The organism is Sphingobium fluviale (assembly GCF_004122115.1).
In the GTDB taxonomy this organism is placed as follows: Bacteria; Pseudomonadota; Alphaproteobacteria; order Sphingomonadales; family Sphingomonadaceae; genus Sphingobium; species Sphingobium fluviale.
The window spans coordinates 217,501-330,984 of the sequence record NZ_SBKP01000002.1 but is presented as its reverse complement, the minus strand read 5'-3'; the positions used below and the strand labels follow the sequence as shown (position 1 = coordinate 330,984).

General features: G+C 60.9%; 108 protein-coding genes, 3 tRNA genes, 2 rRNA genes and 1 pseudogene (2 of these 114 cut by a window edge). 40 read left to right on the top strand and 74 right to left on the bottom strand.

The genetic code is table 11. From position 1 onward, the window contains the following. From truB to EQG66_RS04045, 8 genes are all read right to left on the bottom strand, one after another. A protein-coding gene (gene truB, locus EQG66_RS04080) for a tRNA pseudouridine(55) synthase TruB (RefSeq protein ID WP_129403247.1) crosses the window boundary here: on the bottom strand, positions 1-757 show its 5' portion. Its footprint begins 152 nt before the window's first position; only the first 757 of its 909 coding nucleotides appear in the window; its start codon is at positions 755-757; the stop codon falls past the left edge of the window. Next, the gene (rbfA, locus tag EQG66_RS04075) at positions 754-1,137 is read right to left on the bottom strand and encodes a 30S ribosome-binding factor RbfA (protein WP_129403246.1); all 384 of its coding nucleotides are present in this window, start codon (positions 1,135-1,137) and stop codon (positions 754-756) included. Before rbfA ends, truB begins: the two co-directional genes overlap by 4 nt. A gap of 24 nt (positions 1,138-1,161) precedes the next feature. Further along, positions 1,162-3,699, bottom strand: a complete 2,538-nt coding sequence (infB, locus tag EQG66_RS04070; protein ID WP_129403245.1) for a translation initiation factor IF-2 — start codon at positions 3,697-3,699, stop codon at positions 1,162-1,164. A 64-nt stretch (positions 3,700-3,763) separates the two neighbouring features. After that, on the bottom strand, positions 3,764-4,447 hold the full coding sequence (locus EQG66_RS04065; protein ID WP_129403244.1) for a DUF448 domain-containing protein: 684 nt from the start codon (positions 4,445-4,447) through the stop codon (positions 3,764-3,766). 45 nt (positions 4,448-4,492) lie between these two features. Then, on the bottom strand, positions 4,493-6,115 hold the full coding sequence (gene nusA, locus EQG66_RS04060) for a transcription termination factor NusA (RefSeq protein WP_129403243.1): 1,623 nt from the start codon (positions 6,113-6,115) through the stop codon (positions 4,493-4,495). Positions 6,116-6,120: 5 nt separating this feature from the next. Continuing rightward, on the bottom strand, positions 6,121-6,657 hold the full coding sequence (gene rimP / locus EQG66_RS04055) for a ribosome maturation protein RimP (RefSeq protein ID WP_129403242.1): 537 nt from the start codon (positions 6,655-6,657) through the stop codon (positions 6,121-6,123). Positions 6,658-6,785: 128 nt separating this feature from the next. Beyond that, entirely contained in the window at positions 6,786-7,559 is a 774-nt protein-coding gene (locus EQG66_RS04050; protein ID WP_129403241.1) for an NUDIX hydrolase, read from the bottom strand. Positions 7,560-7,603: 44 nt separating this feature from the next. Then, positions 7,604-8,338 carry an arylesterase gene (locus EQG66_RS04045; RefSeq protein WP_129403240.1) on the bottom strand — a complete coding sequence of 245 codons (735 nt, stop codon included), beginning with the start codon at positions 8,336-8,338 and terminating at the stop codon, positions 7,604-7,606. An 18-nt stretch (positions 8,339-8,356) separates the two neighbouring features. On the opposite strand from EQG66_RS04045, the gene EQG66_RS04040 reads away from it, so the two are divergent. Both EQG66_RS04040 and EQG66_RS04035 read left to right on the top strand, forming a co-directional pair. Continuing rightward, positions 8,357-9,061, top strand: coding sequence for an ABC transporter ATP-binding protein (locus tag EQG66_RS04040; protein WP_129403239.1), 705 nt, complete (start codon positions 8,357-8,359; stop codon positions 9,059-9,061). Beyond that, positions 9,045-11,597, top strand: a complete 2,553-nt coding sequence (locus EQG66_RS04035; RefSeq protein WP_245987842.1) for an ABC transporter permease — start codon at positions 9,045-9,047, stop codon at positions 11,595-11,597. Before EQG66_RS04040 ends, EQG66_RS04035 begins: the two co-directional genes overlap by 17 nt. 240 nt (positions 11,598-11,837) lie before the next feature. Here EQG66_RS04035 and maiA read toward each other — a convergent pair whose 3' ends face one another. Genes maiA through EQG66_RS04005 form a run of 6 tightly spaced genes read right to left on the bottom strand, consistent with a single transcriptional unit; the run spans position 11,838 to position 17,077 of the window. After that, the gene (gene maiA / locus EQG66_RS04030) at positions 11,838-12,479 is read right to left on the bottom strand and encodes a maleylacetoacetate isomerase (RefSeq protein ID WP_129403238.1); all 642 of its coding nucleotides are present in this window, start codon (positions 12,477-12,479) and stop codon (positions 11,838-11,840) included. Next, positions 12,476-13,759: a fumarylacetoacetase gene (gene fahA / locus EQG66_RS04025; RefSeq protein WP_129403237.1), complete on the bottom strand. Its 1,284-nt coding sequence runs from the start codon at positions 13,757-13,759 to the stop codon at positions 12,476-12,478. Before fahA ends, maiA begins: the two co-directional genes overlap by 4 nt. Continuing rightward, positions 13,756-14,307, bottom strand: a complete 552-nt coding sequence (locus tag EQG66_RS04020; protein ID WP_129403236.1) for a VOC family protein — start codon at positions 14,305-14,307, stop codon at positions 13,756-13,758. Before EQG66_RS04020 ends, fahA begins: the two co-directional genes overlap by 4 nt. Beyond that, positions 14,304-14,501, bottom strand: coding sequence for a DUF2783 domain-containing protein (locus EQG66_RS04015; RefSeq protein WP_129403235.1), 198 nt, complete (start codon positions 14,499-14,501; stop codon positions 14,304-14,306). The genes EQG66_RS04020 and EQG66_RS04015 overlap by 4 nt, the downstream gene beginning before the upstream one ends. Beyond that, entirely contained in the window at positions 14,498-16,111 is a 1,614-nt protein-coding gene (locus EQG66_RS04010) for an FAD-dependent oxidoreductase (RefSeq protein WP_129403234.1), read from the bottom strand. Before EQG66_RS04010 ends, EQG66_RS04015 begins: the two co-directional genes overlap by 4 nt. A 6-nt stretch (positions 16,112-16,117) precedes the next feature. After that, complete coding sequence (locus EQG66_RS04005; protein WP_129403233.1) at positions 16,118-17,077, bottom strand: MBL fold metallo-hydrolase; 960 nt, start codon at positions 17,075-17,077, stop codon at positions 16,118-16,120. A gap of 108 nt (positions 17,078-17,185) precedes the next feature. On the opposite strand from EQG66_RS04005, the gene EQG66_RS04000 reads away from it, so the two are divergent. Next, positions 17,186-17,932, top strand: coding sequence for a helix-turn-helix transcriptional regulator (locus tag EQG66_RS04000; protein ID WP_129403232.1), 747 nt, complete (start codon positions 17,186-17,188; stop codon positions 17,930-17,932). A 97-nt stretch (positions 17,933-18,029) separates the two neighbouring features. Here EQG66_RS04000 and pcaD read toward each other — a convergent pair whose 3' ends face one another. From pcaD to EQG66_RS03940, 12 genes are read right to left on the bottom strand one after another with little or no spacing between them, the layout of a single operon-like run. Next, positions 18,030-18,836: a 3-oxoadipate enol-lactonase gene (gene pcaD / locus EQG66_RS03995; protein ID WP_129403231.1), complete on the bottom strand. Its 807-nt coding sequence runs from the start codon at positions 18,834-18,836 to the stop codon at positions 18,030-18,032. Then, positions 18,833-20,035: a 3-oxoadipyl-CoA thiolase gene (pcaF, locus tag EQG66_RS03990; RefSeq protein WP_129403230.1), complete on the bottom strand. Its 1,203-nt coding sequence runs from the start codon at positions 20,033-20,035 to the stop codon at positions 18,833-18,835. The genes pcaD and pcaF overlap by 4 nt, the downstream gene beginning before the upstream one ends. Continuing rightward, positions 20,032-20,682 carry a 3-oxoacid CoA-transferase subunit B gene (locus EQG66_RS03985; protein ID WP_129403229.1) on the bottom strand — a complete coding sequence of 217 codons (651 nt, stop codon included), beginning with the start codon at positions 20,680-20,682 and terminating at the stop codon, positions 20,032-20,034. Before EQG66_RS03985 ends, pcaF begins: the two co-directional genes overlap by 4 nt. Continuing rightward, positions 20,679-21,392, bottom strand: a complete 714-nt coding sequence (locus EQG66_RS03980; RefSeq protein ID WP_129403228.1) for a CoA transferase subunit A — start codon at positions 21,390-21,392, stop codon at positions 20,679-20,681. Before EQG66_RS03980 ends, EQG66_RS03985 begins: the two co-directional genes overlap by 4 nt. Then, positions 21,389-21,640, bottom strand: a complete 252-nt coding sequence (locus tag EQG66_RS03975) for a hypothetical protein (protein WP_129403227.1) — start codon at positions 21,638-21,640, stop codon at positions 21,389-21,391. The genes EQG66_RS03980 and EQG66_RS03975 overlap by 4 nt, the downstream gene beginning before the upstream one ends. Next, entirely contained in the window at positions 21,633-22,523 is an 891-nt protein-coding gene (locus tag EQG66_RS03970; RefSeq protein WP_129403226.1) for a dioxygenase family protein, read from the bottom strand. The genes EQG66_RS03975 and EQG66_RS03970 overlap by 8 nt, the downstream gene beginning before the upstream one ends. A 22-nt stretch (positions 22,524-22,545) precedes the next feature. Continuing rightward, complete coding sequence (gene catC, locus EQG66_RS03965) at positions 22,546-22,836, bottom strand: muconolactone Delta-isomerase (protein ID WP_129403225.1); 291 nt, start codon at positions 22,834-22,836, stop codon at positions 22,546-22,548. Positions 22,837-22,838: 2 nt separating this feature from the next. Further along, positions 22,839-24,008: a muconate/chloromuconate family cycloisomerase gene (locus EQG66_RS03960; RefSeq protein WP_129403224.1), complete on the bottom strand. Its 1,170-nt coding sequence runs from the start codon at positions 24,006-24,008 to the stop codon at positions 22,839-22,841. Next, positions 24,009-25,073: an aromatic ring-hydroxylating oxygenase subunit alpha gene (locus tag EQG66_RS03955; RefSeq protein WP_129403223.1), complete on the bottom strand. Its 1,065-nt coding sequence runs from the start codon at positions 25,071-25,073 to the stop codon at positions 24,009-24,011. It lies immediately after the preceding gene. Between the two features lie 15 nt (positions 25,074-25,088). Next, complete coding sequence (locus tag EQG66_RS03950; RefSeq protein WP_129403222.1) at positions 25,089-26,048, bottom strand: PDR/VanB family oxidoreductase; 960 nt, start codon at positions 26,046-26,048, stop codon at positions 25,089-25,091. Next, positions 26,045-27,100: an aromatic ring-hydroxylating oxygenase subunit alpha gene (locus EQG66_RS03945; RefSeq protein WP_129403221.1), complete on the bottom strand. Its 1,056-nt coding sequence runs from the start codon at positions 27,098-27,100 to the stop codon at positions 26,045-26,047. The genes EQG66_RS03950 and EQG66_RS03945 overlap by 4 nt, the downstream gene beginning before the upstream one ends. Positions 27,101-27,102: 2 nt before the next feature. Continuing rightward, the gene (locus EQG66_RS03940) at positions 27,103-29,598 is read right to left on the bottom strand and encodes a TonB-dependent receptor (protein WP_129403220.1); all 2,496 of its coding nucleotides are present in this window, start codon (positions 29,596-29,598) and stop codon (positions 27,103-27,105) included. Between the two features lie 202 nt (positions 29,599-29,800). Here EQG66_RS03940 and EQG66_RS03935 point away from each other — a divergent pair, with 202 nt between their 5' ends. Beyond that, positions 29,801-31,552: a sigma-54-dependent Fis family transcriptional regulator gene (locus tag EQG66_RS03935; RefSeq protein ID WP_129403219.1), complete on the top strand. Its 1,752-nt coding sequence runs from the start codon at positions 29,801-29,803 to the stop codon at positions 31,550-31,552. Positions 31,553-32,294: 742 nt separating this feature from the next. Here EQG66_RS03935 and EQG66_RS03925 read toward each other — a convergent pair. Then, positions 32,295-32,370: transfer RNA gene (locus EQG66_RS03925), tRNA-Lys, on the bottom strand. A 231-nt stretch (positions 32,371-32,601) separates the two neighbouring features. Here EQG66_RS03925 and EQG66_RS03920 point away from each other — a divergent pair. Further along, positions 32,602-34,167, top strand: coding sequence for a peptide chain release factor 3 (locus tag EQG66_RS03920; protein WP_129403218.1), 1,566 nt, complete (start codon positions 32,602-32,604; stop codon positions 34,165-34,167). Between the two features lie 85 nt (positions 34,168-34,252). Then, on the top strand, positions 34,253-34,447 hold the full coding sequence (locus EQG66_RS03915) for a YgaP family membrane protein (protein WP_129403217.1): 195 nt from the start codon (positions 34,253-34,255) through the stop codon (positions 34,445-34,447). Between the two features lies 1 nt (position 34,448). Here EQG66_RS03915 and EQG66_RS03910 read toward each other — a convergent pair whose 3' ends face one another. The 5 genes from EQG66_RS03910 to EQG66_RS03890 all read right to left on the bottom strand — a co-directional run bounded on the left by EQG66_RS03910 (position 34,449) and on the right by EQG66_RS03890 (position 39,429). Beyond that, positions 34,449-34,712, bottom strand: a complete 264-nt coding sequence (locus tag EQG66_RS03910; protein ID WP_129403216.1) for a CBU_0592 family membrane protein — start codon at positions 34,710-34,712, stop codon at positions 34,449-34,451. Positions 34,713-34,722: 10 nt separating this feature from the next. Further along, the gene (locus EQG66_RS03905) at positions 34,723-34,974 is read right to left on the bottom strand and encodes a CBU_0592 family membrane protein (RefSeq protein ID WP_129403215.1); all 252 of its coding nucleotides are present in this window, start codon (positions 34,972-34,974) and stop codon (positions 34,723-34,725) included. 76 nt (positions 34,975-35,050) lie between these two features. Further along, complete coding sequence (gene acnA / locus EQG66_RS03900) at positions 35,051-37,723, bottom strand: aconitate hydratase AcnA (RefSeq protein ID WP_129403214.1); 2,673 nt, start codon at positions 37,721-37,723, stop codon at positions 35,051-35,053. Between the two features lie 334 nt (positions 37,724-38,057). Then, positions 38,058-38,717 (bottom strand): CoA transferase subunit B, encoded by a 660-nt coding sequence (locus EQG66_RS03895; RefSeq protein WP_129403213.1) that lies wholly within the window; start codon positions 38,715-38,717, stop codon positions 38,058-38,060. Between the two features lies 1 nt (position 38,718). Then, positions 38,719-39,429: a CoA transferase subunit A gene (locus EQG66_RS03890; RefSeq protein WP_129403212.1), complete on the bottom strand. Its 711-nt coding sequence runs from the start codon at positions 39,427-39,429 to the stop codon at positions 38,719-38,721. 90 nt (positions 39,430-39,519) lie between these two features. Between EQG66_RS03890 and EQG66_RS03885 the strand changes: the two genes are divergently transcribed. Then, positions 39,520-40,422: a LysR family transcriptional regulator gene (locus EQG66_RS03885; RefSeq protein WP_129403211.1), complete on the top strand. Its 903-nt coding sequence runs from the start codon at positions 39,520-39,522 to the stop codon at positions 40,420-40,422. Positions 40,423-40,499: 77 nt separating this feature from the next. Here the strand turns inward: EQG66_RS03885 and EQG66_RS03880 are convergent, their stop codons facing one another. Next, on the bottom strand, positions 40,500-40,670 hold the full coding sequence (locus tag EQG66_RS03880; RefSeq protein WP_129403210.1) for a CsbD family protein: 171 nt from the start codon (positions 40,668-40,670) through the stop codon (positions 40,500-40,502). A 100-nt stretch (positions 40,671-40,770) separates the two neighbouring features. After that, positions 40,771-41,775, bottom strand: coding sequence for a sulfur carrier protein ThiS (gene thiS / locus EQG66_RS03875; RefSeq protein ID WP_129403287.1), 1,005 nt, complete (start codon positions 41,773-41,775; stop codon positions 40,771-40,773). 98 nt (positions 41,776-41,873) lie between these two features. Here thiS and aroQ point away from each other — a divergent pair, with 98 nt between their 5' ends. The 6 genes from aroQ (at position 41,874) to EQG66_RS03845 (ending at position 46,209) form a co-directional block, all read left to right on the top strand. After that, entirely contained in the window at positions 41,874-42,314 is a 441-nt protein-coding gene (gene aroQ / locus EQG66_RS03870; RefSeq protein WP_129403209.1) for a type II 3-dehydroquinate dehydratase, read from the top strand. Between the two features lie 63 nt (positions 42,315-42,377). After that, positions 42,378-42,854: an acetyl-CoA carboxylase biotin carboxyl carrier protein gene (accB, locus tag EQG66_RS03865; RefSeq protein WP_129403208.1), complete on the top strand. Its 477-nt coding sequence runs from the start codon at positions 42,378-42,380 to the stop codon at positions 42,852-42,854. Positions 42,855-42,864: 10 nt separating this feature from the next. Further along, on the top strand, positions 42,865-44,211 hold the full coding sequence (accC, locus tag EQG66_RS03860) for an acetyl-CoA carboxylase biotin carboxylase subunit (RefSeq protein ID WP_129403207.1): 1,347 nt from the start codon (positions 42,865-42,867) through the stop codon (positions 44,209-44,211). A gap of 186 nt (positions 44,212-44,397) precedes the next feature. Next, the gene (locus tag EQG66_RS03855; protein ID WP_245987840.1) at positions 44,398-45,039 is read left to right on the top strand and encodes an aquaporin; all 642 of its coding nucleotides are present in this window, start codon (positions 44,398-44,400) and stop codon (positions 45,037-45,039) included. Beyond that, positions 45,036-45,380, top strand: a complete 345-nt coding sequence (locus EQG66_RS03850; RefSeq protein ID WP_129403205.1) for an arsenate reductase family protein — start codon at positions 45,036-45,038, stop codon at positions 45,378-45,380. Before EQG66_RS03855 ends, EQG66_RS03850 begins: the two co-directional genes overlap by 4 nt. A 79-nt stretch (positions 45,381-45,459) precedes the next feature. Beyond that, positions 45,460-46,209 carry a ParA family protein gene (locus EQG66_RS03845; RefSeq protein WP_129403204.1) on the top strand — a complete coding sequence of 250 codons (750 nt, stop codon included), beginning with the start codon at positions 45,460-45,462 and terminating at the stop codon, positions 46,207-46,209. 15 nt (positions 46,210-46,224) lie between these two features. On the opposite strand, the gene chrA is transcribed toward EQG66_RS03845, so the two are convergent. The 7 genes from chrA to EQG66_RS03810 all read right to left on the bottom strand — a co-directional run bounded on the left by chrA (position 46,225) and on the right by EQG66_RS03810 (position 51,103). Next, a complete protein-coding gene (chrA, locus tag EQG66_RS03840; RefSeq protein ID WP_129403203.1) occupies positions 46,225-47,535 on the bottom strand; it encodes a chromate efflux transporter in 1,311 nt (436 codons plus the stop codon). 309 nt (positions 47,536-47,844) lie between these two features. Then, positions 47,845-48,546 carry a 50S ribosomal protein L1 gene (gene rplA / locus EQG66_RS03835; protein ID WP_129403202.1) on the bottom strand — a complete coding sequence of 234 codons (702 nt, stop codon included), beginning with the start codon at positions 48,544-48,546 and terminating at the stop codon, positions 47,845-47,847. A 4-nt stretch (positions 48,547-48,550) separates the two neighbouring features. Further along, positions 48,551-48,982, bottom strand: coding sequence for a 50S ribosomal protein L11 (rplK, locus tag EQG66_RS03830; protein ID WP_129403201.1), 432 nt, complete (start codon positions 48,980-48,982; stop codon positions 48,551-48,553). 203 nt (positions 48,983-49,185) lie between these two features. Further along, positions 49,186-50,061 (bottom strand): hypothetical protein, encoded by an 876-nt coding sequence (locus EQG66_RS03825; protein ID WP_164975576.1) that lies wholly within the window; start codon positions 50,059-50,061, stop codon positions 49,186-49,188. After that, positions 50,058-50,594, bottom strand: a complete 537-nt coding sequence (gene nusG / locus EQG66_RS03820) for a transcription termination/antitermination protein NusG (RefSeq protein WP_129403199.1) — start codon at positions 50,592-50,594, stop codon at positions 50,058-50,060. Before nusG ends, EQG66_RS03825 begins: the two co-directional genes overlap by 4 nt. A 29-nt stretch (positions 50,595-50,623) precedes the next feature. Next, complete coding sequence (secE, locus tag EQG66_RS03815) at positions 50,624-50,830, bottom strand: preprotein translocase subunit SecE (protein WP_129403198.1); 207 nt, start codon at positions 50,828-50,830, stop codon at positions 50,624-50,626. 197 nt (positions 50,831-51,027) lie between these two features. Next, positions 51,028-51,103, bottom strand: a tRNA-Trp gene (locus EQG66_RS03810). Between the two features lie 104 nt (positions 51,104-51,207). On the opposite strand from EQG66_RS03810, the pseudogene aat reads away from it, so the two are divergent. Beyond that, positions 51,208-51,726: pseudogene (gene aat / locus EQG66_RS15515) on the top strand (leucyl/phenylalanyl-tRNA--protein transferase); the annotation flags it as partial. Positions 51,727-51,746: 20 nt separating this feature from the next. Here the strand turns inward: aat and EQG66_RS03800 are convergent. The 4 genes from EQG66_RS03800 to EQG66_RS03785 are packed head-to-tail and all read right to left on the bottom strand — an operon-like array spanning position 51,747 to position 53,897. Beyond that, the gene (locus tag EQG66_RS03800; RefSeq protein WP_425470213.1) at positions 51,747-52,391 is read right to left on the bottom strand and encodes a DUF2155 domain-containing protein; all 645 of its coding nucleotides are present in this window, start codon (positions 52,389-52,391) and stop codon (positions 51,747-51,749) included. Further along, complete coding sequence (locus EQG66_RS03795) at positions 52,373-52,768, bottom strand: NADH:ubiquinone oxidoreductase subunit NDUFA12 (protein WP_129403196.1); 396 nt, start codon at positions 52,766-52,768, stop codon at positions 52,373-52,375. Before EQG66_RS03795 ends, EQG66_RS03800 begins: the two co-directional genes overlap by 19 nt. Before the next feature lie 50 nt (positions 52,769-52,818). Beyond that, the gene (locus EQG66_RS03790; protein WP_129403195.1) at positions 52,819-53,364 is read right to left on the bottom strand and encodes a DUF192 domain-containing protein; all 546 of its coding nucleotides are present in this window, start codon (positions 53,362-53,364) and stop codon (positions 52,819-52,821) included. Then, positions 53,361-53,897, bottom strand: a complete 537-nt coding sequence (locus tag EQG66_RS03785; protein ID WP_129403194.1) for a regulatory protein RecX — start codon at positions 53,895-53,897, stop codon at positions 53,361-53,363. Before EQG66_RS03785 ends, EQG66_RS03790 begins: the two co-directional genes overlap by 4 nt. A 150-nt stretch (positions 53,898-54,047) precedes the next feature. On the opposite strand from EQG66_RS03785, the gene EQG66_RS03780 reads away from it, so the two are divergent. Then, on the top strand, positions 54,048-55,814 hold the full coding sequence (locus EQG66_RS03780) for a fatty acyl-AMP ligase (protein ID WP_129403286.1): 1,767 nt from the start codon (positions 54,048-54,050) through the stop codon (positions 55,812-55,814). A 426-nt stretch (positions 55,815-56,240) separates the two neighbouring features. Here EQG66_RS03780 and EQG66_RS03775 read toward each other — a convergent pair whose 3' ends face one another. From EQG66_RS03775 to EQG66_RS03760, 4 genes are all read right to left on the bottom strand, one after another. After that, complete coding sequence (locus EQG66_RS03775; protein WP_129403193.1) at positions 56,241-56,786, bottom strand: calcium-binding protein; 546 nt, start codon at positions 56,784-56,786, stop codon at positions 56,241-56,243. A 198-nt stretch (positions 56,787-56,984) separates the two neighbouring features. Beyond that, positions 56,985-57,485 carry an FxDxF family PEP-CTERM protein gene (locus tag EQG66_RS03770; protein WP_164975575.1) on the bottom strand — a complete coding sequence of 167 codons (501 nt, stop codon included), beginning with the start codon at positions 57,483-57,485 and terminating at the stop codon, positions 56,985-56,987. A 200-nt stretch (positions 57,486-57,685) separates the two neighbouring features. Continuing rightward, positions 57,686-58,519 carry an arginyltransferase gene (locus EQG66_RS03765; protein ID WP_129403191.1) on the bottom strand — a complete coding sequence of 278 codons (834 nt, stop codon included), beginning with the start codon at positions 58,517-58,519 and terminating at the stop codon, positions 57,686-57,688. 146 nt (positions 58,520-58,665) lie between these two features. Continuing rightward, positions 58,666-58,899, bottom strand: a complete 234-nt coding sequence (locus tag EQG66_RS03760; protein WP_245987838.1) for a helix-turn-helix domain-containing protein — start codon at positions 58,897-58,899, stop codon at positions 58,666-58,668. Positions 58,900-58,957: 58 nt separating this feature from the next. On the opposite strand from EQG66_RS03760, the gene EQG66_RS15270 reads away from it, so the two are divergent. Further along, positions 58,958-59,095: a hypothetical protein gene (locus EQG66_RS15270; protein ID WP_164975574.1), complete on the top strand. Its 138-nt coding sequence runs from the start codon at positions 58,958-58,960 to the stop codon at positions 59,093-59,095. Between the two features lie 36 nt (positions 59,096-59,131). Here the strand turns inward: EQG66_RS15270 and EQG66_RS03755 are convergent, their stop codons facing one another. Continuing rightward, positions 59,132-60,442 (bottom strand): threonine ammonia-lyase, encoded by a 1,311-nt coding sequence (locus EQG66_RS03755; protein ID WP_129403190.1) that lies wholly within the window; start codon positions 60,440-60,442, stop codon positions 59,132-59,134. Between the two features lie 82 nt (positions 60,443-60,524). Here EQG66_RS03755 and EQG66_RS03750 point away from each other — a divergent pair, with 82 nt between their 5' ends. The 6 genes from EQG66_RS03750 to EQG66_RS03725 all read left to right on the top strand — a co-directional run bounded on the left by EQG66_RS03750 (position 60,525) and on the right by EQG66_RS03725 (position 67,658). Continuing rightward, positions 60,525-61,394 carry an NAD(P)-dependent oxidoreductase gene (locus EQG66_RS03750; protein ID WP_129403189.1) on the top strand — a complete coding sequence of 290 codons (870 nt, stop codon included), beginning with the start codon at positions 60,525-60,527 and terminating at the stop codon, positions 61,392-61,394. Positions 61,395-61,429: 35 nt separating this feature from the next. Next, positions 61,430-62,743 carry an amidohydrolase family protein gene (locus tag EQG66_RS03745; RefSeq protein ID WP_245987837.1) on the top strand — a complete coding sequence of 438 codons (1,314 nt, stop codon included), beginning with the start codon at positions 61,430-61,432 and terminating at the stop codon, positions 62,741-62,743. An 81-nt stretch (positions 62,744-62,824) separates the two neighbouring features. Next, the gene (locus tag EQG66_RS03740) at positions 62,825-64,036 is read left to right on the top strand and encodes a polysaccharide pyruvyl transferase family protein (RefSeq protein WP_164975573.1); all 1,212 of its coding nucleotides are present in this window, start codon (positions 62,825-62,827) and stop codon (positions 64,034-64,036) included. Further along, entirely contained in the window at positions 64,033-65,256 is a 1,224-nt protein-coding gene (locus EQG66_RS03735) for a Coenzyme F420 hydrogenase/dehydrogenase, beta subunit C-terminal domain (protein ID WP_129403187.1), read from the top strand. Before EQG66_RS03740 ends, EQG66_RS03735 begins: the two co-directional genes overlap by 4 nt. A 98-nt stretch (positions 65,257-65,354) precedes the next feature. Then, positions 65,355-66,662, top strand: a complete 1,308-nt coding sequence (locus EQG66_RS03730) for a right-handed parallel beta-helix repeat-containing protein (protein ID WP_164975572.1) — start codon at positions 65,355-65,357, stop codon at positions 66,660-66,662. Between the two features lie 90 nt (positions 66,663-66,752). After that, positions 66,753-67,658: a hypothetical protein gene (locus EQG66_RS03725; RefSeq protein WP_129403185.1), complete on the top strand. Its 906-nt coding sequence runs from the start codon at positions 66,753-66,755 to the stop codon at positions 67,656-67,658. A gap of 18 nt (positions 67,659-67,676) precedes the next feature. Here the strand turns inward: EQG66_RS03725 and EQG66_RS03720 are convergent, their stop codons facing one another. Further along, positions 67,677-68,735, bottom strand: a complete 1,059-nt coding sequence (locus EQG66_RS03720; RefSeq protein ID WP_129403184.1) for an acyltransferase family protein — start codon at positions 68,733-68,735, stop codon at positions 67,677-67,679. Between the two features lie 153 nt (positions 68,736-68,888). On the opposite strand from EQG66_RS03720, the gene EQG66_RS03715 reads away from it, so the two are divergent. Further along, entirely contained in the window at positions 68,889-70,499 is a 1,611-nt protein-coding gene (locus EQG66_RS03715; protein ID WP_129403183.1) for an O-antigen ligase family protein, read from the top strand. Between the two features lie 60 nt (positions 70,500-70,559). Here the strand turns inward: EQG66_RS03715 and EQG66_RS03710 are convergent, their stop codons facing one another. Both EQG66_RS03710 and EQG66_RS03705 read right to left on the bottom strand, forming a co-directional pair. Continuing rightward, a complete protein-coding gene (locus tag EQG66_RS03710; RefSeq protein WP_129403182.1) occupies positions 70,560-72,512 on the bottom strand; it encodes a calcium-binding protein in 1,953 nt (650 codons plus the stop codon). A 234-nt stretch (positions 72,513-72,746) separates the two neighbouring features. Next, entirely contained in the window at positions 72,747-74,513 is a 1,767-nt protein-coding gene (locus EQG66_RS03705; protein WP_129403181.1) for a right-handed parallel beta-helix repeat-containing protein, read from the bottom strand. Positions 74,514-75,090: 577 nt separating this feature from the next. Here EQG66_RS03705 and EQG66_RS03700 point away from each other — a divergent pair. From EQG66_RS03700 to EQG66_RS03680, 5 genes are all read left to right on the top strand, one after another. Continuing rightward, positions 75,091-76,884, top strand: coding sequence for an ATP-binding cassette domain-containing protein (locus EQG66_RS03700; protein ID WP_129403180.1), 1,794 nt, complete (start codon positions 75,091-75,093; stop codon positions 76,882-76,884). Further along, a complete protein-coding gene (locus EQG66_RS03695) occupies positions 76,881-78,227 on the top strand; it encodes an HlyD family type I secretion periplasmic adaptor subunit (RefSeq protein ID WP_129403179.1) in 1,347 nt (448 codons plus the stop codon). Before EQG66_RS03700 ends, EQG66_RS03695 begins: the two co-directional genes overlap by 4 nt. A 293-nt stretch (positions 78,228-78,520) precedes the next feature. Beyond that, complete coding sequence (locus EQG66_RS03690; protein ID WP_164975571.1) at positions 78,521-79,420, top strand: acyltransferase family protein; 900 nt, start codon at positions 78,521-78,523, stop codon at positions 79,418-79,420. A 206-nt stretch (positions 79,421-79,626) separates the two neighbouring features. After that, entirely contained in the window at positions 79,627-80,928 is a 1,302-nt protein-coding gene (locus EQG66_RS03685; protein ID WP_129403177.1) for a UDP-glucose dehydrogenase family protein, read from the top strand. Positions 80,929-80,934: 6 nt separating this feature from the next. After that, positions 80,935-81,921, top strand: a complete 987-nt coding sequence (locus EQG66_RS03680; RefSeq protein WP_129403176.1) for an NAD-dependent epimerase/dehydratase family protein — start codon at positions 80,935-80,937, stop codon at positions 81,919-81,921. Here the strand turns inward: EQG66_RS03680 and EQG66_RS03675 are convergent, their stop codons facing one another. From EQG66_RS03675 to EQG66_RS03640, 8 genes are all read right to left on the bottom strand, one after another. Continuing rightward, positions 81,922-82,365: an Hpt domain-containing protein gene (locus EQG66_RS03675; RefSeq protein WP_129403175.1), complete on the bottom strand. Its 444-nt coding sequence runs from the start codon at positions 82,363-82,365 to the stop codon at positions 81,922-81,924. Positions 82,366-82,451: 86 nt separating this feature from the next. After that, complete coding sequence (locus EQG66_RS03670; protein WP_129403174.1) at positions 82,452-82,667, bottom strand: sulfurtransferase TusA family protein; 216 nt, start codon at positions 82,665-82,667, stop codon at positions 82,452-82,454. After that, positions 82,664-84,061 (bottom strand): ribosome biogenesis GTPase Der, encoded by a 1,398-nt coding sequence (gene der / locus EQG66_RS03665; RefSeq protein ID WP_129403173.1) that lies wholly within the window; start codon positions 84,059-84,061, stop codon positions 82,664-82,666. The genes EQG66_RS03670 and der overlap by 4 nt, the downstream gene beginning before the upstream one ends. Positions 84,062-84,093: 32 nt before the next feature. Continuing rightward, entirely contained in the window at positions 84,094-85,467 is a 1,374-nt protein-coding gene (locus tag EQG66_RS03660; protein ID WP_425470212.1) for a PQQ-like beta-propeller repeat protein, read from the bottom strand. Next, positions 85,457-86,155, bottom strand: a complete 699-nt coding sequence (locus EQG66_RS03655; protein WP_245987836.1) for a tetratricopeptide repeat protein — start codon at positions 86,153-86,155, stop codon at positions 85,457-85,459. The genes EQG66_RS03660 and EQG66_RS03655 overlap by 11 nt, the downstream gene beginning before the upstream one ends. 83 nt (positions 86,156-86,238) lie before the next feature. Further along, the gene (panB, locus tag EQG66_RS03650) at positions 86,239-87,111 is read right to left on the bottom strand and encodes a 3-methyl-2-oxobutanoate hydroxymethyltransferase (RefSeq protein WP_129403172.1); all 873 of its coding nucleotides are present in this window, start codon (positions 87,109-87,111) and stop codon (positions 86,239-86,241) included. 46 nt (positions 87,112-87,157) lie between these two features. Then, positions 87,158-87,595, bottom strand: a complete 438-nt coding sequence (locus EQG66_RS03645) for an RrF2 family transcriptional regulator (protein WP_129403171.1) — start codon at positions 87,593-87,595, stop codon at positions 87,158-87,160. Between the two features lie 44 nt (positions 87,596-87,639). Beyond that, entirely contained in the window at positions 87,640-87,993 is a 354-nt protein-coding gene (locus EQG66_RS03640; protein ID WP_129403170.1) for an ArsC family reductase, read from the bottom strand. A gap of 128 nt (positions 87,994-88,121) precedes the next feature. On the opposite strand from EQG66_RS03640, the gene EQG66_RS03635 reads away from it, so the two are divergent. The 10 genes from EQG66_RS03635 to EQG66_RS03590 all read left to right on the top strand — a co-directional run bounded on the left by EQG66_RS03635 (position 88,122) and on the right by EQG66_RS03590 (position 96,945). Beyond that, the gene (locus EQG66_RS03635) at positions 88,122-88,820 is read left to right on the top strand and encodes a Crp/Fnr family transcriptional regulator (protein WP_129403169.1); all 699 of its coding nucleotides are present in this window, start codon (positions 88,122-88,124) and stop codon (positions 88,818-88,820) included. A gap of 160 nt (positions 88,821-88,980) precedes the next feature. After that, a complete protein-coding gene (gene ccoN, locus EQG66_RS03630; RefSeq protein WP_129403168.1) occupies positions 88,981-90,636 on the top strand; it encodes a cytochrome-c oxidase, cbb3-type subunit I in 1,656 nt (551 codons plus the stop codon). A gap of 6 nt (positions 90,637-90,642) precedes the next feature. Continuing rightward, a complete protein-coding gene (gene ccoO / locus EQG66_RS03625; RefSeq protein WP_129403167.1) occupies positions 90,643-91,377 on the top strand; it encodes a cytochrome-c oxidase, cbb3-type subunit II in 735 nt (244 codons plus the stop codon). Continuing rightward, on the top strand, positions 91,374-91,538 hold the full coding sequence (locus EQG66_RS03620) for a cbb3-type cytochrome c oxidase subunit 3 (protein WP_129403166.1): 165 nt from the start codon (positions 91,374-91,376) through the stop codon (positions 91,536-91,538). The genes ccoO and EQG66_RS03620 overlap by 4 nt, the downstream gene beginning before the upstream one ends. After that, the gene (gene ccoP / locus EQG66_RS03615; RefSeq protein WP_129403165.1) at positions 91,531-92,481 is read left to right on the top strand and encodes a cytochrome-c oxidase, cbb3-type subunit III; all 951 of its coding nucleotides are present in this window, start codon (positions 91,531-91,533) and stop codon (positions 92,479-92,481) included. The genes EQG66_RS03620 and ccoP overlap by 8 nt, the downstream gene beginning before the upstream one ends. Continuing rightward, positions 92,468-93,925, top strand: coding sequence for a cytochrome c oxidase accessory protein CcoG (gene ccoG / locus EQG66_RS03610; protein WP_129403164.1), 1,458 nt, complete (start codon positions 92,468-92,470; stop codon positions 93,923-93,925). Before ccoP ends, ccoG begins: the two co-directional genes overlap by 14 nt. A gap of 4 nt (positions 93,926-93,929) precedes the next feature. After that, a complete protein-coding gene (locus EQG66_RS03605) occupies positions 93,930-94,406 on the top strand; it encodes a FixH family protein (protein ID WP_129403163.1) in 477 nt (158 codons plus the stop codon). A gap of 1 nt (position 94,407) precedes the next feature. Further along, a complete protein-coding gene (locus EQG66_RS03600) occupies positions 94,408-96,546 on the top strand; it encodes a heavy metal translocating P-type ATPase (protein ID WP_129403162.1) in 2,139 nt (712 codons plus the stop codon). Continuing rightward, positions 96,543-96,704, top strand: coding sequence for a cbb3-type cytochrome oxidase assembly protein CcoS (ccoS, locus tag EQG66_RS03595; RefSeq protein ID WP_129403161.1), 162 nt, complete (start codon positions 96,543-96,545; stop codon positions 96,702-96,704). The genes EQG66_RS03600 and ccoS overlap by 4 nt, the downstream gene beginning before the upstream one ends. Then, positions 96,691-96,945 (top strand): hypothetical protein, encoded by a 255-nt coding sequence (locus EQG66_RS03590; RefSeq protein ID WP_129403160.1) that lies wholly within the window; start codon positions 96,691-96,693, stop codon positions 96,943-96,945. Before ccoS ends, EQG66_RS03590 begins: the two co-directional genes overlap by 14 nt. A gap of 60 nt (positions 96,946-97,005) precedes the next feature. On the opposite strand, the gene EQG66_RS03585 is transcribed toward EQG66_RS03590, so the two are convergent. Further along, positions 97,006-97,689, bottom strand: coding sequence for an OmpW/AlkL family protein (locus tag EQG66_RS03585; protein WP_245987835.1), 684 nt, complete (start codon positions 97,687-97,689; stop codon positions 97,006-97,008). A gap of 155 nt (positions 97,690-97,844) precedes the next feature. On the opposite strand from EQG66_RS03585, the gene hemN reads away from it, so the two are divergent. Both hemN and EQG66_RS03575 read left to right on the top strand, forming a co-directional pair. After that, a complete protein-coding gene (gene hemN, locus EQG66_RS03580) occupies positions 97,845-99,164 on the top strand; it encodes an oxygen-independent coproporphyrinogen III oxidase (RefSeq protein ID WP_129403158.1) in 1,320 nt (439 codons plus the stop codon). An 84-nt stretch (positions 99,165-99,248) separates the two neighbouring features. Then, the gene (locus EQG66_RS03575; RefSeq protein ID WP_245987834.1) at positions 99,249-101,498 is read left to right on the top strand and encodes an O-linked N-acetylglucosamine transferase, SPINDLY family protein; all 2,250 of its coding nucleotides are present in this window, start codon (positions 99,249-99,251) and stop codon (positions 101,496-101,498) included. Positions 101,499-101,525: 27 nt separating this feature from the next. Here EQG66_RS03575 and EQG66_RS03570 read toward each other — a convergent pair whose 3' ends face one another. The 12 genes from EQG66_RS03570 to EQG66_RS03515 all read right to left on the bottom strand — a co-directional run. Then, positions 101,526-103,121 carry a glycosyltransferase family protein gene (locus EQG66_RS03570; RefSeq protein ID WP_129403157.1) on the bottom strand — a complete coding sequence of 532 codons (1,596 nt, stop codon included), beginning with the start codon at positions 103,119-103,121 and terminating at the stop codon, positions 101,526-101,528. Next, positions 103,118-104,170: a DegT/DnrJ/EryC1/StrS family aminotransferase gene (locus EQG66_RS03565; protein ID WP_220428628.1), complete on the bottom strand. Its 1,053-nt coding sequence runs from the start codon at positions 104,168-104,170 to the stop codon at positions 103,118-103,120. The genes EQG66_RS03570 and EQG66_RS03565 overlap by 4 nt, the downstream gene beginning before the upstream one ends. 77 nt (positions 104,171-104,247) lie before the next feature. Then, positions 104,248-104,736 carry an acyltransferase gene (locus EQG66_RS15690; protein ID WP_129403155.1) on the bottom strand — a complete coding sequence of 163 codons (489 nt, stop codon included), beginning with the start codon at positions 104,734-104,736 and terminating at the stop codon, positions 104,248-104,250. Then, the gene (locus tag EQG66_RS03555) at positions 104,736-105,869 is read right to left on the bottom strand and encodes a DegT/DnrJ/EryC1/StrS family aminotransferase (protein ID WP_220428627.1); all 1,134 of its coding nucleotides are present in this window, start codon (positions 105,867-105,869) and stop codon (positions 104,736-104,738) included. Before EQG66_RS03555 ends, EQG66_RS15690 begins: the two co-directional genes overlap by 1 nt. 20 nt (positions 105,870-105,889) lie before the next feature. Further along, entirely contained in the window at positions 105,890-106,915 is a 1,026-nt protein-coding gene (locus tag EQG66_RS03550) for an NAD-dependent epimerase/dehydratase family protein (protein ID WP_129403153.1), read from the bottom strand. A 4-nt stretch (positions 106,916-106,919) separates the two neighbouring features. Then, positions 106,920-107,969, bottom strand: coding sequence for a Gfo/Idh/MocA family protein (locus EQG66_RS03545; RefSeq protein WP_129403152.1), 1,050 nt, complete (start codon positions 107,967-107,969; stop codon positions 106,920-106,922). A 120-nt stretch (positions 107,970-108,089) separates the two neighbouring features. Next, on the bottom strand, positions 108,090-108,791 hold the full coding sequence (locus EQG66_RS03540) for an acyltransferase (protein WP_129403151.1): 702 nt from the start codon (positions 108,789-108,791) through the stop codon (positions 108,090-108,092). Next, on the bottom strand, positions 108,788-109,675 hold the full coding sequence (locus EQG66_RS03535) for an LbetaH domain-containing protein (RefSeq protein WP_164975570.1): 888 nt from the start codon (positions 109,673-109,675) through the stop codon (positions 108,788-108,790). Before EQG66_RS03535 ends, EQG66_RS03540 begins: the two co-directional genes overlap by 4 nt. A 14-nt stretch (positions 109,676-109,689) precedes the next feature. Continuing rightward, positions 109,690-110,406, bottom strand: a complete 717-nt coding sequence (locus EQG66_RS03530) for a polysaccharide deacetylase WbmS family protein (protein ID WP_129403149.1) — start codon at positions 110,404-110,406, stop codon at positions 109,690-109,692. 124 nt (positions 110,407-110,530) lie between these two features. Continuing rightward, a tRNA-Met gene (locus tag EQG66_RS03525) sits at positions 110,531-110,607 on the bottom strand. Positions 110,608-110,728: 121 nt separating this feature from the next. Continuing rightward, positions 110,729-110,843 (bottom strand): 5S ribosomal RNA (gene rrf, locus EQG66_RS03520). 138 nt (positions 110,844-110,981) lie between these two features. Continuing rightward, a 23S ribosomal RNA gene (locus tag EQG66_RS03515) occupies positions 110,982-113,484 on the bottom strand; it runs 290 nt beyond the window's last position.

Sequence of the window (113,484 nt, the reverse complement as noted above, 5' to 3'; positions counted from 1 at the left end):
GAGTGACGGACAGAGCCGGGATGTCGTCCAGCCCAACCGTCAACGGCAGCACATGCTGCGCGATGATGCGGCCCTTAGCAGCTTGCGTAATTTTGTCCAGCGAAATCGCGGATTCCAGAGCGAACGGCCCCGCCTTGGTGCGCCTCAGCATGGTCACATGGCCCACCGTGCCGAGCGCGTGGGCAATATCCCGCGCGAGGGAGCGGATATAAGTGCCCTTGGAGACAGTGGCTGAGAAAGTTGCGCTTTCTGCATCGCAGGACAGCAGAGTCAGGGCGTGGATAGTCACGGCGCGGGTTTGCAACTCCACCGCCTCCCCTGCCCGCGCGAGGTCGTAGGCACGGCGACCATCGACCTTGAGTGCAGAATAGGCAGGCGGCATCTGTTCGATGGGGCCGGTAAAGCGCGGCAGGATTGCCTCTATTTCCGCCGCAGTGGGCTGCGCGTCGCTGGTGGCGATAACCTGTCCCTCGGCGTCCAGCGTATCCGTCTCCGCGCCAAACTTTACGCAAAAATCATACGCCTTGTCGCTATCGAGCATCCGCCCGGCGAGCTTGGTCGCCTCTCCCAGCGCTATGGGAAGCACGCCAGTCGCCAGCGGATCGAGCGTACCACCATGGCCGATCTTGACCTTGGGCAGGCCCGCCTCGCGCAAGCATCGCTTCACCGCCGCCACCGCCTGCGTACTGCCCAGGCCATAGGGTTTGTCGAGGATGATCCATCCGTGGGGGGCGTCTGCGCCCGGCGCATCGCTCATTCGCCGCTTAAATCCCGCGCCACCTTGGGATCACGCAGTAACTGTTCGATGTGGCTGCCCTCATCGAAACTCTCGTCGATGATGAACTTGAGCTTAGCCGCATTCTTGGTCTTTACCCGCTTCGCCACCTCGCGCTGGAGATAGGCGGTGTTGGTACGCAGCGCTTTGAGCACCGCTTCTTCATCGCGCCCCAGCAGCGGCTTGATGAAGGCTGTGGCATGGCGCAGGTCCGGCGTCATGCGCACTTCGGTCACGCTCACCATATGCTTGGCGAGCACCTCGTCATGCACATCGCCGCGCTGGAGGATGTCCGCCAGCACATGGCGCACCTGCTCGCCTACACGCAATATGCGGACGGAAGGGCCTTCGTTGGCGGCCATCGGCAGTCCCCTACAACCGGGCGATCACAACACCCGCGCGCGCTCTTCTACCTCGAACAGTTCCAGCATGTCGCCGGGCTTGATGTCGTTGGTATCCGCGAGCACCGCGCCGCACTCCAGGCCTGCGCGCACTTCCGCAACATCGTCCTTGAAGCGGCGGAGCGAGGCGATGATCGTCGCCGAAACGATGACATCGTTGCGGGTAAGGCGCGCGTTGATGCCCTTGCGGATGAAGCCATCGACCACCAGCATACCGGCAGCCTTGTCTTTCTTGCCTGCGGGGAACACGTCCTTGATCTCGGCGCGACCGACAACCGTTTCGATGCGCTCTGGCGCGAGCTGGCCCGCCATCTCGCCCTTTACTTCCTCAAGCAGGTCATAAATCACGTCATAATAGCGCAAGCTCACCTTGTCGCGCTCGGCCAGTTGCCGCGCCTTGGCATTGGGGCGCACATTGAAGCCGATCAGCGGCGCGCGGCTGGCAGCGGCCAGCGTCACATCGCTCTCGGTGATCGCGCCGACGCCGGAGTGCAGCACCCGCACCTTGATCTCATCGGTTGAGATACGGTTGAGCGAGCTGACGATCGCCTCGACCGAACCCTGCACATCACCTTTCACCACAATCGGATATTCGATCTGGGTGGTGTTGAGCGCAGAGAACATATGCTCGAAGCTCGTCGGCGCCGATGTCGTGCGCTTCTTCGTCGCCTGCTCGGCGCGATAGGCGGCAACCTCGCGCGCGCGCGCCTCGTTCTCCACGACAGAAAGCTGATCTCCCGCCATCGGTACGCCGGAAAGGCCAAGCACCTCGACCGGCATGGATGGCCCGGCTTCCTTGATGTTCTGGCCCTTGTCGTTGACCATCGCGCGGACCTTGCCGCTCTGCTCGCCAACGACGAAAATGTCGCCGACCTTGAGCGTGCCGCGCCCTACGAGAATAGTGGCCACCGCGCCGCGGCCCTTGTCGAGTTGCGCCTCGATCACGCGGCCTTCTGCGGTACGATCCGGGTTGGCTTTCAGCTCCAGCAGTTCGGCCTGAAGCAAGATCTTCTCGATCAGCGTATCAAGGCCAATCTTCTTGAGCGCTGACACCTCGACATCCTGCACCTCGCCGCCCATCTCCTCGACCATCACCTCATGCTCCAACAGGCGCTCACGCACACGCTGGGGGTTGGCGGTATCGAGGTCTATCTTGTTGATCGCGACAATCATCGGCACGCCGGCCGCCTTGGTGTGGTTGATCGCCTCGATCGTCTGCGGCATCAGCCCGTCGTTCGCCGCGACGACCAGTACAACGATGTCGGTCACGTTGGCCCCGCGAGCGCGCATCTCGGTAAAGGCTTCGTGGCCCGGCGTATCGAGGAAGGTGATGATCTCGCCCCCCTTCGCCTTGATCTGATAGGCGCCGATATGCTGGGTGATGCCACCTGCTTCGCCCGCCACCACATCGGTGCCGCGCAACGCATCCAGAAGGCTGGTCTTGCCATGGTCAACATGGCCCATGATCGTGACGACCGGAGCGCGGGGCTTTAGGGTTTCATCCGCATCGACATCCGCGCCCGTATCGATCTCGACATCGGCGTCCGAAACGCGCTGGATGCGGTGGCCGAATTCCTCGACCAGCAGCTCCGCCGTATCCTGATCGATCGTCTGGTTGACGGTGACAGGCATGCCCATCTTGAACAGCGCCTTCACCAGATCCGCGCCCTTTTCGGCCATGCGGTTGGCGAGTTCCTGCACCGTGATGCCTTCCGGCACCACGACATCGCGCACCTGCTTTTCGCGGTTCTGCTGGCTGCCGCCATGCGTGCGGCGATGCTCCTTCTCTCGCGCACGCTTCAGGGCGGCAAGACTGCGCGCACGGGCGCTGTCATCATCGGAAAGCGCACGATTGACGGTCAGTTTGCCGGACTGCCGCCGGTCATGATCGCCACGCTTGGCGGCACGATCCGGCTTGGCGGCAGGCTCAGGCCGCTTGGCAGGCGTGACAGGCGTAAACCGGCGCGGAGCCGGGCGGGCATCGCTGGCAGTGTCTTCCGTGACGGGTGCAACGGCGACATCATCGGCAGGCGCGGCTTCAGGCTCCGGCTTGGCAACGACCTCAACGACGGGCACGGCGGCGGCGTCCTGATCCACACGACGGTTTTCCTCGGCGCGGCGCTTCTCCTCTTCGCTGGCTGCAAGCCGCGCGGCTTCCTCGCGGCGGCGGGCATCCTCCAGCGCAGACATGCGCGATTCCTCGGCCTCGCGCAGCAGCTTCGCCTGCATCTCCTGCCGGCTCATCAGGTCGTTGCGCGGCGGTGAAGGCGGGGCGGCAGGGCGCGGGGCGGCTACGGGCGCAGCGACCGGTGCAACAGGCGCGGGCGCAGCCACAACCGGCTCCGGCGCGGCCATGGGCGCCTCGCCCGGCTTGCCGATGATGCGACGGCGCTTCACCTCGACCACGACGGTGTTTTTCCGCCCGTGGCTGAAGCTCTGCTGTACCTGACCCGATTCTACCGTCCGCTTGATGCCCAGCGGCTTGCGGCCCAGAACCGGTTTGTCTTCGTTGCTGTCACTCATCGACTTTATTCAACCTTCTCAACTTCAAACACCAAAATGCGGCATGGCCCGAACAGGCCGCCGCTCAGTCTTCATGCCCGATGGACATTGCCGCCGCCTGGGCCGTTGACCGCGCCTCCGGCGAAACTTTATCAGCCACACCGTTAGCGCATCCGACATAGCTTTGCCAGCGGCTTAACAGCGCGATAATACGCGCGGCGGCGCTGCGATCCGTAACTGCGACATGGACGACATTCTCGCGCCCCAATGCCTGCGAAAGGGCATCGCGCCCCACTGGCAAGATCATGCCCGCCAGATCCTGCCCCTCGGCCTCTTGCCCCACACGCCAGGCCTGATCGAGCTTGCGGCAGCCGTCAGGCGCTGCGTCGGCTGCATGAAGCACCATGTGAACTTGCCCACGCCGCGCCGCGACATCGATCTTCTCTGACCCGGTAATGAGGTTGGAAGACTTCGCCTCCAGCCCCAGCCGCTCCATCGCCTGCCGCTCCAGCGCGTCGGCGATCAATGTGGGCAAATCGGGTGACAGCACAAACTCGCCTGACTTGAATGCGCGGGCGAGCGCCCCCTTGAGCTTGCCGTTGGCCAGCGCCTTTTCCAGCGCAGCGCGCGACACGCCGATCCACGCGCCCCGCCCCGGCGCCTTGGCCCGCACATCGGGCATCAGCGCGCCATCGGGCGCGAGCGCAAGGCGCACCAGATGCTCTGGCGCGGCGCGATCTCCGCTCAGGATACAGCGGCGCTCCGTCATGAGAGCGCCTCGCTGCGGTTCGGTATTAAATCAGCAACCGGCCGATCATTGGGAAGCATCCGCAGCATCTGCGACCTCCCCGGTTGCAGCTGCATCCGCGCCGGGTTCATCCTCGAACCAGTGGGCGCGGGCAGCCATGATGATCTCGTTGCCCTGCTCTTCCGAGAGGCCATATGCGGCAAGGACACCGCCCTTGTCTTCCACCGCCTCGCGGTTTTTGCGTCGGTCGTTCTGGCGCTTCTTGGCGATCAGCTCGTCCGTGGCGAGGTCGGCAAGGTCATCAAGCGTCCTGATGCCCGCCTTGCCCAGCGTAACCAGCATCGCCTCTGTGAGGTGCGGCATTTCGGCCAGCGCGTCCTCAACGCCCAGCGCCCTGCGCTCCTCGCGCGCGGCGGCCTCGCGCCGCTCCAGCGCCTCTTGCGCGCGGTTTTGCAGCTCTTCGGCCAGCTCCTCGTCAAAGCCCTCGATAGCCGCCAGTTCCTCGACGCCGACATAGGCGACCTCTTCCAGCTCGCCAAAACCTTCGGCGACCAGAAGCTGAGACAGCGTTTCATCGACATCCAGCTCGTTCTGGAACAGCTCTGACCGCTCGACGAACTCCTTCTGGCGCTTTTCGCTCGCGTCTGCCTCGGTCATAATGTCAATCGCCTTGCCGGTAAGCTGGCTGGCGAGGCGAACATTCTGGCCACGGCGGCCAATGGCGAGCGAAAGCTGATCGTCCGGCACCACCACCTCGATGCGGCCCTCATCCTCGTCGATAACGACGCGGCTGACGGTCGCAGGCTGGAGCGCGTTCACCACGAAGGTCGCGGTATCTTCGCTCCACGGGATGATGTCGATTTTCTCGCCCTGCATTTCCTGCACCACCGCCTGAACGCGGCTGCCCTTCATGCCGACGCAGGCGCCGACCGGGTCGATGCTGCCATCGCGGCTGATAACACCAATTTTCGCGCGCGATCCAGGATCGCGAGCAGCAGCCATGATCGTGATGATGCCATCATAGATTTCCGGCACTTCCTGCGCGAACAGCTTTTTCATGAACTCAGGATGCGCGCGGGACAGGAAAATCTGCGGCCCGCGGTTTTCGCGGCGCACATTCAGCACGACTGAACGAACACGATCACCCACGCGCACCACTTCACGCGGGATCTGCTGATCGCGGCGGATAACGCCCTCGGCGCGGCCGAGGTTCACAACCACATGGCCAAACTCGACCGACTTCACCACGCCGGTGATGATCTCACCGACCCGATCCTTGAATTCCTCGAACTGGCGCTCGCGCTCTGCGTCGCGCACTTTCTGGAAAATCACCTGCTTGGCGGACTGCGCATCGATACGGCCCAGATCAATGGGCGGCAGCGGATCGACGATAAAGTCGCCCAGCGCCGCGCCCGGCTGAAGCTTTTGCCCCTGCTTCAGGTCGACCTGCTTGAAATAGTCTTCGACAACCTCGACAACCTCGACCACGCGCCACAGCCGCAGATCGCCGGTGTCGGGATCGAGCTTTGCGCGAATATCGTTTTCCGCGCCATAGCGAGCGCGGGCGGCGCGCTGGATCGCATCCTCCATAGCCTCGATGACGATCGCCTTGTCGATCATCTTCTCAGACGCCACCGAATTGGCGATGGCGATCAGCTCGGCCTTGTTGGCGGAAATGGCAGTGGCCATAGGGTCTATCCTTCCGTCTCTATTTCATCCGCCCCATCAGAGGATAGCGGCATTGTAGCAGAAATAAGCGCATCCGTCAGCACCAGCTTGGCGCTCTGGATATTGTCAAAGCCAATGCTCACCCGACCCAGCTTAGGGTCATCGAGCAGAATCGTCTCGCCATCCACCCCTGCAAGGATAGACTTGAACTGTTTGCGTTCAGCGACCGAATCAGTCACCGTCACACGTGCCTCATGCCCAGCCCAGTCGGTAAAGTCCTTGAGCCGGGTCAAAGGACGGTCGATGCCGGGGGACGACACCTCCAGCCGATAGGCGGTCTCGATCGGGTCACGGCCCGCAGCCTCCATGTCATCCAGCATGGAGGACAGGCGGCGTGAAAGAGCGGCGCAATCATCGATGTTGAGCTGCCGCGTTTCGGGGCGCTCAGCCATGATTTGCAGCGTCGGGTCGTCTCCGCCCAGCATCTTCACACGCACCAGATCGAAGCCGAGGGCGCGTGCCTCCGGCTCAATCATCTGTGTCAGTGCGGCCAGATCGACCAGAGTTCAAACCTTTCGATAGACATGCCCGCTTGGCGCCGGAGCCTTGCGGTTCCAGCCCTAACATGGTGGCGATGTCAGGAAGAATGGTGGGCGTTTAACCGAAGTGGATGCGCCTGACAACCTTATATTCAAATTCGCTGCGCATTCGATAACGGCTCAGATGTCACGGGGTATCCCAGCCCTTCAGGGATGCAGAGATGCTCTATGCCTCCACGCACTTCCACCCACGGCTCTATCAGATCGGCCCGATGCGCATGCGCATGCGCAACCAATGCCGCGATGCTCTCGCATTGCGCCAAACGCTCAAGATTGCGGCGGGTGGGGAAAATGATCTTCGCCCGCCCGGCATCCGCCTCATCGAGCAATTCTTGCGCCGTACGCCACACCAGCCGCACCGTCTCGCCTCCATCGGGCGCCATATCCTCCGGCACATCATCAACCACGGCGAGGAAAAAACGTGTGTCATAGCGCCGATGAACCGCATGCGCAGGCGGACGCCAACGCGTAAATGGAATAAGCCTATCGAAATTGAGGGTTAGCCCCAGCGCCTCCACCGCATCCGCCAGTGTCACACCTGATTTCAGCGCCTGCCTTAACGCCAAGGCCCGCCCCGCGATCATCGCCTCGCCGGCAAGCCCCAGCGCCAGCCCGCACTCCTCTATGCTCTCGCGCACTACCGCAATGCGTGCGGCCAGATCGTCCAGATTGTCCGCGGGTGCGAAAGCCGAAGCATGCTCTATATCGGCAGGATCAACAGCCCCGCCGGGGAATACCATTGCTCCGCCCGCAAAGGGCATGGCCCCGGCGCGCTCCTGCATCAGGAAATACGGCGCACCTTCAGGGTTATGCCGCGCGACGATCACGCTGGCAGCCGGACGCGCGAACTGGGGCTGGTTGGTCATGGCCGACTCTCTGCACATCGATATGTCGACCCGTCAAGCATTGGTCAGTTTTCAAGCGCGCGGGCGACCAGCGGCGCGATGCCGCCTATAATCTGCTCCACGCCCTGCGGGTTGGGGTGGATGCCGTCAGGCAGCAACAACGCGTCATTGCCGATCACGCCATTGAGGATGAAAGGATAGAGCGGTACGCCATAGGTCCGCGCCAGATCGGGATAGATCGGGTTGAACGCTTTGGCATAGTCGCTGCCCATATTCGGCGCTGCGACCATCCCGGCGAGCATGGCGGGAATGTTTCGGCGCTTGAGTTCATCCAGAATCGCCGTCAGGTTTTCGCGGGTTTCCTGGGGGCTAAGCCCGCGCAGCATATCATTGCCACCGAAACCTACGATGACAAGATCCGGCTTTCTGGACAAGCCATCAAGCACGAAGCCGAGGCGCCTCAGCCCCGCCGCGCTGGTATCCCCGGACACAGCAGCATTGAAAACATGCGCGACCGTCCCGTCCGCCTTCAGGCCACGTTCCAGCGCCGGGGCAAAGCCTTCCTCGCGGCCCAGCTGATATCCGGCGAACAGGCTATCGCCAAACGCCACCACAAGCGCGCCATTTTTATCAGTTTTTTGCAGGGCTTCACCCCGGTTCCCAGACGCCGCTTGCGCGTGTTCTGTAGCCGGGTCCGCACTATTGTTCGTATTGTCCGCAGGGGTACAGGCGGTGACAAGCTGGACAAGCGCAATCAGCACACCATATGAGAACAAAGTCTTCATTGCTTCATTCTTCATAGGCAGGCACTTCCCTTCATGCATATGCAAACGAACGATCCATCTTCTATCGTGGTTCGTGCAAGAAATGTCACGCTGGCTCTCGGTTCGGCGGAAGCGCCGGTGGAAATATTACGGGGGATAGACCTCGATATCCGGCGGGGAGAGAGTGTTGCCGTGCTGGGCGCTTCCGGGTCTGGCAAATCGTCGCTGATGGCGGTGCTATCTGGTCTGGAACGCGCAACCAACGGCGAGGTGATGATCGGCGGGGCGGATTTCAGCGCGCTGGATGAGGATGATCTGGCGCGGGCGCGGCGTGGGCATGTCGGCATTATCCTTCAGGCGTTCCATCTGCTCCCCACCATGACAGCGCTGGAGAATGTTGCTGTGCCGCTGGAGCTTGCCGGCGATAAGCAAGCGTTTGATCGCGCAGCGCGTGAACTGACTGCCGTTGGGCTGGGCCACCGGATGGATCATTACCCTGCGCAGCTTTCCGGAGGAGAGCAACAGCGCGTTGCCATCGCGCGCGCCATGGCGCCTGGGCCGGAAATACTCTTTGCCGATGAACCTACCGGCAACCTCGATGGCAAGACATCCGAGGCCATCGCGAACCTGCTGTTTCAGCGCCACAAGGAAACTCAGGCCACGCTGATGCTCATCACGCATGACAGATCGCTGGCCGCGCGGTGTGACCGGATTGTCGAGATCAGCGATGGCCGCATCGTTGATGAGCGGCAGGGCTGAGATGGCGCAACATGATCTGGGCTGGGGGGAAAGCTGGCGCATTGCCCGGCGTGATCTGCATGCGCGGCTGATCGGGTTGCGCCTGCTGTTCGTCTGCCTGTTCCTTGGCGTTACGATGCTGGCTGCCGTGGGTAGCCTCACTTCTGCAATCACCAAGGAAATTTCAGAGCGCGGGCAGGTGATCCTGGGTGGAGACATCCAGATCGAGATGACTCAGCGAGAGGCATCCGCCGAGGACAAGCGGCAGTTCGTACAGCGCGGTACGTTGAGCGAAACGATCCGCATGCGTGCAATGGCGAAGCGGATCGGGCACGCGCAGGGTGATGGCCCTGATGCGGTGCTGACCGAGCTGAAGGGGGTGGACACCCTATATCCGCTTTACGGTACGCTCGCTCTGCACAATGGGCGCTATGCGGCCCCGTTGCCCACGGATGCGATCCTTATCGACACCGCGCTGGCCGAGCGGCTTTCGCTGCGTCCCGGAGACAGGCTGCGCTATGGCGAGGCCGATTTCACCGTCAAAGACATCATCGCAGACGAACCGGATCGCGTAGGCGAGGGCTTCACCCTCGGCCCGGTGGCAATCGTCTCTCTGGAAGGGCTAAGGCGCACTGGCCTTATCCAGCCGGGCAGTCTGTTTGCGAGCAAATATCGCATACGGCTTCCTGCCGGAGCCGATGCAGGAGCGATCCGCAAGCGCATGGAAGAAGAGAACGCTTCGGCCGGATGGGAATTTGACGACCGGGAGAACGCCGCGCCGGGCACCAGCCGGTTTATGGGCCGCATGGGTCAGTTCCTCTCGCTGATCGGCCTCACCGCACTGGCAGTGGCCGGCATCGGCGTCAACAACGGCGTCACCTCATACCTGACCCTGCGCCGCCGCAGCATCGCGACACTGAAAATACTGGGCGCCAGCACTGCCGATATTGTGCGGATCTATCTGCTGCAGATCGGTGCCGTTTCTGCCTTTGCGATTACGCTGGGGCTAGTGGCAGGAGCGCTGACAGTGCCGCTAATCGTTGCCGTGGCGGGAGATGTGTTGCCGGTGCGTCCGGGGTTCGCGCTTCACCCCCTGCCGCTTGTCACGGCGGTGGTGTATGGTGTGCTGATCGCGCTGATCTTTGCGGTGCCGCCACTGGCACGCGCGCGGCATGAATCGGGTGCGGCCCTGTTGCGCGCAACAGTCGATCCGGCGCGGCGCGGGCTGGACAGGAGGGGCAAAGTGCTGACGACAGCTGCTGTTCTGCTATTGCTTGCGCTCGTGCTGGCAGGTGCGCGAGACATTCTGTTTTCGCTCTGGGTGATAGGCGCGATCGCAGGCGTGCTGATCCTGCTCACGGGGCTGGGGGCATTGGCCCGCTGGGCGGCGCGCAAGGTGCCGCGCCCGCGCACGCCGCTGCTGCGCCTTGCCCTTACCAACCTGTATCGCCCCGGCGCGCAAACGACCGCGCTCGTCATTGCGCTCGGCCTCGCGCTCACCCTGTTTGTGACGCTGGCGGGCATACAGACCAGCCTGAGCAGCGAGATTGACCGGACGGTGCCCGATAAGGCGCCGGACCTGTTTGTTTTGGACATCCCATCGAGTGACCGGGCCAAGCTGATCGCCACTATTGCGAGCCAAGCTCCCGATGCCGCCGTCAATATCGTGCCGGCGCTGCGCGGCACAGTCGTTGCCTATGGCGGACAGCGCGTTACCGACCGCGAAAACGTGCCGGGCGATGCCTTTCTGCTGCGCGGAGAGCGGGGCGTGACCTATAGCACCACCGTGCCCGAAGGCAGCGAGCTGGTGAAAGGCACCTGGTGGCCCGCCGACTATAAAGGCCCGCCGCTGGTGTCGCTCGATGCAGAGCAAGCGGAGGTGCTCGATCTCGATGTGGGAGACGTGCTCACCGTCAGCGTACTGGGCAGAGAGATTGACGCGCGCATCGCCTCGCTGCGGACGATCAACTGGGAGACGATGGGCTTCAACTATGTGATGGTGTTCTCACCCAGCGGCCTTTCCAGCGCGCCGCACAGCCTCACCGCCACTATCACCCTGCGCGGTGACGAGAAGGGCGCCGTAACGCGCAGCCTGCTGGCAGCCTTTTCCAGCGCGTCGGTGATCGAGACCAGCGAGCTTCTCTCAGAGGTGCGCGCACTGCTCGATCAGATGGCCGCCGCCATCGTAGCCGCCGCTTCAATTACGATCCTCGCAGGTATCGCTGTGCTGATCGGCGCGATCTCTGCCTCGCGGCAGATACGCAGCTATGACGCGATCATCCTTAAAACGCTGGGAGCGACACGCTGGCAGATCCTCGGCACCCAGGCGCTCGAATATGGCTTGATCGCGGCGGTGCTGGCGCTGGTTTCGCTGGGGCTGGGCATAAGTGCGGCATGGTTCGTCATCGTGCGGGTGTTCGAGTTCGGATGGGCGCCGGATTGGAGCGTGGTAATGGCGACATTACTGGGCGGCGCGGCGATGACGCTCGGCATCGGCCTTATCGGCTCGCTTCCGCTCATGGCTTTGCGGCCCGCGCAGGCGTTACGGAAAGTCTGAGAGCGCGGACCGGCAAAGGCAGGCCAGAGCGCCAAGCCAGTGCCGCGAGCAGAGGCGCGGTTGAACAGGGTGCGTCGGCTGAAACTAGAGTGATTTCCAGTCATAGGGAATCATCTGACGCTTCAGAAATCGCGGTAAAACAAAGAATGAGAGCAGGCTATCCGATCCGATCAGATCGAAAACGGCTCTTGAACGCGGTCACTTGTCGTTCATTGACCAGTCCTGCTGTATCGAAATGCTTCAGGGATCTGCGTCGGGTTGACGGGCCGGATCTGCCGCATCGAATGTATGCAGCGCAGCGCAAGCCTCGCCCACGGCAACGATCCGCGGGAACTTGCGCAGATCGACGCCAAAACGCCGGGCCGAATAAAGCTGCGGCACCACGCAACAGTCTGCCATCGTAGGCGCCTCCCCGAACGCAAACGTACCACCGTGACGGGCGATCATCGTTTCAAGGGCACCGAACCCTTGAGCGATCCAGTGAGCGATCCAGGCGTTGACCGCTTCCTCATCGGCATCAAACCGGCGGCGCAGGGTCTGAAGGACTGCCAGATTGTTGAGCGGGTGGATGTCGCAGGCGACAAGCTGGGCCATGGCGCGCACGATCGCGCGCTCGTTGGCCGTGCCGGGCAGAAGCGGAGGCTTGGGATGCGTTTCCTCCAGCCATTCGATGATCGCCAGACTCTGGGTGAGCATCAGGCCATCGGCATCGAGCATCGGCACGCGCCCCAGCGGGTTGAGCGCGACATAGGCAGGGTCGCGCTGCGCCCCCTTGCGCAAGTCGTGGGAGATCTGTGCGTAATCCAACCCCTTGAGATTGAGCGCGATGCGCACCCGGTACGCCGCGCTCGATCGCCAATAGTCGTGCAATACGAGGTTCACAGGGCGGGTTCCACCACGCCCGTGCAGGATCCGAACCCGATGCTGCGAAAGCCTTGCCGCTCGGCCCGTGCGATGAGGGTGATGGCATCGCCATCCTCCAGAAACGCACGTCTCTCGCCTGTCGGCAAGGCGACCGGCTGCTTACCATTACGGGTGATCTCCATCAGACTGCCCTCGCTGCCCGATGCGGGCCCAGATATGGTGCCAGTGCCGAGCAGGTCGCCCGGCGCAAGGTTGCAGCCGTTGGACGCATGGTGCGTGACCATCTGCGCCAGTGTCCAATACATCGATGTCGCCTGGCCCTTGCTGAGCAGCATCCCCTCCTGCCCGGCCTCCCGCATTGCCCGGCTGGCAAGCCGCACTTCGAGCGCGATGGCGAGCGCGCCGGACTGCCGGTCCACTGGGTCGTCGAGATAGGCTAGCGGTTCGGGGTCGCCTTCGGGCCGAGCAGGCTGTGCGACCCGGAAGGGCGCAAGCGCCTCTGCCGTCACCACCCAGGGCGAGACGCTGGTAAGGAAGTTCTTGGCAAGGAACGGCCCAAGGGGCTGATATTCCCATGCCTGCACATCGCGCGCCGACCAGTCGTTCAAGAGGCACAGACCGCCGATCCGGTTCCACGCCTGCGCAATTGGCTGGGTCTCGCCCAGCGCGTTTCTCCCCGCGATCCAAACGCCCATCTCCAGCTCGAAGTCGAGCCGCTGTGTGGGTGCATAACGCGGCGCGGGGTCGTTCGGCCCCTTGATCTGTCCCTTGGGCCGCACCAGCGGTGTGCCCGACAGGCGCACCGAGGATACTCGGCCATGATAGCCGATCGGCACATGCTTATAGTTGGGCAGCAACGGATTATCAGGACGGAACAGGCTGCCGATATTGGTGGCGTGGTGGATGCCCACGTAAAAATCCGTATAGTCTCCGATATGGAACGGCAGGTGCAGCGTGCATGCATCGGCCAAATACAGATGTGGTTCAACCGCGCTCTGGTGCGCCTCGTCCGTGAGCAGCGCGAAGAGCGCATGGCGCAGTGCCAACCGCGCATCGCCCGGCAGCGCAAAGAGTGGATTGAGTACCGGCAGCGTCAGTGCTTCACGCACCGCCAGCGGCAACATCGGCGCCAGTCCGGTAAGGTCTAGGCAGTAGTTGCCGATTGCAGTGCCGATGCGCGGCCCCTCCCCCGCAGGAGAGAACACGCCCAGCGGCAGGTTCTGCACCGGAAAGTCGGCATGCGCGTCCGCGCCCGGAACCCATGATTTAGCGGCGGGATCATGCGTGTGGTCAATCATTGGTCTTTTCCCGGTTCGCGATGAAGCCATTCAGCATGGCGGGGCGCGCGCTTTGTTTGGCTCCACTCTTCCAGCATCAGGGGCGCGACCCGCCGCAGCTCAGTATATTGCTCGGCCGTGCCGATGTCGCAGGCCAGCTCCACCCGGTGCCCGTTGGGATCGAAGAAATAGATCGACTTGAAAATGCCATGCCAGGTTGGCCCCAGCACGTCTATGCCCTGCCCCTCGATATGTGCTTTCGCTGCCAGCAAGGCCGCCTCGTCCTCCACCGCGAACGCCAGATGCTGCACCCAGGCGGGCGTATTTGGGTCACGACCCATCGGCTGCTGGTTCGGCAGCTCGAAAAACGCCAGCACATTGCCCCCGCCGCAATCGAGGAACACGTGCATGTAAGGGTCGTCCTCTCCCGTCGATGGCACCTTGTCCTCTGCAAAGGCGGTCGTGTAGGTCATTCCCAGCACGCGGGCATACCACTCGACCGTCTCCTTCGCATCATTACAGCGATAGGCGACATGGTGAATGCGTTTCAGGGCAAAAGGCGCAGTCATTGTTCCTCCTCGCCACCGGCATGGCTTATGGCTTCGTTCACGGCTTGCTCGTCGCCGATATGGTTGATGAGCAGCAGGATTAGCCGCGTGTTTACCCGCATGCTATCTTCTTCGCTGCGTCCGTGGTGCAGCGCGATCAGCCGTTGGTAGATACCATCTGCATCGGCGATGTTCGGGCTGGTAATCAGCTTCATGAGCCGCTTGCTCCTTTCGAGCGCGCCAGTGCTTCTGTCACCGCCGCTTCCGTAGGGGATTTCCAGCGCGCAGCGACATATTGGTCCGGGCGCAACAGAGTGGCCGCGCCCGGAGAAAGCCCATAGCGTTCGATCAGCAGGTCGATATTCCCGGCGTCGGCAATATCGAGCAGCTCGACACCGGGCACGGTAAAGCCCGGATCGCCATTGCACAGCAGAACGAAACCCTTCCCCACCCGCTCCAGCAACCAGCCCTCACCCAATGGCGCGTCCAGTGCAGGAAAGCCAGGCGCAACGCCCTTACCCTTCCAGTCGTCGCAGTCTGGCGTGTTGAGAGGACCGGCAGGATAGCTCACGGCGGTGGAAAGGCGCCCGGAGTTGACGAAACTGCGCGCAAAGGGAAATTCGCGGGCCAGTTCCAGCACCGCGTCGCGGAATATAGCGCTTACCTTGCTCTTGGGTGTGATAAAGTCTGTAGAGCGGGTCGAGTTGAGGATATTCTCGTCCGCCGTAGTGACGGCTTCGGCGTTGTAGCTTTCGAGCAAATCGGCGTTGGCCTCCCCGCGCAGCACCAGATCCAGCTTCCAGCCCAGATTGTCGATGTCGGCAAAGCCGCCATTGCATCCGCGCGCGCCAAAGGGCGAAACCAGATGCGCGCTGTCTCCCGCGAAGAGTACGCGGCCATGAACGAAGCGTTCCATGCGGCGGCACTGGAACGTGTATACGCTATACCATTCGGGTTCATAGTCGACATCTGGCCCCAGCATCGCACGGATCAGCGGATCGACATTTTCCGGACGGACGCATGCTTCGCGGTCGATGTTCCAGCCAAGCTGGAAATCGATCCGCCAGACATCGTCCGGCTGCTTGTGCAGCAATACCGATTGTCCCGGATTGAACGGCGGGTCGAACCAGAACCAGCGCTCGGAGGGACGCTCACCTTTCATCTTCACGTCGGCGATGAGGAAGTTATCCTCGAACACCCGGCCCTCGAAATCGAGGCCCAGCAGATCGCGCACGGTGCTCTTGTTGCCGTCGCAGGCGATCAGCCATTCGGCATCAATATGGTAATCACCCGCCGCGCTGGCGACCGCGACGCCGGCGTCGGCATTTCCCAGCTCGACGCCCGTTACGTCATGCCCCCAGCGTATGTCGATATTGGGGAGCTCGGCGATGCGCTCCAGCAACATGTCTTCAAGATAATATTGCTGAATGTTGATAAAGCCCGGCATCTTCTGGTGCTTCACCGGCAGCATGTCGAACTGGTAGACCGGTTCGCGCTCATCCTTCCAGAACACCTTGCCGACATTCCAGATGACACCGCGCTCAACCGCCCGCTCGCCGACGCCCAGCCTGTCGAGGATGTCGAGCGAACGCTTGGAAAAGCAGATTGCCTTCGATCCCAACGGCACGAAGTCGAACCGCCCCAGCACTACGACATCATGCCCCCGCTGGCCCAGATCGATCGCCTGGGCAAGGCCAACCGGGCCGGTGCCGACAATGACGATCCGCGCCTTCTCACGCGGCGCGCTGGCGGGAAGCGGCGACGCCTGCCTTTCGCGCCAGACGGGAACCCTCTCGCGCCACTGTACCGGGCTTGCCTCTCCCATCAGCCCTTACCCCTGCAACTGGTCCCAGACCTGCCGGTCCAGCTCCATCGTCCAGATTTCGGGCCAGTCCTTGCCGTCCATCTCGTCCCACAGGCGCTTGACATCGAAAGGCAGGCAGTGCTCGAAGATCGGCCAGCGCCCGAATTTCGGCTCAAGCGCGGCATGGCACGCCTCGAAGGCTTCTTTGAGAGTCCCGCCGCGCCGATGCACCGCGCCGGTGTGCTCGATCATCGACTTGAGGAAGTCGCGCGTCTGTTCGATCGCCTTGTCGGTGGCGTCCAGCCCCTTCGCGACGGCACCGCGCCCGCCCACCAGATTTTCGGCGCGGAACGCCTTCACCGCATCAAGCGTGCCCGACGACCAGTCGAAATGGAACGCGTCACCCGTATAGAGCGCGGCCTCGGCCTCGACGAGATCCCCGGCGAACAGGGTCTTGGTCTTCTCGTGCCACACGACAATGTCCCCCGCCGTGTGCCCCCGCCCGCAGAATTTAAGATCGAGATGCCCTCTGTCCCCGCCCAGATCGATGCGATGATGATCGGTGAATGTCTGCGTGGGCCAGGTGAGTCCCGGAATTTCGTCGGGCTGCTTGAACAGACGGGGCATACGGCCAAACTCGCTAGCCCAGTCCTGTTTCCCCCGCTCCTCGATCAGTTTGCGGGTCGCTTCACTTGCGATAATCTGCTCGGCGCCAAAGGCGCTCGCGCCCAGCACGCGCACCGCATGATAATGGGTGAGGACCAGATATTTGATCGGCTTGTCGGTGTGCTCGCGCAGCTTCACCAGCCAGTCGCGCGCGGCCGCTGGAGTTGCCCGCGCCTCGATGCAGACTAGGAAATCTTCGCCCTCGATCGCGCCGACATTGGGGTCGCCCTCGGCCGTCAGCGCATAGACGCCATCGGCCAGGATCTCCAGTGTCTCCTTCTTTTCGCCCAGATCGGCTGATGATGCAAAAGCTTTGGCCATGAGGTTCCATCTCCAAGATAAGCGAGAATTCGATGTTTCGATAAAATAGGGTAGCCGACCTCATCTTCACACTTGTCTATAGATCTATATACAATATAATCGCCTTCGATGAGACGAGTTGGCGCACTTTCCCCTTTGGATGCCGAGGCCAGCGCCCGACTGGTGGGCGCTGCGGACAGGGACGAATTTGGCACCGCACTTCTCGAAATCGCGAGATCGATTGCCGGTATCGACGAAGTGTTCGCGTATATTGTCCGCGACGACGGAGATCCGGATGTTCTTGTCTCGCAGAGCGTTCTCGACGGGGTGAGGGAGCGGGTTTCGCTCTATACCAACCGCTTTTACAGGCATGACCCAGCAGTACGCGATATCAGAGAGATTGCACCGGGCGACAGCTTCGTCCAGCGCATTTCCCTCCGTAGCATCATCCCCCATGACTATCGGCTGCATTGTTTCACCGAGCCGGGGTTTGCCGAAAAGCTGACCTTCGGCTGGCGGGGCGAAGGTTATGTGCTGGTGGCGAGTTTCTATTCCGCGAACGAACCGGACCGTGAAGCTCTGGGCAAGCTCGCCAGTCTCGCAAATCTTACATTGGCCGCGCTGGTGCGCCAACATTCTCCAGTGGACCGCAACAACGCCGCTAAGACCATCGACGCACGGCTGCGCCGGTCCTTTCCCGCTTTGTCGGACCGCGAGCGAGAGGTGTGTGCGCTCACGATCATAGGCTGGTCCGCGTCCAAAATCGCTGTAAAACTGGCGGTGTCCGCCGGAACTGTGCTCACATACAGGCAGCGCGCCTACCAGAAGACAGGTGTTGCTTCGGCTATGGAACTTGTTCCGTCGGTCCTTCACTGACGATGTAACGCCTGTCCGTAAGTTTTTTGACGAACCCAGTGATAGACTATCTATCGTCAAATGTTTGCCATTTCATCATGCTTGAGACGGAGGACACTTAAGGCTCCTCGATATCCGACGACAAAAACTCTTTTAGAGCGTCGGAAAACTCAGATGGACATTCAACGCTTGAGAGATGCGCTGCCTCCAGCTTCGCAATGCGGGCGTTTGGGATGGATGCGCAAAGCGTATTTGTGTGCTCCATCGGAGTGGCAGGATCCAGCAGTCCGCCGATGACCAATGTCGGAACGTTTATCAGAGCTAACGCACGGCGTTGATCCATATCCCTGATCGCGGCGCAACACCCGGCATAGCCATTGACCGGCGTGTTGCTAAGCGTTTCGCGAAATCGAAAGATGATGTCTCGGTCCGAACGGCGGAATTTTTCAGTGAACCAGCGCTCCAGTATCGCATCGGCAATTGCATCCATGCCGGACTGCTGGATTGTAGCAATCCGCTGATCCCATGCTTCTGGCGGGCCCATGTAGGGCGAAGAATTGGCGATGATCAGTCGGCTCAGCCGGTGCGGTTCGCGCCACCCCAGCCACTGACCAATCATTCCGCCAAGCGAGAGTCCACAGAAATCAATGCGTGCGATTTCCAGTGCGTCCAGCAACTCGATGACATCACGGCCCAGCCGATCGATCGAATACGCACCCTCCGGAACATCTGATGCCCCGTGACCTCGGCAATCGTAGCGTAGCATGCGGAACGAGCTGCGTAATGCCTCCACCTGCGGCTTCCACATATCCATATCGGTGCCCAGTGAGTTGGACAGAAGCACAAGGGGGGCTTCATCGGGGCCGTCAAAGCGATAGGCTATTCTGCACCCGTCGCCCATGACGGCAAACTTCACCTCGTTCATGCTCTTTCCAATATAAGTGACAGCCCTTGTCCTACCCCGACGCACATGGATACCAACGCTGTGCTGGCACCGGTTTTCACGAGCATGTGGCTGGCGGTCATCGCGAGACGAGCGCCCGACATGCCAAGCGGATGGCCAAGCGCGATGGCGCCTCCATTGGGATTGACGCGCTCCTCCATCGGGTCGACATCAAGCGAGCGGAGTGAAGCGATAACTTGACTGGCAAACGCTTCGTTGATCTCAATCAGGTCGAAATCGCCCATCACCATGCCAAGGCGACCGAGTAACTTACGCGTGGCCGCCACGGGGCCAATACCCATGGTTCTGGGGGGCACACCAGCGCAGGCCATACCGACGATACGCGCCTGTGGGTTCAGCCCATAGCGTTCTATGGCACCTTCGGATGCTATCAACAGAGCGGCGGCGCCATCATTAACGCCTGAAGAGTTGCCGGCGGTCACTGTTCCGTCACTACATACAATGGGTGTGAGGCTAGCCAGAGTCTCCAAGCTAGTATCCGGCCGCGGATGCTGGTCCGTGTCCACCAAAACGTCCTTTCTGCCAGCGCGGACGACAATGGGCACAAGCTCTTCGGCAAAATATCCGTCAGCTTGCGCGCGGGCTGCACGGTTCTGGCTACGCATTGCAAATGCGTCCTGGTCTGCCCGCGAGACGCCGTACTCCCGCGCAACATTTTCCGCGGTTTCCGGCATGGAATCCGTGCCATGGGCCGCCCGCATCAGGGGGTTGACGAAGCGCCAGCCGATGGTGGTATCTTCCACCTGTGTGACGCGCGCCCAGGGCTTGTCTGCTTTGGGCATCACGAGGGGCGCCCGCGTCATGCTTTCCACCCCGCCCGCAACCACAAGATCGGCCTCGCCGCAGACGATGGCGCGCGCAGCTGAACCCACAGCGTCGGCACCGCTCGCACAGAGGCGGTTTATCGTGCTGCCTGACACACCGACCGGAAGGCCGGCCAGCAGCGCAGCCATGCGCGCGACGTTGCGGTTGTCTTCTCCCGCCTGATTGGCGCAACCAAGGATCACTTCATCGATCGCTTCGCCCGGTACTGCGGGATTGCGGTCCAGCAGCGCCCTTATGGCGTGGGCCGCCAGATCATCTGGCCGCACCGCAGCGAGCGCTCCGCCGTATCGGCCAATGGGGGTGCGAACCGCATCGCAGATAAACGCTCTGTTCATCGCACGGATACCGGAACAACGATCTTCGCTTCCGTCTTGGCGACAACCTCGGCCACAGTGACTCCGGGAGCCGTCTCGACAAGCGTCAATCCTCCGACCTTGCGGTTAACAGCTATCACCGCCAGATCGGTGATAATGAGGTCAACCACGCTGCGACCAGTCAACGGCAGCGTGCACTCGTTGAGAATCTTGGGCGCCCCATTTTTCGAGACATGCTCCATAACGACGACAACGTGCTTTACCCCGGCGACGAGGTCCATTGCACCGCCCATACCCTTCACCATCTTGCCCGGAATGGTCCAGTTGGCGAGGTCGCCATCGGCGGACACCTCCATCGCTCCCAGCACTGCCATGTCGATATGCCCGCCCCGGATCATTGCAAAGCTGTCGGCCGATGAGAAAAAGCTGGAAGTAGGCAGAGCCGTCACCGTCTGTTTGCCTGCATTGATAAGATCAGGATCCACCTCATCCTCGAACGGAAACGGGCCGATGCCGAGCATGCCGTTTTCCGATTGGAGCGTGACAAGCATGCCTTCGGGAACATGATTGGCTACCAACGTCGGTATGCCGATGCCCAGATTGACATAATATCCGTTTCTCAGTTCCTGCGCCGCGCGGGCCGCCATTTCGTCGCGAGTCCAGCTCATGTCGCAGGCTCCCGCGATCGCGTGGTCAGCTTTTCGATCCTCTTTTCGTTGATCGTCGAAAGCAGGACGCGGTCGACATATATCCCCGGCGTATGGATGCAATCAGGGTCCAGTGTTCCCTCCGGCACAATTTCCTCCACCTCTGCAACCGTCACTTTGCCAGCAGTCGCCATTTCTGGATTGAAGTTGCGAGCCGTCTTGCGAAACATCAGGTTGCCAGACGGATCGGCGCGCCACGCCTTGATGATCGATAGATCGGCACGCAACCATGTCTCTCGCAGATACTCTTCGCCCTCAAAGACTTCTGTTGGTTTGCCTTCAGCGACCACCGTGCCCACGCCGGTTTTTGTGTAGAATGCCGGGATACCAGCCCCCCCGGCCCGGATGCGTTCGGCGAGCGTGCCTTGGGGGTTCAGTTCGAGTTGCAGTTCCCCAGACAGGTACTGACTTTCAAACAGTTTGTTCTCGCCGACATAAGAGCTGATCATCCTGGCGATTTGCCGGGTTTCCAAGAGCATCCATAAGCCGAAGCCGTCGGCTCCGGCATTATTGGAAATAACGGTGAGGCCCGTTACCCCCGACGCCCGGATTTCGGGGATAAGGCTTTCCGGGTTGCCAGAAAGTCCGAACCCGCCAGACATGATCGTCATACCGTCGAACAGCAATCCATTCAGCGCCTTTGCAGGGGAGGCGTAAATCTTTCCGATCATGCTTCGTCCAGACCCAGGCGTCGCTCCAGCCGTGACAACAAAGCCAGCCGAACCGGTTTGCCCGCGATTAGCTTGCGCCAAGTGTTGTAACTGATGCCGAAACGATCATTCAGATCCTCGTCCGTCTTCGCGCCAACCTTCTCCAGCAGCTTGGCGACTGTGCATTCCCCCGCAATGGAAAACCCTTTTGGCGGCTCTTCACCCGCCGAGCGGCCTGTGCCGGGAAGATGGCTTGCATGCTCAGGCATTGGTGCGGACCCGACTGGAGAAAGCTTCGTCTCGCGCCGCGTGGGCGCGCTGAAGGTAGAAATCGAACGCGATGACAGCGCTGCTTCCCTGGCGATTGGGAACGGGCAACAGCCCTTCCCTTGTACCGAAAGCAAAATCATCCTTGGCAAAGGGATCGTCGCCAAAGTTGATCTGTGTCGTCAGCGTGCGATAGCCGGGCGCCTCGATGAAGAAATGAACATGCGCGGGCCGGTTTCCGTGCCGCCCGAGGGCATGCATCAGCCGCTCGGTAGCGCCCTGCGGGGGGACGCTGTACCCGGATGGCATTTTGGAGTGAAATGCATAACGCCCGTCGGTGCCCAATTTTATGCGGCGACGATTGTTGAACGGAGTTTGCGCACCAGTCGGATCAAAATGCGAGTAGAAGCCCTTCGAGTTGGCATGCCAGACATGCAGGATAGCGTTCGTCACGGCTTCCCCGTCCGGCCCCTTAACCTCGCCAGTCATGTAAAGAGTATCAGTGTCGTCGGGATCGGTTGATAGATCAACGTCGCCTTCGACTAAAGGAGCCCCCTCAACATAGAGCGGCCCCTCGATCGTGCGCGGGGTGCCGCCGGTCAGGCCCGCTTCAGTGTCGCGTGCATCCATCACCAAGTCCATGAAATGTTCGAGGCCCACTCCCGGAACGATAAGGCCAAATTCACCGACCCCCTTCTGGAAAAAGCCAATTGCGTTCCAGAATTCACTCTCATCCACGTCATATTTGACGATAACGGTCATGATCGCCTCCAGCAGATCGCGCGTTATTGCCTTGAGACGCGTGTCACCGCCCTCAGCATCCGCGCCACTTGCCCGGTCGAGCAGTTCCTGAATGGCCTGACTGTTCACAAAATCAGTGTTCATCATCTCTCTCCAAATAAAATTGCTAGCTGTCGTCGTCGCGGATCGAAGATGGGTGACGGCAGAGCGCCTCCACCTCGATCTCCATGAACGGGAAGAGGGGCAGGCCCATCAAAATCTCATGCAGAGCCGCGTTGTCGGGCACGTCAAAGATCGAGCGGTTTTTATACTGTCCTGCTACCCGCCAGATATGGCGCCAGACCCCGGCGGCCATCAGGTCGGCACAGCGTGCCTTTTCTTGTGCCTTTAGCGCCTCGATATGACGGGGATCAGCATCATGGGGGATGCGGACATTCATCGTAACGTGGAAAAGCATGCTCAGCCTCCTGCTGCGCGAGGGGCCGGGCGGACGGTCCGGTTTGGACCGTCGCGCCGGAACCGGGTCAGCGTGGCGTCGTCCAGTGCGATCCCCAGCCCCGGCCCTTCCGGCACAGCCATACCGAAGTCGCAATAGCTCAGAGGCTCGGCTAGGAGCTCTTCCGTGAGTAACAGCGGTCCAAACTGCTCCGTCCCGAACGCGAGAGACGGAAACGTCGAAAACAGATGCGCCGCCGCGGCGGTGCCCACTGGGCCTTCCAGCATCGTGCCGCCATACAATGCTACACCCGCAGCATCGGCTATTTCTCCCATCGCGCGCGCCGCCCGCAGCCCGCCAGCCTGCGATATCTTGACCGCCAGCACGTCTGCGGCGCCCTCGGATGCAAAGGCATAGGCGTCTGTCGGCCCGTGCAATGCCTCGTCGGCCATGATCGCGATGGTGGCACTGGCCCGCAAGCGCGCCATTCCCGCCCGGTTATTCAGGGCTATTGGCTGCTCGACCAAGTCGCAGCCCGCATCAGCAAGCATGGCAATGCCGCGCTTGGCAGTGGGTTCGTCCCACGCCTGATTCACATCGACACGGATCGACACGTCATCGCCCAGCGCCCGCTTGATTGCGGCGACATGGTCAACATCGTCTTTCAGGGGCCGCTTACCGATCTTCAGCTTGAACGTTTTGTGTCGCCGCGCCGCGACCATGGCCTCGGCCTCGGCTATGTCCGTTTTGGTGTCGCCGCTCGCCAGCGTCCACAACACGGGGAGATGGTCGCGCAGCCTGCCACCCAAGAGTTCGCTCAAGGGCAGTCCGCGGCGGATGCCTAGCGCGTCGAACAGCGCCATTTCCAGCGCCGATTTGGCGAACCGGTTGCCAACGGCCACTGCCTGTGCAGCAGCCATTGCTTTTGCGGGACGATTTGCATCCATGCCAATGATCTGCGGCGCCAGATAGGTATCGATCGCCAGCTTGATACCTTCCGGGCTTTCCTCTCCGTAAGCGAGACCGCCGATGGTGGTCGCTTCGCCCAGGCCGATAATGCCGTCGGCGCAGTAGAGGCGCACAATCACCATGGTTTGCGCTTTCAGGGTCGCAACCGAGAGCACATGTGGGCGAATGGTCGGGACGTCGACCAGAATGGCCTCGATCCGCTCTATGCGAACAGAGTCAGTCATCTATTTGGTCGTCGGCGCGTTTGCGGACGCGATCCGCTCTTCGCGGATCATCTTATCGAGCAATTTGCGCACCTTCACCGGCGCAACGTCATTCGACATCAACACCGGATTAAGCGAGAAGAAGTCCGCGCTGCCCATCTCATCCTGCACCGCCTTCACCAGCGGGCCGTCCTCGTCTTCAAAGGCCGCGTGCATGCCAGCTATCTTCTGCGCGTTGTACTCCGCGTCGTTCTCGACATGATTGCGCCGTGTGGCGAAAAAATAATGGGTGTTGAACTCGTCCGCAGGCGTGCAGGTATGCAGATCATATTGATCGACCGCGTTGGCGAATCCCACCGGCTCCTGCGTGGCCGCAACGGTCAGCTGAATATTGGCTGGCGCGCTCCAGGTGATGTCGAAATATTGCCGCGCTTCCGCGTCTGGCTGTGGAAGAAACGACGCAAAAATCATCATCGCCGGCTGCTGCGACCATTCCCAGCGCGCCGACACGGTTTTGTCAGTTTCACGGATTTGCGGGACTATAGGCGACAGCTTGCCGCGCGTGGTGATGATCTCACCATGGACATGGTCGATGTGGCTGAGGTCCATAACATTGTCGATAATCAGCTCATAGTTCACCGGCAGGTTCATGTATGTCCAGCCGATTGCCGTGTCGGGTCCATTCTCAAGCGGCGAATAGTCCGGCAAGAGGGACAGGTCCGGTTCCGTTTCATCCATCCAGATCCACAGGAAGCCGTATCTCTCGACAATAGGGAAACTGGCGACCTTCGCCGCCTGGGGGATATGCCCGGAACCGTGCGGATTATGGGTGCACTGGCCCTGCGCATTGAAACGCAGCGCGTGATAGGGGCAGGCCACTTCGTCGCCAATACGTTTGCCTAGGCTAAGAGGGGCAAAGCGGTGGGGGCAGCGATCATGCACAGCGACAGCGGTGCCATCTTCCAATCGATAGATCAGCACCGATGTGCCGAGTATCTTGCGGGGGAACAGTGCCGTGCCTTCTATCTCGCTCGAAAGAGCCGCAGCATACCAAGCCTTCTTAAGGAAATGATCTCGAACCGTCATGGTCGCCTCTCTTATCTAAATTTTGATGGTCAGCCGGGGGGTCAGCGCGCGCGAGCAACAGGGAGTGAAGCAATCGTTTGCCTCTTGCTCTGCGACCGATAGGTACATGTCGCGGTGATCGGGAATACCGTCGACGACAGTTGTAATGCAGGCTCCGCAGATCCCCTGCTCGCACGACGCGGGGATATCGAAGCCTGCACTCCTCAGCGCTTCAAGTGCCGTCTGCCCTTGCGCCACGGGTATGATCGTGCCGTCGTCTGCGACTTCGATCTCAAAACCGTCCTGTCCGTTTGCACCGCCCGCTGGCGCAGAAAAATGCTCATAGTGAATGTTGCTTTCTGCCCACCCCGCTGCCCGCGCCGTGTTCAGTATATGATCCATGAACCCGCTGGGCCCGCAGACATAAAGGTGGGTTCCTGCTTCCGGTGAGGCGAGCAGTGCCTTGGCATCCATGACTGTTTCGGGCTGATCATCGAAATGGAATGTCACCCTATCCGCAAAGGGGGATACAGCGATCCGCTCGCGAAACGCCGCACGGCTGGTGCTGCGCGCGCAATAGTGCATGGCGAAATTGGTCCCCAGGCGTGCCAATTGCTGGGCCATCGCCAATATGGGCGTCACGCCGATGCCCCCCGCGAAAAGAAGCGCGCGCTCCTGCATACTCGCCAACGGGAAAAGGTTTCGGGGCGGACTTATTTCGATCTGATCGTCCAGCCGCACATTTTCATGCATGCAGATCGATCCACCGCGCCCTGAGGCATCGCACAGGACGCCGATTTCGTATCGGCCGGACCGGTCCGGCGTGCCGCACAGCGAATATTGGCGGATGAGCCCGTTGGGTAATTTTACGTCAATATGGGCACCGGCTTCATAGGCGGGCAGTGCAGCGCCAAGAGCGGGTTCGAGGACGAACGCGGCAACGTCGTCGGTCTCCATCCGCCGCTCGGTAATACGCACACGAATCCAGTCGTTCATGCTGCCGCCCCGGCGCCACTTTCCTCGGCCAGAAGCTTGTCGAGCACCCACAACATCTGCGCCGGTCCGGCATCGTGGACGATGTCGATTTCCGGCGCGCCGGGATATTCAAGCTGACGCTGGCGCTGCCCCTCAAGGATACGCTTGTCTTCGAGAAAGGCCTCGTAGTTGGTGCGGTACATCAGGTCGACTACACCAGGGAACTCGGTTTCTTTGCTGGTCCCCCAGGAGAAATAATAGTCGAGGGAGTTCTCGTCGCGCGGCGTAACAGCCTGGGACGTGTACGTGTCGAGCAAGACCTTGCCTCTGGCATCGCCCGATGTTTCGCCGTCTGCCTGATGGATGCGGAAGTTGAGAATAAAATTGCACGGCACGCTGAGGCGGACATGAACCTGAATGTCGAAGCGAGCGTCTGCGGGAAACAGATGCTTCGCGAATCTGGGTGCGGGGATATTCCGCACGACATATTTTGTCTCGATCCCGCGCGGGTTTCGGCTGTGGCGCGGCCTGATGTATCCCCACCGGTCCGTCCCGCCGAAGGTCTCGTCATGAACCCATGAGATATGGCTCAAGTCTGCCAGATTGGCGATTTCCTGACGATAGTTGGTGTCGATCCGAATACTATTTGTCCGCAGGGTCAGGGTCGGATCATGGGGATCATAAGCGTCGCAGATCAGCGTCCGGTCGGCGGACGCCGGGTCTCCCATCCAGACCCAGATCCAGCCGTCCTTCTCACATACGGCATAAGTAGGCACATCGGCACCGGGCGGGATCTTGTCCATTCCCGGCACATGACGGCACGCGCCATCCGGCCCGAACAGCATGCCGTGATACATGCAACGAACGGCGTCACCCTCTTTTCTTCCGAGCGAGAGAGGAGCGGAGCGATGGGGACATCTGTCCTCCATCGCCACCAGCCCGCCTTCCGCCGTGCGGTATAGCAGCAAGCTTTCACCCGCGATCCGCCGGGCGACGAGATCCTTCTGACCGAGGCCGACATCATCCCGCCACCCGGCGCAGTACCATGCATTTTTAAGGAAAGCCTCGGCCATCGTCAGAACTCCACGCCGAGACGCGCGTACCATTCGACCGGGCGATTGTAGGTGCCGAAGATGACACCGGCCGCCTGCACGTTTCCGGTTACATAATAGCGATCGTTGGTCAGGTTGGTCCCGCCCACGGTGGCGGTCCAGTTGCCAGAAGCCGCTTTGTAACTGAGGCTGGCGTTGAGCGTGTCGCTGGCCGGACGGCGCAGCAGATAGGCACGCTCCGTATCGTTCCAGACGCTGCTCGTCCGGGTGTAGTCCACCAGAGCAATCAGCGATCCGCCGCCGGGCAGCTTATATTCATAGCGCGGGCTGACGTTGAACTTAAGCTTGGGCGTCTTGGGCAACGGCGCGCCCACATAGACACCGGCTTGTATCGGGTTCGGTGCGACCGCAGCCCCGACCAGCACGTCGGTGTAATACGCGTCCGTATAGCCGACGGAACTGTTTACGGTCAGGCCGGGAATGGGAGCGGCGACGACCTCCACTTCAAACCCCTTGATCCGCGCATCTCCGGCATTTTGAATGGTAGGCGAAATGCCAAGCTGGAAGTTCAGCTGAATATCCCGGTACTTGGTTGTGAATGCCGCTGCGTTGATCTGAAGCCGGCGGTCAAACAATTGCGACTTTACGCCGACTTCGAAACTTTCGGCTTTTTCCGGATTGAATTTTGGCGCGAAGTTGAGCGGTGCAGACAGTCGTGTCGTCCATCCGCCGGTCTTATAGCCCTTGGACCAGGACCCATAGACCATCACGTCGCGGGTGGGATGCAGCTGCACACCGAGTTTCGGCGCGAAGTTGGTGAATTTACGTTTCTGCCGTTGATCCACGAAAAAGCGCAGCGGCTGGTTGGGATCCGGGAAACCCAGCGTGCTGCTGCACGGATCGCCGTAGGTCGTGCATCCCGAAATCTTGTAATAAAAGCCGTTGAGATCGGTCTGTCCGCCAAGGAACGACTTGTTTTCTTCGGTGTAACGGCCGCCGAGCGTGAACGAGATCAGGTCGTTAAGTTCGAAATCAGCCTGTCCGAAAAAGGCAAAATTCTTGGTCTTGAGATCGTTCGGCCCGAAGATTTCGAATATGCCCTGATCGAACGTAACATAGTCATTGAGCTTGCTGTGCTCCTTGAAATAATATCCCCCGATCACGAACTTCAGTCGGTCGTTCAGCAATTGTCCGGTCAGTTGCAGTTCCTGGCTGAACTGCCAGTTCGTCAGCCCGAACGAGAATTCCAGCAGCCGAACAGGCGAGCCGTCTGCATCCAAACCCGTCCCCCAATCGAGATCGCGATATCCGGTGATCGATTTCAACGCAAAATTGTCGTTTAGTTTGTAATCCAGCGTTGTGGCTATGCCCCAGGCGGTCATGCGCGAGAAGTTGATCCCGGTCGCGTAGCTTGTGTCCTTGCTCGGTGGAATGAACCGGTCGTCGTAGGTAAGGCGGTCATTAGTCGGGTCGCCATCGACATTGACACCGGCGATCGAACCGATGAGCTCTGACGGATTGAGCGGCGTGCCGCGCGAGGCGCACAGGTTGCCAAGGCCAATCGTACTTAGAACAGCGGAAGGCGTGTTAATGCATGTGTTATACAGGAACCCAAGTGTAGAGGGATCACTGGCGGTGGTTTTTGCAATGGTGTTGGCAGTACCCTGCTGATCCTCGTGCAGATAATCGCCCGTCAGGCGTATGGTCAGCCTATCGGTCGGGGTCCAATAGGCCTTGCCGCGCAATGACCACTGGCTCTGCCCGCCTTCATGGGAAGAGCGGTCAATACCGTTCGAGCGGAATGCCAGGTCGGGATCGTTGATGTAATTGTTCGCGCCAGGAAAGGGTATACGCTTCAGATAGCCATCCCGGTTGCGTGACGAACCTGTTAACGCCAGAGCGAGATTGTCGCTGACAGGCAAGTCGACGCTGGCATTGATATCAAGGCGGTTATACCGTCCGGTCGTCACGTCTCCGCGGAACGAGAATTCCTTGCCGGGGTCGCGCGTAACGATCGAAATCGCACCTCCGATCGTGTTTCGGCCGAAGAGCGTGCCCTGCGGACCCTTCAGCACCTCGATGCGCTGTACGTCGGGCAGATCCAGGTTGGCGCCGACGGTACGTGCCAGATAGACTCCGTCGAGGTAGACGCCCACACCCGGATCGAAGTTGGCTGCGAAGTCACTTTGGCCAATCCCGCGGACATAGGCAGAAAGGACGGACGACGAACCAGAGAAGGGAGAACCCGCGTCGAGCGTCACGTTAGGAGAGATATTCGAAAGGCTGGATACGTTCGCGACGGCGCGCTCTTTGAGGGAGTCACCGGCAAAAGCCGAGATGGCAATCGGTACGTCCTGGACATTCTGCGCGCGCTTTTGCGCCGTCACAACGATTTCTTCGATACCGAAAGACTGCGCCGTTTCTCCTTGTGGCGCTTCCGCCTGCATCTGGGCATGTGCCGAAGGCACTGCGGTAAACGCCAGCGTCGATGAAGTGATGAGCAGTAGCCCTGATTTCATTATCCCTCTCCTCGGTTATTTTTTTGCACTTTGGCACCATCCGCTGAGCAAGCTCTGTGCCAATTTCGAAAACACTATAAATATCAGTTATTTAATACACACCGCGATGTAGCGCCTTGCTGAAAATTCATGTGATTGTTTGAAATCAAACGGTCGGCTATAGTGTCATCGATCAAAATCGAACACAGGGAGTACCGCGGCTATGGCTAGGCAAAACAGTGGCGCGCGCGCCCATAAGGCTGAGCAGCACCGCCGCAGCCTAGCTGAAGTCTTTCAGGTACATGGTGAACCCTCACTGGATGACCTGTACGAAACCTTCCGCTTCGAACCCGACAAGGCCGAAATTCACCTAAACGGTCGCAGGATGGTGCTGACCGATAACCTCGGTCTAGCGATCATGCGCCGTGAGATGGTGTCCGCCTTGGGCTACGAACGGGCACGGGGCGTAATGTCCCGCATCGGCTACAGCGTCGGCGCGGCCGATGCCGAACTGGCGCTGGAGCTGCGAAAGGATGACAGCCTGTTCGACATCTTTACCGTTGGTCCCCAGCTTCATGCCTTGAAAGGATCGGTCAAGGTCGAACCACTGGTTTTTGAAGCGGACCGCCGAACAGGCCGGTTTTACAGCGAATATATCTGGCACAACTCTGCCGAGTGCCATGCGCATGTCCATGAAATGGGCTTGGGCCCTCACCCCGGCGGTTGGCAGCAGGTGGGCTATGCGTCCGGGTACACGTCTGCGTTTTTTGGTCGCCCGATGATCTTTCGTGAAATGCAATGTGTGGCAATGGGGCACGAGCGCTGCTTCCTCATCGGCAAACCCGCCGAAGAATGGGACGATGCGGAAGCTGAACTCAAATGGTTTCGTGCGGAAGGTTATAGTCGGCGGCCGGTCAATGCGGCGTCCGACCAAATTCCGCCGGACGAAGATCTGTTGATCGGAAGCCGTTCGATGGTGGGCGCTTCATCAGGCTTCAATGTCGTGCTCCATCTGGTTGACAAGGTGGCGCAGACAGACGCACCCGTCCTTTTCCTGGGCGAGAGCGGGGTCGGCAAGGAAGTGTTCGCGCGCGAGCTGCATAAGCGCAGCCGCAGGGCAGCAGAACCGATGGTGGCCGTAAATTGTGCGGCCATTCCTGAAACGCTAATTGAATCCGAGTTGTTCGGTGTCGAGAAGGGGGCATTCACCGGTGCCCACTCTTCGCGGCCCGGTCGGTTTGAACGCGCTCAGGGAGGCACGCTTTTCCTCGACGAAATCGGCACTCTTTCCTTCGCTGCGCAAGGCAAGTTGCTGCGCGTACTTCAAGAATCGGAATTCGAGCGGGTCGGCGGCGGGCGCACGATCGCTGCGGACGTAAGGTTGATTGCCGCAACCAATGCAGACCTCTGGGCGGAAGTAGAGAAGGGTGCGTTCCGAGCCGATCTCTTCCATCGCCTCAACACCTTTCCGATCCATATTCCGCCATTGAGGGAGCGACGAGCCGACATTCCTTTGCTGGCCAATCATTTCCTGCAAAAACTCTCGGCGCGGCATCGAAAGTCGGGACTAGGATTCGACGAGGACGTGGTCCGTTACCTCCATGACTATCACTGGCCGGGCAACATCCGGGAAATGGAAAACCTCATCGAGCGTGGTATTATTCTAGCGAATGACAACGAGCTGGTTGGCATCCATCATCTGACTATGAGCGCGAACTCGTTGATGCGTGCAACGAACGAGCTCAACGAAGCGCAAGATCCCTTTTGGACATTTCTTATGACGCAGGTCAGGCGAGGCCCGGAAGAGGATTTTGGCGCCAAAATGCTGAATACTGGCCTTTCGCATGAGGACTTGCTGGAAAGTCTGGTTACCGCAGCTCTAAAGAGCTGTGGAGGAAATGTAACAAAAGCCGCCCAAACGATTGGGATGAGCAGATCTCAACTCAATTATTGGCTGAGGAAGAAACAGACTTAGTTTTGCGAGATTGATCATGGGATGGCTGCCATTGGACGATGGTGTGTATAGCGCCCTAAAAATGTTATTATTAGCGTTCCGCCATGACCGGGGGCCATTGAAACACAGCTCGCCCAAGTTACCGGTGCTTACCCGGTACGTACATGGAGGGTTCTCATGGCGTCAAAAAGGATCACCACCCGCGCGGTGGATACGATAGAGGCGCAGCACCGCGATGTGTTTCTGTGGGATGACCATTTAGCCGGATTTGGCGTTCGCGTGACGCCGAAAGGAGCTAAATCCCATATCTATCAGAATCGTCTGGGAGGCCGAGGATCGGCGTGCCGACGATACACCATCGGACGACACCTGATTTCACCCGCTACGTTCACCCCCGCGTCGAACCCGAAATGCCTTCATTCTGAAGAGGGATTTGCCCGGCATCGCGACCCCTGCAGGTGGCGCGACGGCAGCCGAAGCACTGGCACCGGGCGATCATGTCCGCCTGGAAGTCCAAGGCAGGGGCCTTGTCGAGTTCATGGTGAGCAGAACTGACTATGTCGGTGAAGCATCTCCAGCCCTTGGCCGATCAGCTGGTTTCCGGTCGCAGACCCGCTGATTAATCGTGTAACGGACACGAGAATGTCTAACGCCGCAGAAAAGCTGGAAAGTCCAGGTCACAAAAATGGTCACAGCTCGCAGCGCCCGAGGCTCAAGCTTGTTGCCGGCCTCGGCGTAAGTGACTGATAATACGGTAAGAAAATGGTGGACGCACTAGGGCTCGAACCTAGGACCCGCTGATTAAGAGTCAGCTGCTCTACCAACTGAGCTATGCGTCCGTATGCGGCGTAAAGGCCTGCACTTCGGCGGTGGTATGCTGCCGAGGCGGGGCCGGTAGCATGGGAGGCGACGCATTGCAAACGGGAAATAGCGCATATCTCCAAATTCCCATCGCCGATGCCCCGCCCCACAGACAAGGGGGCGAAGCAGACAGCGCGCGCCCTATGCTGGCTGGCCGCGCGCATCGAAATGCGTTGATAAACCCACCCTGCTCGCTCTATGCGCGCGCGATGACTATTCCCTCACGGCGCACCTTCGCCATCATCTCTCACCCCGATGCGGGCAAGACCACGCTCACCGAAAAGCTTCTTCTGGAGGGCGGAGCGATCCATCTTGCAGGCGAGGTGAAGGCGCGCGGGGCAAACCGGCGTGCGCGATCTGACTGGATGAAGATTGAGCAGCAGCGCGGCATCTCAGTCACGTCCTCGGTGATGACCTTCGAGCGCGGCGGCATTGTGTTCAACCTGCTCGATACGCCGGGCCACGAGGATTTCTCGGAGGATACCTACCGCACACTCACGGCGGTGGACAGCGCGGTTATGGTAATAGACGCGGCCAAGGGCATAGAGCCGCAGACACGCAAGCTGTTCGAGGTGTGCCGCCTGCGCAACGTGCCGATCGTCACCTTCGTCAACAAGGTGGACCGCGAGGGGCGCGATCCGTTCGATCTGCTCGACGAGGTTGCGGACGCGCTCGCGCTCGATGTCTGCCCGATGAGCTGGCCGGTCGGCATGGGCGGCCAGTTCGAAGGCATTTTCGATTTCGCGAGCGGCACGCTGCGCCAGCCGACGGGGGCATCGAAAGAGTTTGAAGGCAAGGCGGCGACATTTTCCGGGCTGGAGGATGCGGGGCTGGCAGGGGCGCTCTCCGCCGATGGCCTCGCCAGACTGCGCGAGGAAGGCGAGCTGGCGCAGGGGGGCTATACCAGCTTCGATCTCGCCGCCTATCGCCATGGTGATCTGACGCCCGTCTATTTCGGCTCCGCGCTCAAACTCTTTGGCGTTACGGAACTGCTCGATGCCCTCTCGGCCTACGCCCCGCCCCCGCGCGAACAGCCCGCCGAGCCGGAAGCGATCTCGCCGGAGCGCCCGGACGTGACCGGCTTCATCTTCAAGGTGCAGGCGAACATGGACCCGCAGCACCGGGATCGCATCGCTTTCATGAGGCTGTGCTCGGGCAGGTTCAAGCGCGGCATGAAGCTCACCCCATCGGGCAGTGGCAAGCCGATGGCGGTGCACTCCCCTATCCTCTTCTTCGCGCAGGACCGGGAACTGGCGGACGAGGCCTATCCGGGCGACATCATCGGCATCCCCAATCACGGCACACTGCGCGTGGGGGATACGCTCAGCGAAAAGGCGGATGTCCGCATCACCGGCCTACCCAATTTCGCGCCGGAAATATTACGCCGCGTTGCCTTGAAAGACCCCACCAAGACCAAGCAACTGAGGAAAGCGCTCGATGACCTCAGCGAAGAGGGCGTGATCCAGGTCTTCTATCCGGAAATCGGCAGCCAGTGGATCGTCGGTGTTGTCGGGCAACTCCAGCTTGAAGTGCTGATCTCGCGGCTGGAGGCGGAGTATAAGGTCGAGGCGGTGCTCGAAGCCTCGCCCTATGACACCGCACGCTGGCTTTCCGGCAGTGACGCGGCGCTCAAGGGCTTTACCGACATCAACCGCTCCAGCCTCGCGAAAGACCGCGACGGCAACCCGGTATTCCTCGCGAAATCGGCGTGGGATGTCGGCTATCAGCAGGAGCGCAACCCTGAGGTGAAGTTCAGCGCCACCAAGGAGCGATAGGCGGGGCACGCCATCCTCGCTCTTGACCCAGATCATTGCGCGGCGTCAGCACCTTTCTACCCTCGCGGCAGGAAGGAGAACGAATATGTTCAAGACCAATGTCGGGGGTATAGACCGCGTACTGCGGATCATTCTGGGGGTGGTGCTGATTGCGCTGGCTGTCAGCGGCAAGCTGGTGCCGTGGGGGTGGATCGGCGTGGTGCCGCTGCTTACCGGGCTGTTTGGCACCTGCCCGCTCTACAGCCTGATCGGCCTGAGCACCTGCCCGTTGAAGAAATAGGCTATTTTTCCGAAACGTTGCGCCCCCCGCCGCGCACAATGCGGACCAGCGCCACCGCCGCGACGCAGGCCCAGATGCCGTTCAGCGTCATCGTGGCCCAAGTGCTGTGCGCAGCCGTATAAAGGACGAAGGAGCAAGCGCCAACGAGGTTCAGGAGCTGATAGCGCCAGTCCTGCCGGTTAAGCCAGCCATTGGAGTTGGCGACATAGGCGCTGAGGATAAGGCTGGCACCACCCCAGCCTATCGCCTCGATCAGAACTGACATTGCGCCCCCTTCAACGCTGGTGGTTGCGGATGATCCTGAACAGTGCATAGGCACCCACGCCCGCCCAGACAATATTGAGGGCCATCGACGGGATCGCACCATGCGCCCAGGTATTGATGACGAACCCCGCCGCACCGATCATGTTGAGGATATGGAAGGACGCGGACTGGCTGGTGAGCCTGCCCGTGGAAAGCAGCACATAGGCCGTGAAAACGCAGATCGCGCCGATCCAGCCCGCAGCTTCTATAAAAATGGCTGTCATGCACCCTCTCCATGAAAATGGCGGGGGAAGCCAAGCCTCGCCCCGCCACTTGCATCAGTCATAACGCCTTACTGGCTTATGAAGCCAGTTTGCGCAGCACATAGTGCAGGATGCCGCCGTTGCGGAAATATTCCACCTCGTTCGCCGTATCGATGCGGCACAGCGCGGTAAAGGTGAAGACGCTGCCGTCTTTGCGCGTCACGACGACAGTAACGTCCTGCCGCGGCTGAAGATCGGCCACGCCGGTGATCGTGAACGTGTCGTCGCCGGTAAGGCCAAGGCTCTCGCGCGTCTCGCCGTTCTTGAACTGCAGCGGCAAAACGCCCATGCCGACGAGGTTGGAGCGGTGGATGCGCTCGAAGCTCTCCACGATCACCGCGCGCACGCCGAGCAGGTTGGTGCCCTTCGCCGCCCAGTCACGGCTGGAGCCGGTGCCATATTCCTTGCCCGCAACGACGACCATCGGCGTACCGTCAGCCTTGTGCTTCATCGCCACGTCATAAATGGGCGCGACCTCATCGCCATAGCGGCTCATGCCGCCTTCGATGCCGGGCACCATCTCGTTCTTGATACGGATATTGGCGAAGGTGCCGCGCATCATCACTTCATGATGGCCGCGCCGCGCGCCATAGCTGTTGAAATCTGCCTTGCTGACCTGATGCTCCATCAGCCACTTGCCGGCGGGGCTGTCGGCCTTGATGTTGCCGGCAGGCGAGATGTGGTCGGTGGTGATCGAATCGCCCAGAATCGCGAGCGGCTTGGCGCCGACGATGTCCTGCACCGGGGCGGGTGTCATGCTCATACCCTCGAAATAGGGCGGGTTCGCGACATAGGTGGAGCCAGCGCGCCACTGGTATGTTTCCGAGCCGGTGACGTTGATCGCCTGCCAATGCGCATCGCCCTTGTAGACATCGGCATAGCGCGCCTGGAACATCGCGCGGTCCATGCAGCCCGCCATCGTCGAATAGACCTCGTCGTTGGTCGGCCAGATGTCCTTGAGGTACACGTCCTGCCCATCCTTGCCCTGCCCGATCGGCGTCGTGGTGAAATCCTCGATCACCGTGCCCTTGAGCGCGTAGGCGACGACCAGCGGCGGGCTGGCGAGGAAGTTCGCGCGCACATCCGGCGAAACGCGGCCCTCGAAGTTGCGGTTGCCGGAGATCACGGCGGCGGCGACGAGGCCATTGTCGTTGATCGCCTTGCTGATCGGGTCCGCCAGCGGACCGGAGTTGCCGATGCAGGTGGTGCAGCCATAGCCGACGAGGTTGAAGCCGACATTGTCGAGGTGGGTCTGAAGGCCCGCCTTGTTCAGATAGTCGGTGACGACTTGGCTACCGGGCGCCAGCGAAGTCTTGACCCAGGGCTTGGGCTTGAGGCCCAGCTCGTCCGCTTTCTTGGCGACCAGCCCTGCGGCGACCAGCACACCGGGGTTCGACGTGTTGGTGCAGCTCGTGATCGCGGCAATCATCACGTCGCCGTCGCCGATGGTGAAGTCCTTGCCGTCGACCGGCACACGCGCGTTGGCCTTCTTGTATGTCTCGGCCATGTCCTTGGCGAACACGTCGTCCACTTCCGTCAGGTCCACCCGGTCCTGCGGGCGCTTCGGCCCGGCGAGCGAGGGCACCACGGTGCCGAGGTCCAGCTCCAGCGTGGAGGAGAAGATCGGCTCGATGGCCGGGTCGATCCAGAAGCCCTGCTCCTTGGCATAGGCCTCGACCAAAGCGATCTGGTCTTCCTCGCGGCCGGTGAGGCGCAGATAGTCCAGCGTCTTGTCGTCAATGCCGAAGAAGCCGCAGGTCGCGCCATATTCCGGCGCCATGTTGGCGAGGGTCGCGCGGTCTGCCAGCGTCAGGGCGGCAAGGCCGGGGCCAAAATATTCGACGAAGCGGCCCACCACGCCATGCTTGCGCAGCATGTTGGTGCAGGTCAGCACCAGGTCGGTCGCGGTGACGCCTTCCTTGAGGCTGCCGGTCAGCTTGAAGCCGACGACTTCGGGGATGAGCATGGATACGGGCTGGCCAAGCATAGCCGCTTCCGCCTCGATGCCGCCCACGCCCCAGCCGAGCACGCCGAGGCCGTTCACCATGGTGGTGTGGCTGTCCGTGCCGACGCAGGTATCGGGATAGGCGACGATCTCGCCGCTGGCGTCCGCGCTCGTCCACACCGTCTGCGCGATATTTTCAAGGTTCACCTGATGGCAGATGCCGGTGCCTGGCGGCACGGCATAGAAATTGGCGAGCGACTTCGAGCCCCATTTCAGGAAGTCATAGCGCTCCATGTTGCGCTGATATTCGATCTCGACATTCTGCTCGAACGCCTTGGGGTGGCCGAACTCATCGACCATCACCGAGTGGTCGATCACGAGGTTGACCGGCACCAGCGGGTTGATCTTGCTGGTGTCGCCGCCGAGCTTTGCGATCGCATCGCGCATGGCGGCGAGGTCCACCACGCAGGGCACGCCGGTGAAGTCCTGCAACAGCACGCGCGCGGGGCGATACTGGATCTCGTTCGATGATTCGCTGGGGTTCTTCTGCCAGTCAACCACCGCCTGAATATCGGAAGTAGACACAGTAAAGCCGCCGTCCTCAAAGCGCAGCAGGTTTTCGAGCAGGACTTTCATGCTGAAGGGCAGGCGCGAAACGTCGCCCAGCTTTTCCGCCGCTTTCTTGAGCGAATAGATAGCGTAGTTCTTGCCGCCGACGCTGAGCGTCTGGCGCGTGCCCAAAGAGTCCTGTCCGATTGCTGTCATTGCGCGTTGCTCCCTCGCAAAAGTGCCTGGGCCGGGCCGGATGGGGAGGATGAGTGAGGCAGTCGCGGCCAAGGGGTTCAGGCAATGTTGCAGTACCCCCGGCTCGCCCATGCGCCCCGCCCATCAACCGGCGGTCAAAGCAGGTTAACCTGATGCTGCAGCGCGATAGCGGATAAAGGCCAAAAGTCAACGCGCGGCGGGCATTTACCCACTATAGTCGGATATATAATCGCACGGTACAGCCCAGGCGCAACCGGCATGAAAAAGTCGGGCCGCCCATTCGAGCGGCCCGACCCCGTGCAGGCTCTTGTGCCCGGCCTTCGACCGAGCGAAACTAGCTGATATAATGGGCCGTCGTGCGGGCGGCGATGTCCTCGGCCGTGACACCGGGCGCCATCTCGATCAGCCTGAACGGGCTGTTGTGATCGGGCCGCGCGAACACCGCAAGATCGGTGATCACCATATCCACCACATTCTTGCCGGTAAGCGGCAGGGTGCAGGCCGGAATGAACTTGGGGCTGCCGTCCTTGGCGCAATGCTCCATCACCACGATGATCTTCTTGACGCCCGCAACGAGATCCATCGCCCCGCCCATGCCCTTGATCATCTTGCCGGGGATCATCCAGTTGGCGATGTCTCCCGTTTCGGAAATCTCCATCGCACCCAGCACGGTGAGGTCAATGTGCCCACCACGGATCATCGCGAAGCTCTGCGCGCTGTCGAAATAGGCGGAGTGGGGCAATTCACTGATCGTCTGCTTGCCGGCGTTGATGAGGTCCGCGTCTTCTTCGCCCTCAAAGGGGAACGGGCCGATGCCCAGCATGCCGTTTTCCGATTGCAGCGTCACCGTCATGCCTTCGGGCACATGGTTCGCCACCAGTGTCGGGATGCCGATGCCGAGGTTGACGTAAAAGCCGTCCTGCAGCTCCTGCGCCGCGCGGGCGGCCATCTGGTCGCGGGTCCAGCCCTTGGCGATGCCATCATGCGTCGTCATGTTAAGCGGCCTCCCTGCTACGCGTGGTGCGGAACTCGATCTTCTTGTCATAGGGCGCGCCGACAATCATGCGCTGCACATAGACACCGGGCAGGTGGATGCTGTCTGGGTCGAGGCTGCCAGCCGGCACGATTTCCTCCACCTCCACCACGCAGACCTTGCCGCAAGTGGCGGCAGGCACGTTGAAATTGCGCGCTGTCTTGCGGAACACGACGTTGCCGGTCTCGTCCGCCTTCCAGGCCTTTACCAGCGCGAGATCGGCGACGATGCCGCGCTCCAATATATAATCCTGGTCATCGAAATTCTTCACTTCCTTGCCCTCGGCAACGAGCGTGCCGACGCCGGTCTTGGTGTAGAAGCCAGGGATGCCCGCGCCGCCCGCGCGCATCCGCTCTGCCAGCGTGCCCTGCGGGCAGAACTCCACCTCCAGCTCGCCAGCCAGATATTGCCGCTCAAACTCCTTGTTCTCGCCGACATAGGAGGAGATCATCTTCCTGACCTGCTTGGTGCGCAGCAGCTTGCCGATGCCCTCGTTGTCGATCCCCGCATTGTTGGAGACGAAGGTGAGGCCGGTCACGCCGCTCTCGCGCACCGCATCGAGCAGGCGTTCAGGCAAGCCACACAGGCCAAAGCCTCCGCTGGCGATCAGAATATCGTTCTTCAGCAGCCCATCGAGCGCCGCTGTGGCATTAGGATAGAGTTTTTTCGACATTGCCGTCCTTCCGGTCATGCGAGAAGGGGACCAGATATCGGCCCACACTCATCATTACCAATGATTTATTTTTTGTGATAATCATAATTGATGTCTATCACTCGTATCGCATTTTATCACATCGAGACGGTATTGTGGATAGCGCGCCTAGGCACGTTCGGCGCAGCGGCTGAGCGCCTGAAGACCACCCAGCCTGCCATATCGGCCCGTGTAAAAGAGTTGGAGCATCATCTTGGCACCCGGCTGTTCCGTCGCGAGGGGCGAAGCATGACCCTCACGCCGGCAGGAAGGCAGCTGGTGAGGGAAAGCGAACCGCTGATGGCCCGCTTCATGGGCATATTTCAGACCACCGGGGAAGGGACCGAGGCCCATGGTATCGTACGGATCGGCGCGGGGGAGATAGCGGCCGCAAGCTGCCTGCCCGGCTTTGTGGCGGGCCTTCAGCGAGATTTTCCCAACGTCTCGCTTGAGATTGAAATCGCACTCACCGCAGACCTCATCCAGCAAATACTTAGCGGCAAGACCGACCTTGTCTTCGGTGCCGGGCGTATAGCCCACCCCGCCCTCAAGACCCGATCCATTGGCACGGTTGATCTCCAGCTGCTCGCTAGCCCCGCAAGTGTCGCTGCAATGAAAGTGGGGGCGGGCAAGGATCACTTCCCGATCTGGTCTTTGTCCAGCCACTCGCCGCTCTACCAGATCATGAAAAACGCCATTTCCGCCTCTGGCATGGCCACACGCTCCGTTAACCTGTGCAATAACGCGCGGATGATGATCGATATCGTGATCGCGGGCAATGGAATCGGCATATTTCCGCACTCTATGGTGCAACGACAACTCGAAGATGGCATGTTGGTGCAGGTTCCAGGCGCAACGGATATAGCGCCCGTTGAATTTCAGGTAGCGATCCGCGCTGGCGAAACCGATCCCTTGATCATGGATATATTCGAGCGCGCCAGCCAACTTGACATCAGAGCGCCTCACGCAGCTTGAGCGCGACAGACGGGCCGCCTCAATTAAGGCGACCCGTATCACGATAAGCACAGAATTCTGTTACAAACTGAATACAATTACAGCTTGTTTCCCAGCGCACCTTTTACACCACCGATAGCCTTCTGAGCCTTGCCCTTAATTTCCTGGGCAGCGCCTTGGTCGCGCGTGGCGGGGTTGCTGCTCTGCTGCTTCACCTTGCCTATGGCCTCATTGGCAACGCCTTTGGCCTTATCGATAAATTCACCCATCGTTCTGCTCCTTACGCTTGAGAACGATAGAAAAAATGTCTGGCGTGGGTTTATGGTTCCCTGCGTTGCGACCAAGCGCCGCACAGTGCGACGAACAGCGTCAGATCAAGCCTGCCAGCGGGCTGGACGGGTCCGCATACATGCGCTTGCCCATGCGCCCGGCAAGATACGCCATGCGCCCGGCCTCGACACCCGCCTTCATGGCGCGGGCCATCAGCACAGGGTCTTTCGCCTCGGCAATCGCGGTGTTCATCAGCACACCCGCGCAGCCCAGCTCCATCGCTACCGCCGCTTCGGACGCTGTGCCGACGCCCGCATCGACCAGCACCGGCAGCGATGTGCCCTCCACGATCAGCCGGATAGTCACCTTGTTCTGGATGCCAAGGCCGGAGCCGATCGGCGCGCCCAGTGGCATGATCGCGACCGCCCCGGCATCCTCCAGCCGCTTGGCGGCGATCGGATCGTCGACGCAATAGACCATCGGCTTGAAGCCCTCCTTGGCCAGCACCTCGGTCGCGCGCAGCGTCTCGACCATATCGGGATAGAGCGTGCGGGCCTCGCCCAGCACCTCAAGCTTCACCAGCTCCCATCCGCCCGCCTCGCGCGCCAGCCTCAAGGTGCGGATCGCCTCCTCTCCGGTGAAGCAGCCCGCCGTGTTGGGCAGATAGGTGATCTTCTTCGGGTCGATATAGTCCGTCAACATCGGCGCATTGGGATCAGACACATTGACGCGCCGCACCGCCACGGTGACGATCTCCGCGCCGGATGCCGCCACAGCCGCCGCATTCTGCTCGAAGCTCTTGTACTTGCCGGTGCCGACGATCAGGCGAGAGCGGAAAGTCTTGCCCGCGACGCTCCAGCTATCCTCCGCCACCGACGCCGCATGATCGCCCCCGCCGACGAAGTGCACGATCTCCAGCTCGTCGCCATCCTCGACCATGACCTGCGCCAGCGTCGATCGTGGCACGACCGCGAGGTTGCGCTCGACCGCGATCTTTTCCGGCACGAACCCCAGTTCACTCGCCAGCGCGGCAAGGCTCAGCCCTTCGCGCATCCGGCGATGCTCGCCATTGATCCGGATCGAAATAGTGCCGTCGACGCTCAACCCTAGACCTTCCGTAAAAACAGCCATATTGAGAGCTGGCATATAGGGATGCTTGACGGTGCACCGCAACCGCTCAATCGCCGCCACAGGGGAAAAACATGGCCGAAGACCGGACGATATGGGTGCTGAATGGGCCCAACCTCAATCTGCTGGGCAGCCGGGAGCCGGAAATCTACGGCTATGACACGCTGGATGACATCGCCGAGCGGATGAACGATGTCGCCGCGCGTGCGCATGTCGGGCTGGAATTCCGCCAGTCCAACCATGAAGGGCATCTGATCGACTGGCTCCACGAGGCGGCGGAAAGCGGGGCGCATGCCGTGATCCTCAACCCCGGCGGATTGACGCATACATCGGTCGCGCTGCTCGATGCGGTCCGCAGCATCACCGTGCCTGTGATCGAGGTTCACCTTTCCAACCCGCATGCGCGCGAGGAGTTTCGTCGCAAATCCTATGTCGGCATGGGCGCCAAAGGCACCATAGCGGGCTTTGGGCCGTTGTCTTACATGCTGGCTCTGGAAGCGGCGCTGGAGCTTTAACCGGTTGCGCTCTGCGCCAATCCGCAATAGGCGCAATCGTCAAATATCCTATTTAGAGGGCATATGAACGACAAGACTGACAAGGGCGCAATGCAGATCGACGTTAATCTGGTGCGTGAACTGGCGGACATGCTGGATTCGACCAACCTGACCGAGATCGAGGTGGAGGATGGCGACCGCAAGATCCGCGTCGCGCGCAAGGTTCAGGTGGCGTCAAGCGCACCTGTATACGCCGCCGCCCCCCAGCCCGCGCCCAGCCCCGCCGCTTCCCCTGTCGAAGCCGCGCCCGCCCCCGCCGCCTCATCTGGCAATGCCGTCAAATCCCCGATGGTCGGCACCGCCTATCTGTCCCCTGAGCCGGGCGCCGCGCCCTTCATCCATGTCGGCCATCAGGTGAAGGCAGGCGACACGCTGCTGATCGTCGAAGCGATGAAGGTGATGAACCAGATCCATGCCCCCGCCGCCGGAACGGTGAAGGCCATATTGGTCGAGGCTGGTCAGCCGGTCGAGTTCGATCAGCCGCTCGTCGTGATCGAGTAAAGGCGCAGCGATGGGCATAGAGAAACTGCTGATCGCCAATCGCGGCGAGATTGCGCTGCGCATCCACCGCGCCTGCCACGAGATGGGCATCAAGACAGTAGCGGTTCACTCCACGGCGGATGCGGACGCGATGCATGTGCGCCTTGCGGATGAAGCCATCTGCATCGGGCCGCCCGCCGCGCGGGATAGCTATCTCAACATCGCCAACATCATCTCTGCCGCCGAAATTTCGGGCGCGGACGCCATTCACCCCGGCTATGGCTTCCTCTCGGAGAACGCACAGTTCGCCGAAATCGTCGAGGCGCACGGCCTGATCTTCGTCGGGCCGAAGCCTGAGCATATCCGCATCATGGGCGACAAGGTGGAGGCGAAGCGCACGGCAGGCGCGCTCGGCCTGCCGCTCGTTCCCGGCTCGGACGGGGCGGTGAAAGACATTACCGAGGCGAAGCGGCTGGCGCTCGAAGTCGGCTATCCCGTGCTGATCAAGGCGGCCAGCGGCGGCGGCGGGCGCGGCATGAAGGTGGTGCAGAGCGAGGATCAGCTCGAAACCTCGATCAGTCAGGCAGGCAGCGAGGCCAAGGCGGCGTTCGGTGATGACACCGTCTATATGGAAAAATATCTCGGCAATCCGCGCCATATCGAGTTTCAGGTGTTTGGTGACGGCAACGGCAACGCCATCCATTTGGGCGAGCGAGACTGCTCGCTTCAGCGGCGCCACCAGAAAGTGCTGGAGGAAGCCCCCTCTCCCGTCATCTCCGCCGCCGACCGCGAGCGCATGGGCGGGATCGTCGCCAAGGCGATGGCCGACATGGGCTATCGCGGCGCGGGCACGATCGAATTCCTGTGGGAAAATGGCGAGTTCTACTTCATCGAGATGAACACCCGGCTTCAGGTGGAGCATCCCGTCACCGAGATGATCACCGGGGTCGATCTGGTGCGCGAGCAGATCCGCGTGGCGGAAGGGCGGCCGCTCTCGGTCGCGCAGGAAGATCTGCGCTTCACCGGCCACGCCATCGAGTGCCGCATCAACGCCGAAGACCCCCAGACCTTCGCGCCCTCGCCCGGCACCGTCACCAGCTATCATGTGCCCGGCGGCATGCATGTGCGCGTCGATAGCGGCCTCTATCAGGGCTATAAGGTGCCGCCTTATTACGACAGCATGATCGGCAAGCTGATCGTCTATGGCCGCACGCGCGAGGGCTGCATCATGCGCCTGAAGCGGGCACTGGAGGAATATGTGATCGAGGGGATGAAGACCACCATCCCGCTGCACCAGAAGCTGCTGCGCGATCCTGAATTCCAGAATGGCGATTATACGATCAAGTGGCTGGAAGAGTGGCTGGCGAAGGATAATTGATCCGAAACAGGCAGCTTCGCTGCGTTTCGGATGGCGGTGCCAGCCCGCTCCCCCTCCCGCAGCCGAGTCACGCGCCTCGGCAGCGCTCCCATAAGTTACCCTGTCGGGAGGTTGGGTGGGGGAGCGGGCCGGTGCCGAACCACAAAATGTCATCAAACCGTAATAATTGCGATGAATGGCGCAGCCATGAAACGCATCCTCGCCTCCGAACTGCTCGGCACCGCCCTGCTGGTGGCGACCGTCATTGGTTCCGGCATTATGGCAGACCGGCTCAGCGGCGGGAATGATGCGGTCGCGCTGCTCGGCAATACGGCAGCGACGGCGGCGGTGCTTTATGTGCTCATTTCCCTGCTCGGCCCGATCAGCGGCGCACAGTTCAACCCGGCGGTGACGCTGTTTCTTGAGCGCAGGCATAATCGTGGCGCGATGATCCTCGCTCAGGTGGCGGGCGGGGTGCTGGGCGCGATGCTGGCGCACGTGATGTTCGGGCTGGAGCCGGTGCAGCAGGGCATCAAGGTCCGCGCGACCCCCGGCGAGTGGCTGGGCGAGACGGTCGCCACCTTCGGCTTGCTGCTCACCATCCGTCTCGGCGCACGCTATCGGCCCGATTCTCTGCCCGCGCTGGTTGCGGCATGGATCACGGCGGGCTACTGGTTCACCAGCTCGACGAGCTTTGCCAACCCGGCGGTCACGCTGGCGCGCACGCTGACCGGCAGCTTCTCAGGCATCCGCCCGGTCGATGCGCCCGCGTTCATCCTGATGCAGCTGCTGGGCGCGGGCGCGGCGGTGGCTCTATCCGGCTGGCTCATGAAGGAAGACAAGGCATGAAGGCGACGATCTGGCATAATCCCAACTGCGGCACCTCGCGCAAGACGCTGGCGATCCTGGAGGAGACGCCGGGCGTTGACCTCACCGTGATCGAATATCTCAAGACCCCCTATACGCGCGACAAGCTGGTCCAGTTGTTCCGCGACGCGGGCGTCACCCCGGCACAGGCGATCCGCAAGATGGGCACGGACGCAGAGGAGCGCGGCCTGCCCGAAATGGCGGATGACGCCATCCTCGATGCCATGGCGGCGAACCCCGCATATGTGAACCGCCCGTTCGTGGAGACAGACAAGGGCGTGCGCTTCTGCCGCCCGCAGGATGTCGTGCGCGAGATTTTGTGACACCCGTTGTCACAGTCCGGTAACATTCGCCTGATCTAGCTCTTGCGGAACGCGCCATTCGCGCGTTAGCATCTGCAGCATGAGCAAGGGCGACGAATTGGCGACCATCGCGGTCTATTCCCTGAAGGGCGGCGTCGGCAAGACGACTTTCGCGGTCAATCTTGCCTGGGTGTCCGCAAAAAAGAGCGCGCGCCGCACATTGCTGTGGGATCTGGACCCTCAGGCCGCGGCCACATGGATGCTTTCGGCCAACGCCAAGGGGCGGGACGAGGCGCAGGCGATCTTCAGCAAGGATGTCGATGTCGAGTCGCTGATCCGCCCTTCGACGGTGGAAGGGATAGACCTGATCGCGGCGGATACCTCGCTGCGCGGGCTGGACCGGCTGTTTTTCGAGCTGGGCAAAAAGAAACGGCTGGCGAAGCTGATCGAAGGCCTGTCCAAGCGATACGACCGCATCATCCTCGATTGCCCGCCCGGCCTCACCGAAACGAGCGAGCAGGTGTTGCGCGCGGCGGACATCGTGATCGTGCCGGTCATCCCCTCGCCGCTGTCCCAGCGTGCGCTGGGCGAGGTGGCGCGGTATCTGGTGCAGCGCGGCGATGGCCATTCCCCGATCCTGCCGGTCTATTCGATGGTCGACCGCCGCCGCAGCCTGCATCGCACCGCTACGGAGGAAAACCCGGCATGGCCCGCCGTGCCGATGGCAAGCGCGGTCGAGCAGATGGCCGCGCGCCGCAAACCAATCGGCGAGTTCGCGCCTGCCAGCCCGGCGGCCAAGCAGTTTGCGTTCCTCTGGCAGGCGATCGAGCGGCGGCTGGCGAAGCGCTGAACCACGGTTAGCCGCTCACATATGCACGAAGGCGCGCAGCATCAGCGCAGCCATGCCGCACAGGCCCAACATCGTCACCACCCCTATACGCCAGACGAACAGCAGCACAAAGGCCAGCGCCGCCAGCGCAATCGCCGTAAGATTGGGGCTGTGCAGATCCGGCACGATGAAGCGCAGCTGGCCATAGTGGACCAGACCGACCCGCCAGAACAGCACATGCAGCGCAAACCACAGGGCGACATTGGCGATCACGCCGACCACCGCGGCCGTCAGCGCCGCCAGCCCGCCCTGTAGCCTCTTCGCATGCTCCAGCCGCTCGATCCACGGCGCAAATGTGAAGATCCACAGGAAGCAGGGCACGAACGTCACCCATGTCGTCACCAGCGCGCCCAGCATACCTGCCACCAGCGGCGAAAAGGGATCGGGCAGGCGATAGGCGCCGAGAAAGCCGACGAACTGCGTCACCATGATCAGCGGGCCGGGCGTGGTTTCGGCAAGGCCTAGCCCATCGGCCATCTCGCCGGGGCGCAGCCAGTGATAGGTCTGCACCGCCTCCTGCGCCATATAGGCGAGCACCGCATAGGCTCCGCCGAAGGTGACGACCGCCAGGCGCGAAAAGAAGGCGGCGATCTGCATCAGCACATGGTCTGGCCCAAGCATGATTGCAATGGCAACGAAAGGCAGCGCCCAGGCGCCGATCAGAAGCGCCGCGATCCGCATTGTGCCCGATATACGCGTCGGCGCCGACGCTACGCCGCCTTCAGACGCGACCTTGAGCGTCAGCCATTCGGGTCGCCACGCGGCGATGATCATGCCGATTGCGCCAGCGCCCAACACCACCACCGGAAAGGGCAGATTGAAAAAGAACACGGCAATGAAGGATGCCACGGCAAGCGTCTGCTTGAACGGGGTAGTGAGCGCCCGCCCCGCGATCCGCAGCACCGCCTGCACCACCAGCGCCAGCACCGCCGCCTTGATGCCAAGGAACAGCGCCGTGAACCATGTCACCCCTGCCGCCAATACATAGATGATCGACAACGCCAGCATGACGGCTGCGCCCGGCAGCACGAACAGACTGCCCGCCGCCAGCCCCCCGCGCACCCCGTGCAGCCGCCAGCCGATCCAGGTCGCGAGTTGCTGTGCCTCTGGACCAGGCAGCAGATGGCAGAAGTTCAAGGCGCGCAGAAACTGATCCTCGTTGATCCACTGACGCTCGGCCACCAGCTCCTTGTGCATCAGCGCGATCTGCCCCGCCGGGCCGCCAAAGCTGACCAGCCCGATCCGCCCGAATACGCGAACTATATCTCTGAAAGATGGATTTTCCATGCGCTCCCCCCAGCCGAAACGGCCGTGATATGGCGCAACGCTTGGGCTGAAACGCCTGAGCGGGAGGTTGCCTCACCCCGCTGAGGCATGCATATCGGCTCGGCGCACTGATCGCAAGAGCAAGAATAGAGTTCAGAGCAGATGCGCCCTATGGCGGCGGGCTGCGGCATCGGGAGGGAGATTGCCTCGCGCCAGCGCACTTGCCGACGAGAAGGGCAGGTGTTGCACACAAAAATCCCCCTCAAGCACCGCCTGAGGGGGAATAATTGTTCGGGATGGGGCGATATGCCCCGCCCTTTTAGCCCTGAATCAGACTACGCCGCCGACCTGGGCCACGTCCACCTTCACGCCGGGGCCCATCGAGGAGCTCAATGCGATCTTGCGGACATATTTGCCCTTGGAGCCGCTCGGCTTCGCCTTGACGATGGCGTCGACGAACGCGTCGAAGTTCTTGCGCAGGTCGCCCTCGGCGAAGCTCGCCTTGCCGAGGCCAGCGTGGATGATCCCCGCCTTCTCGACACGGAACTCGATCTGGCCGCCCTTTGCCGCCTTCACCGCTTCGCCGACATTGGGGGTGACGGTGCCGAGCTTCGGGTTCGGCATCAGCCCCTTGGGGCCGAGCACCTTGCCGAGACGGCCGACGAGGCCCATCATGTCCGGCGTGGCGATCACGCGCTGGAAGTCGATATTGCCGGCCTGGATGCTTTCCAGCAGGTCTTCGGCGCCCACGATGTCCGCGCCTGCGGCAGTCGCCTCGGCGGCCTTGTCGTTGCGGGCGAACACCGCAACGCGCACGGTCTTGCCGGTGCCAGCGGGCAGCGTGACGACGCCGCGCACCATCTGGTCCGCGTGGCGCGGATCGACGCCGAGGTTGATCGCGACCTCGACGGTCTCGTCGAACTTCGCGGTCGCATTGCTCTTGATCAGCGCAATCGCCTCATCGACGCCATGCAGCTTGTCACGGTCGATGCTGGAGGCCAGTGCCTTTGCCTTCTTGCTGAGCTTTGCCATGTCCTTAGCCCTCCACCACAGTGAGGCCCATCGCGATAGCGGAGCCTTCAATGATCTTCGTTGCGGCCTCGATGTCGTTGGCATTGAGGTCGACCATCTTCGCCTGCGCGATTTCCGCGAGCTGGGCGCGGGTGATCTTTCCGGCGGAAACCTTGCCCGGTTCCTTCGACCCGGACTTGAGGTTCACGGCTTTCTTGATCAGGTAGGTGGCCGGCGGCTGCTTGGTGATGAAGGAAAAGCTGCGGTCGGCATAGACGGTGATGATCGTGGGCAGCGGGGTGCCCTTGTCCATCTTTTCCGTCTGCGCGTTGAACGCCTTGCAGAATTCCATGATGTTGACGCCGCGCTGGCCCAATGCCGGGCCGATCGGCGGCGAAGGATTGGCGGCGCCCGCGGGCACCTGGAGCTTGATATAGCCCGTAATCTTCTTAGCCATGTGTCACTCACTCTATAGATGGGCCGCCGCGCGCTTTGCGCGCCTTGGCCCGGTTCAAGTTTAGCGGTGATAACGGGGAACCTTGCGGCGCCCCTCCCGCGCTGGCACGCGCCTCGGAATCACGAGGCGCGGACCAGCAGCGCCTATAGCAGCTGGAACAGAAAAGAACAACCTTGGAATTCAGCCAAATTCTGTGCCGATGTTCACCAGCGCTGACTGCGGCTGATACAGCTTTTCAGCCTGTTGGTGAAGCGCCGCCCGGTCTCTTTGCGGTTCCGGTGCTCCGCCAGTCTTTTCACCCGCTGGTGATATTCCTCGCCATAGAGAACCGGATGAAACATAGCCGGTCCTCCGCTCTGCGTGAGGAAGCCCTCATAATCTGCCGCGCTGAAGCTCTTGTTATACTGAAAGAATTCGCCGTCGTAGAGGGTGTCGCCATATTCATTGATGTCGGCGATGCTAAGCCCGGCATGGTGCGCGGTCGTCGCGACGAATATCTCGTCGTTCGGCCATAATATTCTGCGCCACCATTGCCGGCTGTGCTCCTGCCGCTTGGCCTGCAGAGAATCAATCGCCCGACCAGACAACCGCGTGACTGGAAAAAAGCAGGAATATGGCTTGGCATCGCGGGCCAGCGCAAAGTTGTACCAATACCATTTGGGATCGGCGCTATTGAACAGCGCAGACAGAAAATCGACATCGACCCCGGCAAAACTCTCAAAAAATGCGTGGATGCGGGCAGGAGAAAACCGGACATCATGCTCAATAAGCCAGATATGGCTGTATTCCGGGTGCTGCCGTCGCGCCAGATAATAGACGTAATCGCCGCAGCGCCATGCGAAGTTGCCGGGACAATACAGCCCCATCTGGCATAATACATCGCGGTCTACACGGATGGCTCCGGTCTCTTCGCCTTCCGCAAGATAGCGCGAATCCAGTGCCGGAAAAACCGGCAAGCCGCTAGCCGCGCGCAACTCTGCTATGAAATGCGCAAGAGGCTCGCTCCACCGCGTTGCGCGAACAATAATCGCCGAATTCTGGATGGCTGCACAGCCATTAGAGTTCGACGCAGCGGTCACTTCGCCAGTTCGACATCCTCGAACGCCAGCTCCAGCGGCGTCGCGCGGCCAAAGATGGAGATGGAGACCTTGACCCGGCTCTTGTCGAAATCCAGCTCCTCGACGGTGCCGGTAAAGCTGGCGAAGTTGCCGCTCGTCACCTTCACCTGATCGCCAATCTCGTAGTTGACCGAAATCTTGTGCTTGGGCGCGGCGGCGGCTTCTTCCTTGGTATTAAGGATGCGCGCGGCCTCGGCCTCGGTGATCGCCTGCGGCTTGCCCGAAGAACCCAGAAAGCCCGTTACTTTCGGGGTGTTCTTCACAAGGTGATACACATCGTCGTTCATGGCCAGCTTCGCCAGCACATAGCCGGGGAAGAACTTGCGCTCGGACTGAACCTTCTTGCCACGACGCACCTCGGTCACGGTCTCGGTCGGCACTTCCACCGATTCGACGAGCTGGGAAAGGCCAAGCCGCTCAGCCTCGGAAAGGATCGAGTCGCGGACCTTGTTCTCAAAGCCCGAATAGGCATGAATGATATACCAGCGCGCCATAGTGCTCCGTTCCAATACCCCAGTTTCGCTCACGCCTGACCAGAAGCCAGATTGAGCAACATCGTGACCACCCAGCCGAAGAAGCTGTCGATCCCGAAAAAGAACAGGCCCAGCACCGTGGTCATGATCAGCACCATCACCGTCGTCACCATCGTCTCGCGCCCGGTGGGCCAGACGATCTTGCGCGCCTCAACCTTGACCTGGTTGAAAAATTCGCCGGGATTGGTTTTCGCCACGCTTAAACCTACCTGTTCCATACAAACACCAAACCGCGAAGCGACACGCTCCCCTCCGGTCCCTTATGGCCGGATAGAAGCCGCCTCTTCGCGACATACTTTGCCTGCAGCGGTTTCCAGGCTGCCGGATGCTGCCATCCGGCTGGAAATCGCCCAAGCATCGCCCCCATAGTCTTACGCCACAAAAAGCGCAAGTTTGGCAGGAGTGGAGGGACTCGAACCCCCGGCATTCGGTTTTGGAGACCGACGCTCTACCAGCTGAGCTACACTCCTGCACTTCGGCCAGCGAAGGGGCGTGCCTTAACCGCGCACACGCGCAAAGGCAACCGGAAATACCCCCTTGGAACGGCGGAGCGGCTCTGTCACACAGGGTGGGCATGATCCTAGATCCGCTCCTGCTGCTGCGCGCCTATGCCATCGGCGTCTTTCCGATGTCGGATGACCGGGACGCGGACGAGATTTACTGGGTGGAGCCGAAACAGCGCGCCATTCTGCCGCTGGATGGATTTCACCTCTCCCGCTCGCTGGCGAAGACGGTGCGGACGGAGCGATTCCGCGTCACCGTCAACGCAGATTTTCGCGGCGTGGTGCAACTGTGTGCCGAGGCGGCGGCGGACAGGCCCACCACATGGATCAATCACGCCATCGAGGCAAGCTATGCCCAACTCCACCGCCTCGGCTTCGCCCATTCGGTCGAGTGCTGGGAAGGGGATGCGCTTGTTGGCGGGCTCTATGGCGTGGCGCTGGGCCGCGCCTTTTTCGGCGAGAGCATGGCCTCGCGCCGCACGGATGCCTCCAAGGTCGCGCTCGCCTGGCTGGTGGCGCGGATGCGGCTCGCTGGCATGACCCTGCTCGATTGCCAGTTCATGACCGATCATCTGCGGTCTTTAGGCGCGATCGAAATCAGCCAGCGCGATTACCGCGCGCTGTTGGATGTCGCGCTGTCGGGCATTTCACTCGCCGACGAATCGGCGCTGTTGTCTGCTGGGCCGGGGCCGGAGGCGGCATCGGCGTTCGCGCCGGACCTGTCACCCACTTTAACCGTATCGGGGCCGGTATCGGGCCATTTCATCGCGCAGCTTCTCACCCAGACATCATAGACCGGGTGTTGCACCACATTGCGCTCTGGCCGTTCGCGGAACACCCAGCCTGAGAAGACGCGGCGCCATTCTTCCTTGCGCGGGGTGCGCACATCGAGCTGGACGAAAGCACCCACCTCTTTCTCGCCCTCCCACGGCGCGGTCGCCTCGCAGGCGCGAAGCCGCACGATGGCGTCGTTCACGCGCAGCGCCTGCCCAGGCTTCATCGTGAGGTCGCGGGTGAGGCCATTGCGCTTGTTGAGCAAACCGATCACAGCGACCCGCTGCGCCATCGGCGTGACGCCCGCCATATTGCTCAGCGCCTCGGCGGAGAGCGGGCTGCCATCGGCAGCAACCGGCCGAGAGGCATTGCCCTGCGGAAGCTGGTCTGCGCCCTCGCCACACCCCGCGAGCGTGGCGACAAGGGCAAGCAGCGGCGCGGTACAGCTCTTGGCGCGCAGGCTCAAGCTTCGGGCGTCCATGCCTCATAATCTCCGGTCGCCATCGCGCGCTTGCCGCCCTGCTCGATCGCGCCGCGCGGGCGATAGGCCTGCGCCGTGCCGGTCTGGTTCGGCGTGAAATCCTTCTCCCAGATGCGCGGGGGCGGCAAAAAGCTCTCCGGCGGGCCATCGATGCTGCCGTGCAGCCAGCCATGCCATTCGGCAGGCACGCGACTCGCGTCGTTGGAGCCGTTGTAGATCACCCAGCGGCGCGGATTGCCATGGACATCCTTGCCGCCTTCAAAATAGGCATTGCCCATATGATCCTCGCCTACCCTCGTGCCTTTCATGGCCGAGAAGAGCGAGGTGCCGATGGTGGCGCCTTCCCACCAGGTGAAGATTTTCATGAGCAGTCCCATGAGGCGCGGATTAAGCTGCTTGGGCTGGCTTGGCAAGTGCGGATGCAGGATCAGGCAGGGCAGAAGCTATCGGCCTGCGCGCTGGGTTTCGGCTCAGCCTCCTGCGCGCAGCGACCCCACAGCACCCTGTCTCCCTCCCTTATTCCCAGCCGCCCCGCATCGCCGCCGCGCAGCTCCAACACGCCCGCCACCGGATCCTCGGCAAACAGGGGCGTACGGTCATTGGGCTTGGTGTTAGCGATAATGCGGACGATCCGCGCGTCCATGCTGATGAAGATGAGGTCGAGCGAAGTCGGCGTGTCCTTCATCCAGAAGGCAGGCATGCGCGCGGGCAGCATGGGGAAGAGCATGCCGTCACCGGGCGACAGGTCCGTGCGGTGCATCAGGCCGCGTTCCTGCTGCTCCTTGGTCAGCGCCAGCTCTATCGAAAGGCGGGTCGGCGCGCGGCCATCCTGATGCCGGATCACCACCGGCACCTTGGCGAGATGCTGCCCCGCACTGGCCGCCTCCGCAGGTGGCGCGCTGGCCTTCTCCGCTGCGGGCGAACAGGCGAGCGTCAAGGCACACAGGGCCAGCACAACGGCGGATACTCTCATTCTTCGCTCCGTTCAGGGAATATGCCGGGCGCCGCCTCAACCCAGGCGCGCGCGGTCGCGAAGTCATGGCCCGCACGCACGAACGCCGCAATCTGTTTTTCCCGCACCGCCCGGTCTGCCTGCTCCAGCGCATAGGGGCCGATGCGCTTCTTGCGGGCCAGAGTATTTGCCGCATCCCATCGCCCGGCCTGCGCTTCGTCCAGAGCGGTGCCGCGATCATCCTCCTTGATGCCGTCCGCCGCCAAAGCGCCCCTGATCCGCCCGGCGCCCAGCCCGCGGCGCTGCATCGCCGCGCCCTTCATCCGCGCATAGGCGGCATCATCAAGATAGCCAAGCTCAGTAAAGCGGGCGGCCAGCGCTGCTATATCCGGCTCCTGCTCCTCCGCCCAGCCGCGCTCCTTGAGCTTGCGGGAGAGGTAGCGCTCCAGCCGCGCGGCGCTGGTCGCAAAGCGCCCGACATAGGCCAGCGCCAGATCGCGGAGGGCGGCTGCGGTGAGGGCCGGTCGCTTGTTTTGGACGCTATATCGTGGCATGCGCCACTTTTGTGCCACAGTCGCGTCTGAATTTGAACTTGTGTTATGCGCTAAAGACTAGAACCATGCCGAAAATGGCTGCATGAGCCATGAAGGTCGCACATGAAGGGACACAGTTTGGCCGGGAACGACATGACAGACAGCGCAGTGATGACGCGGCCCGACGTGGCTTCTGCCGCCGCTGCGGATAGCGGCACCCTGCGTCCGCTGCCCACGCTGGACACCCTGCCCCGCCGCTTTTCTGACTTTGCCACAATGGGCGAGGCGCTCGATTATGCCGCGTCTGGCACACGCGGGTTTAACTTTCATGACGCGCGCGGCAACCTTGCGCACCCCTATTCCTATGCCGCATTGCGCTCTGACGCGCTTTCCTGCGCCTATCGCCTGATCGCGCATGGCATAAAGCCGCAGGATCGCATCGCGCTGGTCGCGGAGACGGGCGCGGACTTCGCGCAGATGTTTTTCGGCGTCATCTATGCGGGGGCATGGCCGGTGCCGCTGCCGCTGCCCACCAGCTTTGGCGGCAAGGAAAGCTATATCGACCAGCTTTCCGTACAGCTTCAGAGCTGCGATCCCAAGATCTTGTTCTACCCCGCCGAGCTGGCCGAGATGGCGGGTGCCGCCGCTGCGGCCAACGCTGTGGAAGGTCTCACATTCGAAGATTTCATCGCGCGCGCGGCCGCGCCCTGCGCCCTGCCGCAGGCCAGCACAGACGACATTGCCTATCTGCAATATTCGAGCGGCTCGACCCGCTTTCCCCATGGCGTCGCCGTCACCCACAAGGCGCTGCTGTCAAACCTTGCGGCCCACAGCCACGGCATGCAGGTGCAGGAGAGCGACCGCTGCATAAGCTGGCTGCCGTGGTATCATGACATGGGGCTTGTCGGCTGCTTTCTCTCGCCGGTCGCCAATCAGGTGACGGTGGATTACCTCAAGACAGAGGATTTCGCCCGTCGCCCGCTGGCCTGGCTTGATCTCATCAGCCGCAACGAGGGCACCTCGATCAGCTATTCGCCCACCTTCGGCTATGACATTTGCGCGCGCCGCATGTCGAGCCAGATGAAAGCGTCCGATCGGTTTGACCTGTCGCGCTGGCGGCTCGCGGGCAATGGCGCGGACATGATCCGCCCCGATGTGATGCAGAGCTTTGTCGATGCATTTGCCGATGCCGGGTTCTCCCCCAGCGCCTTCCTGCCGAGCTATGGGCTGGCGGAAGCGACGCTGGCCGTCACCATCATGCCGCCGGGCGAGGGCATCATGGTTGAGCTGGTGGAGGAGACGGATCTTTCCGGCGGAGACGCGGCGGAAGGGCGCCCCCAGCGTTATCGCGCCATCGTCAACTGCGGCAAGCCGGTGAAGGATATGATCGTCGAAATCCGGGAGGAGGACGGCACGCCGCTGGCCGAGGGGCAGATCGGCAAGGTATGGACTACCGGGCCGTCCTTGATGGTCGGCTATTTCCGCGATGAAGCGGCAACGCAGGCCTGCATGGCCGATGGCTGGCTCGACACCGGCGACATGGGCTATATGTCTGGCGGCTATCTCTACATCGTCGGCCGCGCCAAGGACATGATCATCATCAACGGCAAGAACCACTGGCCGCAGGATATCGAGTGGGCGGTAGAGCAGCTTCCCGGCTTCAAGCAGGGTGACATCGCCGCTTTCGCCATCACCACGCCGGGCGGGGAGGAGGCACCCGCCGTGTTGGTGCATTGCCGCACGTCTGATACCGAGGAACGCGCCAAGCTGCGCAACCAGATCCGCGATCGGGTGCGCGCGATCACCGGCATGAACTGCGTGGTGGAGCTGATTCCACCGCGTACCCTTCCGCGCACATCATCGGGCAAGCTTTCGCGCTCCAAGGCGCGCACGCTGTATCTGGAAGGTGAGATCGTACCCTACGATATCGCAGCCTAGAGCATCACGCCAAAAAGTGGGAACCGGTTTTTGGCAAAAAGCGATGCAACAACAAAAAGATAGAGCGCGCGCCTTGCGTCAGATTTAACGCAGCGCGCTCTAGGGGCTGTGTGGGATTCAGTTCAGATGGAACGGGAGCCGCAGGCGACCGCAGGGCAAAAGCGGGATTTTCGAGCATCTTGAATCGAGGCACGTGACTCGTTCAACGCAGCGTACTTAAAGGTACGTGAGCACCGAAGCGCAGAAAATAGCGCTTTGCAGGCCCATATGGGCTGAATCCCCGCAGCCCATAGGTGGCATCGTAAAAGGCGCGCATATCGCCCCTGCGCCTATAAATCCCTCAATATCCGCGCAAAAAAAGGCCCGCCGGATAGCGGGCCTTTCCTTTAGGATTAAGCCCCGCGCCATAATGGCGCAGGTGCGCGATCAGGCCATAATGCCTTCCGCCATGTAGGCAGAATAGGCGTTCGAGATGATCAGGGTCTGAACCGTGCCAGCGCCGTCATCGAACACCAGACGCAGCGCGTCGGTCGAGCCGACCTGCGACGCCGTGATCGAAACGCCAACCGCCGTTTGCATTGCGGTGTACAGGCCGGCCCAGCTCGAAATCTGGATATGGCCATTGTCGCCAATGGCGTTGGCGCCTGCCGAATCGCTGAAGGTGCCGGCAGCAAAGCCGTCAAGCGCCAGACGATCGCCCTCGGCGAAGTTCAGGTCGAGGATCTTGTCGGTGTCCGCGCCATCAACGATGTCGCTGATGTCGATCTTGAAGATGTCTGCACCCAGGCCGCCGAACAGCGCATCGTTGCCTGCGCCGCCGTCAAGCGCGTCATTAAACTTGCCGCCGCGGAGGCTGTCGTCGCCATCGAGGCCCTGCATGTTGCTGCCATCTGGATCGTCCGTCGCGCGAACAATGCCACCAACGTCGCCATTGCTTACGTAAGTCTTGTGTCCATCGAGAGTGAGTGCCATGATCGTGGTCCTTTCAAAATGAAATCATTGAGGTAGTCGTAGTGTGCGCGACCATGCTTTTTGTGCTAACGCAGCATTAGCCAAATTTCAGGCAAAAGAAAATAGCCGCCACGCAAAAATCTGCGCGGCGGCCATTGGAAAATTTACTTTTCAGTGCAACCTGTATCAGATTGATACAGATTGTGTCAGCGCCCCGTCTCAGGCAGCGTAGGCGACCTTAACGGCAACGCGGCGACGGCGCATCGAGTAGCCAATTGCACCCATGCCCAGAATCATCATTGCCCAAGTTGACGGCTCAGGCGCCGAGGCGAACGTCACCGTGCCAGCATAGCTGCCGAGCGCCTGCGCGAAGCCCTTGATCGTGAGGGTCTGCGATCCAGCGGCGACAGGCTGATTGAGCAGTTCCTGCAGCTCTACCGTGCCGGAAGACACAACCGAGAGAATAACGTTGTTGAAACGCACCGAGTTGGTAGCGAAATTGACGTTGGTGCCTGGGCCGCTCTGGGTCGAGCCAAGTACGACCGACGCCGTGCCAGCCATCGGGAAATTGAAGGTATATGTATCAACGAACTTGCCCGAACCTGCCCCCGGCGAATTGCCGAAAGGAATCACCAGAGTAAGCGCGTTTGCAGCAGCAGGGGCCGCGATGGCAACCAAGGCGCCAACCAGGGCACCGGCATATTTACGCTTGAGTTCCATGAGCTTACTCCCACCTGTTCGATTTCGTGTTCCATAGCGCGCCATTGGCAATGGCTAACATCCATGGTTACCTAATACAGTTAACTTAGCGTAAAAAATTGCGCAGCGCAACATGACTGTAACAGGTTTTGTCGTGCGGGGACTACATTCTGTCCTATTTTGAGACCGTAACAGCCCCTGTGGGACGATGTGCCGCAGCGCTATTTGCGGAACAGGCTCGCCAGCTCGCGCGGCTGAATCGGCACTGGGCCACCCTCGGCAGCCGCAGCAGAGCGCGATACCGTATCGGCACCCGGATTCTCGCCATCGAAGCGCACCCAGCCGCCCGGCCCCAGCCGCTCCATCGGCTGATAGCGCACTTTATATTGCATCCGCTTCGATCCCTCGACCCAATAGCCGAGATAGACATAAGGCAGGCCCGATTTGCGGGCGCGCAGGATGTGATCCATGATGATGTAGTTGCCCATGCCGGGGCGTATCTCCGGGTCCGGCTCGAAGAAGCTGTAGATCATAGACAGGCCATCGCCCTGCCGGTCCGTCAGGCACGCGCCGATGAGCTTGCCGGGCGAGCCATCCCGCGTAGGCTCGCGATATTCGATGACATAGCTGTCTACCGGCGAATGTTCGACCATGTCGGCATAATCCAGCTCATCCATCTCGGTCATGCCGCCGCCGGGATGGCGGGTGTGGAGATAGCGCTGAAGCAGCGCATATTGTTCATCGGTCGACCATGGCTTGCACACACTGACCACCAGATCGCTGTTGCGCTTCAGCAGCTTGCGCTGGCTCGCGTTGGGCGCAAACTCGTCCGCCACCACGCGCACAGAGACGCAGGCGGCACAATCCGCGCAGGAGGGCCGATAGGCGACATTCTGGCTGCGGCGAAAGCCGATCCGGCCCAGCGCGTCGTTCAGCTCGCTCGCATTGTCACCGGAAAGCTCGGTGAACACCTTGCGTTCGCTCCGGCCCGGCAGATAGGGGCAGGGGCTGGGGCTGGTGACGAAGAAACGGGGGAAACGGAACGGCGCGGTCAACCTGGTGTCACCCTCTCAATAAACCCTTGCGAACGACAGCCAACCTGCGCCGCATACCCCATAATGCCGGGCATCCGCCGCCATTAAAAGGGGGTTTACCAGAAAAAGATTTACGGAGTATTTTCAGGCGTTTCCGGGAAGGATAATTATGGTTCGCCAAATAACCTTTCCGGCTTCACTCCCAGAATGGCGGCCAGTTTTCCAAGCATCTGCACGGTGGGGTTGCCCTCTCCGCGCTCTATCCGCCCCAGATGGCGCATGGCGATGTCCGCCTCACCGGCGAGTTGCTCCTGCGTCAGCCCCCGCTCCTCCCGCAAACGCCTGATATTCGCGCCAACTATGCTGCTCCAGTCCATGGTCGCGACAGTGGCTCTTGCCACGCGCTAATCTAGGACTTATATGTCCTATTTCTTAAAAGCTGTGGGGGCTGACAGGTCTATGGCGCACAATCGCCCGCAGGAGAAGGCGCAAGGCAAACCGACACGAGGCTCTGTCCTGCTCCATATAGAGGCCGCCCTCCTGGCGGTGGCGCAGCTATGGGCCTGTCTTCAGGCAATGGAGCGATTGCTGATGTGAGGCGGGCGATGCGCCGTTACAGCACAGACCCTGCCCTCAGCTCCGGCTCCCTCTTGGCCCCTTGCGCGTGCCCGAAATGGTCAGGCGGTCAAAAGCATAGCCCGCGTCAGACAGCGCCTGCTCCAGCGCCATGGCTGCGGCGGGATCCTTGATCTCATATTCGATCTCGGTCGTAGTGCTCTTGGCGGACGGCACGCCGAACACGCGCTGGTGCGCCACTTCGATGATGTTGGCATCGAAGCGGGTGAAGATGCCCGCCACCTCCATCAACGCGCCCGCCTTGTCTGGCAGGATGATCGACAGCCGCCCGATCTTGCCGGAGCGGGCAAGGTTGCGCAGGATCACGTTGGCGAGGAAGCGCGGATCGATATTGCCGCCGGTCAGCACCACGCCGATGGTCCGCCCGGCGAACTCAGGCCGGGGGTTGCCATCCTTGGTCGGCAGCAAGGTGGCGAGCGCGGCGGCCCCTGCGCCCTCCACCACGGTCTTCTCGATGTCGAGCAACAGCGAGATCGCCGTCTCGATGATCGATTCGTTGACGATGCGCATCTCGTCCACCACGCCCATCACGAAACGGGAGCTGAGCTGGCCGGGAAATTTGACCGCGATGCCCTCCGCCAGCGTATCCCCGCCGCCGTCGATCTGCTTGCCGGTCTTCATGCTATACAGCGCGGGATAGCGGTTTGACTGTACACCGATCACGCGGATATCCGGGTTGATCGCCTTCGCCGCGACAGCGCAGCCGGAGATGAGGCCGCCGCCGCCGACAGGGATCACCAGCGTGTCGATCCCCGGCGCATCCTCCAGCATTTCAAGCGCGACTGTCCCCTGCCCCGCGATCACCGCCGGGTCATCGAACGGGTGGACATAGGTGAGGCCGCGCTCCTGCTCCAGCTCGCGGCTATAGGCGTTGGCCTCGTCGAAATTCTCGCCATACAGCACCACAGTCGCGCCGTGGCCCTGCGTCTGGCTCACCTTCACCGTGGGGGTGGACTTGGGCATCACGATGGTGACAGGCAGCCCAAGCCGCGCGCCATGATAGGCCAGACCCTGCGCATGATTGCCCGCCGACGCCGCGATCACGCCGCGCGCGCGCGCCTCGTCGCCCAACAGCAGCAGGCGATTGAGCGCGCCACGCTCCTTGTAGGCGGCGGTGAACTGCAGGTTCTCGAACTTCAAATACACGTCCGCGCCGACGATCTTCGACAGCGTCTTGCTCAGCAGCGTGGGCGTGCGCACGATGGAGGCGCCGATCCGGGCATGGGCCGCGCGCACGTCGTCAATCGACACCGGTAGGTTGTTCGCCGCCAGCGTGTCAACATCCTGAAGGCTCGCACCCTGTGCCATCTGGCTCCATGCTCCGTATCAAAAACCGATTTGCAGCAACCGCTCTAGTCTCCGGCTCCCGGAATGTCTATGTGTGTCGCCCATGGCAAAGATAGCGTTTATCGGGCTTGGGGTCATGGGCGGGCCGATCGCCGGACATCTGGCAAAGGCGGGGCATCAGCTCACAGTGTTCAACCGTACGATGGCGAAGGCATCCGCATGGGTGGAGGCGCATGGCGGCGAGGTGGGCGTCACGCCTGCGCAGGCGGCGCAGGATGCGGACATCGTCATAACATGCGTCGGTAACGATGATGACCTTGCCGAAGTCACTTTGGGGCCGGAGGGCGCATTCCGCACGATGGAGCGCGGGGCGCTGTTCATCGACCATACCACCGTCTCGGCCCGGATCGCGCGGCGGCTGTTCGAGGAGGGCGAAGGCCGGGGCTTCCACTGCGTCGATGCGCCGGTCTCCGGCGGGCAGGCAGGCGCGGAAAGCGGCACGCTCTCCGTCATGTGCGGCGGGACCGAGCCTGCTGTAGCCGCCGCGCGCCTCGCGATGCAGAGCTATGCCGCGCGCGTCGTGCATATCGGCGGCCCCGGCGCGGGGCAGACCGCCAAGATGGTGAACCAGATCTGCATCGCCGGGGTGCTGCAAGGCCTTTCCGAAGCGGTACGCTTTGCGCAGGCGGCAGAGCTGGACATGGACAAGGTGCTTGAGGCTGTCTCCGGCGGCGCGGCGCAAAGCTGGCAGATGAACAACCGCTGGGCGACGATGGCAAGGGGCGAATTTGACTTCGGCTTCGCGATCGATTGGATGCGCAAGGACCTTGGCCTCGCGCTTGAGGAGGCGCGGGTCAATGGCGCTGCGCTCCCCGTCACGGCGCTGGTCGATCAATTCTATGCCGAGGTGCAGGCGATAGGCGGCGGGCGGCAGGATACCAGCGCCCTAGTGCGGAGGCTGCACACCAAGTGACTTCCTCCCTCACGGCCCGTTTGTGCACGGTTTTCGTGGCATGCCTAGCGCTGATCCTGCTCGGTACCTCTGCGGAGGCGCGCAAGAAATCACCACCCTCACCGCCAACCGCCACCACCGGGCTGGTCGACAACATCAACGGCATCGCGGTCGACGAACAGGGCATCACGGCGCATTTCACCGGCCTGCTGATCGGTCAGGATGGCCGCGTCGAGCGCCGCCTTGCGCGGGAAGACAAGCGCCCGGACTATCTCGCATGGCGCTATGACGCGAAGGGCAGGACGCTGATCCCGTCTTTCATAGATAGTCACGCCCGCGTCATTGCCACCGGCCTGCGCCTGATGACGCTGGACCTGTCCGCAACCCGCTCGCTCACCGAAGCGCAAGCGATGATCGCCGCCCATGCACGCGCCAACCCCGCAAAGAAATGGATATTGGGCAGCGGCTGGGATGCCGCCCGCTGGGGCGCTGCTGCCCCCACCTCCACCCAGCTCGACGCCGCCGTGGCCGATACTCCTGCATGGCTGGAGAGCGCCGATGGCCGTGCCGGCTGGGCCAACAGCGCCGCGCTGCGCCTCGCTGGCCTCAAGGAAACGGGCGCGCTCACCGGCGCGGCCAAGCGCCAGATGGAGCGCGTCGTCCCCGCCCCCAGCCCCAAGGACCGGGACATCGCGCTCGACAAGGTGCAGCGCTTCTTCCTCGAACGTGGCGTCTCGATGGTGGCCGACATGGGCACGACTATCCTCGACTGGCAGGCCTATCGCCGCGCGGGCGACCGGGAGGCGCTGCGCCTGCGCATCATCGGCTATGCCGACGGCATCGAGCATATGGCGACGATCGCCGGGCCTGCTCCCTCGCCCTGGCTCTATGACGACCGGCTGCGGCTCATCGGCGTGCACCTGCCGGTGGAAAACAATGCCGACGCCACCCGCCTTGGCAATCAGGCGAGCCGCGCGGCAATGGACAATTTCCAGATCGCGCTGACGCCTGAGGGCGAACCGGCGTTGCAGAAGGCGGCCACGGTCACGCGCGAGCTGGCCGAGAGCTATCCGGGCGACCGGCGCTGGCGCACCGAGCCGATTGATGCGGCCTTCCCCTCCTTGGCGGGCATCGCCGCCGTTGCCCAGCGCGAGGGGACGGTGGGCAATGCACTGGCGGAGGTCACTACCCGCGCTGCGCATACCGCATTTGCCGAACAGAGCATCGGCGCGCTTTCTCCCGGCCAGTGGGCCGACTTTCTGTTGATCGACCGCGATCTCGACACTGCCCAGCCAGACTCCATTGCGGCCACGCGGATCATCGAGCACTGGATTGGCGGCAAACAGGTGTGGAAAACGCAAGATCCATGATTTTAGAGCAGAAACGCCGTTGCGCTTTAACCGTTGGCAAGGGATTGTGCCAGTAAGGATGCGGCAGCAGAAATGAGTGTGATGGACAAGACCCTTCCCAACCGAGCCTCCGCCGCGCGCCCGCACATCCGCATCGGCCTCTTGTGGCATTCCGCCAGCTCCGGCAACTTGGGCGTCGGCGCGCTTACCGTCGGCAACCTGACGCTGGCGCGCGAGGTAGCGGCGAGCATGGGGCTACAGCCACGCTTCGTCATCCTCAGCATGCGCGATGGAGACGCTCCGCTCGATCTCGGCGATGATGTCGAGATTTTCCGTATCGATACGCGCGCGATGCTTTCTCCCTCCGGTTTCTGGGCGACGCTGGGGCGGCTGGACTGCGTGCTCGATATCGGCGCGGGAGACAGCTTCGCCGACATCTATGGCCCAAAGCGGTTCGCCTTTCTCTGGCTCAGCAAGATGCTCAGCATCGCGCGCAGGGTGCCGCTGGTGCTCTCGCCCCAGACGATCGGCCCGTTCACAAAGCCGGTCTATCGCGCGCTCGGCGCGGCCGCGATCCGGGGTAGCGCAGTCACCTTCGCGCGGGATGAGCAGTCCCTCGCCGTCACGCGCGAGATGGCGCCGCGCGCGCGGGCGGAGCTGGCGGTGGATGTAGCGTTCGTGCTGCCGTTCGAGGATCGCTCGTCAGCGCGCGGCGGCGCGAAAATCCGCGTCGGCGTCAATGCTTCGGGGCTGTTGTTCCATCAGGCGGAGACGGGCACCAACCGCTTTGGCTTGAGCTATGACTATGCGGCGTTCACGCGGGCGCTGCTCGGTGCGCTATGTGCACGGGAGGATGTGGCGGTTCACCTCGTCACCCATGCGACCAGCAACGGCGACCCGACCGACGACGACAGCCGGCTGGCGGACAGGCTGGCGCAGGAGTTTCCCGCCGCCATTCGCGTGCCCAATTTTGCGACGCCATCTGACGCAAAAAGCTTCATTTCGAGCCTCGATTGCCTCGTTGCGGCGCGTATGCACGCCTGTATCGGCGCGCTTTCTGCCGGAACGCCGGTCGTTCCGGTCGCCTATAGCCGCAAGTTCAGCGGCCTTTTCGGCCTGCTCGGCTATAACCATGTCCTGCCGATGCGGGGAGTGACCGAGGAGTCGGCGGTTGGCTATGTACTCGGTCGACTAGACCACCGACCGGAGCTCGCGGAGGCAGAAGTGGAAGCCAACAGGAAGGTCAAGGACTTGCTGGATGTCTATCGCGCTGCCCTGAAACAGATTTTTGCGCAAGCGGTGGCGCGCGCATGATGCAGGGCCAGTCACCAACGCTGAAACGTGTGCTCTCCGGCCAGCTGTGCAGCGGCTGCGGCCTGTGCGCGGGCGTCGCGCCGGATGCCGTGACAATGGAAACTGTCGCGCCTGGCTATAGCCGCCCACTCCAGACCGCGCCCGTTTCCGCCGATGCAGAGCGCGCCATTGCTACCGCCTGCCCCGGCGCGAAGGTTGCGCCGTGGACCGGCATCGCGCCTGACAGCCATGAATATTGGGGCCCATGGCGCGGCATCCATACCGGTTATGCGCGCGACGCCGATGTTCGGTTCGCAGGCTCCTCCGGCGGGGCTATTTCCGCGCTGCTCATCCACGCGCTCGGCACCGGGCAGGTAGAGCAGGTGCTGCATGTGACCGCCGATCCCGACAAGCCCACGCGTAATATCATTACCTTATCCACCAGCGCGCAGCAGGTCGTCCGCAATGCCGGTTCGCGCTACGCCGCTTCTTCCCCCTTGCAGGACATAGGCCGCCTGCTCGATGAGGGCAAGCGCACCGCCTTTGTCGGCAAACCCTGCGACGTGTCCGCCCTGCGCCAGCTCGGCACAGTTGACGCGCGTGTAAATGCCACCTTCCCCCTCATGCTCTCCTTCTTCTGCGGCGGCCTGCCGAGCCATGCGGGCGCGGACAGGATCGTGCGCGCCATGGGGCTGGAGCCAGAGAATCTCACCAGCTTCCGCTATCGCGGCAACGGCTGGCCCGGCATGGCCCGCGCCGAAACCACCGACGGGCGCAGCGCCGAGATGAGCTATGCCGCAAGCTGGGGCGGGCATCTATCGAAAGAGGTGCAATTCCGCTGCAAGATCTGCCCGGATGCCATCGGCGGCGTGGCGGACATCGCCTGCGCCGACGCCTGGTATGGCGATGATGACGGCTATCCCTCGTTCGAGGAGCAGGAGGGCCGCAGCCTGATCGTCAGCCGCACGGCAGCGGGCGAGCAGCTGCTCGGTGAGGCCGTTGCTGCAGGCAGCCTGGATATCGAGCCACTCGAAGCTGACCAGATCGACCGGATGCAGCCCGCGCAGGCGCGCCGGAAGCGCCTTGTGCTGGCGCGCACAGCGTCGTGCCATGCGCTGCTCCAGCCGGTCCCGAAGATGGACGGGCTGGATGTCGGCAAGGCAGCGCGGCGGGCTCGGCCCAAGGAACTGCTGCACAATTTCCTCGGCACAATCCGCCGCATCCTTATCAAACGGCGTTGAAGCCTCGTTCAGGCCAGCTTAACCGCATTTCCCGCAGCATATCCGCTAAGCCCTTGGAGCATACGGCACTTTGAGGTAGCATGGCGCAAGGAGATCTCATGGCCGATCAGTTACCCCGTAGCACTCGCAAAGCCGTGATGCTGGCCACCGCGCTGTCCGGCGCACTGATCGTCGGCGCGGTCGTGTTCGCGGGTGCGCGCGGCATGCTGGGGCAGACCGGCGCGAAGATTGCCTCCGCCGTGGGCATACGAGATGCGTTTGGCAGCACGCCGCGTGTCGTCTCTTCCGCAGAGGAGCTGCGCCGCGCACTCGATAGCGCTGCAGATGGCAGCACCATCGCGCTGGCGAGCGGCCACTATCCTAATATCGGCATCGGCAACATCAAGAAGGCCGGGACCGTCACCGTTACCTCGGCGGACCCAGACCGTCCCGCAGTTATCGGCCGCCTGCTTGTCCGCAATAGCGCAGGGCTGACCTTCCGCAACATCGAGCTGGCGGCAGACGCCTCTGCGGTGGTCGTGCGCCAAGGCCAGCCGCCGAAAGCAGAACAAGCGGACCGGGACGAGGCCGACAATGAAGACGCCCCAAAGGGGCAGAGCGCGGCCAACCGCTTCCCCTTCATGATCCTCCAGAGCGAGCGCATCACCTTTGACCGCATGAACATACATGGCCCGGCGGATAATCTTGATGCAGCCTACAGGATTCCCGCGCTGATGGTGCGCGCCAGCCGCACGATCACCATCTCCAACTCCCGGTTCAGCGCGCTGCAGCACGGCATCGCGATGCTGGAGCTGGACGGTATGAGGGTACTCAACAACGAGTTCCATAATATCCGTACCGATGGCGTGCGTGGCGGCGAAGTCTCCAACCTGGAGGTCGCAGGCAATGTCTTCACGGACTTTCATCCCGCGCCCAAGGATCACCCGGATGCCATCCAGCTCTGGTCCACGCCCAAGAACGGGATGATGACCAATATTCACATCCACGACAATCTGGTGGTGCGCGGCACCGGCTATCCCACGCAGGGCGTTTTCCTGCGCGATGTGAAGAACGGGCGGCCGTTTCAGAGTGTGGTGATCGAGGGCAATCTGGTGATGGGCGGGCTGTATAACGGCATCGCCATCAACGGCGTGCAGGGCGGGCGCATTACAGACAATATCGTCCTCAATTATCCAGACCGCAAACATAGCTGGATCCGCGCACAGAATTGCGGCGACATCGAAATGCGGAACAACCGCGCCTCGCGCTATATCTTCGCGCCTGTCATCGGCACAGAGTCGGGCAACAAGATGGATGCCGCCTCGCCAAAGGACGAGGCCAAGCGCGTGAACCAGTGGCTGGATGCCAAGCCGGGTCGGCGCCGTGCGGACAGCATGCTTCAGGCACGGCTCACCGCGCCGCGCTAAACGTGAAAGATTTTTCAATAACCCGATGATAGGAGCTGGAAACTATTTCGCGCGCCGCCACGGGGCTGGCGGGCCAAAAGGACGTTATGAATGTCACTATTGATCCATCCGGGGTTTCACAAGACAGGGACGACCTGGCTCCAGCAGCAGTTGTTCACCGACAGGCGGCATTTCCACATGATGTTCGACCATGCCGACATCGACCGGCTGTTCGTCAGTCCGCATGATCTCGATTTTTCGGCCGATGCAGCGAAGGCGGAGGTCGATACCCGGCGCAGCGGCCCCGATAGCGGGCTGATCGACGTCATTTCGTCGGAAACCCTGTGCGGCCAGATGTTTCACGGATCGCGCCTCAGCAAGGTGACGGCGCGACGCCTTGCCGACAGCTGCGGCCCCGCGAAGATCCTGTTCACCGTGCGCGGGCAGCTCTCGGCCACGCAGTCCATCTACATGCAATATCTCAAGCGCGGCGGGCGGCTTTCGATCGACGACTATCTCTCCTATCAACCCGAACCGGGCTATGACTGGTTCAATCCTTCCGTCGTCAGCTATGCCAAGCTGGCGCACTGCTATGGCGACCTGTTCGGCCACGAAAATATCCTTGTCCTGCCGCAGGAGCTGCTGGCAAAGGACCGCACGGCTTGGCTCGGCCATCTGTTTCGCTTCCTGAATGGCCCGGATTTCGCAGGGGATATCTCGCTGGATGACCGCCCGCGCGAAGGCGTCAGTCCGCCAGCCAGCGGCATCCCGCTTCTGCGTGCCGCAAACATCTTCCGCGCAGGCACGATGAACCCCAATGCCATCCGTAGCCTGGGCTGGCTCGGCACCGCGCTCAACAGCATCGCCTATCGCTGGAAGCTGGGCGATGTCAGCGCGCGCAAGCGGATGCGCGCGACGATAGCGCGGCATTTCTCCGGCAAGTTCGGTGCGTCCAATCGCGCGCTCCAGCCCTATTGCCCCGTCGATCTGGCGCAGCTCGGCTACGAGATGGAGTAACGCCCGGCCCTTTGCGGCTCAGTCCGTGATCTTGTCGATATAGGCCGAACGACGGAATATGAGCACTTTAGCTGCGATTGGCCCAACTATTCCCGCCGCAAGCAGCACCGGTAGAAAGATAAGGAAGTTCACCCCGTCCCACGGCATCACCAGCAGCAGCAGCCCCTTTGCCAGACCGATGCACACCGTGTTCAGCAAATAGATCGGAAAGCTGTAACGCCCCAACAGATCAAGCCACTTCACGCGCTGCACAACGGGCAGGCGGCAGATGCCATGCAGTGCGGGAATGGAGGCCAGCCCGCAAGCGATGAGCGAGAGGTTATAAATCCCCGCCATGCGCGTCGCCACTATAACTCCCGCGAACACGACCAGCCAGAGCCAGAGCCAGCGATCCATCATCCGCCCCCAGCCATCGCTGCGCGCAATCGCAAGGCCGCCAACGAAGAAGTAGGGCAGATAAAGGAAGAACCTGTCCAGATAGAGCACCGGCACCATAGGCACGAAGCTGAGCGGCACAGCAATGACAAACCAGAATAGCGGGGATTTGACGAGGCGCATCGCGATGACGGCAAACAGCGTCATCTCGAACAGCACAAACACATACCAGACAGATTTTGCCGCGCTTTCACCCGTATTCCAGAACAGGTTCACCAGATCAGTGGCGAAATTGGGCGCAAGGTTATCGACATGAATAAACGCGCTGGCGACATGCTTGCCGACAACAATGATGAGGCCAAACAGCGCGAATGGAACGAGCAGGCGCTCTGCTCGACGCGCAAAGAAAGACCAAAAGCCCTGCCAAGCCTTCAGATGCGAGGCTGTGTAGAAAAAGATGAAGCCGCTCAAGTAAATGAAGAACGGCATGTGAAACGCATAGAGCGCGGTGCGCATCATAGCATACCAGTCGTTGCCCTTGGGCGGCTCTCCCGTCACGACATGGCCGAGAACTACGAGAAAGATGCCCAAACCCTTGGCGATGGTAATGTCATGCAGATAGCCGCGCTTGGCGGGAGCAGCGGGAGCAGCGCCATCGTGCTTTCCGGTACGATTTTCCTCTTTCGCCGCTCTATTACTCAAGCCTGATTTCCCTGTTCATCTCGTCAAGTTATCACTCGCGATGTATAGCCATGGCGTTATCGGGCAAAACTGCTAAATGCAAATTCATCGGGCGGATGCGCGCCTTTGCTGGTTGGTACGTTCAGAGGACTGCGTATGTTGGGTAAATTGATATTGAAGAAACGCACAGGCAAACGCCCCGCGCCAGCTACGGAAAGTGCCGTTCTCGCCCGTTATCATAGGCCGGCCTTGTCGCCAAAAGGGCGGAGAAGGCTTCTAATCGGTTTCGTTCTCCTCAATTTCATCTTCGGCTTTTTCTTCTCGGTTCTGCCCGATCACTCCAAGGCGATGATGACGATCCCGCTTTTTGTCATGGCGGCCCTGATCATCTGGCTTTTGCCCGAAACAGGCAGGCCGCCGACGAATTTTCTGGCCAAGATGTTTTTCTGTTACTTTGTGGCGCTGATATTGTGGCCCTATTATCTCGCCATCCAGTTGCCGGGCGCACCGCTGATAGAAATCCGCAGAACATTCCTGTTTCTCGGTATTCTGGCCATGCTCATCAGCGTCTCGGTATCGACCAAATTCATCCGGGAAATGAAAGAGATTGTCGGCGCGGAGCCTGCGTTCTTCAAGATTTTGTTGGGCCTGGTGATCGCGCAGACTTTGTCGGTTGTTGGCGCGAACGATGTGTCCAGCGCATTTAGCGCCTACTTGCGGATTCAGCTTGCCTGTACAGCGGCGCTCTTCATCACGATTTATGTCCTCTCAAAACCCGGCCGGGTGATGTATTTCGCGAACATGATCCGCATCGTCGCCGTGGTCCTCGCCATCATTGCCGTACTGGAATATGAGAACCAGGGCATTTTGTGGGCGCACCACATCCCCTCCTTCCTTCAGGTCGACGACCCCGCGATGGTCAACCTGCTGGATTCTGCCTTCCGGGCTGGCGACTATCGGGTGGTTGGCACTTTCTCCGTACCGTTGTGCTATGCGGAGTTCATGGCGCTGACGCTGCCGTTCTTCCTCCATTACATGCTCTTTGGTGAAAAGCGCAGTTACAAGATTATCCTGCTGATCTGCGACGCGCTGGTCATCAATGCGATCCTTTTGACGCAGGCGCGCGTCGGCATTGTCGGTATCATGGTGACGCATGGCATTTATGGCTTTATCTGGTCGATCCGGTTCTGGCGCACCCATAAGGACAGCCTGTTCGGCCCCGCTCTGGCGCTGTCCTACCCTGTCGGCCTGACGGTTTTCGGGCTGGCGATGCTGTTTGTCGGACGTTTGCGCGGCATCTGGCTTGGCGGCGCGACAGAAGGCGCCAGCACCTTGGGCAGATATGCTCAGGCTGACGCTTTCCCGCCAGTGTTTATACAAAAGCCACTCTTTGGCTATGGCCCTTCTCAGGGCGCAAAGGCGCTGAACTTCAGAAACCCAGCCGGAGAACTTTCGATAGACAGCGGGTTGCTGAACATACCGCTCTGCTATGGCGCGGTAGGCGCGGTTTTCTATTTCGGCATGTTCATTTTCATGCTCATCATGGGCATGCGGCTCGCTTTCGACGCGCGGGACCGGGAAATAGGCTATGCGATGCCCGCTGCGGTTACGATTGCGTTCTGGCTGGTCTCGCGCATCGTGCTCGCGCAGGAAGACAACGCCTCGTTCATGTATATGATGATGGGGACACTGGTGGCGCTGTCCTACCAGCAGAAAAAAATGGCCGCGACCAACAGCGGACAAGACAGGATACTGATGCCAGCCGCCGCCCCCGTTGCCGCATAAAAATCCCCTGCCAGACCAACGGTTTGGCAGGGGACAGGTTCGCTTTGGGGAAGCGTAAAGTCAGATCACAAAGTCCGCCGCGGCCAGCTTGGTCACATTGTCGACCTTGATCGCGAAGTCCGCCTTGCCATCGCCATTCAGATCGCCCTCCACGACTGCGCTGCCATTCACGACCGTGTAGTGCAGTTCGCCGACCTTGTTGTGGAAGGCCTGTGTGCCGATGAAGGTGAAGCGCCCACCGCCAGGATAGATCTGCTTCAGGTCGATCTTGTCAGCACCGCTGGTGAAGTCAGTTATCTGGTCAAACGAATATGTAGCGACGTCCGTGGTGTAAAATCGAAAGATGTCCGACCCGGCACCTCCTGTCATTACGTCGTTGCCAGCGCCCGCGATCAGCAGATCGTTACCGGCGCCGCCATCGAGCTTGTCGTTGCCCGCGCCGCCATCGAGCTTGTCGTCACCAGCCTCGCCGAACAGGATGTCATTGCCATTCTCGCCACGCAGCGTGTCGATACCCAGGCCACCCCAGATCGAGTCATCGCCATCCCGGCCCTGGATGCTGTCGTTACCATCCATGCCATAGATTTTGTCGACGCCGGCAGACCCGGTGATAGTGTTGTTCATGCTGTTGCCGATGCCGGTCAGGCCCCCGACCTCAAGGCGGAGATTCTCGACCTCGGTGGCCAGAGTGTGGTCCACGAAGGTGCGGACAGTATCAAAGCCCTGACCGGCCAGTTCCACTACGGTTGCGGTCTGCGAACGGATGAAATAGGTGTCGTCTCCATTGCCACCCTTGAGCATATGGTTGAAATATTTGCCGCCATCGATGCTGTCATTGCCGTCTCCAGCGTTGACGACCGAGTCATTGGTTGCCGATGCGAACAGGCGGTTGTCGCCCGCCGTGCCGTCTATGGTCACGACCTGAGCGCGGACCGCCAAGGCCGCTGCAAGAGTAGTCGCATTGAGCCCCAGAGTCTGCATCAGCGTCGTATCAGAGCTTGCCCAATGACCGGAAAAGCCCGCATGGCTCGCCAGCCAGCTGCTCACATAGCCAGACCCCAGATCGAAGATCGGAGAAATCTGCACGTTGCCGTTAACGCCCGGCATATTCTGCTGCTGTGCAACAAACGCGGTTGACTGGTTGTTGGCAACCGTGACGTTGGTGGAGTTGTTGGTGCGGATCCAGCTCTGTTCGCCCACATAACCGGCCACGGTGTTGTTGGCGATGGTCGCGCCGTCGGCATGCTCGACAGAGATGCCGTTATAGCGCGCACCGACGATCATATTGCCGGTGATGTTGAGGTTCTTGAACGGCAGGTTGCCAATAATATCCCGCATGAAGATGCCCTGGATCGGCGAGCCATTGCCCCGTACCACCAGATTGTCGGTGATGTTGATGTTGGTCGCCGAGGTGCTGGTGTTGTTGGTCCAGAGCTGGATGGCGTCCGGATGATCCAACGGCGCGGGATGGAAGTTGGTGAAGGTGTTCTGCGTTACGGTGAGGTTCGAATTGCCACCGCCGCGGACACCATCCATCCGCAAGTCATGCACATAGTTGTTGGCGATCGTAAGGCCATTGTTATCCAGCATCGAGATGCCGGTGTAGCCGTTGAAGAACTCGGAGTCCTTCACCGTCACATTGGTGCTGCTGCGCACCATCATCAGCGCCACCTCGTTGCCAGAGCCGATGTTGTTCGGGCCATGCACCTTCAGGTGATCGAGCACGATGTTGGAGGATTGCAACACCTGGAACGCGAAATCCTTGTTCGCGACCGGGTTGCTGAGATCCAGATTCTTAATGGTGAGGCCGCTACTGCCCTTTACTGTCAGATCGCTCAGCACCGCCTGCTTAAGTGGATCGGCAGAAGTAATGGTTACGTTGCCATTAATCTTGATGTTGCAGAGCGAGACATTGGAATAATTTCCAGCAGCGAGTTGAATAACGTCGCCATTTTGCGCCTTTGATAAAGCACTGGTGAGTTGGCTCACCGAATTTACAGTGATAACTGTCACTAATTATGCCTCCAGCCGATTGCGACCACATCAGCTTCGCGATGTGCGCAGAGGTTTGTTCGAATGAAGACGTTTTTAACGATCAGCTATTTCGTGCCGACTACCGCCAATGGTTAAGCCTATGCACACTATATAAAATTCGGGCGGAGCAATCTCGCAGCCCCGCCCGCATAACAAGCTGTTGATTTTTCAGCAGAGTTCAGGCCTTTCGGCGCTCTGCTTACTAATGAAGAACTATAGGATGAAGTCGCTTACGCTCAGCGTATGCACACCGCGCAACGAAAAATCTAAATCCTCGATGCCGTCTCCATCGGAGTCCACCATAACGGCGACGCCGTTCTTGCTGCTGACATAGCGCACCTCGCCTGCGGTTCCGCTGAAAGCCGCTGTGGCGATGAACTGGAACGGTTGGGCGGCTTGTGAGCTGGCCCCTGCCCTGGCATCCGTCAGCACAATCTTGTCCTCGCCAACCTGGAAGCCTTCAACTATGATGTCATTGTGGTTCAACTGCCCCGTAACGGCAACTTCGATGTGATCCACGCCCGGCAGGGCTGCAACCACTGTGCCGGGCTCTGCAACGATGACATTGGGCGTCGCAGCGTCTGCTTCGTCATCGGTCACGGTGGTATCAATAATCAGATTCTCATCGTCAACCGCATCCGCATCGGTGTCGGCAGGGTTGGCGGGCGTCACTTCTGCTGTGACATCCTCCGGCGCGACCTCGCTGTCCACAGGGACAGGCAGCCCGCCCTCGTCGTCGGGCAAGGTGGAAGTATCGGTTGCCGCTTCTTGCGTCGTATCAATCACCACGGTGGCGGACGCCTGCTTTGCAGCGGTCGCGGGGCTCAGTATCTGCCACTGCGGCGCCAGGTTAAGAACATTGTCATCGCTCGCCGTTGCCGCGACGCTTAACGCGGCGGCATCAAGGTCTATGGGCGTCTTGGTGGGCTTTGGTGGAGGCGTAGACCCGCCGCCACCGCCGACACTGGCAGAAAACACCGCAGCAAGCGCCGCCGGGTCGACGAGTTTCCATGCGGAAGCAAATGCTGCATGCTGCTTGAGCCAGGTGGCAGCCATGGCCAGACCATTATCTGTGGCATAGGGTATGGCGACATTTCCCTGCGTGCCCACAATCGGCTTCAGCGTACCGAAAAACAGCGTGGCCAGGTTGTTCGCCACCGTGACCGCGCTGGAATTCGACATCTGTATGCCCGATTTATGATCGGGGAATCCCTGTACGGTATTGTTGGCCACGGTGCCGCCTTTGACACCGTTGAGAGCGATGCCATTGCCGCGCGCGCCCTCTATCAGATTGTGGGTCACGGTTACGTTGTTGAACGGCAAAGTACCCGTGATATCGCGGAGGAAAATACCCTGAATCTGGGTGCCCGTCCCACGTGTGACCACATTCTGGTCTATGATGATGTTACTGGATGACTGGCTGGTGTTCGCAGTCCAGAGCTGGATGGCATCCGGGTGATCCGCCGCCTGCGGATGGAAATTGGTGAACATATTGGCGCGGATCGTAAGATCGGAATTGCCGCCGCCGCGCACGCCATCGGTGCGCAGATCGTGAAAATAATTGTCCTCGATCCGCACCTGCTTGTTGTTCAGCATGCTGATGCCATGCCAGCCGTTCGAGAATTCGCTGTTCACCACCTGCACATTGCTGCTGCTGCGGATCATCATCAGCCGGGTGTTCATCGCCGCAGCCGACCCTGGAGCGCCATGAACGTTGAGATTATCGAGCACGATGTTCGATGATCCCTGAACCTGAAAGGCAACGTCAATATTCTTGGTGTTGGAGAGTTCCAGCCCCTGAATCTTGATTCCCTTGCTGCCTGAAATCATGAGATCCGTCAGCACGGCCTGCTTGTTGGGGTCTGCCGAGGTAATCGTCACCCCGCCGGTAAAGTTGAGCCCCTTGAGGTTCACATTGCTATATGTACCCGCAGCAAGCTTGATGACGTCTCCGCTGGCGGCTTTGGCCACCGCGCTCATCAAGGCCTGGGAAGAATTAACCGTTATGACCGTCACACCTAACACTCCAGTTATGCTGAAGTCCCCCGGCCTGACCCACCCTGCAAAGGGCACTGATCAAGACCATCAGGACTGAAACCAGCCTGAAAGCGCCGCCATGCCCAGTGCTGCGCCAAATATAATAGCGTACCCTACCTTGTCGGCCCTGCCGACCTGATATGTTCGCCCCGACAACCCCAGAAGCCAATCAGCCCTATGATCGGCCTACCCTTTTGTCTTAAACCGCAGCTGGCGTTAACCATTTTCCGGCCCGCTCGCAATAAGCTGGAAATCCATGACAATTATGACGAAAGCGATGAAACGGCATTTTGACGCCATGAAATGTGTAAAATCATGAAACCGTGCCAGTTTGATACGGTTTTGGGCCGGTTTTAGGGGCTATGCGTTCAAAAACAGGACAGTCAGCCGATGATATTTTTGCTGTCTGACCAGAAAAATCGCAAACCGTCATACGTTCGCAGGAATAATTTCCGAAAGATTCCTCTTCTCCCCGTATCGGCGGGCTGATACTAAAGACACGAGAGCCGCACCCAGACCCATGAAACTGCCCGCCACCAGTGAAGAAGCGCAACGCGCAATAAAAGAAATGCGCCCCGCCGCTGGCGGATTGGCGGCGCTTTCGTTCGTAATCGCGCTGTTTCCTGTGGCGGTGAGCCTTTATATCCTGCTGCTGTTCGATGTCGCGATACCGGGACGGAGCGTCAGTACGCTGGTGGGCGTATCGCTGCTGATGCTGACGCTGATCGGGGTCCACGCCTATTTCCGCTTTCTGCGCCGGCGCATTTTGGGGCATGTTCAGGGCATTGTCCTGACACACATGCTCCCGCGCCTCGACGAGGTTTCCGCACGAGTGAGCGAGGAGAGTTCGCTTGGCCAGAGCGATGGAGATCAGGCCGTGCGCGATCTCGATGCGGTGTCGAGCTTCCTGAAATCTCCGGTCGCGAGCGCATGGGTCGATATCGCCGCGCTGCCGGTCCTGCTCATCGTGATGCTGCTCCTGCATGGATGGATGGCGCTGTCTCTGCTCCTGTTTTCTGGCACCATGCTGTTTTTGCTGTGGCGCACGGTAAATATGCTGGAGCAGCCGCTGCGCGACATCGTGCCGCTGCTGGCGCGAAGGCAGGCAGTATCGATCCTCGGCCGCTCTCATAACGACATCATTCGCGGGTTGGGCATGAGGAGCCATGCGCGGCGGGTGTGGCAGCTCATCAACGCCTCGCTTAGCCGCATGGCAGAGCGTGCGGACGGCACCCATCTGCGACGCGCCTCCATCGCCCGTGCATTACTGTTTACAGCGACAGGCACGACACTGGCCATCGGCGCCGCGCTGACCATACACGACAAGGCCAGCCCGGCTGTGACCTTCGCGGCGGCGGCGCTCACATGGCTGGCGCTGGAGCCGCTGGTGAACGCCGTCGTCGGCGCGCATCAATTTGTCGCCGCGCGGCAGGGCTGGACACGGATGGACGCACTGCTGCGGGCGGTGATGCCGCCGGTTGCGCCTGTGCGCCTGCCGCCGCCCAACCGCAAACTGGATTGCGAGAATATCGCAGTGCTCTATTCCGGGCTGCGCAGGGCGATTGTCCAGAACATCCAGTTCAGCCTACAGGCGGGCGATGTGCTGGCTATTGCCGGCCCTGCCGCCTGCGGAAAATCCACGCTGCTGCGCGCGATTGCGGGCACTATCCCGCTGGCGCGCGGCAAGATCAGGCTAGACGACGCCGCACTGGACCAGTGGGGCGAGGACGCGCTGGGGCCGCATATCGGCTATATGCCGCAATCGATTCAGCTGATCGAGGGATCGGTAGCAGACAATATCGGCCGGTTCGACCCTGAGGCGGACCCGCAGAATGTCGTCGCCGCGGGGCAGGCGGCGTATGCCCACGAGATGATCGTCAAGCTGCCCGAAGGCTATAACACCCTGGTCGGCCCGAATGGATCGCGCCTGTCTCACTCTCAGGCGCAGCGGATCGCTCTCGCCCGCGCGCTCTATGGCGAGCCGCTGTTACTGGCGCTTGATGAGCCGACTGCGCAGGTCGATCTCGCTGGCGAACAGATGTTTTCCCAGAGCATCGATGGTGCCCGCAAGCGGGGCGCCATCACCATCCTTGCCGGAAACGCCAACAGCCTCGTACAAGTCGCCACCCATATTCTCGTACTGCGCGATGGCGCGATGCTGGACTTTGGCCCCAAGGAAGAAGTGCGGCAGCGCATGGCAGAGCGGCGTAAGCGCATCAAGGTGGAGCAGGAAGCAGGCCGCACCCCTCCCGCCGCCGCTCCTGAAGCCCAGCCCCAGCAGCACCCTGCAAGTGAAACGGAAACATCGTTATGAGCTACCAGCTTCCCGCGACCGTCAGCACCGGCACAGATCTTATCCCCGTCATCGAAGATCCGCAGGAGGGCCTGCGCCGCAGTTTCCGCGCGGGGCTGATCACGATAGGCCTCTTGTTCTTCGGCCTCTTCGCGCTTGCGGCGCTGATCGGGACACAGGGCGCTGTTGTCGGCACTGGCGAGGTCACGGTCGAATCGCGCGTCAAGAAAATCGCGCATCCCACTGGCGGGATCATCTCTGCCGTACTGGTGCGCGAGGGGCAGCACGTCAAAAAAGGCGATATCCTGATGCGCCTTGACGACACTGTGACCGGCACCAGCGCCAGCGCATCAGGCGACAGTTTCGAGCAACTCGCCGCTGCCGCCGCGCGCCTGACAGCAGAGCGGGACGGCGCGCCTTCGATCAACTTCCCGCCTTCGCTCACGCAAAACCCCACACCCGCAAAACAGGAGGCGATGGCCGAGGCCCAGCGTATGTTCGTCCTCCGCCGCCAACTCCAGCAAAACCAGCTCGCGCAGATAAACGAGCGCGTGCGCCAGACCGAACAGCAGATTGGATCGCTCGCGGCGCAGATGAATGCCGCGCAGCTACAGGCAGACCTTGTGAAGCCGGAGCTGGAAGGCTTGCGCGCGCTGAGGGACAAGCAGCTCGTTACCGTCAATCGCCTCAACCAGATCGAGCGAACAGCCGTCGAGCTTCAGGGCGCAGTCGCCTCCTATGGCGCGCAGATTGCGCAGGCGCGGGCACGGATTGCGGAAATCAGGCAGTCCGGGCTGCAAATGGTGCAGGATATGCGCAACCAGTCGGGCATCGAGCTGGTGGACATAGAATCGCGGCTCAATGATTCGCGCATCCGCACAGCCTCGGCCACCGACGCCTATACACGCAGCCTTGTGCGCGCGCCCTATAGCGGCGTGATCGCCAAGCTCGCTTATTCCACGGTGGGCGGGGTGCTCCCCCCGATGGAAACGATCATGGAAATCGTACCGACACAGGATGCGCTCACCATTGAGGCGCGGGTCAGCCCATTTGACATCGACCAGCTCAGCGTCGGCCAGCACGCCAGCCTGCGCTTCTCCGCATTCAACGCGCAAACCACGCCGCAACTGAATGGTACGCTGGAAACCATTTCCGCAGAGCGCATTACCGAGCCGCAGACCGGCCAGAGCTATTACAAGATCATCGTCAATGTGACCGATCAGGAGCGCAAGCGCCTCGGCAATCTCAAACTGGTGCCGGGCATGCCGGTAGAGGTTTTTGTGCAGACCACCGAGCGGTCGCTGTTGTCCTACCTCACCAAACCGCTGCGTGATCAATTCAGCCGCGCTTTCAGAGAAAATTGATCAAAAGTCTGCCGAAAAACAAAAAATCAGCATAGATATTTCAGTAAAAACTGAAAGAATATGCACGTTCCATTCAATCCATCACCCAAAAACATAGTTTGTGGCGGCACACAAAAGTAGCCCTCTTTACTTTTTTCGTGAGTCAGACAATAATTTATACGATTATTTGATCGACAACGCTTAACAGGGCCATGCATGATAAAGGGATATCACCGACTGATAACCCATAATGCCTTCGCTCGCCCCAAAATGGGAGGGGGGGGGGCGAAGATATTTTTATCCTCTCACCGGGTGTGGTACGAGTTCTTCTCGCTAGCGCCGTCATTATTTCTCATATCTCGAAATATGACATCGGCAGGCTTGGCGTTATCGTCTTCTTCTTTCTCAGTGGATATTGGACGTCAAGGATCTGGACTGAAAAGTTCGACGAAAAGCAATTCGTATCATTCTACATCTCGCGCGCACTCCGCATTTACCCTCTGTTTCTGGTCGTTTCGCTCGCCAGCAGCATCTTCCGCGGTCTACCGCTATCCCTCGAAAATTTTCTGCTATTTGGCATAGCCACCACAGGCAACGACCCGACCGGAGTTTCCTGGTCGCTCGACATCGAGATGCAATATTATCTGCTATGCCCGTTACTTCTTCCGCTGCTGCGTCATTTCCCTTGGACTACCTTGACGGTTTGCAGCGCGGTTACTGCGGTCGCCTGGATAGTCACGCCAACTCTGGGCATACGGACTGCGCTGCTGTACCTGCCCGCTTTTCTAGCTGGCGCCCTTTCCGATCAGTCGCGCCATATACCATCGGCGCGCTCCGCCTATTCTTCACTTGGCCTGTTCGCTTTAGCCAGCGTTGGCGCCTATTTCACGCCGTTCTTCACCAAATCCACACACGACCCGTTTCACAGGGACATCTTCGCCCTGTTGTGGTTGCTTCCGCTGATTCCCTATCTACAGCGATCGCTGTCGATTCGCTCCAGCCACATTGACCGCGTGCTCGGGGATTATAGCTACGCGCTCTATCTTATGCATTACGCGATTATCGCGCTCATCGTCGTGAGTGACACTGCAAGCGAAAAGCTGGTCGCGGGCATAGTGTCATACGGTGTCGCGGCCCTGCTATACATTGCGGTGGATGCTCCCCTAAATGGGATGCGCTATCGACTCATGCGAGTATTCAGCAAAAAGGCGTGACGCAGTTGACCCAACCTAGTGCGCATCCCATTACCGGCCTGACTTCCTGAGTGCGCTCTGTTTCAGCCTTGATGAAGGCGCTTTCAGAGAAAATTGACGCCAATTTTACTGTATTGAAACGTCCTTGGTGCAGGTGACGCTTTGACCCCGCACACCAAGGGCACTATGCCCTGTTGCGGTGCAGCGCGGAAATAAGGAGACTTACCTTGCGGATTACGATGATCGGTTCGGGCTATGTAGGGCTGGTATCGGGCGCCTGTTTTGCCGATTTCGGGCATGAAGTGGTGTGCGTGGACAAGGACAAGTCCAAGATCGACGCGCTGCTTGGCGGGAAAATCCCGATCTTCGAGCCGGGGCTGGACCATCTCGTGGCCACCAATGTCGCCGCCGGTCGCCTGCGCTTCACCACCGATCTGGCCGAAGGTGTGAAGGACGCCGACGCCGTCTTCATCGCCGTGGGCACCCCATCCCGCCGTGGCGACGGCCATGCAGACCTCTCCTATGTCTATGGCGCGGCCAAGGAAATTGCCGGAGCCATTAACGGCTTTACGGTCATCGTCGACAAATCGACCGTTCCTGTCGGCACCGGCGACGAGGTGGAGCGCATCATCCGCGCGGCCAACCCGGATGCCGATTTCGCCGTAGTCTCCAACCCCGAATTCCTGCGCGAGGGCGCAGCGATCGATGATTTCAAGCGGCCAGACCGCGTTGTAATCGGCGGGGATGACCCGCGCGCGCTGGAGGTGATGCAGCAGATCTACCGTCCGCTCGCGCTGGGCCGCTCGCCGATCATCGAGATGAGCCGCCGTGGCGCTGAGCTGACCAAATATGCGGGCAACGCCTTCCTCGCCACCAAGATCACCTTCATCAACGAGATTGCCGACCTGTGCGAGAAGGTGGGCGCGGATGTGCAGGATGTGGCGCGCGGCATCGGCCTCGATAACCGCATCGGCAGCAAGTTCCTCCATGCCGGGCCGGGCTATGGCGGCTCCTGCTTCCCCAAGGATACGCTCGCGCTGTTGAAAACCAGCCAGGATTATGACGCGCCGCAGCGGATCGTAGAGGCAGTGGTGGCTGTGAACGACAACCGCAAGCGGGCTATGGGCCGCAAGGTGATTGCAGCGTGTGGTGGCGATGTGCGCGGCAAGACGGTCGCCGTCCTCGGCCTCACTTTCAAGCCCAATACCGACGACATGCGCGACAGCCCGGCCATCGCCGTGGTCCAGACGCTTCAGGATGCCGGCGCCACAGTGCGCGCTTATGATCCTGAAGGCATGGAGCAGGCAAAGCTGGTGCTCGACAATGTCAGCTATTGCACCAACAGCTATGAGGCGATGGAAGGCGCGGACGCACTAGTGATCGTCACGGAATGGGATGCGTTCCGCGCACTCGATCTCGATCGCGTCAAGAGCCTGCTCAAGCAGCCGGTGCTGGTGGATCTGCGCAATGTCTATCCGCGCGAAATGGTGGAAAAGGCGGGCTTCCGCTATACCGCGATCGGCCGCTGAAAACCCATGAGCGCGCGTGCGCCTATCCTTGTTACCGGCGCTGCAGGCTTCATCGGCCACGCGACCGCGCATCGCCTGCTCGACCGGGGCGAGTGCGTGATCGGGGTGGATATCGTCAATGACTATTACGACCCCGCGCTAAAGGAGGCTCGGCTCGCGACGCTGACGGCGCGCGAAGGCTTCACCTTTCACCGCGCAGATGTAGCGGACGCGGAACTGATGGCCCGCCTGATCCGCGAAAGCTCCGTTACGCGCGTTATCCATCTCGCCGCGCAGGCGGGCGTGCGCTACAGCCTCGAAAATCCGTTCGCCTATCAGCACAGCAACCTCGCCGGGCATCTTGCGGTGATGGAAGCATGTCGCCACGCGCCGGGGTTCGAGCATCTCGTTTATGCCTCTTCCAGCTCGGTCTATGGTGATAAACCGATGGGTGGCGAGGGCTTTACCGAGGACGAGCCCGCAACCAACCCTGTCTCGCTCTATGCCGCCACCAAGCGCGCATGCGAACTGATGAGCCAGAGCTACGCCTCGCTCTATGGCTTCCCACAGACTGGCCTGCGCTTTTTCACGGTTTACGGTCCGTGGGGTCGGCCAGACATGGCCTATTTCAGCTTCAGCCAGAAGATCATGGCCGGGCAACCGATCGAGGTGTTCGGCGAGGGCAAGATGGCGCGGGACTTCACCTATATCGACGACATCGTCGATGGCATAATCGGCGCGCTCGATAATGCCCCCGCCCGGCAGGAGCATCGCATCCTCAACATCGGAGACAGCCACCCCGTTGGCCTTATGGAGATGATCGAGACGCTGGAAAACGCGCTAGGCCGCAAGGCAGAGAAGATCATGCGACCGATGCAGCCGGGCGATGTAACGGCGACCTTCGCCGATGTGTCACGCCTCAATGCGCTAACCGGCTATAAGCCCAAGGTCATGCTGGCAGAGGGGCTGACGCGATTTGCAGCGTGGTATAAGGGTTATACCGGCGCGCAGTAATCAGGCGCGGCTCATGCCCGTCATGGTGATGACAGTCTTGCGGCCAAAGCCGCCCACCGGCTTGCGCGCTGTGACGACCGGGCCTAGACCGACATTGTTACGCTCCAGCTCCGCGAGTGTGCGGGTGAAGCAGGCGCGCAGCGCGGCGACATCCTCTGCCAGATCTTCCGGCCCGGTGCGCTGCTCCACGCAGTGGCGCGCGGTCATCTCGATGCGCTCGGAAAGATCGCCCAGCGCGATGGACCCGAACTGGCGGGATTCGCCCTTCAGCGTATGCGCCGGGCGCACCAGCGCCGCCGCATTGCGATCCCGCATCGCCTGCTCGACTTCCTCGACAGATTTGATGCCATCCTCACGGAAATAGCCAAGAATCCGGGTAAAGCTGGCGCCCAGCTGGGTGCGCGCCAGTTCATAATCCTGCGGGTTGATCAGCTCTGCATCCATGCACGCACCGTTGACGAAATTCAGCACTCCAGATCACGGCATAGCCCAATCAGGTAAATTTCCGGTTATCATCCGGCGGGGGCTGTTCAGGGACGGGCGATATGGAAAAGATTTTCTGCCCGCAATTCAAAGGCCCAGCCATGCTCCTCAGCCAGCGCAGCCAGCTCTTTGGGTGCGACGGGATCGTCCGCGCGCACCAGCACTGCGGCATGCTCGCGCATCGCACGCGCCGCGCGCAAGGCGGGCCAAGGGCATCGCATGCCCCGCGCATCCACCTCGACCGGCGGGCTGTCGCCGCTCATTTTCCGAATGGATTCTTCGCGGAGCGCAGCATCAGCCGGACGGGCACCGCGCCAAAGCCCAGCTCGCGCCGGATGCCATTCACCAGATAGCGCTGATAGCTTTCCGGCAATTGATCCAGCCGGGTGCCGAACAGCACGAAGCCCGGCGGGCGGGTCTTGGCCTGCGTGAGATAGCGCAGCTTGATGCGGCGCCCTCCCGGCGCGGGCGGCGGGTTCGCCTCCAGCGCGGTTTCGAACCAGCGGTTGAGCTGGCCGGTGCCGACACGGCGCGACCAAGCCCGGCGCACTTCGAACGCGGCCTCAAGCAGATCGTCCAGCCCCTTGCCAGTCGCGCCGGAAACGGTGAGCAGCGGCACGCCTTTCACCTGCGCCAGCCCCTCGTCCAGCGCCTTCCTCACGCCCTGATAGAGCGACGAGCCATTCTCCGACACATCCCATTTGTTGAGAGCGATGACGAGCGCGCGCCCCTCCTGCAATACCTTGTCGGCGATACGCAGATCCTGCGCCTCCAGCCCCAAAGTGGAATCGAGCAGCAGCACGACGACCTCGGCGAAATCGACAGCGTGGAGGCCATCCGCGACCGCCAGCTTCTCCAGCTTGTCCTGCACCTTGGCGCGCTTTCGCATTCCGGCGGTGTCAATGAGGCGCACGATGCGCTCGCGGTTTTCAAAATCCCGCCAGAGATAATCGACGGCAATGCTGTCTCGCGTAATCCCTGCCTCCGGCCCGGTGATGAGCCGGTCTTCGCCGATGATCTTGTTGATGAGGGTCGATTTGCCGGCATTGGGCCGCCCGACAATCGCGAGCTTCAGCGGGGCGGCGTCAAGCGCGTCTTCATCGTCCGGGTCTATCTCCTGCTCGATATGCGCCAGCCCGGCCGCCTCGATCTCGGCGTTGGCGCGATCGATATGGGGAAGCAGCGCCTGAAACAGATCGGCCAGCCCCTGACCATGCTCGGCGGAGAGCCCGATCGGCTCGTCCAGCCCCAGCGACCACGCCTCGGTCAGGCCATCCTCCGCCGCGCGCCCTTCCGCCTTGTTGCCCGCGAGAATCACCGGCGTGTCAGAGCTGCGCAGCCAGCGGGCAATCTCCTCGTCCAGCGGGGTAACGCCAGCGCGCGCATCAAACAGAAACAGCGCGACATCGGCGCTGGCAACGGCTGCCTCGGTCTGGCGGCGCATACGGCCCGGCAGGGTCTGAGGGTCTTCGTCCTCATAGCCCGCCGTATCAACGATGCGGAAATGCAGGCCAAGCAAATGCGCCTCGCCCTCGCGCCGATCCCGCGTCACGCCCGGCTGATCATCGACCAGCGCGAGCTTTTTGCCGACGAGCCGGTTGAACAGCGTCGATTTGCCGACATTGGGCCGCCCGACTATCGCAACAGTGGGCAACATGTGGCCCTTATCCTTCCAGCTTTTGCTATTCCTCAGCGATAGGCCGTCAGGCGGCCATCATCGGCGAGGATAAAGAGCATAGTATCCGCCACAACCGGGCTGAGCGTCATGCGGTGGCCCATATCCTTGTTGACAGCCACAGCGCCATCCGCCGGGTTCACATACACCAGATCGCCGTCGGTCGATACCAGGATCAGCCGCCCGCCCGCAGCCACAGGCCCGGTCCAGCGCACCGCGCCCTTCTTGTCCTTCATGTCCTCCCACCGTTTCAGCTGGCTGATCCAGCGGATCTTGCCGGTGGTGCGCGCGATGCAGAGCAACCGCGCGTCATCGGTGACGACGAATACCCATTCATCGATCACGGCGGGGGTTGAAATGCCCGCAACATTGATCTCCCACAGGCGCTGGCCAGAGACCAGCTCATAGGACGCCATGCGCCCGCCCTGCCCGATCGCGAACACCCGGCCCCGGTCGATCACCGGGTCAGCATCAATATCCGTCAGCGCGGCAACCGAGGTGGAGATATTGGTGCGAGACAGGGCATCGCCCCACAAATCGCGCCCATTTTCATAGCGATAGGCCGTCAGCTCACCAGAGCTGAAGCCCGCGATAACTGTGCCCTGTGCGGCGGCGGGCGCGGCGACGCCGAAGACGCCCGTGGCCTGCGCCGTGCCTGCATCGCTCCACTGCGTCTCGCCAGTCTGCTGATCGAGCGCAAACACCTGATTATCCTGGCTCATCACATAGACATGGCCATTGGCGAGCGTGGGAGAACCGCGCAGCGGGCCGCCGGGCCGCTTTTTCCACAGCACGGCGCCGGTCGCGGTATCGAGCGCACCAACATCGCCCACGCCGGTGGCGACATAGAGCCTGTTCTCCAGCACAGAGACACCCCCGCCAAACAGCGAGCGGCCATTGCCTTCAGACGGCATCTGCGTGCTCCATGAGCGCGTGCCTGTCTTTGCGTCAAAGGCGATAACGCGCGCATCGGCATCAATCACATAGAGCTTGCCGCCAGCGACCACAGGTGCCGCGGCGAGGCGGGCGCGGTTTGTGCTGCCCGCTATGGAGGTTGACCAGGCCTCAACCGGCGCCGCGGCGAGCGCCACATGGCCGATCAGCTTGGCCGAATTGCCACCGGGCTGCGACCATTCGGGATTGACGACGGCTTCCGGCAACACAACCGGCATGCTCGCCAATGCGCTGTCCACCTCTGCGCTGCTCTCGGACGAGAGAATCGAGACGCGATTGCCGAATACAGGTGTTTTGGGCTTTTTGCTTCCGCCTCCACCCAGCACGCTGCACGCGCTGACCGAAACCAGCACCAAAGCCAGCACCGCAACCCTGCCTGCGTTAAACCGGCCCTTGATCTGTTCAGGCTGCATCACCGCTTGCTCACGCTCCATTCGCATCCTCTTCCGTTAACAGCGCATCGACCCCTAATAGCCCCGCCATCTGTCGCGCGCGTGAACGCACCGTGGCGGGCACCGTCTTGTCTTTGGCGATAGCGGCAAAAACCGCACCCGCGACATCCTTCTTACCCATCTTCATATAGGCGATGGCGCTCATCTCGCCCGCGCTGCCGAACCACGGATTACCCGCCACTGCAAGCGGCTTCAACGTATCGATCACCGCCTGTGGCTGCATCTGCTCAAAGCCAAGGGCAACCTTGCGCACCGTCGCCAGATCACGATAGGGCTGCGCGATGTCCTCATTGCCCGCGATGGCGCCATAAAGCGCGATGGCCTTGGCAACATCGCCCTTCTGCGCGGTCACGCCCGCCTCGGTCAGCAGCGCGGCGGCACGATAGCCGGGCTGGCTGGCGCCCTTGAGCACAGCCAACGCCGCGGCATCGGGCGCCTGGCCCGTCGCTGCGGATCGCAGCACGTCCTGCGCCTTCTCCGCCGTCTCGCCCGAAACCTGTTTGCTGTGATGATCCCACCACAGCCACCCGCCAAACGCCGCCAGCCCGACCACGACCGCAACCACGATCCAGCGGCCGAACCGCTGCCAGATGCCGATCATGCGGTCCTGCCGGACGGCTTCGTCCACCTCACGCAGGAAGGCTTCGTTTACGGGCGGCGCATCAGCCAAGGGAAATCTCCAGAGAATCCGGTTTGCTGGCCCGTTTGAGGCCAGAGTGCGCGGACCTTAGCGGCCATACCGCCCCAGACAAGTCACTTTTTCGGCTGATAGGTCTGTTCGGTGCCTGGAAAGCTGCGGGCGCGCACCTCGGCAGCATAGGCTGCGGCGGTTTCCGAGATCAATCCCGCCATATCGGCATAGCGCTTCACAAAGCGCGGCACCCGCTCGAACATGCCGAGCATGTCCTCCGCCACCAACACCTGCCCGTCGCATTGCGCCGAAGCGCCAATGCCGATCGTCGGGATCGCCAGCGCTTCGGTCAAGGCAATGGCTATCGGCTCGATCACGCCCTCCACCACCACGGCGAATGCGCCCGCCTCGGTCACGGCTTTGCCATCGCTCAGGATCTTCGCGGCTTCCGCGTCACTGCGCCCGCGCGCGCCATAGCCGCCCAGCGTATTCACCGCCTGCGGCGTCAACCCAACATGGGCGCACACCGGGATGCCCCGCTGCGTCAGGAAGGCGATTGTCTCGGCCATCGCCTCCCCGCCCTCCAGCTTCACAGCCGCACAGCCAGTTTCCTTCAGGATCCGCGCAGCACTCTCGAACGCCTGTTGCGGCGAGGCTTCATAGCTCCCGAACGGCATATCGACGATGACGACACTGTGATAGCTGCCGCGCACCACCGCCGCGCCATGGGCGCACATCATCTCCAGGCTCACCGGCACGGTGGAGGGGAGGCCATAAATCACCTGCCCCAGCGAATCACCCACCAAAAGCATGTCGCAATGCGGATCGAGCAATTGCGCCTGCCGCGCGGTGTAAGCCGTCAGCATCACCAGCGGCTCGGCGGTCTTGCCATCCGCCTTGCGCTGCTGGATCGCAGGGACGGTGAGGCGGCGCAGCGGCGCTGGCGTGGGGTTGGCGCGGCTGGTGGCGGTGTCTAGCGTGAAGGTCGTCGACATGAGCGCGTTCTAGCCCGTCTTGGCAGCGAGAGCCAGCCCCCCGCGCTCAGCCGTGGGCGGCATCGTCCACCGGCACCGGAATATCCTCGGCAAGGCTTATTCCGTCCAGCACCTTGGCGGTTTCATCGCGCACCAGCAGCATGATGCGATGCAGGCGACATTCGTCTTCCGGCAGGCAGTTCTTGCATTGCTCGTGCGCGAAGCGGCTGGCGCAGGGCGTGAGCGCGACTGAGCCGCGCGTGAGGCGCACAATGTCGCCATAGCTGATGTCCACCGGCGGCAACGCGAGCCAATATCCCCCATCGCGCCCGCGCTGCGTATCGACCAGCCCCTCGCGCGACATTTCGGAGAGGATCACGGTCAGGAACTTGGCGGGAATATTCTGCGTCTCGGATATATCGGTAAGCGGAATCGGCCCCTCGCCATATTTATCGGCCAGATGCTGAAGCGCGCGAATGGCATAGCGGGTCTTTTGCGAGAGCATGTTGAGACCATTGCCCGCTTGGCAAAGAATTTCAACCTTTCAAGTCAGGAAAAGGCCATTTCATAGATTTCCGGTTTGAAACCGACGATCCGCCGATCGCCCAGATCGAGCACCGGGCGTTTGATCATCGACGGGTTGGCAAGCATCAGCGCCACTGCCTTCTCCGAATCCAGCCCCTGCTTGTCTGCCTCCGGCAGCGCGCGAAATGTGGTGCCCGCGCGGTTGAGCAGCACTTCCCACCCCAGTTCCGCCACCCAGTTGTGCAGCTTGTCCGCATCGACGCCCTGCTTCTTGTAATCGTGAAACACATAGTCGATCCCCCGCCCGCCAAGCCAGACGCGCGCCTTCTTGACCGTATCGCAATTGGGGATGCCGTAGAGGGTAGGAGAAGCAGGCATATGCGGCCTTTCGCATTGGGGGCAGGTGCGCCTCCCATGCCACGGCACCCAGGGCGAAAGCAACATATGCGACCAAAGATTGGGCGCTGGCAATTGTCAGCATGAAATCCCGCTGCTAGGGGATTGATATGGATCATTGCAGCACATGCGTTGTCCGCAACCGCGCGATTTGTTCGGCGCTGGAGATGGACGAAATCAGCCTGCTCGGCAAAATGGGCCGCCATCACAAGCTGGTAGCGGGCCAGACCCTTATCTGGGAGGGCGAGGATTCGCTGCTGGTTGCCAACGTCATCGACGGTATACTCAAGCTTTCCACCTCCTTAAGCGACGGACGCGAGCAGATCGTCGGCGTGGTCTATCCCTCGGATTTCATCGGCCGCCCGTTCGGCACCCGCACGCAGCATAATGTCACCGCGTTGACGGACGCGCATGTTTGCACCTTTTCCAGCTCAGACTTCGACAGGTTCGCGCAGAGCCATCCAGAGCTGGAGCACAAGCTGCTGGAACGCACGCTGGCGGAGCTGGACCGTACCCGGCGCTGGCTGCTGCTGCTCGGCCGCATGACCGCGTCAGAGAAGCTTGCGCACTTCCTGCTGGATATGTCGCAGCGGCTGGTGCGGCCGGATTGCGCCAATGACGGGCCGGTCGACGGGTTTGACCTGCCGTTCGGGCGCCAGCAGATTGCCGACATTCTCGGCCTCACGATCGAAACGGTGAGTCGCCGCCTCAATGATTTCAAGGTGCAGGGGCTGATCGCCGTCCCATCACGACGGCGGATCGAGATATTGGACCGCGATGGCCTTGAAGGCATAGCGGAAGCGGCCTGACTCCCCTTTTTCGCATATGCGATAGAAACTTATGATCCTCGCCGGTTCTTGACCCGCGTCAAGGAACAGCGGCCCGATCTCCAATAATCCCTGCCGATATAAGTCTGGCCAGACAAGGTGCAAAGTGCATCCGCCTGCCCAGCAAACCGGGGAAGGCACCATGGAATCATTAGTGATGCGTTCGGGCGCTTGGCTGCTTGCGGCTTTGCTTGCCTTTTTTGCATTGGCGTTCAGCGCTGACAGCGGCTTTGCCATCCATATGGGCATCATCATGCTCGCCGCGCTGATCGCGTTGTGGGCGACCATGAGCGGCGCGGACTATGGCGCAATCGCGCGCGGCGTCCTGCGGATGCCGGACCCCGGCCGCTATGACGACGATCCCATCCGCTGGGGCGTGATCGCTACCGTGTTCTGGGGGCTGGCTGGCTTCCTCGTGGGGTTGCTGATCGCCCTCCAGCTCGCCTACCCGGTGCTGAACCTCGGCCTGGAATGGACAACCTTCGGCCGCCTGCGCCCGCTGCACACCTCGGCGGTGATCTTCGCGTTCGGCGGCAACGCACTTATCTGTACCAGCTTCTACATCGTCCAGCGCACCTGCCGCGCGCGCCTCGCCTTCCCCGCGCTCGCCCGCTTCGTGTTCTGGGGCTATCAGCTTTTCATCGTACTGGCGGCAACCGGCTATCTGCTGGGCATTACCGAGGGCAAGGAATATGCCGAGCCGGAATGGTATGTGGACCTGTGGTTGACCGTCGTGTGGGTCAGCTATCTCGCGGTGTTCGTCGGCACGATCGTCAAGCGCAGCGAACCGCATATCTATGTGGCGAACTGGTTCTTCCTCTCCTTCATCGTCACGGTGGCGATGCTCCACCTCGTCAACGGCCTGTCGATGCCCGTCAGCCTGCTGGGATCAAAGAGCTATGCCGCGTTTTCCGGCGTGCAGGATGCGCTGACGCAGTGGTGGTATGGGCATAATGCGGTCGGCTTTTTCCTGACCGCCGGCTTCCTCGCGATGATGTATTATTTCGTGCCGAAGCAGGCCGAGCGGCCAATCTACAGCTATCGCCTGTCGATCATCCACTTCTGGTCGCTGATCTTCCTCTACATCTGGGCGGGGCCGCACCACCTCCACTACACCGCGCTGCCGGACTGGGCGCAGACGCTGGGCATGGTGTTCTCGGTCATGCTGTGGATGCCGAGCTGGGGCGGCATGATCAACGGTCTGATGACCCTGAATGGGGCGTGGGACAAGATCCGCACCGATCCTATCATCCGCATGATGGTGATGGCGCTCGCTTTCTACGGCATGAGCACGTTCGAGGGGCCGATGATGAGCATCAAGTCGGTCAACAGCCTGTCGCACTATACCGACTGGACGATCGGCCATGTTCACTCCGGAGCGCTGGGCTGGAACGGCATGATCACCTTCGCGGCGCTCTATTACCTCACGCCGCGCCTGTGGAACCGCCAGCGCCTCTATTCGCTGCGCATGGTCAACTGGCACTTCTGGCTCTCGACCGTGGGCATCGTGCTCTATGCCGCCTCCATGTGGGTCGCGGGCATCATGCAGGGGCTGATGTGGCGCGAATATGGGGCTGACGGATACCTCGTCTACTCCTTTGCCGAGGTCGTCGCCGCCATGTTCCCAATGTATCTGATCCGTGCGGCGGGCGGGGTGCTCTACCTCGGTGGCGCACTGGTGATGGCCTACAACATCTGGATGACTATCGCCGGGCAACTGCGCAGCGAACAGCCGATGACCGAAACCCCCTATAACGAAGCCGCGGACCGCCCATTGGTCCCGGCCGCCGCGGAGTAAAGCGCGATGAGCACACTTGCACACAAGCACAAGACGCTGGAGCGCAACGTCAGCCTGCTCGGCCTGTTCGCCTTCCTCGCCGTGATCGTCGGCGGGCTGGTGGAGATCGTGCCTTTGTTCTGGGTGAAGACCACGGTCGAAAAGGTAGAGGGCGTGCGCCCCTACACCCCGCTGGAACTGGCCGGGCGCAATATCTACATCCGCGAGGGCTGCTATGTCTGCCACAGCCAGATGATCCGCCCCTTCCGCGACGAGGTGGAACGCTATGGGCATTACAGTCTTGCGGCAGAAAGCATGTATGACCACCCGTTCCAGTGGGGCAGCAAGCGCACCGGGCCCGATCTCGCGCGCGTCGGCGGCAAATATTCCGACGAATGGCATGTGCAGCATCTGGTCGATCCGCGCAGCGTGGTGCCGGAATCGATCATGCCGCCCTATGCCTTCCTGAAGGACCGGCCGCTGAAGGCTGGCGATATGACCGGGCACCTCACCGCCCTCTCCCGCGTCGGCGTGCCATACAGCAACGAGGCGATTGCGGCAGCGAACGCGGACCTCCTCGCGCAGGCCGACCCGGAGGCGGACAGCGCCGATCTGCTGAAGCGCTATCCCAAGGCGCAGGCGCGCGATTATGACGGCGACCCCAAGACCCTGACCGAGATGGACGCGCTGGTCGCCTATCTCCAGATGCTCGGCACTTTGGTCGATTTCCGCGCCGCCGCAGGGCAGGAGCAGCCGCGATGAGCGACTATGACGCCCTGCGCCACTTTGCCGACAGCTGGGGCCTGGTGTTCATGGGGATCACCTTTCTTATCCTCACCGCCTGGCCCTTTCTCCCCGGCTCGCGCGACCGCAACCGCGCCGCCGCCCATATGATCTTCGATGAGGAGCACGACGATGGCTGACAACAAGCGCATCGACCACCCGACCGGCACCGAGACCGTCGGCCATGAATGGGACGGCATCGAGGAGCTGAACACCCCGCTGCCGCGCTGGTGGCTGTGGACCTTCTATGCGACCGTCGTCTTCGCCATCGGCTATTGCGTGGTCTATCCGACCATCCCGACCGCCAACGGCGCGCCGGGCGGCAAGCTCAACTGGTCCAGCCGCGATGAACTGGAAAAAACGCTCGTGGCCCGGCAGACGGAGCTGAAGCCCATCCACGCCGCGCTCGCCGCGACCGACATTGCCGCCCTGCCGGGCAAGCCGGAGCTGATGAGCCAAGCGATTGCCGGCGGCGCAGCAGCGTTCAAGGTACATTGCGTGCAGTGCCATGGCTCTGGCGCCGTCGGGTCAAAGGGCTATCCCAACCTCAATGATGACGACTGGCTGTGGGGCGGTGATCTCGCCACGCTCGAAAAGACCATCGCCGACGGCATCCGCCAGCCGGAGCACAAGGCCACCCGCTTCTCGCAGATGCCCGCCTTCGGGCGCGATGGCATCCTCCAGCCCGCACAGGTGGACGACGTCACCTCCTATGTGCGCGTGCTGGCAAAGCAGGAACGGCCCAGTACATCGTCTGCGCGCGGTGGATCACTCTATTCGGCCAACTGCGCGGTCTGCCATGGGCCGGACGGCACCGGCATGCGCAGCCAGGGCGCGCCCAACCTCACGGACGGAATATGGCTCTATGGCGGAGATCGCGATACGATCCGCCAGACGATCACCAACAGCCGTTACGGGGTGATGCCCGCATGGAACCTTCACCTCGATACGGTGACGATCCGCATGCTGGCCGCCTATGTCCATTCGCTCGGCGGTGGCGAGGCGGCTCCCGCCCCGACCCCGGCACCAGCAGACGCAACGGCAGCGGCGGCTCCGGCGGAAGCAGCCAATGGCGGAGGCTGACCCGGACATCACTGACTCAGCCCTGGGCCAGTATCAGAAGCGCAAGAGCGTATTCCCCAAGGCGGTGGACGGCACGTTCCGCCGCCTGAAATGGGCGATCATGGTCGTGACGCTGACGATCTATTACGTCACGCCGTGGCTTCGGTGGGACCGCGGACCTTATGCGCCCGATCAGGCGGTGCTGGTCGACCTCGCGCACCGCCGCTTCTTCATGTTCGACATCGAAATCTGGCCGCATGAATTCTATTTCGTTGCCGGGCTGCTGGTGATGGCGGGGATAGGGCTGTTCCTCGTCACATCCGCCGTGGGGCGGGCATGGTGCGGCTATGCCTGCCCCCAAACGGTGTGGACGGACCTGTTCCAGCATATCGAGCGCGCGGTGGATGGTGATCGCAACGCCGCGATCCGCCTGCAGAACGCGCCTTGGGGGCCAGCGAAGATCGCGCGGCGCCTGCTCAAATGGAGCATCTGGCTTGCCGTCTCGATGGGCACCGGCGGCGCGTGGATCTTTTACTTCGCGGATGCTCCGACGCTGATGCATGATTTCCTGCACGGCACCGCCGCGCCCGTCGCCTACATGACCGTCTTCGTGCTGACGATGACCACGTTCATCTTTGGCGGCTTCATGCGCGAGCAGGTGTGCATCTATATGTGCCCATGGCCGCGCATCCAGACGGCGATGATGGACGAGAAGTCGCTGCTCGTCACCTATCGCCACTGGCGCGGCGAACCGCGCGGCAGCCTTAAGCAGGCACAGGCAAAACCCGGCGCGATCGGCGACTGTATAGACTGCAACCAGTGCGTCGCCGTCTGCCCCACCGGCATCGACATTCGCGAGGGGCCACAGATAGGCTGCATCACCTGTGCCTTGTGCATTGACGCCTGCGACACGGTGATGGCGCAGGTCGGGCGGCCACGCGGCCTGATCGATTATGTGACCTTCGAGGACGCTTCCAAAGAGCAAGAAGGCCAGCCGACGACTCCGATCCTGAAGACGTTGTTCCGCCCGCGCACGCTCGCCTATTTCGCGATATGGGGTGGAATCGGCCTTGCGTTGCTGTTTGCCCTCGGCAACCGCACCCGGCTCGATATCAGCGCGCAGCATGACCGTAATCCGCTGTTCGTGCGTATGTCTGATGGATCGGTGCGCAACGCCTACACCGTCAAGCTGCGCAATATGGAGAGCCGCCCGCGCACCGTGCGGGTGACGATGGAGGGCGCACCCCAAGCCCGCATGTGGCTCGGCGAGACCGGGAGCCGAGAGGCGGCCGCGCGCTCGTTCGAGGCAAATCTCGCGCCTGACGCGGTGACAAAGCTGCGGCTGTTCGTGGTGTCGCCTGCGGGCGATGGCGGCAGGCAGGAATTTGCGCTGGTGGTGCAGGCGAACGACGACGCAGCGCCAAGCGACAAGCATGAACTGGTGCTGGAACGCGGAGGAGAATGAGATAATGCGCGATACAAACCGAGTGCGCCACTTCACCGGCCATCATATGGCGGCGATCCTCATCAGCTTCTTTGCGGTGGTGGTCACTGTCAACCTCGTCATGGCGCGCTATGCCAGCGCCACCTTCGGCGGCACGGTGGTGGACAACAGCTATGTCGCCAGCCAGAAATTCAACGGCTGGCTAGAGAAGGCACGCAAAGAGAAGGCGTTGGGCTGGGCCGTGTCCGCTCCCATGCGCGACGAAAGCAGCCACATCGTCCTCCGCCTGAAAGACGCAAGCGGCGAACCCCTCAACGGAGCTGGGCTGACTGCGCGGGCCGAACATCCGCTGGGCCGCGCGCCAGAGCAGGCACTCCGCTTCATCGAGACCGCGCCCGGCACCTATCGCAGCACCGGGCCGCTGCCCGATGGCCGCTGGAAGCTGCGCATCCATATCATACGCGGCGCAGACACGCTCGACATCGCCGGGGAGGCAAGCTGACATGAACCACGCTGCGCACGCATCCGAATTCACGCAGGGCACCCGCCATCTGGAGGACAGCCGCTTTGCCGTGCCCGGCATGCGCTGCGCCGGGTGCATCTCCAAGCTCGAAAGCGGCATCGGTCTGCTGCCCGGCGTGGCGGCGGCGCGCGTCAACTTCTCGGCCAAGCAGCTCGCTGTCTCGCATGATGATCGGCTAGACGACCGCGCGCTGATCGCGGAAATCGGCAAGCTCGGCTTCGATGCGCAGCCTTTGAGCGTCAACCCGCTCGGCACCGATCATGAGGAGCGCAAGCGCCTCACCCGCGCGCTTGGCGTTTCGGGCTTCGGCATGATGAACATCATGCTGCTTTCCGTTTCGATCTGGTCCGGCGCGGCAGACATCACGCGCGATCTGTTCCATTGGCTCTCCGCGATGATTGCGGTGCCGGTGGTGGCCTATGCAGGCCGCCCGTTCTTCAGCTCGGCGTTGATGGCGCTGCGCCACGGGCGGACCAACATGGATGTGCCGATATCGATCGGCGTCATCCTCGCCACAGGCATGAGCCTATACGAAACCATGTTCGGCGGGCGCGAGGCCTATTTCGAAGGCGCGGTGATGCTGCTGTTCTTCCTGCTCGCCGGGCGCGTGCTCGATGCGATGATGCGGGACAGGGCTCGCGCCGGGATCGAGGCGCTGCTGCGCAATCAGGCGCCCGGAGCCATGGTCATCGGCGCGGATGGCGCGACCCGCTGGGTCAAGGCGGCGGACCTCAAGCCGGGCGAACGGATGCTGGTGGCAGCGGGAGAAAACCTCGCGGCAGACGGCGTGATCGAGGACGGCGAAACGATGTGCGACCTCTCGCTCATCAGCGGCGAAAGCGCACCCCAGCCCCGCGCGGTGGGAGACTCGGTGCTGGCAGGCTCCGTCAACCTCTCCGCCCCTGTCACCGTGCGCATCACCGCCGCCGGGCCGGATACTATCATTGCCGACATCGCCCGCCTGATGGACGAAGCCGGCCAATCGCGCGGGCGCTATGTGCGCATCGCCGACCGCGCGGCGCGGCTCTATGCGCCTGCGGTTCACCTGCTGGCTGCCCTATCCTGCGCGGGCTGGCTGATCGCTGGCGCGGGCTGGCATCAGGCGCTCACCATCGCCACCGCCGTGCTCATCATCACCTGCCCCTGCGCGCTCGGCCTCGCCGTGCCGGTGTCGCAGGTCGTGGCGGCGGGCGCGCTGATGCGGCGCGGCATATTGGTTAAGGACGGCAGCGCGCTCGAACGCTTCGCGAAGATCGACCGCGTGCTGTTCGACAAGACCGGCACGCTGACTCTCGGCCGGATGACCCCGCTCAACCTTGATGTTCTGACGGCGGAGGAACAATCCGTCGCACTCGCCCTCGCGCAATCGAGCCGCCACCCGATTTCGCGCGCGCTGCACGGTGCACTATCGGCGCGCGGGGTGATTGCTGCTGCGGTTGAGCAGATCAGGGAAGAACAGGGCGTCGGCGTTCACGGGCTGTGGCGCGGGCAGCGGGTCGCGCTGGAGCGGCCTGCGCAGAGCGTCGCCACATCTGGGGCAGCAACGCGGCTCGCCATGGGCGACACCCATATCGACATCACCCTGGCAGACGCGCTGCGGCCGGACGCGCAGGAAGCCATTACCCGCCTGGGACTGATCGGTGCGCCCGCCACGATCATCTCCGGCGACCGGGCGGAAGCCGTGGGTGCGGTCGCGCATCAGCTTGGCCTCACCGCACAGGCGCGCGCCCTGCCGCAAGACAAGATCGCTTCGATCCGGCGGTTGCAGTCCGCCGGGCATCAGGTGCTGATGGTGGGCGATGGCCTCAACGACGGCCCGGCACTCGCCGCTGCCAACGCCTCGCTCGCGCCCGGCTCAGCGACCGACATGGGCCAGCAGGCGGCGGACGCGGTGTTTACCGGCGATTCGCTTGTCGCCGTACCCGTGATGATTGCGGCAGCGCGGCGCACCCTGCGCGTGGTGAAAGAGAATTTCGGCCTCGCCATCGGCTATAATGTTCTTGCCGTTCCGCTCGCCATCGCAGGCTATGTCACGCCGTTGATCGCAGCGATTGCGATGTCGACCTCATCGGTTATTGTCATCGCCAACGCCCTGCGGCTCAAGAGGTGCGCACAATGAACGGCCTTCTTCTCCTCATTCCCATCGCGCTCGGCCTTGGGCTCAGCGGGCTGGGCGCATTCCTGTGGGCCATGAACGACGGCCAGTTCGATGACCCGGACGGCGCGGCCATGCGCATCCTGATCGATGACGAGGGAGGCAGCGATGTCGCTGCTTGACGGTGCCGCCGCCTTCTCCGCTGCGTTCATGCTGGCGGCCAGCCCGATCACCGGCGAATGTACCGCGCGTATAATGGCGCTTTGCACCGGCGATGGAGAAGCGCGAACCATGCTGGTGTGGGATGAAGGCTCTGGCCCCGCGCGCCCTCAGAATCCATCACCAGGCAAGGCCTGCCACGCCTGTCTGCCCAACAAGCGCAAGGCGCTATCGGGCCAGATCGATCAGGACGCCGACATATAGAAAGGGCCGCCTTCCGGGGGTGGAAAGCGGCCCTGAATCATTCTGCGGTTTAGGCGTCGGTCAGAACCGATAGCTCACACCCGCGCTCAGCACCCAAGGGTCGAGCTTGTGGCGCGTGGCAAGCAGCTCGGCTCCACCCGCGGTAGACCAGTGCGCCACAGGCCGCACGAAATAGCGCTTGGCATCAAGCGACAGACCAAATCCGTTCGCGCCCAGCGGCACATCCACGCCCGCCTGAAGCGCAAAACCAACCTTGTCGTCGATCTTGTTCTTGGGCAGGCCCAATGCCGTGGTCGTCGTGCCGGACTTTTCGCTGATGAAGATGAAATAGGTCGGCCCGGCGCCGACATAGGGCTTGATCGGCCCAAGCGGCATATGCGCCTTGAGCGTGACGGTGGCCGGCAGGATCTTCACCGTGCGCACCAGATTGGTGCCGGCGAGCGCGCCCGCGCCATTGATATGATGCGCCGTGAGGCAGCAGATCGTCTCGACCGAGAAATTGGGCGAGAAGAAATATTCGACCGCGAGCGTCGGCACGACATTGTCGCTGGCGAAGGACTGCGTGCCAGCAGGAACGCCCGCCGCGTTGTTGCGCACCTTGCTGATCTTGCCGTCGGGCAGCACAGCTGTTCCGAGCAGCTTGATCTGCAGCTTGCCCTGATTGTCCTGCGCGAGAGTCGGCGCAGGCGCGGCGAGCGCCGCAAGGGCGGCTGCGCCAATCAACAAGTTGATTTTGCTAGTCATTGTTGTCTCCATACCTGTTCGATGGCCGGGATAATATTTCCCTCCGGTCCACCCCGCATGTGCAGCATTTCCCGCCGCCGATCCTTGATCGGACGCAAATCGCAATTTGATCTTGAACAAGGAAATAGCTGTCTACACGCGCGACAACCAAGCGCATGTGGACCCATTATCCGGAACTGCTGCAACGGCCCGTCCCCCGCTATACCAGCTACCCCACCGCTGCGGATTTTGACGACAGCGTAGGTCCGGACGCGCTCACGCGCGCCCTGCTGCAGATCGGCAAAGGCACCGCCCTCTCGCTTTATGTCCACATCCCGTTCTGCGATGAGATTTGCTGGTACTGCGGCTGCAACACCGCGCGCGCAGGCAAGCAATCCCGCCTCGCCGCCTATCTCGATGCGCTCTATCGCGAAATTGAAATGCTCTCCGGCTTGCTGGATGGGCGGGGCCGGGTACGGCGCATTTCCTTTGGCGGCGGCAGTCCCAACGCCCTCGATCCTCTCGATTTCGTACGCCTGCTAGGCGATCTCACAGTCGCGTTCGGGGCGGAGGAGCCGCTCATCTCGCTGGAGATTGATCCCCGCCGCCTTACCCCCGGCTGGCTACGCGTGATTGAGCTGGCGCGGGTCACTAATGCCAGCCTAGGCGTACAAACCTTTGACCCGGTTGTGCAGCAGGCGATAGGCCGCGTTCAGCCGCTCGATGTCGTCGCCACACTGACCAGGCGGCTGCGCTCTGCCGGCGTACAGTCGTTGAACTTCGATCTGATGTATGGCCTGCCGGGACAGGATCTCACAAGCCTGGTCGACACGCTCACGCATGCGGCGGAGATGAAGCCCGATCGCATCGCCCTGTTCGGCTATGCGCATGTGCCGAATGTGATAGTGCGGCAACGACGCATCGATGCTGCCGCCCTGCCCGACGAAGCCGAACGCTTCATGATGGCGAATGTCGGCCATGACTATCTGATTACGCAAAGCTATCGTCCGGTGGGGTTCGATCATTTCGCCCTCCCGCACGATCCCATGGCGACGGCAGCGCGCACCCACCGGCTCCACCGCAATTTTCAAGGCTTTACAGACGATGACACCGAGCATCTGATTGGCCTCGGTGCATCGGCGATCAGCCAGCTCCCCGGCCTGTATGCCCAGAACGCCAAGAACATCGGCGCTTATCGCAAAGCCATCGCAAGCGGCCGCCTTCCCGTCGAACGCGGCGTGTGGCGTGACGCCGAAAGCAGGGCGTGCGGCGCGCTCATTCTGGACATCCTCTGCCACGGCGAGGCAGCGCTTCCTGCGCGCCTGTCAGCCCGGCAGAAGGAGCAGCTTGATCGATTTGCCCAGCGCGGACTGATCTCGACTTCCATGGGCGTGCTGCGGCTCAAGCCCGCCGCCTCGCCCTACGCCCGCACCATAGCAGCCATCTTCGATCCCCGGCTTGACGCGCACCAGAAGAGATTCAGCGCGCCTGTGTAAACCGCCACAACATGGTTAACGGCTTTTTAGGGATAAGTCCTGATAACCGGGTCCAATGCTACAGGACCGGGGATTTCGCTGATTATGGGCAAGCCGCTCGAAACTATGTTCATGAACGCACGGCGATGCGCCAAGCGGGGTGAGTTTGAAGCCGCGCAGAATATTTACGAGGCGGTCCTGCTCGAATTTCCGAAGAATATGCGCGCCCGTCAGGGGCTGGATGCGTTGCGCAAGGCGCGGGGCGAAGCTGTGGCGCTGGATGGCGCGCCGCCGCCGCATGATACCGACCATTTTCTCGCCCTGCTCAACAGTGGAAGGCTGGAAGAAGCGCTTGCGAGGGGACAGGCGCTGCTGCGGGAGTATCCACGCTCGGTCCTGCTGCATGATTCGATGGGCCGTATTCATTATGCGCGCAAGGATCTGGAAAAGGCCACTGCCGCATTTCGCGCGGCTGTCACCGTGCGTCCAGACTGCGCCGAGGCACGCTATAACCTTGGCCGTGTGCTGCAGGAGTTGGGCGATAATGACGAGGCTGCCTCCTGTTACGCCGCCGCCATTGAACATAAGCCGGATTATGCGGACGCCTATAACAATCTCGGCGCGCTCTATGTCGCGAAGGGCAATCTTAACGACGCAGTCGTCGCGCTGAGGGACGCGCTCAAACTGAGGCCGAATTATGTCGATACATACATCAACCTCGGCAATGCCTTTCGCGACATGGGCAACAAGGACACGGCAGTAGCCTATTATAATCAGGCGATCACCCTCCAGCCAGACAACGCCAAGGCGCATTTCAACCTTGGCCTGCTGCGCAACGAGCAGGGCAAGAAGGGCGAAGCCATCATGGCGCTGGAGCGCGCAGTTGTGCACCAGCCGGATTATGGGGACGCCCATCGTGAACTTGCCAATATATTCCTGGGGTTCGATTTGCGCGACGAGGCGATCCTGTCCTTCGAGCGCGCCATTGCTGCAAACCCCGACGATGATCTGGCCTGGTGCGCCAAACTGCACCAGCAAGCGCAGATGTGCGAATGGGCGCCAATTGTTGCCGCGGCAGACCGGATACCGACATTGGGCAGAACGACCGCATGGGGCATGCTGTCGCTCGACGACAACCCTGCAAGGCACAGGCTGCGGTCGGAAAACGCCGCTGCACCTGCTAAGAAGGACATAAAACGCCACCTCTTCTCACCCGCCAAGCCCAAGCGGCCAGAAAAACTGCGCATCGGCTATTTCTCTGCCGATTTCTGGAGCCACGCCGTCATGCATCTGATCGTGCGCGTGCTAGAGCTGCACGACCGTGACCGGTTCGAGGTGCATGGCTTCGCTTATGGCGAGGGCGTGCAGGATGGGATGCACACGCGGCTTGTCAATGCGGTGGATATATTCCATCAGGTTCACAGCTTGGAGGACGACGCCATCGCAGAGCGCGCCCGCGCTGCGCATATCGATATCGCTATTGACCTGATGGGCCATACAAAAGGCAAGCGGCTACGTATTTTCGCACATGGCGCGGCCCCGGTGCAGATCAGCTATCTTGGCTATCCCGGCACGACTGGTGCGGACTTTTTCGACTATATGATCGCGGACAGCATCACGATCCCGGCCGAGCAGCGCGCCCATTATTCCGAAAACATTATCACCATGCCGCATTGCTACCAGCCGAACGACAATGGCCGCGAGATTTCTTCCCGCGTGTTCACCCGATCGGACATGGGCCTGCCAGAGGACGCCTTCGTCTTCGCCTGCTTTAACAGCAGCTACAAGATAACCCCGGAAGAGTTTGCCATCTGGATGCGCCTGCTCGCGAAGGTGGAGGGCAGCGTGTTATGGCTCTACAAGAGCAACCGCTGGGCCGAGGCCAACCTGCGCAAGGAAGCAGAGAAGCACGGAATATCCGCAAACCGCATCATCTTTGCAGAGGGAATTTCGGTAGACGAACATCTCGCCCGCCAGCATCTCGCCGATCTCTTTCTCGATACGTTCAACGTCAACGCCCACACCACGGCCAGCGACGCGTTGTGGGGCGGGCTGCCGGTGTTGACGCGGATGGGCCAAAGCTTTGCCGCGCGGGTGGCGGGCAGCCTGTTGCATGCCGTCGGCCTGCCAGAATTGGCTGTCGACACATCTGAGGCCTATGAAGCGATGGCGCTGGACCTTGCGACCAACCGCAACAAGCTCGCAGAGCTGCGCGCCCGCCTTGCCGCCAATCGCCTCACGACTCCGCTGTTTGATACCGACAGCTTCGCACGGGATATCGAGGCAGGGTATGACGCGGCCTATGCCCGCTTCCTTGACGGAAAAGCGCCCGACGATATTCTCATCGGGCGCTGAACACGTGTATAACGATTAGCGAAACGATCAGGCGACGCGGGCCGCTGCCATCTGCTCGTTGGCGATGAGCACTTTCTGTATGAGGCCGAACCACGCCTCAAAGTCCTCGTCGCCCAGCCAGTGGATAGAGAGGCAATCGCCCTCTCGCGGTGCATCGAGGCCCGCTTCCTTAATATCCAGATCGGTATTGGCGCCGTCTATCAGCCACCGCATACGGCGAATGCTTAGGTGCGAGGTTCTGTCGGCAGAGTCCGACATTTGCTGATACAGTTCCTCGTCACCGGTGAGGTGGGCGAACAGCAATAGCCACGCTATCTCACAGGGATCGAGAATGCCTAAAGCGGAATCTTCCCTGCCCTGTATCGCGCTGCGCTTCGCCAGCCACTGCGCGGCATTATCAAGATCTCCGACGCTGAACGCGATCACGCCCATAAGGAACCACGGCTCGGCAATATGGCCGATCCATTCCATAGACTCATTCAGGCCATCCACTGCTGCCTGAAGATCGCCATCGTGAAGCAATGCGTCACGCGCGGCGCGCAGTTTGATCGCCATCGGGCTGTCGCGGACCACCCAGTCGGCGATGGCCGGCACGCCCTGTTCATCTTCCACGATCCTGAACTTGCCCAGCACGCCATCCTGCTGCACCTTTTGGCCGGGCTTGCACGCGCGGCGGCAAGCAAACCAATCAAGAATATGCGTCCAGTGCTGGCGCGTATAGCGGCTGTGAACCAGGGCGGACCCATTGGATCGTATGCGCTCATACCATAGCGGATCGTTCGCGACCGCCAGTATCTTGCCGTAAAGCTCCGCTCCCGCCGCGCCCAGCACACAGTTTTCCATGTCGATAAAGCCATATTCGCGCAGCGCCTCGGACGGTGGGGAGACAAGGACAGAGCCTGCCGCCGGTATCTCAAGATGCTTGCGCACGACATAATCGAGACGGGTAGTATCCGCGATGCAGAACTGGCTGCGAGACAGCATCCGCGCATATTTCTCATCGCGAATGGCAAACGGATCATGTCGCGCGTTGGTATAGCCGGGGTGCGTATAGAGCAGCGTCGGCATAAGATTCTGGATTTCTTCCGTCACGCGCGCCCGCCAGGGATAAAAGGTCGGAAAGAGGTGCGCGCTCATGATAGTGACAGGGATCGTACGTTCCTCGCCATAATCATGGAAAACATCGGAATCGATGAACTTAGGCAAAACAAAGGCATTGAAACGCCGCAGCTCGTGCATGTGCTCCAGATCCTCGGCCCCCGTGCAAAAGACGGTGTCAATGCCATAGGCCGCCATGAAATCCATTGTAAGCGGACGCATAGGCTCGTGCGGGTCATTGTTGAGTAAAAGCGCGCGCGGCAGATCAGGGTAGGCATCGAGATTGGATATAGTGAGCCGGTATTTGCGCCCCCAGTGGATGGAATCGAACAGCAAAAAATCGGGCTTTACCCGTTCATAGACCTCCCGAAGATCGAAATCCTGCTCGATCACCTCGATATCGCAATGCAACGCGAGGGCATGCACCCATTCATCGACCACAGAATGTAGCAAAGTGGCGCAATCCGGGTTGGGTTGCGCCCTGACGCACAAAATCTTCACCCGTGAAGTGCCAGCGCTCATCATTTTTCTACCTTGAAAAAGCTATGAATCGCTTCGATGACGCGATCCTGCTGCGCGAGAGTCATTCCCGCGAACATGGGTAGTGACAGACCATGGCTGGCCCAATCTTCGGTAATCCGAAAACCCTCTGCGGGTGGCGTCGTAATCCCGGCAAGGCAAGGCTGCCTGTATAGCGGCAAAGGATAGTGCAGACCTGTCTGCACGCCGCATGATTCCAGAAACGAACGAAGAGAATCCCGCTTCTCTGTGCGGATGACATAGAGATGATAAACATGATCCCCATGGACCATATCGGGCAGGCGCAACGGGGTATCGGCAAGCTCCCCTCTATAACGGGCGGCGATAGCGCGACGCTGGTCGGTCCAACCATCCAGACGCTTGAGCTTGTGCCCCAGTACGAGAGCCTGAATACCATCCATGCGGTAATTGTAACCGATGCGGTCGTGAACATAGCGCTCAGTCTGCCCATGCTCGCGCAGGCTGCGCAGAAGCTTGGCTTTCTCATCGTCATCAGTGACGACCAGACCACCCTCGCCTGCCCCGCCAAGATTTTTACCGGGGTAGAAACTGAAGCACCCCATCGTGCCAAAGCTGCCTATCCGCTTGTTCTGGAAACATGCACCTATGGCTTGGGCTGCATCCTCGATAACGGCAAGGCCATGCCGGTTGGCAAAAGCCATGACTTTCGTCATATCCGCAGGCTGGCCATAAAGATGCACGGGTATAATTGCCTTTACGCCCTTTTCCAAACGACGCTCGGCATCCGCGAGATCGATATTGCCGGTCGTGTCCTCGACCTCGCAAAACACAGGGATCGCGCCTTCGTAAAGCAAGCCCCAGATAGTGCCGATAAACGTGTGAGCCGGAACAAGAACCTTGTCTCCCCGCTTGATCCCGGCTGCAATAGTCGCGACATGGAGCGCGGCGCTGCCACTGCTCACGGCGATGGCGTGCTTGACACCCAGATAATCCGCCACCTGCTTCTCAAACGCACTGGCCCATGGGCCAAGGCAGTAAGCGCTGGCTTCGAACAGTCCCTGAAGGTCGGGCATTACATCGCCGCGGATCTGATCCCATTGAAGTGACAAATCAACGAAGGGCACTGGGCGTTCGATTGTGCTGATAACATTCATGCTGCTGTGCCCTCTCTGGTCCGGGTATCACCAATTTGCCGCGCAGGTACGCCCGCAACGATGGCATAGGGCGGCACATCTCGCGTGACGACCGCGCCAGCTGCCACCAAAGCCCCCTCACCGACAGTCACTGGCAACAGCGTCGCTCCGCTGCCTATCGACGCGCGTCGGCAAACATAAGTATGTGCGCAGGTCCAATCCCCCGCGGTTTGCAGACTGCCATCGGCATTGGTCGCAGCAGGATGCATGTCGTTCGTGAACATGACCCCGTGGCCTATGAATACTTCATCCTCAATAGTGACCCCTGAACACAGGAAACTGTGCGACTGGACCTTGCAGTTGACACCAATCGTGACATCCGACTGGATTTCGACGAAGCTCCCGATGCGTGTTCCCGCGCCGATGCTGCAGCCATACAGGTTCACGAGATCCGGATGATGGATCACAGCTTCGGGATGCAGTCGGACGCTCTCTGCTATCGGCATCAGGCCACCCTTTTTTCCTGAGCATCACCGAGCGCGAACGCGAGCGCATCGCGCACTGTGATCTGCTCAACATCGGTCATCCCGTTGAACAAGGGTAGAATCATATGTGTGGCGCTCACACGCTCTGACACGCCAAGATGACCGCGCCGCGCATTGCGCCATGGCTTTTCAAGATGGCAGGACATGACTGACCGCCGTGTAGAGATGCCGGCATCGAGCATTGACTGCATCACCTGCGCGCGATCTGCCTGGGGCGGTAATCCAATAGTATAGCTCTGCCAATTTGAGCGCGCCCATTCGGGCTGATGCGGAATAGTAACGCCAGGAACATCAGCAAGGAGTTCCGCATAGCGCGCAGCAAGGCTCCGGCGTTCGGCTACTATCTCATCAAGACGAGACAATTGCACCCGGCCGATCGACGCCTGAAGATCAGTCATGCGATAGTTGAAACCGGGTTCGTCGTATGTTTCCACCATCACCTTGCTCGACGTGTGGCGCGCAAGGTCTGACAGGCTCATGCCGTGCTGGCGAAGCAGGCGGCATCTGGCGTCAATGGCGGGGTCATTGGTGGTAATCATCCCCCCTTCACCCGTGGTCAGTATCTTGCGCGGATGGAAGGAAAAGCACGCAACATCGCCAATGGGATCGCCAATTTTCCGCCAGCACCCGTCGACAGAGATCTCAGAGCCGCTCGCACAGGCCGCATCCTCTACCACACGCAAGCCATGCTTGCGGGCGATTGCGCAGATGCTTGGCAGATCGCAGGGCATACCTATCTGGTGCACACATACTATCGCGCGGGTGCGCGGGCTGATGAGCGCCTCTATGGCGAGAGGATCCATATTGTAGCCGCCATCTTCGATATCGACGAAGACAGGCTCTGCACCACACATATGGATGGCATTGGCGGTAGCTATGAAGCTGTGGCTCACGGTAATGACTTCGTCTCCGGCTTTCACGCCGACCGCCAAAAGCGCAAGATGGAGCGCAGTTGTGCAGTTGGAGACGGCGCAAGCATGGTCAGCGCCCACTGTTGCCGCGAATTCGTCTTCAAACTGCTTGACCTGCGGCCCTTGAGTCAACCAGCCAGAGGCAATGACTGCACAAGCCGCATCGGCCTCAGCCTGACCCATGATTGGCTTCATTAGCGGAATCATGCCGCTGCCTTTTTTGCGGCTCGATCCAGGCCGCTCTCGGCCTCCCACCAGGCCACGAGATCACGAAGTCCATCCTCCAGCGTGATCGTGGCGGCAAACCCAAGTTCATCGCGCGCTCGGCTTATGTCCGCCAGCCTGCGCTCAACAGGATTGATTGCACGCGCCGGATGATATTCGATACCAAGTTCCGGCCGCCCCATGATTTCGAGTAGTGTATCCGCCAGTTGTTTCAGCGAAACTTCCTTACCCCAGGCGACGTTATAAACCCGGTCAGACGCAGGAGACAGAGCGGCGGCGATATTGGCGCGCGCAATGTCGCGCACATCGATGAAGTCCATCGTCTGTAATCCGTCACCGAAGATCAAGGGCGGCAGACCTTGGGAGATGCGCTCCATCCAACGGATCAGCACCTCCGTGTATTTGCCGTGAATATCCATACGCGGGCCAAAAACATTGAAATAGCGCATCGCGACATAATTAAGCCCGTACATATCGTTGAACGCCCGCAAGAGGCTTTCGTTCAACATCTTCAACCCACCATATAAGGTGCGGTCGGCATAGGGCGCAGCGGCTTCAGTTGTAGGAAACTCAGGCGCCAGACCATAGATTGAAGCAGAGGAGGCGGCGATCAGCTTTTCAACTTTATGCCTGACGCAGGCATCAAATATCTCAAAGCTTGCTCGTCCCATCACATCGAATGCAAGCCGTGGTTCTGCTGCACAATGCGTGATGCGCAAAGCTGCCTGATGGAAAACGATATCCGCCTCACTGACGAGCCTATCCAATAAGGTCTGATCGCAGATATCTCCCTCTACAACAGTTACACGGCCGCTTTTAAGTGCATCGGCGAGATTCTGAGGGCGCCCACGCACCATGTTATCGACAACGGTGATGGCCGCCACATCATGAGCGATTAACTGATCGACAATATGCGATCCGACGAAACCGGCACCACCCGTGACCAGAACATTCTTGCCAGCAAGACTGTTGGGATATGGGCTATTTACAGGTATGATAGTCATGTTTTTATGCCGCTGCTGCTGAGGGGGAGGAAACGGCGGGCATAGAAGATTGTGCCTGCCGAAGGCTGAGATCCAGCGCAGCCTGCGCGCGCTCAAGCGTCCGCACGATACGGCGACCGAGGCGTCCGTCTGTCCGCGCTTTCGTCTTGCCGACAATAACCTGCCGAAAATGCTCTACCACCGCGACGAGCGGCTCTCCTCCGCTCAGGCGGGGGGATGTCACCGATCCGATGCGATAGCTGGGAAGAATGATCTCGCGGTCTTGTCGCGGATGGGTGGTGATTCCGCTGTCGTAAATCTTCAGCGGCTCTTCACGATTGAGGTCGTCCCAGACCACCATCTTATCGCTGCCGCCGACAGCTATATGCCGTACCTTGACGGGAGACATCCAACTCAGGTTGAGATGCGCAACCATCGACGTGGAATAGTGAAAGGTCAGATAGGCGATATCAGGAAAACCGGGGTTAACATGACAATAGCCTGAAGCCTCGATATGGACCGGCTCACCGCCGAACAGATAGTCTATGATCGACAGATCATGCGGCGCAAGATCCCACAATACGTTCACATCAGGCTGGAAAAGACCAAGATTGATGCGCTGGGAGTCAAAATAGCTAACCTTGCCCAGTTCTCCCGAACGGACCAGCTCACCCAGCTTGAGAACGGCAGGATGGAACAGGAATGTATGGTCAGCCATTAGTGTGAGGCCATAAAGGTCGGCTCTCGCCACAAGATCGTCCGCCTCTGCACTGGTCGTGCACATCGGCTTTTCAACCATCACATGCTTGCCACGATCGAGCGCGGCCTTGGCCTGCGCGTAATGAAAAGCCACCGGCGTCGCGAGGACGACGGCTTCTATTTCTGGATCAGCGATAAGGTCTGTCGCATCAGAATAAGGGATGATGTGAGGGTGCGACACGGCAAGCCCATCGCGGATGTCCGCTCGCGCGTCAGCAACCGCAACAAGCTGGATATCGGGGTTGCCCGACAGCGCGCGGAAGAGATTCTTCCCCCAATACCCCAGACCGCAAAGACCGACTTTGAGTTTAGCCATACAGCATGGGCTAATGGAAAATACTTAACAGGTGTTTACCATGATTTGAAAGGATTGAGCGCCGACCGAAAGCCCAGATTTCAATGTCTTAAGATTATGAAATATCCAGTGTGATTGGGATCAGGCCAGTGCGGCCAGTGCCTTTTCAAGCTGTGCAACCCGCCGCTCAAGCTTAGTAAGCGATCGGGGGCCGCTGACCCGCTCGCCGGGTGCGACATCCCTATCGATAAAGGTCATGGGCGAGATAATCGCGCCATCGCCAATAGTAACGCCCGCCGCGATTACGGTCGGGCCACCAATGAAGCAGTTCTTACCGATACGGGTTTCCTTGTAGACTATGCTTTCACGGCTAACCGTTGTCTCCCCACGGATAGCCTGAAGATGGCTGCTGTGTGACCAGATCATAACGCCCAAACCGATCTGACTGTGATCGCCAATGGTCAGCCCGCCCTGCGCATCAAGGACCGCACCTTCACCGATCCATATATTCTCTCCGCAGACAAATTTCTCAGGGGCCAATATTTTGGCGCGCTCGCGCATGCGGCAGCCCTCTGGCAAACCGAAAAATGCTGCTCGTTCACGATCAGTCATCAGGTCTGTCGCATGATATCGCAAGATTTGCGCGCGCAATCCATCATCGGCGCTGTCCAGCTTCGCATTGCGGCGCACTGTCGCCGCCATCAGTTCACCAAGGCCCGCGAGTGGGCCGTCGCTCAGGATGGATTCAATACCAGGCACGGCCTTTACCAATACCGCCCTGTCAATTTTCAGCATATCTGCGAGATCATCAACGGCCGAGGCTGAGGCCTCCTTACTCTTCATGGCCGGGCCTTGCGCATATTTTCGATGAACTGTGAATGAGGTAACGCGAAATTTCCAGTCACATGCCCCCCCGGCTCCACATCGCGTGTCACCACAGCACCCAAGGTTACGCGCGCATCGCACCCTATCCTCAAGGCATTTGACACCGTGGCATTAGGGCCGACTCTTGCACGGTCCTCAATGACGGTAGAACCGCCTATCATAGCGCACGCTATAATCTGGCAGTTTCGCCCCACTCTAACATTATGGGCAATATGCACGAGGTTATCGACCACACTGCCTTCACCAATTTCGGTACATCCGCCGAATAGCCCCCAGTCGATTGAGCAATTGGTCATAATCACGGCGCCGCGGCGGATAAGCACCGAGCCATAGTGCGGAACAACGATCTGCCGCCCATCAACGATGCCGACCTCGAACCCGTCGCCTCCCAATACGCTGTTGGCGCCGATGCTGGCATCATCTTCGATCGTCACTCTTTCATGGATCACAGCATTTGCGCTGATGGAAACATTGGCTCCGATGCAAACACTGTGCTCTGCAATGGCAGCTCGCGGGTGGATGCGCGCACTTGCATCTATGCGATTTGGGAATGGTTCCGGCACCTCAAGTGCAGCCCCATACCGCAGATAAGCTTTAAGAAACATTTCCTTGGGGCTATCGCACACAGCAAGGCCGAAATCATCAGGCACCATCGGGCCCAAGTCGGGCGACGCTATGATAGCCCGTACCCCGCATAATGCCTCAAGCTGACGGGCAAAGCGTGGATCGGAATAATATTGGATCAAACCCTCGCTAGCAATGCTCAGCGGCCCAAAGCGCCTGACGCTCACATCACGGATAATTTCAACCGGAAGATCCGCCATCACTTGAGATAAAAGCATGCTATCCCTCTCTGTCATGCGGTTTCGCATAACTCTCGCAGGCTGACAAACCTGCCGCCCGTTTGCCGGACCCATTGAATAATATTTTCCAGGAATGTTGCACTACCCTGACCGCTAAAGCGCAGCACGTTCGCTATTTCGGGCGCAAGAGTAGTAATATGCGCCCGGTTCTTCTCGTAAAACTCGGCATCCGGTACATTCAGCGCCCACATGAAGGGATGGAAGTTGAGGATCTTGAGGCCGGGGCTTTCAAACGCAGGCTGATGGTCCGCGAAGGACCACCCGCCGCCGCGCGTCCAGTGTACGTCGTCCTCGAAAAAAACCGGGAGTCGTTTAACTCCGTTCCAATGCTGCAAAACAGGCAGACCTTCCTGCAAATGACAGCAGATATTGCTGTCTATTGCTATGCCACGTTGCGCCAGCGCGAGAGAAACCGCGCTGTTATCAAAAAAACAATGGCTTCGCGATGCAACAGGATCAGGCACGAGATCAAAGACATGGTCCAGAACCTGATCAACGGTGGCCCCGTGGGTGCTGCCGGGCATAAAATTTGGGTGGATGCCCAAATCTATCTCACCTGCCGCTGCTGCATCTTCAATTACAGCGGACTGATGCGTGACGAACAAGGTCGGTACTATGTCATTACTGACAGTGTAGTCGATAAAGCTCCGAATGGAATACTCCGACGCCCAATCAACATCTGCGGTCAGGACGAACCGGCCATCGGACATATCTGCTTCCCATTGCGCTTGCAGCTCACGGTAAAGCGAATCGCGCCGTCACGGTCAACAACTCGCTGCGTACGAGAGAAAAAACTCGCCTAAAAGAGCTATGCATGATGGGATAAAATGGTGATGGTTGCGGGAGCAGGATTTGAACCTGCGACCTTCAGGTTATGAGCCTGACGAGCTACCGGGCTGCTCCATCCCGCGTCAACCATTCTCGCTGCAGGCAGGAGCCTGATCGCGAGACAAAAAAAGCGGCCTATTGGCCGCCTTTGAAACATGTGAATGGGTTTAAACCAGAATATCTTGCTCATGCGCCGGCTACAATGCCTGGCGACGACCTACTCTTCCAGTGCTTGAGCAATAGTACCATCGGCGCGGTCAGGTTTCACGGTCGAGTTCGGGATGGGATCGGGTGGGTCACTGACGCTATGGTCACCAAGCAATGAAGCAGGCGCATAAGCGGATATTCGGGTTTTTAATCGATGCACTTTTACTGAAGGTATACGAACCATATCGGGCTGCGAATAATCATCCAGTCCACAATATCAGCACTCTGTGCTGTCATTGATGGTGGGACAATCAAGCGCGAAAAGAGCTATTAGGACCGGTTAGCTTCATGCGTTACCGCACTTCCACATCCGGCCTATCAACGTGGTGGTCTTCCACGGCTCGATGAAATCTTATCTTGAGGGAGGCTTCCCGCTTAGATGCTTTCAGCGGTTATCCCGTCCATACATAGCTACCCTGCTGCGCTCCTGGCGGAACGACAGGTACACCAGAGGTATGTTCAACCCGGTCCTCTCGTACTAGGGTCAACTCCTCTCAAATTTCGACGCCCACGGCAGATAGGGACCAAACTGTCTCGCGACGTTCTGAACCCAGCTCACGTACCACTTTAATTGGCGAACAGCCAAACCCTTGGGACCTGCTCCAGCCCCAGGATGTGATGAGCCGACATCGAGGTGCCAAACGATTCCGTCGATATGAGCTCTTGGGAATCATCAGCCTGTTATCCCCGGCGTACCTTTTATCCGTTGAGCGATGGCCCTTCCACGAGGGACCACCGGATCACTATGACCGACTTTCGTCTCTGCTCGACTTGTCAGTCTCGCAGTCAGGCGGGCTTATGCCATTGCACTCTAACAGACGGTTTCCAACCGTCCTGAGCCCACCATCGCGCGCCTCCGTTACTCTTTAGGAGGCGACCGCCCCAGTCAAACTACCCGCCACAGAGGGTCCCTGCACCGGATAACGGTGCGAGGTTAGACATCAGAAAACAACAGGGTGGTATTTCACCTATGGCTCCACCGGAACTGGCGTCCCGGCTTCAAAGCCTCCCACCTATGCTACACAATTCTTTCCTAATGCCACTCTGAAGCTGCAGTAAAGGTGCACGGGGTCTTTCCGTCTAACCGCGGGTACTCCGCATCTTCACGGAGAATTCAATTTCGCTGAGCATATCCTGGAGACAGTGGGGAAGTCGTTACGCCATTCGTGCAGGTCGGAACTTACCCGACAAGGAATTTCGCTACCTTAGGACCGTTATAGTTACGGCCGCCGTTTACCTGGGCTTCAATTCAGAGCTTGCACTCCTCCTCTTAACCTTCAGGCACCGGGCAGGCGTCAGGCCCTATACGTCGTCTTGAAGCCGACTTAGCAGAGCCCTGTGTTTTTGCTAAACAGTCGCTACCCCCTGGCCTGTGCCCCCCACAAAAAGTTGCCTTAATGTGGGGCCTCCTTCTTCCGAAGGTACGGAGGCAATTTGCCGAGTTCCTTCAGGATACTTCTCTCAAACGCCTTGGTATACTCTACCATTCCACCTGTGTCGGTTTAGGGTACGGTCTATACGGTGGGGCTATTTCCTGGGACAACTTCACTGCCCGGACCAATCCAATAAGGCCGAACAATTTACGCCATCCGTCACACACCACCAGGCCCACGAATATTCACGTGGTTCCCATCGACTACCCCCTTCGGGCTCGTCTTAGGGGCCGGCTTACCCTGCTCAGATTAGCTTTAAGCAGGAACCCTTGGAATTTCGGCGACAGTGCATCTCACACTGTTAATCGCTACTCATGTCTGCATTCGCACTTCCGATACCTCCACGACCCATTACCAGATCGCTTCATCGGCCTACGGAACGCTCCGCTACCGCGTGATCAAAGATCACACCCTAAGCTTCGGTGCATCACTTTAGCCCCGTTACATCTTCGCCGCAGAATCTCTTATTTAGACCAGTGAGCTGTTACGCTTTCTTTAAAGGATGGCTGCTTCTAAGCCAACCTCCTGGTTGTTTTGGAAATTCCACATGCTTTCCCACTTAGTGATGACTTGGGGACCTTAGCTGTAGGTTAGGGCTGTTTCCCTTTTGACGACGGACCTTAGCACCCGCCGTCTGTCTGCCGAACTAGACTCGTTGGTATTCGGAGTTTGGTTAGAGTTGGTAGATCTCGCGACCCCCGCATCCATCCAGTGCTCTACCCCCAACGGCAATCATTCGACGCTCTACCTCAATAGATTTCGCGGAGAACCAGCTATTTCCCGGCTTGATTGGCCTTTCACCCCTAAGCACAACTCATCCGATAATTTTTCAACATTAAACGGTTCGGCCCTCCAGTGCGTGTTACCGCACCTTCAGCCTGGTCATGCATAGATCGCCGGGTTTCGGGTCTAATACACCAAACTCAATCGCCCTATTCAGACTCGCTTTCGCTGCGCCTACACCTAACGGCTTAAGCTTGCTTGGTACATTAAGTCACAGACCCATTATGCAAGAGGTACGCTGTCACGGCTCAAGGCCGCTCCAACTGCTTGTAGGCATCCGGTTTCAGGTACTGTTTCACTCCCCTCATCGGGGTGCTTTTCACCTTTCCCTCACGGTACTGGTTCACTATCGGTCATGTACGAGTATTTAGGCTTGGAGGGTGGTCCCCCCATGTTCAGACAGAGTTTCACGTGCTCCGCCCTACTCGAGTCCTGATACATCACTTTCGCATACGGGGCTGTCACCCGCTATGGCGCTCCTTTCCAGAAGCTTCTGCTAGTTGAATATCAGGCACTGGCCTGGTCCGCGTTCGCTCG

What these genes read in the sequence shown, in the direction of transcription:
- rbfA (WP_129403246.1), bottom strand. Translation starts at nt 1,137, where the DNA reads ATGGCCGCCAACGAAGGCCCTTCCGTCCGCATATTGCGTGTAGGCGAG.
- infB (WP_129403245.1), bottom strand. Translation starts at nt 3,699, where the DNA reads ATGAGTGACAGCAACGAAGACAAACCGGTTCTGGGCCGCAAGCCGCTG.
- EQG66_RS04065 (WP_129403244.1), bottom strand. Translation starts at nt 4,447, where the DNA reads ATGACGGAGCGCCGCTGTATCCTGAGCGGAGATCGCGCCGCGCCAGAG.
- nusA (WP_129403243.1), bottom strand. Translation starts at nt 6,115, where the DNA reads ATGGCCACTGCCATTTCCGCCAACAAGGCCGAGCTGATCGCCATCGCC.
- EQG66_RS04050 (WP_129403241.1), bottom strand. Translation starts at nt 7,559, where the DNA reads ATGACCAACCAGCCCCAGTTCGCGCGTCCGGCTGCCAGCGTGATCGTC.
- EQG66_RS04045 (WP_129403240.1), bottom strand. Translation starts at nt 8,338, where the DNA reads ATGAAGAATGAAGCAATGAAGACTTTGTTCTCATATGGTGTGCTGATT.
- EQG66_RS04040 (WP_129403239.1), top strand. Translation starts at nt 8,357, where the DNA reads ATGCATATGCAAACGAACGATCCATCTTCTATCGTGGTTCGTGCAAGA.
- EQG66_RS04035 (WP_245987842.1), top strand. Translation starts at nt 9,045, where the DNA reads ATGAGCGGCAGGGCTGAGATGGCGCAACATGATCTGGGCTGGGGGGAA.
- fahA (WP_129403237.1), bottom strand. Translation starts at nt 13,759, where the DNA reads ATGATTGACCACACGCATGATCCCGCCGCTAAATCATGGGTTCCGGGC.
- EQG66_RS04020 (WP_129403236.1), bottom strand. Translation starts at nt 14,307, where the DNA reads ATGACTGCGCCTTTTGCCCTGAAACGCATTCACCATGTCGCCTATCGC.
- EQG66_RS04015 (WP_129403235.1), bottom strand. Translation starts at nt 14,501, where the DNA reads ATGAAGCTGATTACCAGCCCGAACATCGCCGATGCAGATGGTATCTAC.
- EQG66_RS04010 (WP_129403234.1), bottom strand. Translation starts at nt 16,111, where the DNA reads ATGGGAGAGGCAAGCCCGGTACAGTGGCGCGAGAGGGTTCCCGTCTGG.
- EQG66_RS04005 (WP_129403233.1), bottom strand. Translation starts at nt 17,077, where the DNA reads ATGGCCAAAGCTTTTGCATCATCAGCCGATCTGGGCGAAAAGAAGGAG.
- EQG66_RS04000 (WP_129403232.1), top strand. Translation starts at nt 17,186, where the DNA reads ATGAGACGAGTTGGCGCACTTTCCCCTTTGGATGCCGAGGCCAGCGCC.
- pcaD (WP_129403231.1), bottom strand. Translation starts at nt 18,836, where the DNA reads ATGAACGAGGTGAAGTTTGCCGTCATGGGCGACGGGTGCAGAATAGCC.
- pcaF (WP_129403230.1), bottom strand. Translation starts at nt 20,035, where the DNA reads ATGAACAGAGCGTTTATCTGCGATGCGGTTCGCACCCCCATTGGCCGA.
- EQG66_RS03985 (WP_129403229.1), bottom strand. Translation starts at nt 20,682, where the DNA reads ATGAGCTGGACTCGCGACGAAATGGCGGCCCGCGCGGCGCAGGAACTG.
- EQG66_RS03980 (WP_129403228.1), bottom strand. Translation starts at nt 21,392, where the DNA reads ATGATCGGAAAGATTTACGCCTCCCCTGCAAAGGCGCTGAATGGATTG.
- EQG66_RS03975 (WP_129403227.1), bottom strand. Translation starts at nt 21,640, where the DNA reads ATGCCTGAGCATGCAAGCCATCTTCCCGGCACAGGCCGCTCGGCGGGT.
- EQG66_RS03970 (WP_129403226.1), bottom strand. Translation starts at nt 22,523, where the DNA reads ATGAACACTGATTTTGTGAACAGTCAGGCCATTCAGGAACTGCTCGAC.
- catC (WP_129403225.1), bottom strand. Translation starts at nt 22,836, where the DNA reads ATGCTTTTCCACGTTACGATGAATGTCCGCATCCCCCATGATGCTGAT.
- EQG66_RS03960 (WP_129403224.1), bottom strand. Translation starts at nt 24,008, where the DNA reads ATGACTGACTCTGTTCGCATAGAGCGGATCGAGGCCATTCTGGTCGAC.
- EQG66_RS03955 (WP_129403223.1), bottom strand. Translation starts at nt 25,073, where the DNA reads ATGACGGTTCGAGATCATTTCCTTAAGAAGGCTTGGTATGCTGCGGCT.
- EQG66_RS03950 (WP_129403222.1), bottom strand. Translation starts at nt 26,048, where the DNA reads ATGAACGACTGGATTCGTGTGCGTATTACCGAGCGGCGGATGGAGACC.
- EQG66_RS03945 (WP_129403221.1), bottom strand. Translation starts at nt 27,100, where the DNA reads ATGGCCGAGGCTTTCCTTAAAAATGCATGGTACTGCGCCGGGTGGCGG.
- EQG66_RS03940 (WP_129403220.1), bottom strand. Translation starts at nt 29,598, where the DNA reads ATGAAATCAGGGCTACTGCTCATCACTTCATCGACGCTGGCGTTTACC.
- EQG66_RS03935 (WP_129403219.1), top strand. Translation starts at nt 29,801, where the DNA reads ATGGCTAGGCAAAACAGTGGCGCGCGCGCCCATAAGGCTGAGCAGCAC.
- EQG66_RS03920 (WP_129403218.1), top strand. Translation starts at nt 32,602, where the DNA reads ATGACTATTCCCTCACGGCGCACCTTCGCCATCATCTCTCACCCCGAT.
- EQG66_RS03915 (WP_129403217.1), top strand. Translation starts at nt 34,253, where the DNA reads ATGTTCAAGACCAATGTCGGGGGTATAGACCGCGTACTGCGGATCATT.
- EQG66_RS03910 (WP_129403216.1), bottom strand. Translation starts at nt 34,712, where the DNA reads ATGTCAGTTCTGATCGAGGCGATAGGCTGGGGTGGTGCCAGCCTTATC.
- EQG66_RS03905 (WP_129403215.1), bottom strand. Translation starts at nt 34,974, where the DNA reads ATGACAGCCATTTTTATAGAAGCTGCGGGCTGGATCGGCGCGATCTGC.
- acnA (WP_129403214.1), bottom strand. Translation starts at nt 37,723, where the DNA reads ATGACAGCAATCGGACAGGACTCTTTGGGCACGCGCCAGACGCTCAGC.
- EQG66_RS03895 (WP_129403213.1), bottom strand. Translation starts at nt 38,717, where the DNA reads ATGACGACGCATGATGGCATCGCCAAGGGCTGGACCCGCGACCAGATG.
- EQG66_RS03890 (WP_129403212.1), bottom strand. Translation starts at nt 39,429, where the DNA reads ATGTCGAAAAAACTCTATCCTAATGCCACAGCGGCGCTCGATGGGCTG.
- EQG66_RS03885 (WP_129403211.1), top strand. Translation starts at nt 39,520, where the DNA reads ATGTCTATCACTCGTATCGCATTTTATCACATCGAGACGGTATTGTGG.
- EQG66_RS03880 (WP_129403210.1), bottom strand. Translation starts at nt 40,670, where the DNA reads ATGGGTGAATTTATCGATAAGGCCAAAGGCGTTGCCAATGAGGCCATA.
- aroQ (WP_129403209.1), top strand. Translation starts at nt 41,874, where the DNA reads ATGGCCGAAGACCGGACGATATGGGTGCTGAATGGGCCCAACCTCAAT.
- accB (WP_129403208.1), top strand. Translation starts at nt 42,378, where the DNA reads ATGAACGACAAGACTGACAAGGGCGCAATGCAGATCGACGTTAATCTG.
- accC (WP_129403207.1), top strand. Translation starts at nt 42,865, where the DNA reads ATGGGCATAGAGAAACTGCTGATCGCCAATCGCGGCGAGATTGCGCTG.
- EQG66_RS03855 (WP_245987840.1), top strand. Translation starts at nt 44,398, where the DNA reads ATGAAACGCATCCTCGCCTCCGAACTGCTCGGCACCGCCCTGCTGGTG.
- EQG66_RS03850 (WP_129403205.1), top strand. Translation starts at nt 45,036, where the DNA reads ATGAAGGCGACGATCTGGCATAATCCCAACTGCGGCACCTCGCGCAAG.
- EQG66_RS03845 (WP_129403204.1), top strand. Translation starts at nt 45,460, where the DNA reads ATGAGCAAGGGCGACGAATTGGCGACCATCGCGGTCTATTCCCTGAAG.
- chrA (WP_129403203.1), bottom strand. Translation starts at nt 47,535, where the DNA reads ATGGAAAATCCATCTTTCAGAGATATAGTTCGCGTATTCGGGCGGATC.
- rplA (WP_129403202.1), bottom strand. Translation starts at nt 48,546, where the DNA reads ATGGCAAAGCTCAGCAAGAAGGCAAAGGCACTGGCCTCCAGCATCGAC.
- rplK (WP_129403201.1), bottom strand. Translation starts at nt 48,982, where the DNA reads ATGGCTAAGAAGATTACGGGCTATATCAAGCTCCAGGTGCCCGCGGGC.
- nusG (WP_129403199.1), bottom strand. Translation starts at nt 50,594, where the DNA reads ATGGCGCGCTGGTATATCATTCATGCCTATTCGGGCTTTGAGAACAAG.
- EQG66_RS03800 (WP_425470213.1), bottom strand. Translation starts at nt 52,391, where the DNA reads ATGGACGCCCGAAGCTTGAGCCTGCGCGCCAAGAGCTGTACCGCGCCG.
- EQG66_RS03795 (WP_129403196.1), bottom strand. Translation starts at nt 52,768, where the DNA reads ATGGGACTGCTCATGAAAATCTTCACCTGGTGGGAAGGCGCCACCATC.
- EQG66_RS03790 (WP_129403195.1), bottom strand. Translation starts at nt 53,364, where the DNA reads ATGAGAGTATCCGCCGTTGTGCTGGCCCTGTGTGCCTTGACGCTCGCC.
- EQG66_RS03785 (WP_129403194.1), bottom strand. Translation starts at nt 53,897, where the DNA reads ATGCCACGATATAGCGTCCAAAACAAGCGACCGGCCCTCACCGCAGCC.
- EQG66_RS03780 (WP_129403286.1), top strand. Translation starts at nt 54,048, where the DNA reads ATGACGCGGCCCGACGTGGCTTCTGCCGCCGCTGCGGATAGCGGCACC.
- EQG66_RS03775 (WP_129403193.1), bottom strand. Translation starts at nt 56,786, where the DNA reads ATGGCACTCACTCTCGATGGACACAAGACTTACGTAAGCAATGGCGAC.
- EQG66_RS03770 (WP_164975575.1), bottom strand. Translation starts at nt 57,485, where the DNA reads ATGGAACTCAAGCGTAAATATGCCGGTGCCCTGGTTGGCGCCTTGGTT.
- EQG66_RS15270 (WP_164975574.1), top strand. Translation starts at nt 58,958, where the DNA reads ATGGCGCACAATCGCCCGCAGGAGAAGGCGCAAGGCAAACCGACACGA.
- EQG66_RS03755 (WP_129403190.1), bottom strand. Translation starts at nt 60,442, where the DNA reads ATGGCACAGGGTGCGAGCCTTCAGGATGTTGACACGCTGGCGGCGAAC.
- EQG66_RS03750 (WP_129403189.1), top strand. Translation starts at nt 60,525, where the DNA reads ATGGCAAAGATAGCGTTTATCGGGCTTGGGGTCATGGGCGGGCCGATC.
- EQG66_RS03740 (WP_164975573.1), top strand. Translation starts at nt 62,825, where the DNA reads ATGGACAAGACCCTTCCCAACCGAGCCTCCGCCGCGCGCCCGCACATC.
- EQG66_RS03735 (WP_129403187.1), top strand. Translation starts at nt 64,033, where the DNA reads ATGATGCAGGGCCAGTCACCAACGCTGAAACGTGTGCTCTCCGGCCAG.
- EQG66_RS03730 (WP_164975572.1), top strand. Translation starts at nt 65,355, where the DNA reads ATGGCCGATCAGTTACCCCGTAGCACTCGCAAAGCCGTGATGCTGGCC.
- EQG66_RS03725 (WP_129403185.1), top strand. Translation starts at nt 66,753, where the DNA reads ATGTCACTATTGATCCATCCGGGGTTTCACAAGACAGGGACGACCTGG.
- EQG66_RS03705 (WP_129403181.1), bottom strand. Translation starts at nt 74,513, where the DNA reads ATGAGCGCGGTGGCCAAAGCCGCCAGCGGAGACGTCATCAAGCTTGCT.
- EQG66_RS03700 (WP_129403180.1), top strand. Translation starts at nt 75,091, where the DNA reads ATGAAACTGCCCGCCACCAGTGAAGAAGCGCAACGCGCAATAAAAGAA.
- EQG66_RS03695 (WP_129403179.1), top strand. Translation starts at nt 76,881, where the DNA reads ATGAGCTACCAGCTTCCCGCGACCGTCAGCACCGGCACAGATCTTATC.
- EQG66_RS03680 (WP_129403176.1), top strand. Translation starts at nt 80,935, where the DNA reads ATGAGCGCGCGTGCGCCTATCCTTGTTACCGGCGCTGCAGGCTTCATC.
- EQG66_RS03675 (WP_129403175.1), bottom strand. Translation starts at nt 82,365, where the DNA reads ATGGATGCAGAGCTGATCAACCCGCAGGATTATGAACTGGCGCGCACC.
- EQG66_RS03670 (WP_129403174.1), bottom strand. Translation starts at nt 82,667, where the DNA reads ATGAGCGGCGACAGCCCGCCGGTCGAGGTGGATGCGCGGGGCATGCGA.
- der (WP_129403173.1), bottom strand. Translation starts at nt 84,061, where the DNA reads ATGTTGCCCACTGTTGCGATAGTCGGGCGGCCCAATGTCGGCAAATCG.
- EQG66_RS03660 (WP_425470212.1), bottom strand. Translation starts at nt 85,467, where the DNA reads ATGGAGCGTGAGCAAGCGGTGATGCAGCCTGAACAGATCAAGGGCCGG.
- panB (WP_129403172.1), bottom strand. Translation starts at nt 87,111, where the DNA reads ATGTCGACGACCTTCACGCTAGACACCGCCACCAGCCGCGCCAACCCC.
- EQG66_RS03645 (WP_129403171.1), bottom strand. Translation starts at nt 87,595, where the DNA reads ATGCTCTCGCAAAAGACCCGCTATGCCATTCGCGCGCTTCAGCATCTG.
- EQG66_RS03640 (WP_129403170.1), bottom strand. Translation starts at nt 87,993, where the DNA reads ATGCCTGCTTCTCCTACCCTCTACGGCATCCCCAATTGCGATACGGTC.
- EQG66_RS03635 (WP_129403169.1), top strand. Translation starts at nt 88,122, where the DNA reads ATGGATCATTGCAGCACATGCGTTGTCCGCAACCGCGCGATTTGTTCG.
- ccoN (WP_129403168.1), top strand. Translation starts at nt 88,981, where the DNA reads ATGGAATCATTAGTGATGCGTTCGGGCGCTTGGCTGCTTGCGGCTTTG.
- ccoO (WP_129403167.1), top strand. Translation starts at nt 90,643, where the DNA reads ATGAGCACACTTGCACACAAGCACAAGACGCTGGAGCGCAACGTCAGC.
- EQG66_RS03620 (WP_129403166.1), top strand. Translation starts at nt 91,374, where the DNA reads ATGAGCGACTATGACGCCCTGCGCCACTTTGCCGACAGCTGGGGCCTG.
- ccoP (WP_129403165.1), top strand. Translation starts at nt 91,531, where the DNA reads ATGGCTGACAACAAGCGCATCGACCACCCGACCGGCACCGAGACCGTC.
- ccoG (WP_129403164.1), top strand. Translation starts at nt 92,468, where the DNA reads ATGGCGGAGGCTGACCCGGACATCACTGACTCAGCCCTGGGCCAGTAT.
- EQG66_RS03605 (WP_129403163.1), top strand. Translation starts at nt 93,930, where the DNA reads ATGCGCGATACAAACCGAGTGCGCCACTTCACCGGCCATCATATGGCG.
- EQG66_RS03600 (WP_129403162.1), top strand. Translation starts at nt 94,408, where the DNA reads ATGAACCACGCTGCGCACGCATCCGAATTCACGCAGGGCACCCGCCAT.
- ccoS (WP_129403161.1), top strand. Translation starts at nt 96,543, where the DNA reads ATGAACGGCCTTCTTCTCCTCATTCCCATCGCGCTCGGCCTTGGGCTC.
- EQG66_RS03590 (WP_129403160.1), top strand. Translation starts at nt 96,691, where the DNA reads ATGTCGCTGCTTGACGGTGCCGCCGCCTTCTCCGCTGCGTTCATGCTG.
- EQG66_RS03585 (WP_245987835.1), bottom strand. Translation starts at nt 97,689, where the DNA reads ATGACTAGCAAAATCAACTTGTTGATTGGCGCAGCCGCCCTTGCGGCG.
- hemN (WP_129403158.1), top strand. Translation starts at nt 97,845, where the DNA reads ATGTGGACCCATTATCCGGAACTGCTGCAACGGCCCGTCCCCCGCTAT.
- EQG66_RS03575 (WP_245987834.1), top strand. Translation starts at nt 99,249, where the DNA reads ATGGGCAAGCCGCTCGAAACTATGTTCATGAACGCACGGCGATGCGCC.
- EQG66_RS03570 (WP_129403157.1), bottom strand. Translation starts at nt 103,121, where the DNA reads ATGATGAGCGCTGGCACTTCACGGGTGAAGATTTTGTGCGTCAGGGCG.
- EQG66_RS03565 (WP_220428628.1), bottom strand. Translation starts at nt 104,170, where the DNA reads ATGCCCGACCTTCAGGGACTGTTCGAAGCCAGCGCTTACTGCCTTGGC.
- EQG66_RS15690 (WP_129403155.1), bottom strand. Translation starts at nt 104,736, where the DNA reads ATGCCGATAGCAGAGAGCGTCCGACTGCATCCCGAAGCTGTGATCCAT.
- EQG66_RS03555 (WP_220428627.1), bottom strand. Translation starts at nt 105,869, where the DNA reads ATGGGTCAGGCTGAGGCCGATGCGGCTTGTGCAGTCATTGCCTCTGGC.
- EQG66_RS03550 (WP_129403153.1), bottom strand. Translation starts at nt 106,915, where the DNA reads ATGACTATCATACCTGTAAATAGCCCATATCCCAACAGTCTTGCTGGC.
- EQG66_RS03545 (WP_129403152.1), bottom strand. Translation starts at nt 107,969, where the DNA reads ATGGCTAAACTCAAAGTCGGTCTTTGCGGTCTGGGGTATTGGGGGAAG.
- EQG66_RS03540 (WP_129403151.1), bottom strand. Translation starts at nt 108,791, where the DNA reads ATGAAGAGTAAGGAGGCCTCAGCCTCGGCCGTTGATGATCTCGCAGAT.
- EQG66_RS03535 (WP_164975570.1), bottom strand. Translation starts at nt 109,675, where the DNA reads ATGCTTTTATCTCAAGTGATGGCGGATCTTCCGGTTGAAATTATCCGT.
- EQG66_RS03530 (WP_129403149.1), bottom strand. Translation starts at nt 110,406, where the DNA reads ATGTCCGATGGCCGGTTCGTCCTGACCGCAGATGTTGATTGGGCGTCG.